The 85,950-nt window shown below is 71.2% G+C and carries 75 protein-coding genes and 1 pseudogene (1 of these 76 only partly in view); 25 read left to right on the top strand and 51 right to left on the bottom strand.

All coding sequences use genetic code 11. The features are described 5' to 3' along the window. The 12 genes from ftsY to rsmD form a co-directional block, all read right to left on the bottom strand. On the bottom strand, positions 1–172 hold the beginning of the coding sequence (gene ftsY / locus G555_RS0114415) for a signal recognition particle-docking protein FtsY (RefSeq protein WP_156887602.1). 971 nt of this gene lie to the left of the window's left edge; only the first 172 of its 1,143 coding nucleotides appear in the window; its start codon is at positions 170–172; its stop codon lies beyond the left edge, outside the window. A gap of 100 nt (positions 173–272) precedes the next feature. Further along, complete coding sequence (locus tag G555_RS23245) at positions 273–401, bottom strand: hypothetical protein (RefSeq protein WP_281168203.1); 129 nt, start codon at positions 399–401, stop codon at positions 273–275. A gap of 38 nt (positions 402–439) precedes the next feature. Continuing rightward, positions 440–667 (bottom strand): hypothetical protein, encoded by a 228-nt coding sequence (locus G555_RS0114425; RefSeq protein WP_028709413.1) that lies wholly within the window; start codon positions 665–667, stop codon positions 440–442. 73 nt (positions 668–740) lie between these two features. Further along, on the bottom strand, positions 741–4,268 hold the full coding sequence (gene smc / locus G555_RS0114430; protein WP_028709414.1) for a chromosome segregation protein SMC: 3,528 nt from the start codon (positions 4,266–4,268) through the stop codon (positions 741–743). Between the two features lie 28 nt (positions 4,269–4,296). Continuing rightward, positions 4,297–4,878, bottom strand: coding sequence for a GtrA family protein (locus tag G555_RS0114435; RefSeq protein ID WP_036923335.1), 582 nt, complete (start codon positions 4,876–4,878; stop codon positions 4,297–4,299). Positions 4,879–5,031: 153 nt separating this feature from the next. Next, positions 5,032–5,868, bottom strand: coding sequence for a bifunctional DNA-formamidopyrimidine glycosylase/DNA-(apurinic or apyrimidinic site) lyase (gene mutM, locus G555_RS0114440; protein ID WP_028709416.1), 837 nt, complete (start codon positions 5,866–5,868; stop codon positions 5,032–5,034). Then, positions 5,861–6,559 (bottom strand): ribonuclease III, encoded by a 699-nt coding sequence (rnc, locus tag G555_RS0114445; protein ID WP_028709417.1) that lies wholly within the window; start codon positions 6,557–6,559, stop codon positions 5,861–5,863. The genes mutM and rnc overlap by 8 nt, the downstream gene beginning before the upstream one ends. Before the next feature lie 11 nt (positions 6,560–6,570). Beyond that, on the bottom strand, positions 6,571–6,762 hold the full coding sequence (gene rpmF, locus G555_RS0114450; RefSeq protein WP_028709418.1) for a 50S ribosomal protein L32: 192 nt from the start codon (positions 6,760–6,762) through the stop codon (positions 6,571–6,573). 32 nt (positions 6,763–6,794) lie between these two features. Continuing rightward, positions 6,795–7,331: a YceD family protein gene (locus G555_RS0114455; protein ID WP_028709419.1), complete on the bottom strand. Its 537-nt coding sequence runs from the start codon at positions 7,329–7,331 to the stop codon at positions 6,795–6,797. Between the two features lie 84 nt (positions 7,332–7,415). Continuing rightward, positions 7,416–7,913, bottom strand: coding sequence for an ATP synthase subunit B family protein (locus G555_RS20240; protein WP_156887580.1), 498 nt, complete (start codon positions 7,911–7,913; stop codon positions 7,416–7,418). After that, positions 7,906–8,415 carry a pantetheine-phosphate adenylyltransferase gene (coaD, locus tag G555_RS0114465; protein ID WP_036923170.1) on the bottom strand — a complete coding sequence of 170 codons (510 nt, stop codon included), beginning with the start codon at positions 8,413–8,415 and terminating at the stop codon, positions 7,906–7,908. Before coaD ends, G555_RS20240 begins: the two co-directional genes overlap by 8 nt. After that, entirely contained in the window at positions 8,415–8,999 is a 585-nt protein-coding gene (rsmD, locus tag G555_RS0114470) for a 16S rRNA (guanine(966)-N(2))-methyltransferase RsmD (protein WP_028709421.1), read from the bottom strand. The genes coaD and rsmD overlap by 1 nt, the downstream gene beginning before the upstream one ends. A gap of 74 nt (positions 9,000–9,073) precedes the next feature. Here rsmD and G555_RS0114475 point away from each other — a divergent pair, with 74 nt between their 5' ends. Continuing rightward, positions 9,074–9,511, top strand: coding sequence for a pyridoxamine 5'-phosphate oxidase family protein (locus G555_RS0114475; protein WP_028709422.1), 438 nt, complete (start codon positions 9,074–9,076; stop codon positions 9,509–9,511). Between the two features lie 56 nt (positions 9,512–9,567). After that, entirely contained in the window at positions 9,568–11,757 is a 2,190-nt protein-coding gene (locus G555_RS0114480) for an ATP-dependent DNA helicase RecG (protein WP_036923172.1), read from the top strand. A gap of 212 nt (positions 11,758–11,969) precedes the next feature. Here G555_RS0114480 and rpmB read toward each other — a convergent pair whose 3' ends face one another. From rpmB to G555_RS0114495, 3 genes are all read right to left on the bottom strand, one after another. Beyond that, positions 11,970–12,155, bottom strand: a complete 186-nt coding sequence (gene rpmB, locus G555_RS0114485) for a 50S ribosomal protein L28 (protein WP_028709424.1) — start codon at positions 12,153–12,155, stop codon at positions 11,970–11,972. 116 nt (positions 12,156–12,271) lie between these two features. Next, positions 12,272–13,957: a ribonuclease J gene (locus G555_RS0114490; protein ID WP_028709425.1), complete on the bottom strand. Its 1,686-nt coding sequence runs from the start codon at positions 13,955–13,957 to the stop codon at positions 12,272–12,274. Between the two features lie 94 nt (positions 13,958–14,051). Further along, a complete protein-coding gene (locus tag G555_RS0114495; RefSeq protein ID WP_028709426.1) occupies positions 14,052–14,597 on the bottom strand; it encodes a GNAT family N-acetyltransferase in 546 nt (181 codons plus the stop codon). A 104-nt stretch (positions 14,598–14,701) separates the two neighbouring features. Between G555_RS0114495 and G555_RS0114500 the strand changes: the two genes are divergently transcribed. Then, positions 14,702–15,976, top strand: a complete 1,275-nt coding sequence (locus G555_RS0114500; protein ID WP_028709427.1) for an ArgE/DapE family deacylase — start codon at positions 14,702–14,704, stop codon at positions 15,974–15,976. A gap of 11 nt (positions 15,977–15,987) precedes the next feature. On the opposite strand, the gene G555_RS0114505 is transcribed toward G555_RS0114500, so the two are convergent. From G555_RS0114505 to G555_RS0114520, 4 genes are all read right to left on the bottom strand, one after another. Next, the gene (locus tag G555_RS0114505) at positions 15,988–17,133 is read right to left on the bottom strand and encodes an iron-containing alcohol dehydrogenase (protein ID WP_028709428.1); all 1,146 of its coding nucleotides are present in this window, start codon (positions 17,131–17,133) and stop codon (positions 15,988–15,990) included. A gap of 46 nt (positions 17,134–17,179) precedes the next feature. Next, entirely contained in the window at positions 17,180–18,112 is a 933-nt protein-coding gene (locus G555_RS0114510; protein ID WP_028709429.1) for a sugar-binding transcriptional regulator, read from the bottom strand. A gap of 124 nt (positions 18,113–18,236) precedes the next feature. Continuing rightward, positions 18,237–18,893: a deoxyribose-phosphate aldolase gene (gene deoC, locus G555_RS0114515; protein WP_028709430.1), complete on the bottom strand. Its 657-nt coding sequence runs from the start codon at positions 18,891–18,893 to the stop codon at positions 18,237–18,239. A gap of 29 nt (positions 18,894–18,922) precedes the next feature. Continuing rightward, entirely contained in the window at positions 18,923–19,801 is an 879-nt protein-coding gene (locus tag G555_RS0114520) for an aldo/keto reductase (protein ID WP_211223272.1), read from the bottom strand. 138 nt (positions 19,802–19,939) lie between these two features. Here G555_RS0114520 and G555_RS0114525 point away from each other — a divergent pair, with 138 nt between their 5' ends. Continuing rightward, positions 19,940–21,523: an FGGY family carbohydrate kinase gene (locus tag G555_RS0114525; protein WP_028709432.1), complete on the top strand. Its 1,584-nt coding sequence runs from the start codon at positions 19,940–19,942 to the stop codon at positions 21,521–21,523. 121 nt (positions 21,524–21,644) lie between these two features. Here G555_RS0114525 and G555_RS0114530 read toward each other — a convergent pair whose 3' ends face one another. Then, on the bottom strand, positions 21,645–22,325 hold the full coding sequence (locus tag G555_RS0114530) for a response regulator (protein ID WP_028709433.1): 681 nt from the start codon (positions 22,323–22,325) through the stop codon (positions 21,645–21,647). A gap of 156 nt (positions 22,326–22,481) precedes the next feature. On the opposite strand from G555_RS0114530, the gene G555_RS20245 reads away from it, so the two are divergent. The 3 genes from G555_RS20245 to G555_RS0114545 are packed head-to-tail and all read left to right on the top strand — an operon-like array spanning position 22,482 to position 26,580. Beyond that, complete coding sequence (locus tag G555_RS20245; protein ID WP_051209304.1) at positions 22,482–23,105, top strand: PadR family transcriptional regulator; 624 nt, start codon at positions 22,482–22,484, stop codon at positions 23,103–23,105. Then, on the top strand, positions 23,102–23,824 hold the full coding sequence (locus G555_RS0114540; RefSeq protein ID WP_028709434.1) for an ABC transporter ATP-binding protein: 723 nt from the start codon (positions 23,102–23,104) through the stop codon (positions 23,822–23,824). The genes G555_RS20245 and G555_RS0114540 overlap by 4 nt, the downstream gene beginning before the upstream one ends. Then, the gene (locus G555_RS0114545; protein ID WP_028709435.1) at positions 23,821–26,580 is read left to right on the top strand and encodes an ABC transporter permease; all 2,760 of its coding nucleotides are present in this window, start codon (positions 23,821–23,823) and stop codon (positions 26,578–26,580) included. The genes G555_RS0114540 and G555_RS0114545 overlap by 4 nt, the downstream gene beginning before the upstream one ends. A 22-nt stretch (positions 26,581–26,602) precedes the next feature. Here the strand turns inward: G555_RS0114545 and G555_RS0114550 are convergent, their stop codons facing one another. The 7 genes and pseudogenes from G555_RS0114550 to hemE form a co-directional block, all read right to left on the bottom strand. Continuing rightward, the gene (locus G555_RS0114550; protein ID WP_169337930.1) at positions 26,603–28,006 is read right to left on the bottom strand and encodes a sensor histidine kinase; all 1,404 of its coding nucleotides are present in this window, start codon (positions 28,004–28,006) and stop codon (positions 26,603–26,605) included. Positions 28,007–28,062: 56 nt separating this feature from the next. Further along, positions 28,063–30,060 carry an APC family permease gene (locus tag G555_RS20250; protein WP_169337942.1) on the bottom strand — a complete coding sequence of 666 codons (1,998 nt, stop codon included), beginning with the start codon at positions 30,058–30,060 and terminating at the stop codon, positions 28,063–28,065. Positions 30,061–30,166: 106 nt separating this feature from the next. Beyond that, complete coding sequence (hemL, locus tag G555_RS0114560; protein WP_036923179.1) at positions 30,167–31,492, bottom strand: glutamate-1-semialdehyde 2,1-aminomutase; 1,326 nt, start codon at positions 31,490–31,492, stop codon at positions 30,167–30,169. A gap of 2 nt (positions 31,493–31,494) precedes the next feature. Further along, a complete protein-coding gene (hemB, locus tag G555_RS20255; RefSeq protein ID WP_051209309.1) occupies positions 31,495–32,523 on the bottom strand; it encodes a porphobilinogen synthase in 1,029 nt (342 codons plus the stop codon). Next, complete coding sequence (locus G555_RS23130) at positions 32,520–33,212, bottom strand: uroporphyrinogen-III synthase (protein WP_245581300.1); 693 nt, start codon at positions 33,210–33,212, stop codon at positions 32,520–32,522. The genes hemB and G555_RS23130 overlap by 4 nt, the downstream gene beginning before the upstream one ends. A gap of 57 nt (positions 33,213–33,269) precedes the next feature. Next, a pseudogene (gene hemC / locus G555_RS23135) lies at positions 33,270–34,196 on the bottom strand (hydroxymethylbilane synthase); the annotation flags it as partial. Between the two features lie 34 nt (positions 34,197–34,230). Then, complete coding sequence (gene hemE / locus G555_RS0114575) at positions 34,231–35,280, bottom strand: uroporphyrinogen decarboxylase (protein WP_028709438.1); 1,050 nt, start codon at positions 35,278–35,280, stop codon at positions 34,231–34,233. A 74-nt stretch (positions 35,281–35,354) separates the two neighbouring features. Here hemE and G555_RS20265 point away from each other — a divergent pair, with 74 nt between their 5' ends. Continuing rightward, the gene (locus G555_RS20265) at positions 35,355–36,716 is read left to right on the top strand and encodes a glutamyl-tRNA reductase (protein ID WP_051209314.1); all 1,362 of its coding nucleotides are present in this window, start codon (positions 35,355–35,357) and stop codon (positions 36,714–36,716) included. A 43-nt stretch (positions 36,717–36,759) separates the two neighbouring features. On the opposite strand, the gene G555_RS0114585 is transcribed toward G555_RS20265, so the two are convergent. From G555_RS0114585 to G555_RS0114605, 5 genes are all read right to left on the bottom strand, one after another. Beyond that, positions 36,760–37,353 (bottom strand): malonic semialdehyde reductase, encoded by a 594-nt coding sequence (locus G555_RS0114585; RefSeq protein ID WP_028709439.1) that lies wholly within the window; start codon positions 37,351–37,353, stop codon positions 36,760–36,762. Between the two features lie 71 nt (positions 37,354–37,424). Then, positions 37,425–38,369 carry a sugar-binding transcriptional regulator gene (locus tag G555_RS0114590; RefSeq protein ID WP_028709440.1) on the bottom strand — a complete coding sequence of 315 codons (945 nt, stop codon included), beginning with the start codon at positions 38,367–38,369 and terminating at the stop codon, positions 37,425–37,427. A 76-nt stretch (positions 38,370–38,445) separates the two neighbouring features. After that, a complete protein-coding gene (locus G555_RS0114595) occupies positions 38,446–39,870 on the bottom strand; it encodes a xylulokinase (protein WP_028709441.1) in 1,425 nt (474 codons plus the stop codon). Between the two features lie 39 nt (positions 39,871–39,909). Continuing rightward, on the bottom strand, positions 39,910–40,581 hold the full coding sequence (deoC, locus tag G555_RS0114600; protein WP_028709442.1) for a deoxyribose-phosphate aldolase: 672 nt from the start codon (positions 40,579–40,581) through the stop codon (positions 39,910–39,912). Positions 40,582–40,599: 18 nt separating this feature from the next. After that, positions 40,600–41,493 (bottom strand): aldo/keto reductase, encoded by an 894-nt coding sequence (locus G555_RS0114605; RefSeq protein WP_028709443.1) that lies wholly within the window; start codon positions 41,491–41,493, stop codon positions 40,600–40,602. A gap of 316 nt (positions 41,494–41,809) precedes the next feature. Here G555_RS0114605 and G555_RS21465 point away from each other — a divergent pair, with 316 nt between their 5' ends. The 12 genes from G555_RS21465 to G555_RS0114665 all read left to right on the top strand — a co-directional run bounded on the left by G555_RS21465 (position 41,810) and on the right by G555_RS0114665 (position 56,357). Then, a complete protein-coding gene (locus G555_RS21465; protein WP_051209316.1) occupies positions 41,810–42,451 on the top strand; it encodes an HAD family hydrolase in 642 nt (213 codons plus the stop codon). 91 nt (positions 42,452–42,542) lie between these two features. Further along, positions 42,543–43,844, top strand: a complete 1,302-nt coding sequence (locus G555_RS0114615; RefSeq protein ID WP_028709444.1) for an SWIM zinc finger family protein — start codon at positions 42,543–42,545, stop codon at positions 43,842–43,844. Further along, positions 43,841–45,331, top strand: a complete 1,491-nt coding sequence (locus tag G555_RS0114620; RefSeq protein WP_028709445.1) for a DUF5691 domain-containing protein — start codon at positions 43,841–43,843, stop codon at positions 45,329–45,331. Before G555_RS0114615 ends, G555_RS0114620 begins: the two co-directional genes overlap by 4 nt. Beyond that, complete coding sequence (locus tag G555_RS0114625) at positions 45,328–46,422, top strand: ATP-binding protein (RefSeq protein ID WP_028709446.1); 1,095 nt, start codon at positions 45,328–45,330, stop codon at positions 46,420–46,422. The genes G555_RS0114620 and G555_RS0114625 overlap by 4 nt, the downstream gene beginning before the upstream one ends. Before the next feature lie 9 nt (positions 46,423–46,431). Further along, entirely contained in the window at positions 46,432–48,708 is a 2,277-nt protein-coding gene (locus G555_RS0114630) for a DUF5682 family protein (protein ID WP_028709447.1), read from the top strand. Next, on the top strand, positions 48,701–49,906 hold the full coding sequence (locus G555_RS0114635) for a DUF480 domain-containing protein (RefSeq protein WP_028709448.1): 1,206 nt from the start codon (positions 48,701–48,703) through the stop codon (positions 49,904–49,906). Before G555_RS0114630 ends, G555_RS0114635 begins: the two co-directional genes overlap by 8 nt. Beyond that, on the top strand, positions 49,903–51,099 hold the full coding sequence (locus G555_RS20275) for a VWA domain-containing protein (protein WP_245581290.1): 1,197 nt from the start codon (positions 49,903–49,905) through the stop codon (positions 51,097–51,099). The genes G555_RS0114635 and G555_RS20275 overlap by 4 nt, the downstream gene beginning before the upstream one ends. Positions 51,100–51,133: 34 nt before the next feature. Next, a complete protein-coding gene (locus G555_RS0114645) occupies positions 51,134–51,589 on the top strand; it encodes an Lrp/AsnC family transcriptional regulator (RefSeq protein ID WP_028709449.1) in 456 nt (151 codons plus the stop codon). Between the two features lie 52 nt (positions 51,590–51,641). Next, positions 51,642–52,973, top strand: coding sequence for an L-lysine 6-transaminase (lat, locus tag G555_RS0114650; protein WP_028709450.1), 1,332 nt, complete (start codon positions 51,642–51,644; stop codon positions 52,971–52,973). Further along, a complete protein-coding gene (amaB, locus tag G555_RS0114655; protein ID WP_028709451.1) occupies positions 52,973–54,484 on the top strand; it encodes an L-piperidine-6-carboxylate dehydrogenase in 1,512 nt (503 codons plus the stop codon). Before lat ends, amaB begins: the two co-directional genes overlap by 1 nt. Beyond that, positions 54,481–55,719: an MFS transporter gene (locus tag G555_RS20280; protein ID WP_051209321.1), complete on the top strand. Its 1,239-nt coding sequence runs from the start codon at positions 54,481–54,483 to the stop codon at positions 55,717–55,719. Before amaB ends, G555_RS20280 begins: the two co-directional genes overlap by 4 nt. A 47-nt stretch (positions 55,720–55,766) precedes the next feature. After that, a complete protein-coding gene (locus G555_RS0114665; protein WP_211223273.1) occupies positions 55,767–56,357 on the top strand; it encodes a DUF421 domain-containing protein in 591 nt (196 codons plus the stop codon). 69 nt (positions 56,358–56,426) lie between these two features. Here the strand turns inward: G555_RS0114665 and dapB are convergent, their stop codons facing one another. Further along, positions 56,427–57,161 carry a 4-hydroxy-tetrahydrodipicolinate reductase gene (dapB, locus tag G555_RS0114670; protein WP_028709453.1) on the bottom strand — a complete coding sequence of 245 codons (735 nt, stop codon included), beginning with the start codon at positions 57,159–57,161 and terminating at the stop codon, positions 56,427–56,429. 146 nt (positions 57,162–57,307) lie between these two features. Between dapB and G555_RS20285 the strand changes: the two genes are divergently transcribed. Then, complete coding sequence (locus G555_RS20285; RefSeq protein ID WP_051209324.1) at positions 57,308–58,723, top strand: MFS transporter; 1,416 nt, start codon at positions 57,308–57,310, stop codon at positions 58,721–58,723. A 117-nt stretch (positions 58,724–58,840) separates the two neighbouring features. Here the strand turns inward: G555_RS20285 and G555_RS0114680 are convergent, their stop codons facing one another. Beyond that, a complete protein-coding gene (locus tag G555_RS0114680; protein WP_028709454.1) occupies positions 58,841–61,039 on the bottom strand; it encodes a polyribonucleotide nucleotidyltransferase in 2,199 nt (732 codons plus the stop codon). 181 nt (positions 61,040–61,220) lie between these two features. After that, positions 61,221–61,484, bottom strand: a complete 264-nt coding sequence (gene rpsO / locus G555_RS0114685) for a 30S ribosomal protein S15 (RefSeq protein ID WP_028709455.1) — start codon at positions 61,482–61,484, stop codon at positions 61,221–61,223. A gap of 213 nt (positions 61,485–61,697) precedes the next feature. On the opposite strand from rpsO, the gene G555_RS20290 reads away from it, so the two are divergent. After that, positions 61,698–62,351, top strand: coding sequence for a TetR/AcrR family transcriptional regulator (locus G555_RS20290; protein ID WP_169337931.1), 654 nt, complete (start codon positions 61,698–61,700; stop codon positions 62,349–62,351). A 116-nt stretch (positions 62,352–62,467) separates the two neighbouring features. Here the strand turns inward: G555_RS20290 and G555_RS0114695 are convergent, their stop codons facing one another. Then, positions 62,468–64,735, bottom strand: a complete 2,268-nt coding sequence (locus G555_RS0114695; protein ID WP_028709456.1) for a glycoside hydrolase family 3 C-terminal domain-containing protein — start codon at positions 64,733–64,735, stop codon at positions 62,468–62,470. Between the two features lie 44 nt (positions 64,736–64,779). Then, positions 64,780–66,087 (bottom strand): MFS transporter, encoded by a 1,308-nt coding sequence (locus G555_RS20295; RefSeq protein WP_036923372.1) that lies wholly within the window; start codon positions 66,085–66,087, stop codon positions 64,780–64,782. Between the two features lie 328 nt (positions 66,088–66,415). Here G555_RS20295 and G555_RS21470 point away from each other — a divergent pair, with 328 nt between their 5' ends. Next, a complete protein-coding gene (locus G555_RS21470) occupies positions 66,416–66,910 on the top strand; it encodes a GNAT family N-acetyltransferase (protein WP_051209331.1) in 495 nt (164 codons plus the stop codon). A 70-nt stretch (positions 66,911–66,980) separates the two neighbouring features. Here the strand turns inward: G555_RS21470 and G555_RS0114710 are convergent, their stop codons facing one another. The 7 genes from G555_RS0114710 to rimP form a co-directional block, all read right to left on the bottom strand. Continuing rightward, positions 66,981–67,937 carry a bifunctional riboflavin kinase/FAD synthetase gene (locus G555_RS0114710; protein WP_036923183.1) on the bottom strand — a complete coding sequence of 319 codons (957 nt, stop codon included), beginning with the start codon at positions 67,935–67,937 and terminating at the stop codon, positions 66,981–66,983. A 103-nt stretch (positions 67,938–68,040) separates the two neighbouring features. After that, complete coding sequence (gene truB, locus G555_RS0114715) at positions 68,041–68,937, bottom strand: tRNA pseudouridine(55) synthase TruB (protein WP_028709458.1); 897 nt, start codon at positions 68,935–68,937, stop codon at positions 68,041–68,043. Continuing rightward, complete coding sequence (rbfA, locus tag G555_RS0114720) at positions 68,930–69,358, bottom strand: 30S ribosome-binding factor RbfA (RefSeq protein WP_028709459.1); 429 nt, start codon at positions 69,356–69,358, stop codon at positions 68,930–68,932. The genes truB and rbfA overlap by 8 nt, the downstream gene beginning before the upstream one ends. A 61-nt stretch (positions 69,359–69,419) precedes the next feature. Next, positions 69,420–72,287, bottom strand: coding sequence for a translation initiation factor IF-2 (infB, locus tag G555_RS0114725; protein ID WP_028709460.1), 2,868 nt, complete (start codon positions 72,285–72,287; stop codon positions 69,420–69,422). Positions 72,288–72,450: 163 nt separating this feature from the next. After that, entirely contained in the window at positions 72,451–72,702 is a 252-nt protein-coding gene (locus G555_RS23140) for a YlxR family protein (RefSeq protein ID WP_245581291.1), read from the bottom strand. Between the two features lie 348 nt (positions 72,703–73,050). Beyond that, entirely contained in the window at positions 73,051–74,034 is a 984-nt protein-coding gene (nusA, locus tag G555_RS0114735) for a transcription termination factor NusA (protein ID WP_028709462.1), read from the bottom strand. A 1-nt stretch (position 74,035) separates the two neighbouring features. Continuing rightward, complete coding sequence (rimP, locus tag G555_RS0114740; protein ID WP_028709463.1) at positions 74,036–74,536, bottom strand: ribosome maturation factor RimP; 501 nt, start codon at positions 74,534–74,536, stop codon at positions 74,036–74,038. Positions 74,537–74,612: 76 nt separating this feature from the next. Between rimP and G555_RS0114745 the strand changes: the two genes are divergently transcribed. Further along, the gene (locus tag G555_RS0114745; protein ID WP_028709464.1) at positions 74,613–75,569 is read left to right on the top strand and encodes a DUF4439 domain-containing protein; all 957 of its coding nucleotides are present in this window, start codon (positions 74,613–74,615) and stop codon (positions 75,567–75,569) included. A gap of 116 nt (positions 75,570–75,685) precedes the next feature. Here G555_RS0114745 and G555_RS0114750 read toward each other — a convergent pair whose 3' ends face one another. Next, positions 75,686–77,434 (bottom strand): proline--tRNA ligase, encoded by a 1,749-nt coding sequence (locus tag G555_RS0114750; RefSeq protein ID WP_028709465.1) that lies wholly within the window; start codon positions 77,432–77,434, stop codon positions 75,686–75,688. Positions 77,435–77,627: 193 nt separating this feature from the next. On the opposite strand from G555_RS0114750, the gene hemH reads away from it, so the two are divergent. Next, positions 77,628–78,602, top strand: a complete 975-nt coding sequence (hemH, locus tag G555_RS0114755; RefSeq protein ID WP_028709466.1) for a ferrochelatase — start codon at positions 77,628–77,630, stop codon at positions 78,600–78,602. A 9-nt stretch (positions 78,603–78,611) separates the two neighbouring features. Here the strand turns inward: hemH and G555_RS20305 are convergent, their stop codons facing one another. The 6 genes from G555_RS20305 to dxr form a co-directional block, all read right to left on the bottom strand. Further along, the gene (locus G555_RS20305) at positions 78,612–79,808 is read right to left on the bottom strand and encodes a CapA family protein (RefSeq protein ID WP_051209334.1); all 1,197 of its coding nucleotides are present in this window, start codon (positions 79,806–79,808) and stop codon (positions 78,612–78,614) included. A gap of 122 nt (positions 79,809–79,930) precedes the next feature. Continuing rightward, positions 79,931–81,100, bottom strand: a complete 1,170-nt coding sequence (locus G555_RS20310) for a CapA family protein (RefSeq protein WP_051209335.1) — start codon at positions 81,098–81,100, stop codon at positions 79,931–79,933. Positions 81,101–81,229: 129 nt separating this feature from the next. Further along, positions 81,230–82,060 (bottom strand): GNAT family N-acetyltransferase, encoded by an 831-nt coding sequence (locus G555_RS0114770; protein ID WP_028709467.1) that lies wholly within the window; start codon positions 82,058–82,060, stop codon positions 81,230–81,232. A 4-nt stretch (positions 82,061–82,064) separates the two neighbouring features. Further along, positions 82,065–83,210: a flavodoxin-dependent (E)-4-hydroxy-3-methylbut-2-enyl-diphosphate synthase gene (gene ispG, locus G555_RS0114775; protein WP_028709468.1), complete on the bottom strand. Its 1,146-nt coding sequence runs from the start codon at positions 83,208–83,210 to the stop codon at positions 82,065–82,067. A gap of 29 nt (positions 83,211–83,239) precedes the next feature. Next, positions 83,240–84,535 carry a M50 family metallopeptidase gene (locus G555_RS0114780; protein ID WP_028709469.1) on the bottom strand — a complete coding sequence of 432 codons (1,296 nt, stop codon included), beginning with the start codon at positions 84,533–84,535 and terminating at the stop codon, positions 83,240–83,242. A 3-nt stretch (positions 84,536–84,538) separates the two neighbouring features. Further along, complete coding sequence (gene dxr, locus G555_RS0114785) at positions 84,539–85,765, bottom strand: 1-deoxy-D-xylulose-5-phosphate reductoisomerase (RefSeq protein ID WP_028709470.1); 1,227 nt, start codon at positions 85,763–85,765, stop codon at positions 84,539–84,541. Positions 85,766–85,950: the final 185 nt, after the last annotated feature.

The following is an 85,950-nucleotide window of genomic DNA, read 5'->3' on the forward strand; positions in this document are numbered from 1 at the left end:
CCGCCTCCACCTCGGCCCGGGGCTCCTCGGTCTCCACGACCTCGGCATCGACCGGCTCCGCAGAGGGAAGCTCCTCGGGCGCCCCGCCGGGCAGCTCCCGCTGCCTGCCGACGATGATGGTGATGGTCGCGGCGATGACCGCCAGGAGCAGACCGCCGATGACGATCCACATGATGATGTCGTCCACGGCGCTCAGTGTAGAGGCGTGCTCAGGGGCGCCCGGCCATGGCCAGGATCACGGGGCCGCCGCGCCCGGGGCCCCGCACGGACGGTCAGCCCTGCTCGGAATCCTCGATCGGGATCGGCAGTGGCGCCGGTTCCCGTCCGACGATGATCGTGATCGATCCCGCGACGATCGCCAGGGCGATCCCCGCGAAGATGAGCCAGAACACGATTTCCACACCCATAGTCTAATTCCCCCGATCGGACTCGTCGGCAGCTACTCCTCGTCGGCGTCCTCGGCATCGCCCTTGCCGCGTACGGCCAGCAGCGTCACGAGACTCTCCGGCGGCTCCGCGTCGCCGTTGAGGTGGCGCGCGGTCTCGGCGAACGCGTTGGCGATCTGGGGAGCCTTCTCCTTGCCCGCGCCCTGCGTCCCGATGACGACGACCGCGCACACGCCCAGGGCCAGGGCCAGGATCAGAACCATCGCGATGAAGACCATCATGACGACAGAACCCTTCTTCCGGTTGTCACCCTCAGATGCTACTCCAGACCCCAACGGCCCCCCCGGAGCACGGTCATCCGTCGCGGAGACGTTCGCTGATCACGGTGGACACGCCGTCGGAACGCATCGTGACGCCGTACAGGGCGTCGGCGATCTCCATCGTCCGCTTCTGATGGGTGATGACGATGAGCTGGCTGTCGGCACGCAGTTCCTCGTAGATCTCCAGCAGCCGCCCGAGATTCGTGTCGTCGAGCGCCGCCTCCACCTCGTCGAGAATGTAGAAGGGGCTGGGCCGGGCCGTGAACAGCGCCACGAGGAATGCCACCGCCACCAGCGACCGTTCGCCGCCCGACAACAGGGACAGCCGCTTCAGCTTCTTGCCGGCCGGTCGCGCCTCCACGTCCACACCGGTGCCGAGCCAGTCGTCGGGATCGGTGAGGACCAGTCGCCCCTCCCCTCCGGGGAACAGGCGGGAGATCGCCCGCTCGAAGGCCTCGGCCACATCGCCGTAGGCCGTCTTGAAGACCTGCTCGACGCGGGCGTCCACCTCGGCGATGATCCCCAGCAGGTCGGCCTGCGTGCGCTTGACGTCCTCCAACTGCTCGGAGAGGAACCCGTGGCGCTCCTGCAGCGCCTCGAACTCCTCCAGCGCCAGCGGGTTGATCCGGCCCAACAGGGCGAGCTGCTTGCCGGCGGCGGCGAGCCGCGCCTCCTGCTCGGCCCGCCGGTACGGCACGGTGACCTCCTCGCCGGCGGCGTCGGCCGACGGCACCTGCTGGTCGGGCCCGAACTCCGCCAGCAGGTCGGCCACGTCCAGCCCGAGTTCGGTGAGCGCCCGCTCGGTGAGCGCGTCGATGCGCTGGGCGTGCTGCGCGACGGCCAGCTCGCCCTGGTACTGGGTCGCGACCATCTGCTCGAAGTCGGCGGCCAGCCGGCGCGAGGTGCCCCGCAGATCTGCGAGCGCGGCGTCCGCGGCGGCGCGAGCGTCGTCGGCCGCGGCGCGCGCCGACTCGGCCCGGGCGAGCAGGGACTCCGCATGGGTGACGGCCCACCGCGCGGCGTCGTGGACGGCGCGCGCGGCGGCGGCCTCGGCCAGCAGCTCCCGCTTCCGGGCGGCGTGGCGCTCCCGGGACGCCCGCTCGGAGGCGGCGGCGGCGCGCAGGCTCTCGGCCCGTCCGGCCACCGAACGCAGCCGTTCCTCGGCCGTCCGCAGTTCGAGGCCGGCGGCCATCTCCGCCGCCCGGGCCTCGCGTGCCACGACGGCCAGCCGATCGCGTTCGGCGGGATCGGGTTCCGCATCCACGTCGGCCGACTCCGCCAGCTCCAGCCGTCGGCGCGACTCGACCAGCGCGGCCTCGAACCGCGCCCGGCTCTGCTCCGCGTCGGCCCGGGACGCCGCGAGTCGTTCGGCCTGCGCTCGCGCCGCCGCCACCTCCTGCCGCAGACGCCCCAACTGCTCGGCCACCGCCTCCATCCGGGCATCGGACTCGTGGAGTCGCGCGAGCGCCGCGGCCACGCGCTCGGCGGCCTGCTCCCGGCGCGACCCGGCCTCGGTCAGCGCGAACCGCGTCCGCTCGAGCGTCTCCTGCGCGGAGGCGAGTTCCGTCTCCGCGGCGCCGATCTGCGCATGGAGCTCGATCGCCGACGGGCGCGAGGCACTGCCCCCCGCGGCATAGCGGACGGTCACGAGGTCGCCGTCGCGCGTGACAGCGGTGATCTCGGGCAGGGCGGTGACGAGTTCCCGCGCCGCCCCGACATCGGCGACGACCGCGACCCGCGCGAGCAGACCGGCGATGGCACCGGCGATCTCGCCCGGCGCCGTGACGAGGTCGACCGCGTACCGGGCGCCGCCCGGCAGACGGGGCCAGTCGTCCCGCTCCGGCCCGGGAGCCCCCACCGGCAGGACGCTCGCGCGGCCCAGATCATCGGCGCGCAACCGCGCGAACACCGTGTCGACGGCGGAAAGCCCGTCGACCGTCAGTGCCTGGCTCGCGCCGGCGAGGGCGACGGCCAGGGCTGTCTCGTAGCCCGGCTCGACGGTGAGCAGTTCGGCGACGGGACGGCCCACGCCCGGGATTCCCGCCTCCAGCAGCGACGCCCCGGCGTCACGCTGTTCCAGGGCCGTCCGCAGTCCCTCGAGCCGGGCCGTCAGGGCAGCCTTGTCGCGCAGTGCCCGCTGCTCCGCGTCCTGCAACTCGCTGACTCGATCGGCCCACCCGGCCGCGGCCTCCTCCGCCGCCTCGTACTCGGCGTCGAGGCCGGTCTCTCCCGCGGTGAGGCCGGCGATCGTCGACTCCAGTCCGCGATACCCGACCGAGGCCTCCTCGGCCCGGGACGCCGCCTCCTCCTCGGTCGCGGAGAGGCGACCGATCTCACCGGCGGCCGCCTCGGCGCGCGAGGCGAGCACCTCCACCTCTCCGGTGAGCCGGGCGAGGCCCTCGCGGCGGTCGGCGATCGCCCGCTGGTGGGCGGCCAGACTCTGCTCGGCCGCGGCATGGGACGCCTCGGCGGACCCGCGCTCGCGCTCGGCCTGCGTGACCCGCTCCCGGATCCGGTCGACGTCGGCACGAAGCGCCACCTCCATGCCGGACACGTTCTCGGCCTCCAGATCGAGCGCGGCGGGATCGCGGCCCGGCCGATCCGCCGTCGCCTCCCGTTCGGCCATCCGTGCCCGGTCCGCCGCGATCGACGCCGTCGCCTGGAACCGTTCGCGCAGGCCCGCGAGGGCGTACCAGGTCTCCTGCGCTCGCTGCGCCGCGGGCGCGTGGGCACGGACGGCCGCCTCGGCCTCGTCCTCCGCGGCCCGCACGCGCGCCAGTTCGTCCTCGACGGCCTTGCGCGCCGCGACCTCGGACGCGCCCCGCTCCCGCTCCGCGGCCAGCGCGGCCCGCGCCTGCGTCAGGTCGTCGGCGAGCAGTCGCGCCTGGGCGTCGCGCAGATCGGCCTGGATCACGGCCGCCTTGCGCGCCACCTCGGCCTGCCGTCCGAGCGGCTTCAACTGGCGACGCAACTCCGTGAGCAGATCGGTGAGACGCACGACGTTCGCCGCCGTGGCGTCCAGCTTGCGCAGCGCCTTCTCCTTGCGGACCCGGTGCTTGAGGATGCCGGCCGCCTCCTCGATGAAGCCGCGGCGGATCTCCGGCGTGGCCTGCAGGATCGCGTCGAGCTGGCCCTGGCCGACGATGACGTGCATCCGGCGTCCGATGCCGGAATCGCTGAGAAGCTCCTGGACGTCGAGCAGACGCGACGTGTGCCCGTTGATGGCGTACTCGGAGCCGCCGTTGCGGAACATCGTCCGCGAGATCGTCACCTCGGAGTACTCGATCGGCAACGCCCCGTCGCTGTTGTCGATGGTGAGGACGACCTCGGCTCGGCCGAGCGGCGCGCGGGACGACGTCCCGGCGAAGATGACGTCCTCCATCCGGCCGCCCCGCAGCGACTTCGCGCCCTGCTCCCCCATGACCCAGCTCAGGGCGTCCACGACATTGGACTTCCCCGATCCGTTCGGCCCCACGACGCACGTGATCCCGGGCTCGAAGGCGAGGGTCGTCGTGGACGCGAAGGACTTGAACCCGCGCAGGGTCAAGCTCTTCAGGTACACGTCGCCTCCTCGCCGGTCGGGAACGCGTCTATTCTGACCCGTTCAGGGCGTCGGCCTTGCGCTCGGTCGCCTCGGCGTGGCGCTTTCGCACAGCCTGGAACGTCCAGAGCTTGTTGAGCACGAAGTTCACAGGCATCACCAGGACGATCTGGATGAGGTTCGCCCAGTAGAAGCGGTTGCGCAGCCCGGTCGAGTCGTCGAACACCGAATGCGGCAGCGGCCAGTCCGACTTCGTCAGCCACGTCAGCAGGAACAGGCCGACGACGGCCGCGACCGACCCGACGAGCAGGAAGGGGAGGTACTCCTTCCAGAACGGCGCGCGGGCGTGGCCGCGGAACGTCCAGTACCGGTTGAGGACGAAGTTGAACAGGTTCGCGACAAGGAAGGCGAGGATCGCGTAGACCTGGAGCAACCGGACGTGGAACTCGGATCCGAAGAGGTTGAGGACGGCCGTGTTGTACCCCACCCCGAACAGATCGCGGCCGAGCACGTTGCACACCACGACGACGAACTGGTTGACCACAACCCCCGCGCCGCCGATGAGCCCGAACTTTCCGAACTGCAGCAGCGAGTTCCGGTATCGCGCCCACAGCGCCTGAACCTTGTCCACGAAGGCCCAATCATAGAGGACGATCCCGTGAACCACGGGGCGGGACGCGTCGGCAGCGGGGAACGACGATACGAGGTCGCTTCGAGAAGCACTACCGACGGGTGGATATGCCGCACCGTGCGTCCGCGAGAGACCGCCCCGCCACCTGAGCGCTCACCGTCGGCGCTGGCACCGCGGGCAGAAGTGCGACGAGCGCCCGCCGAACGGCACCCGCTCGATCGGGGCGCCGCAGCGCGGGCACGCTTCTCCCCCACGCCCGTAGACGTTCAGCGAGTGCGCAAAATACCCCGACGAGCCGTTGACGTTCACGTACAGGCTGTCGAAGCTCGTCCCGCCTGCGGCGAGTGCCTCGGACATGACGTCGCCCGCGTGCCGCAGGAGCGACACGGCAACCCGTGGGCCGAGTTCGGCAGCCGGCCGCAGGTGGTGCAGCCTGGCCCGCCACAGCGTCTCGTCGGCATAGATGTTGCCGATCCCCGACACGACCTGCTGGTTGAGCAGCACGGCCTTCACCGCGCTGCGCCGGCGCCGCATCGCCGCGGCGGTCGCGTGCACGTCGAACCGCGGGTCGAACGGGTCGCGCGCGATGTGGGCCACCTCCCGGGGCAGGACGGCTCCTCCGCGGCTCAGGGTCAGCCCGCCCAGCATCCGTTGATCGACGTAACGCAGTTCGCGGCCGTCGTTCAGCGCGAACAGCACCCGTGCGTGCGGCGGGAGCGGCGCGGCCGGCGTGTCCAGGCGGAACTGTCCGCTCATGCGCAACTCGACGAGCAGGGCGTCACCGTCGGTGAACGGGAGCCACAGGTACTTCCCGCGCCGGGCGGGAACGCCGAAGGTCCGGCCGGTGAGGTCGAGCGCGAAGCCATCGGGGCCCGCGGGGTGGCTGCGGACGGGGCGCGGGTGGAGGACGTCGACGGCGGTGATCGTGCGACCTGTCACGTGGGCTGCCAGCCCGCGCCGGATGGTCTCGACCTCGGGGAGCTCAGGCATCGGCCGCGGCGGCGGCCCCGAACAGGCCGACGAACGCGACCCGGGCCGCCTCCTGCTCGGCGCGTTTCTTGCTCGACCCTCGACCTGGGCCGAAACGCTTCTCCTCCACGACCGCCCACGCGGTGAAACGCCGGTCGTGGTCGGGCCCCTGGACCTCGATGTCGTAGGTCGGAAGCCCGAGCTCCCGGGTGGAGCAGGCCTCCTGCAGGCTCGTCTTCCAGTCCAGCCCGGCGCCCGCCTGCGCAGCGTCGGCGATGAGCGGATCGAAGAGGAAGTGCACGAGGCGTCCGGCCGCGTCGAAGCCGGAGGACACGTACACCGCGGCGATCAGCGCCTCGACGGTGTCGCTGAGGATGGAGTCCTTCTCGGCACCGCCCGTGGCCAGCTCGCCCTTGCCCAGCTTCAGCAGCGGGCCGAGGCCGAGGTCACGCGCGACCACCGCCAGGGTGCGCGCGTTCACGACCGCGGCGCGCAGCTTGGCGAGCCGCCCCTCGGGAAGATCCGGGAACTGCCGGTAGAGCTGGGTCGTCACGACGAGACCGAGCACCGAGTCCCCGAGGAACTCCAAGCGCTCATTGTTGGGGGCGCGGCCGTTCTCGTACGCGTACGACCGGTGGACGAACGCGAGCGCGAACAGGTCGGGCTCCACCTGGATGCCCAACTCGTCGAGGACCTCGCCGAGGCGGCTCATGCCGCCCACCGTCACGGCTGCAGCGTCTGGCGCCGGGCCCCCTTCGGGCCGTACTGCCCGCACGACGGGCATGCGGTGTGGGGCAGGTGCTTCTCGCGGCACGCCGGGTTCACGCACGTCACCAGGGTGGCGGCGCTGGCCTTCCACTGCGAACGGCGAGCACGCGTGTTGCTCCGCGACATCTTCCGCTTCGGGACTGCCACGATGATCTCCTCTTCCAGGCGGCCTGGGGCCGTCAGTCGTCCATCAAACCGCTGAGCCCGGCCCAGCGAGGGTCCACCGCGTCACCGTGACCGTGGTCGGGATCGTCGTTCAGGTCGGTGCCGCACGTCGGGCACAGGCCTGCGCAATCCTCCCGGCACAGCGGAGTGAACGGCAGGTCGAGTACCACGGCGTCCCGCAGCACCGGTTCGAGATCGACGGTCTCGTCCTCGATGCGGCTGGCCTCCTCGTCGTCGAGCTCCTTGTCGGGGTACAAGAACAGTTCCATCAGGTCGATCTGCTCGACGAGCTCGATCTCCTTCAGGCACCGCGCGCACACCCCGTGCAACGAGACATCGGCCGCCCCGGTGACCAGGACGCCCTCGACCACAGACTCGAACCGAAGGTCGAGATCGATGGGCGAGCCGACGGGTACTCCGATCATCTCGTTGCCGATCCCCTCGCCGGCGATCGCCGTGCGCCGCACCGTGCTCAGCCCGGCGACCCGGCGACCGAGATCGTGGACCTCGAACACCAGGTCGGATCTCGCGTGGAGTCCTCGCTGAGACATCGACGAATCCCTCACGTGGAGAAGACAACTCATGACCGACGCATAACCTTACCCTGCGGCCGGGAACCGGCAAAACCGCTTCGGTCAGGGCTCGACGGGAGGAAGGGGCTCGGCGACCACGCCGTCGAGTTCCGCGCGGCTGGCGAGCTTGCGGCGCAGCGTGACGATCGAGCTCTCGGTGCGCTGCAGATCCGCCTCGAACTCGGCCAGCCGGCTGTCGATGAAGGCGTCGACCTCGCGGGAGAACGCGGCGGCCTCGTCCTTGGCGGCGTTGCGGATGCGCACGGCCTGTGCGCGGGCATGGACGACCAGTTCGTGATCCTGCACGAGCCGGTCGGCCTCGAGCCGCGCCTCCCGCATCATGCGCTCTGCCTCGGCCTGGGCATCCGCAACCGTCCCCTCGGACTGCTTGACGACCCAGCGCGCATCGGCGAGGTCGACCTCCAACTGGTCGAGGGCGCCGTCGACGAGCGCGAGCACCTCGGCCCGATTGACCATGCACGATGCAGACATGGGCACGCCCTTCGCCTGCACCACGGTCTCTCGCAGTTGCCGCAACAGCTCCATGGTTGAGTCAGCCATCACCAGGCTCCTTTCCCCGGCCGACGGGTCGCTCCGCCAACCATGTTCGGATACGGTCGGCGACGGCCGCAGGAACGTACGCGCGAACGTCCCCCCCGAGCGTGGCGACCTCCCGCACCTTGGTGGAAGACAAGTATGACCACTGAGGCGCCGTTGGCACCAAAAGGGTCTCGATCCCCTTGAGGGTTCGGTTCCACTGGGCCATCTGCGCCTCGTACTCGTAGTCGCCCGCCGTCCGCACTCCCTTCACGAGAGCCGACGCGTCGTGGGCGACGCAGAAGTCCACGAGAAGCCCGCTCAGCGCGTGGACCGAGACGTTGGGGAGGTGGCCGACCGCCACCTCGACCAGTTCCACCCGCTCGGCCGGCTCGAACATGTGGTTCTTGGCCGAGTTCTGCGCCACGGCCACGATCACCTCCGAGAAGCAGGCCGCGGCTCGCTCGATGATGTCGACGTGTCCGAGGGTGATGGGGTCGAAGGACCCCGGGCACACCACTCTCATCACTCCTCCTCCGCTGCGTAGTACACCGCGGTCTCACCGTACCGACGCTTCCACCGTATGGGCAGGGGCCTCGGCCACGGCACCGGGTCGGATCGGCCGGACCGCTCCACGACCACCAGGGGATCGGGTGCGAGCCAGCGCGCCTCGCACAGGGTAGCGAGCACGTCGCCGACCCGCTCGGAGGGCATGTCGTAGGGCGGGTCGAGCCACACGATGCGGAACGGCTCCGGCGGGACGGCGGCCACGATCCGCTCCACCGGCGCGACGCGCACGGCCGCCGCGAGCCCGAGCGCGGCCGCGTTCGACCGGGCGACGGCCGCCGTCGCCCTGTCGCGTTCGACGAGCAGCACGGGGGCCGCGCCCCGCGAGGCGGCCTCGAGCCCGACGGCCCCGGAGCCCGCGTACAGGTCGCAGAACGACAACCCCGTCAGCGAGTCCTCGGCCGCCAGCCCGCCCCGGTCGAAGAAGTCCGCGATCGCGGAGAAGACCGCCTCCCGGACCCGGTCGGTGGTCGGGCGGGTCCGTGCATGGCTCGGGGTGGCGAGACGGCGCCCGCCACGGCTGCCTGCGATGATCCGGGTCACCTGCGCAGAGTACTGCCTGACCGCGATGCCTCGATCCCGCCCCTCCTGGGAGGGAACTGCCGCACAATGGCGGTATGTCCAGTGCAGACGCGGGACCAGTGACGGTCCTATCGGAAGAGCGTTGTTGGGAGCTCATCGCTGAGCAGAAGATCGGTCGCCTCGGAACCTGCGTGGAGCGCGTTCCGGACATCGTGCCGATCAACTTCGTCGTGGACGACGAGACGATCGTGTTCCGGACCGCCGAGGGCAGCAAGCTGTTCGCGCTGACGATCAACCAGGAGGTCGCCTTCGAGGTGGACGGCTGGGGCGAGACCAGCGGGTGGAGCGTCGTGCTGCACGGCCGGGCCGAGCAGATCACCGACTACGACGACGTTCTGCACGCCGAGGCCCTGCCGCTGCAGCCGTGGGTGCCCACCGTGAAGCTGCACTACGTCCGGATCGTCCCTGCGCAGGTCAGCGGGCGCGACTTCGCCTTCGGTCCCGAGCCGGATCGGAACTACGCCGAGCCGTGATCGAGCCCGGCTGACGTGTCGGGCCGCGTCCGTTGTCGGTCGCGGCGGCTAGGGTCGTGAGCGTGATCGACGCATGGCAGACGGGGGCGTTCCGCGCACGTGCCGCGCCCCTGGCCGAGGTCGTGGGCGCGAAGACGGCGAAGTCCTTCGCCGCGCTGCGGATCGCCACCGTCGGTGATCTGCTCGCCCATCTGCCCCGGCGCTATCTGGCCGGCACCGAGCTCACCGATCTCTCGACGCTTCGCGAGGGCGAATACGCGGCGGTCATGGCGCGCGTCCAGCGGACGGCGGTGCGGATGGGATCGCGGCAGCCACGACTGGAGGCCGTCGTGACCGACGGCCACGGGCACCTCAACCTCACCTTCTTCGGCCGCGCGCCCCTTGTGAAGTACTGGGAGGCCGAGCTGTCCAAGGGCGTCCGCGGCATCTTCGTCGGCAAGGTCGGCAGCTTTCGCGGCGACCTCCAGCTCGCGCATCCGCAGTTCGTGATGCTGGACGCCCGTGGCGGCATCGTGGGCAGTTCGGAGGAGAAGCGGCTGCTGGCCTCCCTGTCGCAGTCGGGTCTCGTCGGAATGTACCCGGCGACGTCCAAGCTGCCGACGTGGCAGATCGCCGAGTCGGTCCGGCTCGCTCTCGCGACGCTGGAGGGCGTGGCCGATCCGTGGCCCGGCTGGGTTCGCGACGAGGCCGGCGTCGTCGGGCTGACCGATGCCTACCGCCACGTCCACCAGCCCGAGTCCATGGCCGAGGTCGAAGCCGGCACACACCGGCTTCGCTTCGACGAGGCGTTCGCCACCCAGGTGACGATGTCCTACCGACGCGCGTCCAACGAGGCGGCACGGGCCACGGCACGACAGCCCGTGACGGGTGGGCTCACCGATGCGTTCCTGGCCCGGCTCCCCTACCGGCTGACCGATGGGCAACGGGCCGTGTGCGACGAGATCCTCGCCGATCTCGCCCGCGAGGTCCCGATGCGGCGGCTGCTGCAGGGCGAGGTGGGCTCCGGCAAGACCGTCGTCGCGCTGATCGCGATGCTCGCCACGGTCGACGCGGGCGGTCAGGCCGTCCTCCTCGCCCCGACCGAGATCCTCGCCACCCAGCACTACCTGACGATCACCGCGCTGCTCGGCGACCTGGGCGGCGGCGCCATGCTCGGCGCGCCCGACACCGCCACCGACGTCGTCCTCGTCACCGGCTCGCAGCCCGCGGCCCGCCGCAGACAGGCCCTGCTGCGGGCCGTCGACGGGTCGGCGGGGATCGTCGTCGGCACGCACGCGCTGCTCGCCGACAACGTCCGGTTCGCCGATCTCGGGCTCGTCGTCATCGACGAGCAGCACCGATTCGGTGTCGAGCAGCGGGCCGCGCTGGGCGCCACGTCCGCGACCCGGCCGCATCGGCTGGTGCTCACCGCGACGCCCATCCCGCGTTCGGTCGCGATGACCGTCTTCGGCGACCTGGAGGTGTCCACCCTCACCGAGGTGCCCGGCGGGCGCGCCGGCGTCTCCACGACGCTCGTCGACGAGGCCCGGCGCCCGGCCTGGGTCGAACGCGCGTGGCAGCGTCTCCGCGAGGAGGTGGACGCCGGGAGACAGGCCTTCGTCGTCGCTCCCCGAATCGACACCCCCGCCGACGACCCGGAGGCGCTCGGTGTCGTCGACCTCGCCGCGAGGCTCACCGCGGGGCCTCTCGCGGGGCTGCGGATCGGCGTCGTTCACGGCAGGCAGTCCTCCCCCGACCAGGCGGAGGCGATGGCGGCCTTCGTCCGCGGCGAGACCCAGGTGCTTGTCGCGACGACGGTGATCGAGGTGGGCGTCGACGTGGCGAACGCGTCGATGATGGTCGTCACGGATGCCGACAGGTTCGGCATCTCCCAACTGCACCAGTTGCGGGGGCGGATCGGCCGTGGCGCGCACCCCGGCGTCTGTCTCCTGCTCACCAGGGCCGAGCCCGGATCGGACGCGTGGCGGCGGCTGGAGGCGGTCGCCGCGACGACCGACGGCTTCACGCTGGCCGAGATCGACCTCGAGCAGCGCCGCGAGGGCAACGTGCTGGGTTCGGACCAGTCGGGCACCCATTCGGGGTTGCGCCTGCTCAGCGTCGTCGACGACGCCGACCTCATCCGGCGCGCGCGCGACCTCGCCGACCGTGCCGTCGCGGCCGATCCCGACCGGTCGACACCCGGCTTCGCCGATGCGGTGACATGGATCGAGTCCGTCTCCGACGCCGAGTGGTTCGAGCGTGACTGACCGGCGGCCGCATCGCGTCGCTCGCATCATCACGCCGCTCAGGCCCGGGGGTACGGTTCGCGCGTGACCGGCAGCGGTCCCATCGCGGCGCCGTGCCGATTCACGGACGTGGAGCGGATGACTCGAGTCGGCTCGGCCGGACGGGTGCGCCGCGAGCGCACGAAAGAGCCCGCTCCCGCGAGGGAACGGGCCCGGTTCGTCTCAGGGACGCGTCAGCGGGTGACCTTGCCGGCCTTCAGGCAGGAGGTGCACACGTTGAGGCGCTGCGAACGGCCGTCCACGACGGCGCGCACGCGCTGAATATTCGGGTTCCAGCGCCGGTTGGTCTTCTTCTTCGACCACGGCACGTTGTGCCCGAAGCCAGGTCCCTTGGCGCAGACGTCACATACGGCAGCCACCGGAGCTCTCCTTGTTTCTCGCGTGAGCGTTCTCATCTGAACGCACAGACCCTCAGCGGGGTCGTACAGCAACCTGGAAAGAATACAAGCTGGCGGCGCGCAGCGCCAAACCGCGATCAGCTCGCGATCACGACCGGCACGATCATGGGCCGACGGCGGTAGGTCTTGTTGACCCAGCGGCCGATCGTACGGCGCAGCAACTGCTGCATCCGGTACGTGTCGTCGGCCTCCTCGGCGAGCGCATCGGTCAGCACCGAATGCAGTTCGGCACGGATCTCGTCGAATGCCGAATCGTCGGAGGAGAAGCCCCGGGCGAAGATCTCCGGACCGCTCACGACCGTCCGGGAACGCACGCTGACGACCGCGATGACGCTGATGAAGCCCTCTTCGCCGAGGATGCGCCGGTCGGTGAGCGCCGACTCGGAGATGTCGCCGACGGAGGCGCCGTCGACGAAGATGTAGTCGCATTCGACCTTGCCCACGACGCGGGCGAGCCCGTCCTTGATGTCGATGACGGTGCCGTCCTCGACGACGAGCGCGCGCTCCCGCGGCACTCCCGTGCGCACGGCCAACTCGGCGTTGGCGATGAGGTGCCGGATCTCCCCGTGGACGGGCAGGACGTTGCGGGGCTTCAGGATGTTGTAGGCGTACAGCAACTCCACGGCGCTCGCGTGCCCGGAGACGTGGACGAGCGCGTTCGCCTTGTGCACGACCTTGACACCGAGCCGGGCGAGGCCGTTGATGACCCGGTAGACGGAGTTCTCGTTGCCGGGGATGAGCGAACTCGCCAGCAGAACGACGTCTCCGGGCTGAACCTGGATGACCGGGTGTTCGTGGTTGGAGATGCGCGCCAGGGCCGACAGCGGCTCCCCCTGGGACCCGGTGGAGATGATGACGACCTCGTCGTCGCGGTAGTCGTCGATGTCGCGCAACTCGATGAGCGTTCCCTCGGGAACCCGCAGGTACCCGAGGTCGCGTGCCACCGACATGTTGCGGACCATCGACCGTCCGACGTACACGACCTTGCGACCGTGTTTCACAGCCAGGTCCATGACCTGCTGGACACGGTGGACGTGGGAGGCGAAGCACGCCACGATCAGCTTGGCCTCCGCCTGAGCGAAGACCCGCTCCATGTGCGGCTCGATCTCTCGCTCGGACGGGGTGAAGCCCGGCACCTCGGCGTTGGTGGAGTCCACGCAGAAGAGGTCGACGCCTTCGTCGGCGAGCCGGGCGAACCCGTTGAGATCGGTGATGCGCCCGTCGAGCGGCGTCTGATCCATCTTGAAGTCGCCGGTGTGGAGGATGACGCCCGCGGGCGTACGGACCACGACGGCCAGAGCGTCGGGAATCGAATGGTTGACGGCGAGGAAGCCCAACTCGAAATCGCCGAACCGGGTCTTCGATCCCTCGGCGACGATCCGCAGATCGGTGCCCTTGATGCGGTGCTCCTTGATCTTCTCCCGGACCAGCGCGAGGGTCAGTTGGGAGCCGACGACGGGGATGTCGGGCCGCTGCCGCAGCAGGTACGGCACCGCGCCGATGTGGTCCTCGTGCCCGTGGGTGAGGACGAGTGCCTCCACCTCGTCGAGCCGGTCGGCGATCACGTCGAGGCCGGGGAGGATGAGATCGACGCCCGGATGGTCGTCCTCGGGGAAGAGGACGCCGCAGTCGATGAGCAGCAGCCGGCCCTCGTACTCGACCGAGGACATGTTGCGCCCGATGTCCCCGTGGCCGCCCAACGGCGTGTAGCGAATCGTCTTGGGGGGAAGCGCCGGCGGGGCGTTGCGGGGGGAATCGATCACCCGACAACCCTATCCCGCCACCCCGACGGATTCATCTCCGCCCCGTCGGGAAGGCGACAGGACGGGCAGCGGCGGCCGAGCGCGCCGCGATGGATCACGCGGCGATCGACGTGTGCAGCCGGATCTCCTTGAGCGGGCTGCCGGAATCGGTCGCGACCTCACGGTGGGCGCCGTCGGGGGCCCAGCCCGTCGCGGTGACGAAGGCCCGCAACTCGTCGGCCGTGGACGCCAGCCACCAGGTGGCCCGCGAGAACCCGTCCGCACGCAGCGTGTCCACGATGGCGTTCAGGAGGCGCGACCCATGACCCTGACGACGAGCCGCCGGGTCGACCACGAACTCGGCGACCAGGGCGTCGGCGCTGGGGTCCGCGTCGGGATCGGGGCTCGGCCCGACGGCCGCGAACCCGCGGACCCCGCCATCGCCGTCCACGGCCACGAGCACGCGGAACTGCGCCAGCGGAGGACGCGAGATCGCACGCTCCCAGGCGCTCGCGGCCTCCTGCTCCGGCAGGGCGAGCAGCTCGGCGGCCAGGCCGGCGGGCAGATGGGCGGCCCACGAGCGCCGCTGCACGGCGGCGATCTGGACCGCCTCGCGGGGCAGGGCGAGCCGCACCGCGGTCGGGCCGGAGGGTTTCGTCACGCGGGCATGCTACCGCCGGCACGCCACATCCCGGTCGCGGGCCTCACCCGACCGCATCGAGGCACGGGCGCCGTCGCCGCGGCCGGCGCACTAGGGTCGGGCGTGTGACGGACACCGGAGCGGTCGCGCGGGCCAGGGTGCTCGCCGCGATCGATGTCGACGAGCTCCTCGCCCACCTCGCCTCACTCGTCCGCATACCCAGCGTGACCGGGTCGGCGGCCGAATCGGAACTCCAGCACACGCTCGCCGCCCAACTGGCCGAGCTGGGCCTGGACGTCGACCACTGGAAACTGGATCTCGACGCCCTGCGCGCCGACCCGGACTACCCGGGCACGGAGACCGAGCGGACCGAGGGATACGGGGTCGCCGCCACGACGGGCGCCGGAGTGCCCGGGCTCATCCTCCAGGGGCATGCGGACGTCGTTCCCGTCGGCGATGCGTCCGCCTGGGCCGATGTGGACCCGTTCGGCGGCGAGATCCGCGACGGATGGCTGTACGGGCGCGGAGCATCCGACATGAAGGCGGGCGTCGCCGCGATCACCGCGGTCGCCCGGGCGCTGCGCCGTTCCGGTGTGCGACTCGCCAAGCCCCTCGCGGTCCACTTCGTGGTCGGCGAGGAGGACGGTGGACTCGGCGCCCTGGCCACGCTTCGTCGCGGCCACACCGGCGAGGCGGCCGTGATCCCCGAGCCCACCGACGGGCACCTCATCGTCGCCAATGCCGGCGCACTCACGTTCGAGCTCCGCGTCCCCGGCCTGGCCGCACACGGCAGTTCCCGACACGAGGGGCATTCCGCCTACGAGGCATTCGGCCCGGTCCACGACGCCCTCCGGGTGCTGGAGCGACGTCTCAATGCCGACCCCGATCCGCTCTTCGCCGGCAATCCGCTCCCCTATGCGCTGTCGATCGGCCGCATCCGCGCCGGGGACTGGTCGAGCACGGTGCCCGACCTGCTGATCGCCGAAGGGCGTCTCGGCGTCCCGCTGGACAGCGAACCGGCGGACGTCCGGCGCCAGTTCGAAGAGGTCGTCGCGGCTGCCTGCGCACGCGATGCGTGGCTGGCCGGCCACCCCGCCACCGTGACCTGGCCCGGTGGGCAGTTCGCCCCCGGCCGGCTGCCGGCCGGCCACCCCCTGATCGCCCAGGCCTCGGCCGCCGCGGAGGCCGTCACCGGGCACCGGCCACGGGTGTGCGCGGCACCGTACGGCAGCGACCTGCGCCTGTACACCCGGGTCGGCGGCATCCCCACCCTGCACTTCGGCCCCGGCGACATCCGCTGGGCGCACGCCATCGGGGAGCGTGTCCTCGTCGAGCAGGTCGTCGCCGCGACCCGGGCGCTGGCCGTGCTGGCGGTGGAACGCCTGGTCGCCCAGCCCTGACCGGGCGCCGGCTACATGGACTCCTCGACGATCCGCGTGACCTCGGCCTCGGTGAGCACGATCGGATTGCCCTTCATGCTGCTCGCCGCCAGGCCCTGCTTCACAGCGTCGGGAATCTGCTCGGCGGTCAGCCCCAGTCGAGACAGCGTCCGCACCCCGAGCAGGGAGACCGTCTCGGCGATCCAGGCGATGCCGTCGGCGGGCTTCGCGGCGGGGTCCCCGGTGAGGATCCGCGCGGCCTCCGCGTAGCGCTCCAGAGCGGGGTTGCCCGGGTCGCGCTCGGTCAGCGCGGCGATGTTCGCACGGGTGCAGGCGGCGAGCACCGCGGCGCACACCTCTCCGTGCGCACCGCCGGTCATTCCGCCCAGCGGCGCGGCCAGCCCGTGGACCGCACCCAGCTTCGCGTTCGCCAGAGCCATCCCGCCGAGCAGGCTGCACATGCTCATGTCGGTCCGCGCCGCGACGTCGCTGCCGTCGGCGTAGGCGGCGCGCAGGCCGAGCGCCGCGCGCCGCAGCCCCTCGCGTGCGAGGAGGTCGGTGAAGTCGTTGGCCTTGCAGGACGTCAGCGGCTCCAGGCACTGCGTGAGGGCGTCGAGCCCGGCCGACGCGGTGACGGCGGGCGGACATCCGACCGTCAGTTCGGGATCCACGAGCGCCACGGCGGGGATCATCGCCGGGCTGCGAAGGCTGGCCTTCACCTTGTGCTCGGGCGAGAAGATCGGCGTGTTCGCGGTGACCTCGGCACCCGTGCCGGCCGTCGTCGGCACGGCGATCACGGGCAGGGACCCCGCCGTCAGCGGCTTCCCGGCGCCGACGACCTCCAGGTAGTCGAGCGGCGCGCCGCCGTTGCCGAGCAGGATCCCGACGGCCTTGGCCGTGTCGACGACCGATCCCCCGCCGATGCCGACGATCACGTCGGGGCCGAACTCGGACGCCGCGGCCACGGCTCGCTCGATTCCGGTGACGGTGGGTTCGCCCTGGGTCGGCCACAGGAGCCGCTCGTCGCCGACCCCGGTGACAAGGTCGCCGTCGGTGTCGATGTGGGTGTCCAGCACGAGGAAGACCCTCGATCCGTACCCCGTGACGATGCCGGGCAGTTGCCGGACGGCACCGGGCCCGAAGACCACCCGTTGTGCCGTGGTGAAGGTGAAGCTCACGATTGTCTCCTCATGCAACGGTGCGTCGCCGTGCCCGACGAGCCGATCAGGGCTCGCCGACCAGGTACCGCGCGCTCGCGTCGTCCAGGATCATGACGTCCACGAGATCCAGCGAGAGCGCGATCTTGATCGCTTCGTGTTTGTCGGCGGCGCCGGCAACGCAGATTTTCTGTGGAATGGCCCGGAGCTGGTCCTCGCTGACGGACACGGTCCGATCACTGAGCTCGCGGCAGCAGTTCCTGCCGGCGTGGTCGAAGTAGCTGATCGAGATGAGGTCGCAGGCGGCTCCGGACGCCCGCAGGGTCTCGACATCGGCCGGCGTGTAGTAGCCGACCAGCTCGATGGTGGTGCTGGGAGAGAAGGGAGAACCGACGCTGAAGAGGCAGACGTCGGCTGCGGCGGCCTCCTCCAACGGCCCGCGAACCGCCGCGGAGGAGACCAGGAGCTCCCTGGCCTCGGCGCTCTCGGCGACGGCAGGGGCGAAGATCCGCATCGACGAACCGCCCGTGTTCTGCGCCATCGCCTCGGCGATGGAGTTCGCGTGGACGTCCAGGCCGGCGTGCACCTGTCCACCGATGAGCGGGATGAACCGCACCCCCGGCATCGGGTCGTCCAGGCAGCGCGCGACCTCGCGCAGCGTCGTCCCCCATCCCAGCGCCACGGAACTGTCGGCGGTCAGGACCTTCTGGAGGTAGTCGGCGGTCGCCGAGCCGAGCGAGCGCTTGAGGCCGTCGTCGCTGCCGTCGAGAGAATCGGTCACGATGAACGTCGTCCCGGGGTACAAGGCACGCAGCCGCCGTTCCAGGTGGGGGAAGAACCCGTCGTAGGTGATCGTGATGGACACGATCCCCTCGGCCCGTGCCTGCTGCAGCATCCGGGAGACGCGCATTCGCGACAGGTTCAGCTCGTCGGCGATCTGCTGCTGCGTCATCCCCTGCTCGTAGTACATGTGACTGACGCGGGCGAGGGTGATGTACATGGACGACGCTCCTTTGGACTCCGGGGCGAGTTCGGCCTCCCTACTCACCGCCGGCACGAAACTTACCTCCCCTCGCGTGGAACGCCTGTGCCGGGACGCTCCGTGGCGTCCCGGCACGTACTGGTCAGAACTCGGCCAGAATCTGCTTCGTGCGGCTGATCCCCCATCGCTGGGCGCCGGCCTCGTAGACCGCCTGGACGTCGGCGAGGTTGGACAGGCCACCGGATGCCTTCACCTTCACGCCCGGACCCGCGGCCCCCTTCATGAGGGCGATGTTCTCCGGCGTCGCGCCTCCGGGGACGAACCCGGTGGCGGTCTTGACGAAAGCGACACCGGCATCGGAGGCGATCTCGGTGGCGCGGACGATCTGCTCGTTGCTCAGGTAGGCGACCTCGAAGATCACCTTGACCGCGCCCGGTGTCGCCTGGACGACGGCCGCGATGTCGTCATGCACCTTCGCCTCCTCGCCGGACAGCATGGCGCCGATGTCCATGACCATGTCCAGCTCGACGGCGCCCTGCTCGTAGGCGATCTTCGCCTCGGCGACCTTGGCCTCGGTGGCGTGGCAGCCGGTCGGGAAGCCGATCACGGTCGCGATGTGGACGTCGGTGCCCGCGAGGATCTCCCGGGCCAGGTCGAGGCGGTGCGGGGAGATGCACACGGCGCCGCAGCCGACCTCGGCCGCGAATTCGAGACCTTCGCGCAGGTCCGTCATCGTCAGCGTCGGCTTCAGCAGCGAGTGGTCGTTGTTCTTCAAGAACACGTCACGTGTCAACTTCATGGTTGTCTTTCTCCTTGTCAGGTCGGATGTCACGGCACACGCCGGCCGGTCTGCGCCGACCAGATCGCGAACCACTGCTCTTTGGTGAGCGTGTACTTGAGGGCCTGGAGCGGGCGCTCCACGTACTCCAGCTCGCACGATCCGGTGATCGGGACGAAGCCCACCGGATGCGTGAACAGCCAGGCGAAGGCGACGTCGTCGATGCGTTCGGCGCCGATCTCCGCGCGGACGCGTTCCAGTTCGTCGCGCACCCGGACCGACACCTCGTCGGTACCGGTGAAGATGCGGCCGCCGGCCAGCGGGGACCACACGATCGGGTGGATCCGCTTCGTCAGGGCGTGCTGGATCGTCCGGTCGTCGAAGTTCTCGTGCTGCATCACCGACACCTCGACCTGGTTGGTGATGAGCGGCTGGTCGCAGTAGCTCGCCAGCATGTCGAAATCGAGCGGCTTGTAGTTCGAGACGCCGAAGTGGCCCACCTTTCCCGACGCGTGCAGCTTGTCGAATGCGCGAGCGGTGGACTCGGGGTCCATGAGGGGATCGGGCCTGTGCAGGAGCAGCAGGTCGATGTGGTCGGTCTGCAGCTTGCGCAGGGAGGTCTCCACCTGACGCAGGATGTACTCCTCGCTCGTGTCGTAGTACTTCACCCGCGATCCCGACCAGGGATAGACGAGCGTGCACTTCGTGATGAGCTGCATCCGGTCCCGTAGGGACGGGTTCTTCGCGAGGGCGGCGCCGAACGCCTCCTCGGCTGTGCCTTCGGCGTATCCGTCGGCGTGGTCGATCGTCGTGATGCCGCGTTCCAGCACCTGAGGGATGAGGGCGGCGAGGTCATCGACCGTGATGCCCCACTCCGTCCAGCGCCAGAAGCCCCAGGCGACGCGCGAGAACTGCAAGCCGTCTGCCATCTGAATCCGCAACTTTGCCTCCATGACTAGGGCTCACGGGTCTTTCTTAGACCCAACGTGTTCACAATAACACACACTGTGCATATGATAAGCCAACGGCTCCAACGGAGGAGCCGCAGTTTCGATAGGAGCGCCGTAATGACCAACGCCAATCGGGCCGTGGTCCTGACCGTCGACGCCGGGTCGGGCAGCTGCCGAGCGCTGACATGGGATGAGAGTGGCCGGGTCCTGAGCCTGGTCCAGGAAGAGTGGGCCTACGACATCTCCGAGCACCCGGGAGGTCTCGACTTCAACACCGAAAAGGGCTGGACGTCCATCGCCAACTGCATCAGGGGAGCCCTGGCCGAAGGCGAGTCGACGATCCACCCCGAGGATGTCGTAGCGGTCACGTGCACGAGCATGCGCGAGGGATTCGTCGTCTACGACAAGGACGGCTCGGAGATCTGGGCCATCCCGAACGTGGACTCCCGCGCGCAGAAGGAGGCCGCCGACCTGCTCGACGAGGGGTACGGCGAGGAGTTCTTCCGCGAGAGCGGCGACTGGACGTCGCTGGCCGCATCCGCCCGCCTGCGGTGGATCAGGAACAACGAGCCCGACCTGTGGAGCCGGGCCGCACACATGACGATGCTCGCCGACTGGGTGCTGTACCGGCTCTCGGGCGAGTTCGTGAGCGACCCGTCGCTCGGGTCGTCCTCCGCCCTGTTCAACCTCAAGGAACGCGACTGGTCCACGACCATCGCCGACACGCTCGGCATCGGCCACCTGCTCCCGCGCGTCGCCGAGTCGGGGACCGTGATCGGTCACGTCACAGCCAAGGCCGCCGCCGAGACGGGACTGCGCGAAGGGACGCCCGTCGTCACCGGTGGCGCGGACACCCAGCTCGGCCTCCTCGGCGCGGGCATCGTGGACAACAAGCAGGTGGGCGTCGTGGGCGGCACCTACTGGCTGACGTCCGGGATCGTCGACAGCCCCATGCTGGATCCGCAGATGCGTCTGCGCACCCTGTGCCACGCCCAGCCCGGGCAGTGGATGATCGAGGGCTGCGGCTTCGCCCACGGCATGTCGACCCGGTGGGTCCGCGACGGCCTCGTGCGCGCAGCCAATCCGAGCATCGGCATCGACGACGGCTACCCGTTCCTCACCGAGCTCGCCGGCGCGGTGCCGCCGGGCGCCAACGGCGTGCACTACTTCGCGTCCAACGTGATGAACACGCGGTCGTGGAAGCACCCCGTCCCGTCCATCGTCGGGCTGAGCCCGTTCGACATCGACGGCACCGGCCTCGGCTCGGTCTTCCGCGCGGTGATGGAGGAGGGCACCTATGTCGCCCGCGGGCACAAGGAACTGCTCGAGGACGTGTGGGGCGAGCCGATCACGAACGTCGCGTTCGTCGGCGGCCCCTCGCGCAGCGACCTGTGGTGTCAGATGGTGTCCGACGTCCTGAACGTCGACGTGCGGATCCCCGACGTGTCCGAGGGCACCTGCCTCGGTGCCGCGCTGTGCGCGCTCGTCGGCGCCGGCGTGTACGCGACGCTGGCCGACGGCGTCCACGCAACCGTGCGGACGGCCAAGGAGCTCACTCCGAACGCGGAGGCCGTCGACGCGTACAACGAGCTCTACCCGAAGTGGCGTGCCCTGAACGACCACATGCTCGAAGCGGCCGACAAGGGGCTTGCTCCGTACATGTGGGTCGGTGCCGGCGCGGCGAGCCCGCTGTCGCAGTAGCCACTCGGCGGGCACGGCTCCGCGGGGCCGTGCCCGCCGACGACGGGTCGCGGTGCCGTCCTGTTCGGGCGTCCGCCGGGCCGGAGGCGGTTCCGGCAGCGCCTGACGGTGTGAGCGACCCTCACGGGTCGAATCGATACCCCATGCCGGGCTCTGTGATGAAGTGGCGCGGGCTGCCCGGCTCGTCCTCCAGCTTGCGCCGCACCTGCGCGAAGTACACGCGCAGGTAATTGGTCTCCTTCTCGTACCCCGGCCCCCAGACCTCCGCGAGCAGGCTCGATCCCGGAACCAGCGTTCCGGGATGTCGCACGAGCATCTCGACGAGATGCCACTCCGTGGGCGTGAGCCGGACGTCGGCACCGCGGTGCGTCGCCCGCTTCGCCGCCAGGTCGAGCGTGAAGGACTCCGTCTCGACGACGGCTCCGGACGGCAGCGTGTTGATGTCGGCTCGCCGCAGCGAGGCCCGTACCCGCGCCACGAGCTCGTCCATCCCGAACGGCTTCGTCACGTAGTCGTCCGCGCCGGCGTCCAGGGCCGCCACTTTGGACGCCTGGGCGTCGCGCGCCGACAGCACGATGATCGGCGCCGTGCACCATCCGCGCAGCCCCGCGATGACATCGCCGCCGTCCATGTCGGGCAGTCCGAGGTCGACGATCGCGAGATCGGGCGGGTTCGCCGCCGCCGCTCGCAGCGCGGACCCGCCGTCGGACACCGTGTCGACCTCGTAGCCCCGGGCATGCAGATTGATGGACAGCGCCCGGCGCAGCGCCGGCTCGTCCTCGACGATCAGCAGCCGCGGCATCGGCCACCTCCAGTGACACGGTCATGGTGGGTCGTCGCCGGTTCCCCGGCTGAAGGCGAGCGTACGCCCCCGACGGATGCCGCGCCCTTCCGGTTGACAGTGACCCCGTCCCGGAAGATACTCGATATGTAGATACCTAGTATGCACGGAGGGGTCATGAGCGTCCGACAGAGCCTGCTTGCCATCCTCGACCAGGGTCCGTGCTACGGCTACCAGCTCCGCGCGGAGTTCGAGCGCCGCACCGGATCGGTGTGGCCCCTCAACATCGGCCAGGTGTACACCACGCTGGACCGCCTCAACCGCGACGGACTGGTGACCCAGGCGGGGACCGACGATCAGGGCCACATCTACTGGCAGATCACCCAGCACGGCCGGGAAGCCGCGCAGGCCTGGTGGGAGAAGCCTGTCGTCCAGGATCAGAACCCGCGTGACGAACTGGCCATGAAGCTGGCTCTGGCCAGCACGCTGCCCGGCGTCGACCTCGGAGCGATCTTCCAGGCCCAGCGCCGCGCCTCCCTGGAGCGGTTGCGCGATCTCAACCGTGCCAAGCGCACCGGGGCCGCGGGCGCCGACACAGCCGAGGAGATCGGCTGGTCGCTGATCGTGGACGCCATGATCTTCGCGGTCGAGGCCCAGGTGCGCTGGCTCGATCACAGCGAGCAACGCCTGACCGCACGGCCCGTGGACCGGCTCTCGCTCCGGACCGATCCCCCGGGCCGCAGCCGAACGGCGAACGCGGACGAGCCCACCACCGCTCCGCAGCACGAGGCGCGACCATGAGCACCCCGGCGCTCGAGTTCTGCGCCGTCGGCATGCGCTACGGCACCGACGCGACCGCCGTCCACGCGCTGCGGGATGTCTCGCTGACCGTCACGGCCGGCGAGCTCGTGGCCGTGATGGGCCCGTCCGGCTCGGGCAAGTCGACGCTGCTGGCGATCGCGGGGACGCTGCTCTCCCCCACCGAAGGCGACGTTCTGATCTCCGGGACGTCGCTGCGCGAGGCCTCGCGCAAGGAACTCGCCGGGCTGCGACGCCGCTCCCTGGGATTCGTGTTCCAGGACTTCAACCTGCTCCCGGCACTCACGGTCATCGAGAACACGGCCCTCCCGCTGGAGCTCGACGGCCTGCCGCGGGCATATTCCCGCGCGCAGGCCCGGGAGGTGCTCGCGAGCGTCGGCCTCTCGGACCGGCTGGACGCCTATCCCGACGAGCTCTCCGGCGGGCAGCAGCAGCGCATCGCCATCGCGCGCGCGGTTGTCGGCGAACGCTCGCTGGTCCTCGCCGACGAACCGACCGGCGCGCTCGACAGCGCGACGGGCGAGGAGGTCATGCGACTCCTGCGCGGCCGGGTGGACGCCGGCGCGGCGGGTGTGCTCGTGACCCACGAGGCCACCCACGCCGCCTGGGCCGACCGCATCGTGTTCCTGCGAGACGGACGGCTGGTCGACGAGACGGCCCGCGACGACGCCGGGATCCTCCTGACGGGCAGCCGGGGATGAGACGCGCCGTCCGCTCACCCGCCCGGGCGGCCGCGCCGCGCCGCTCCCCGTGGCCGCGGTTCCTCGCGACGTGGCGGATCGCGACCGCCCACGTGCGGCGCATGGCCGGGTCCAGCCTGCTGGCGGTCTGTCTGATCGCCATGCCGATCGCCGTGATGAGCGCCGCGTTCACGACCTGGGCCGGCCGCGTGCCCACGCTGGGCGAGCTTCTCGCCTCCGAGCTCGGACACGTCGACGCCTGGGTCGCCGTCGTGGGCGGACCGGACCCGTCGCGACACCAGAAGCTGTCGGACCCGCTGTCCGCCGACATCGACAGGAACGAGGACGACACTCCCGTGAACCCCGAGCGGCCCCCCGTCGGGGATGCGGCAGCGGTCCTGCCGGCGGGGCTGGAGACGCTGCAGATCGGCGAGGGCTGGGCGAACGCGAGGACCGCCGGAGGGACCGGCTCGCTGCGAGCCGTGATCGGTCCCTCCTGGGACAGCCGCCTGTCCGGGCGCTACACCCTGGTCGCCGGACGCTCTCCCCACGGTCCGGACGAGGCCATGGTCTCCCCCGCAGCGCTGCATCGGCTCGGCGCGTCCCTCGGAGACACGCTCACCTTGACCGAGCCGGCGGCGACCTTCACGATCACCGGTGTGCTCCGGGGCGCCGCCGACGCCGACTCGGCCCAGACCCTCTTCCTGCCCGGAACGGACCGGACCCGCGCGTTGCAGACCGACGTCACGCTGACGCGCTGGCTCGTCCCCGACTGGACCCCGACGGAGGAGGACGTCCACGCCCTCAACGCCGTCGGCGTCGCCGTGTTCGCCCGCAATCTGGTCACCGATACGAGCCTCGTGGGGACCTCCTCCGGATTCTGGCCGTGGGCCGTGACGGCCGGCGCCGCCTTCGGGGCGTGGACGACGGCCCTGCTCGTCGGTGCGGCCATCTCGGCCGGCGCCCGGCGCGAGGCCCGCTCCATGGCCGTCATGTCAGGAGTCGGAGCACACCCGCGGGACCTGTTCGCCGTGATCCTGTGGCAGGGAACCGTCCTCGGAATCGTCGGCGGGATCGCGGGCGCCTGCGCGGGGGTGGGAATCGGCACCGCCGTCCTGTCGGTGCTGGACGACGGCGCCGTCTCCTCGTTCTGGGGTGCCCATGTCCCCTGGGCGCATCTCGCCGGACTGGTGGCCTTCGGCGCGCTCGTCGGGACGGCGGCGGCCGTGCTCCCCGCACGCGCGGCCGCGCGCAGAGACGTGCTCACCGCCCTGCGCGAGACCCGGACTCCTCCCGCGCTGCGCCACCGCTGGCCACTGATCGGTGTGGCCGGCCTGATCGCGGGAGTCGCGACGACGGCGCTCGGCGCGTCCGCGCTCGCCGCGCTCAACGCCATCGAGGTCGTCCGCGCGGACAGCATCCAGCGCCGCGCCCTCGAGGCGGCCCTCCTCTGCGGACCGCTGCTGTGCCTGGCCGGTCTCATGCTGAGCGGCCACGCGCTGTTCTCGGCCCTGTCGCGCCCGTTGTCCCGGATGGGGGTCGCGCTGCGCATCGCGGCGCGGGACCTCGCCGCGCACCCCGGGCGGACCGTCCCCGCCTTCGGCACCATTGCGACCTGCGCCTTCCTGGCGTCGACGCTCCTCAGCGTGGGTGGCGTGTTCGCGGCAGCCTTGCGGCTGGCCGTGACGAGCTCCGCGCCTCCGGGCACCGTGCTGGTCACGGCGTACCCCGCTCACGAGGAGGCCGGTCCGGCGGACACGTCCGCCGCACTCACTGCGGCCCGCCCGATCCTGCAACGCACCGGACCCGCGGCCATCGGGTCGCTCTCGTACGTGTCCGCGGACACGGAGGGAGACCGTGTCCTGCCGCAACTGCAGCACTATCTCTCGTGCCGGGAGGCCGTGACGCTGTGCACCGACGAGGACTCCGCACTCGCACGACAGCACAACCGCCTCGCCGTGGTGGCACCCGAGGACCTCCCTGCCGTGCTGGGAACCGAGGTGCCCGAGGCGGCGCTCGCCGCCTTCCGGAACGGAGCGGCGCTCGTGCTCAGCCCCGACTGGCTGACCGCGGACGGAAAGGTCGTCCTCAACGGCTGGCGCGAGGAGCAGTTGTGGCAGTCTTCCGCGCCCGCGCCGCGCACGACCCGCGCGCTCTCCGCGGTCGCGATCGCCTCTCCGCATCCCCTCGCGTACCAGGTGCTCGTCTCGCCCACCCTCGCGCTGGGCCTCGGGCTGCTGCCCGAGGCCCAGCAACTGATCGCGCACTACGACACCCCACCGTCGCAGTCGGTCATGGACAGCCTGTCGATGAACATCCAGGCTGTGGACTCGCGCCATCCTCGCGCGGACGCCTCCGTCGAACTCGTCGAGGGCCCACCCGATGCCGCCGGATGGCTGTGGCTCATCCTCGGCGTCTCGGGCGTCCTCATCCTCGTCGCATCCACCGTGGCGCTGTCCCTCGGCCGGGCGGAGCGCGGGCCGGACGAGGAGACGCTCGCCTCCCTCGGCGCCGACCCCGGGCTGCTCCGCAGCATCAATGCCCGCCAGGCGCTGGTCCTCACCGGTGTGGGAACGCTCGCGGGCGCCGCGACAGGCATCCTGCCCACCTGGGGTCTTCTCATGGCGGAGTTTCCGACCGGGCTCCTCACCCTCGCAGTCGCGCCCTGGCCTCTGCTCGGGCTGCTGGCCGGCGGGCTCCCCCTGCTGCTGGGGATATCCGCCTGGGTCATCCCGCCCCGCGCGCCCCGCCCGTCCCGACGAGCCGCGATCGGCTGAGCACGACGGGGCCGGCTCCTCCTCAACGATCGGCGACCGCCGCCTCCAGCGACACCGTCATGGTCAGCCCTCCGCCGGGGGTCTCCGACGCCACCAGCGTGCCACCCATCGCCTCGGTGAACCCGCGCGAGATCGCCAGCCCGAGCCCGACGCCCGTCGTCGTCCGGTCGTCGAAGTGCTGGAACGGGGCGAAGATCCCCTCCCGCCGCCCGACCGGAACCCCCGGACCGGTGTCGGACACGGCGATGCGCACGAGCGGCCCGTCGAGCCCGGCGCGAACCCGGACGCGCTCCCCCGGCCGCTCGTGCCGCAACGCGTTGTCGACGAGGTTGGCGAGCACCCGCTCCAGCAGCCCCGCGTCCGCGAACACGAGCGGCAGCCCTTCGGGGACGTCGATGCCGACTCGCTCGCCGAGACCGACGATGCTCGTCATGACCTCCATGACGTCGGTCGGGCGCAGCAGCACCGACACGACCCCGGCCTGCAACCGGCTCATGTCCAGCAGATTCGCGATGATGGCGTCGAGCCGGCCCGCGTGCTCGACCACGGTGTCCATGAGCTCGTCCCGTTCCTCCTCGCCGAGCACGATGTCGTGCTGCCGCAGCGTCGCGGCCGCGGCGGTGATCGCGGCGAGGGGGTTGCGCAGATCGTGCCCGACCGCGGCGAGCAGGCTGGATCGCACCTCGTCGATCCGCGCCAGCTCCTCGGCGTGCCGGGCCTGCTCGGCGAGACGGCGGCTGTGCCACAACCGCCCGGTGGTCAGGGCCAGAGACGTCAGCAGAGCGCGGTCGAGCCCGATCCGCTCGGGGCCGCGCAATTCCAGGGTGAGACCCTCGCCCGCGGGGGCGTCGAAGACGGCGTCGCCGTCCTCGGGCTCGCCTGCCGCCGCCACGCTGACGCCGTCCTCGGCGAGCGTCGCAGAGTGCACCCCGAACACCCGCCGCGTCTCGGCGAGGGCCACGTCGACCGAGTCGGGCGCGAACTCCCTGCTCCCCAGATCGGCCAGCCACGCGGCCTCCAGCCGTCGCCGCTCCGTCCGGGCGAGCGACCAGGCGCTCACTTCGGCGATGACGCCGACCAGGGCCGCCACCGCCAGGAACACGACCAGGTCGAGCAGTTCCCCGCCGCTGGCCACGATCAGCGTCCCGTAGGGGGACGCGAAGAAGACGTTCGCCAGCCCGAAGTTGAGGAGCGACGCCACCAGGCCGGCGACGATCCCGCCCGCCGCCGACGCCGCCACCGACATGAGCACGAAGAACAGCAGGACGGTGTCGAGCCCGAGCGAGACGCGGAACGGCAGCAGGACCGCGGTCAGCAGCGGGCCGCCGATCCCCGCCACAGCCAGGCCCCACGCCCGGCGACGCCACCCCAGTCGCAGCGGGCTGGCCGGGACCGCGGGGATCCGGCCATCCGGGTATTCGCTCACCCGACCGAGCCTGCCAGAACCCACCCCTTCCGGCGCAATGCTTCGGGGTGGCCTCGCTACCGGCGTGACGACGGGGGCGTCCCGACCGCACCGGGGACGCGAGCCCGGTGGACGGTCGAACCGGTGGCGACGCCGGCCTCCGCCCCCGGCCGCGCGAGGGAGTACGGCTCGGCCGAGCGAAGCTGGTACGGCACGCTGGTCACCATCACGCCCGGCATGTACAGCAGGCGGCTCTTCAGCCGGAACGCGCTCTGGTTGTGCAGCAGTGCCTCCCACCACCGTCCGACGACGTACTCGGGGATGAACACCTCGACCACGTCCCGCTCCCCGATGCGGATCCGCCTCAGGTGGTCCAGCACGGGCTGGGTGAGATCGCGGTACTCCGACGCGACGATCGTGAGGGGGACGGGGATGTCGCGTGCCGCCCAGTCCTCCTGCAAGAGCTGCGTCCGCCGCGCGTTGATGTCGACCCGCAACGCGGTGATGGTGCTCGGCCTCATCGCGCGGGCGAACGCCAGGGCCTTGAGCGCCGGCTCGTTGAGCTGGCTGACGAGCACGATCGCGTGGACACGGCTCGGCAGGGTGATGCCGGCCGCCTTCGGCCGCAACTGTCGTGTGACCCGCATGTAGTGGCGATGGATGCGGTGCATGACGAACACCAGCACGGGGATGGCGATGACCACCAGGTAGGCACCGTGCGTGAACTTGGTGAACAGGACGATGACGAGGACGGCGGCGGTGGCGACCGCGCCCAGCGCGTTGACCAGGGTCGATCCCACGATCCTCGGCGACCAGCCTTCGGTCGCGGCGTGACGCCGCCAGTACCGCACCATGCCGGTCTGGCTCAAGGTGAACGAGACGAACACGCCCAGGATGTAGAGCTGGATGAGCCGGGTCACCGAGCCGTCGAAGATGACGATGAGCGCGGCGGCGACGCCGGCCAGGATGAGGATGCCGTTGGAGAACACGAGGCGGTCGCCGCGGCGGCCGAGCTGCTTGGGCAGGTACCGGTCCTGGGCGAGGATCGACGCGAGGACCGGGAACCCGTTGAAGGCGGTGTTGGCGGCCATCGCCAGGATCAGCGTCGTGAACCCCTGCACGACGAAGAAGAGCACCGAGTTATTGCCGAACACGGCCGCGGCGAGCTGCGCCAGCACGGTGCGCTGCTCGTATCCCGCCGGAGTACCCACGAGCTCGGCCGGATTCTCGGCCATGTGGACATGGGAGATCGTGCTCAGCACCGCGATCCCACCCATCATGCCGATGCTCAGCACCGCCATCAGCAGCAGGGTCAGGGCGGCGTTGTGGGATTTCGGCTCGCGGAACGTGGGGACCCCGTTGCTGACGGCCTCCACACCGGTCAGCGACGTGCACCCCGACGCGAACGCCCGCAGCAGCAGCAGAAGCAGGGCGGCGCCGGCGGGGCTGGTCGGCGCGAGGGAGAACGCCGCCGACTCGGCGACCGGAGCGGTGCCCGTCGCGACCTTCCAGAACCCGACGGCGAGCATGGCGTACACGCTGACGACGAAGCCGTAGGTGGGAATCGCGAACAGCGTCCCGGACTCCCGGACGCCGCGCAGGTTCATGAGCGTGAGGACGGCGATGAACCCGAGGCACAGCGGCACGGTGCGGGGACCGAGGCCGGGAAAGGCCGACACCAGATTCTGGACACTGGCCGCGACGGACACCGCGACGGTCATCACATAGTCGACCATGAGTGCGGCGGCAGCCACGAGGGACGCGTTGCGGCCGAGGTTGGCGCGGCTCACGGCGTAGGCGCCCCCGCCGTCGGGATAGGCGTGACAGGTCTGCCGGTAGCTGATCGTGACGAGCGCGAGCAGAGCCACCACGGCGAGCGCGATCCACGGTGTGAGGAGCACCGCGGCCGTTCCGCCGAGCGCGAGCACGAGGATGATCTCCTGTGTCGCGTACGCGTTGGACGAGATCGGATCGGAACAGTACACCGGCAGCGCCAGTCGCTTCGGCAGGAGCGTCTGGTGCATCTGGTCGGACCGCATCGGGTTGCCCACGAGGATCCGCTTGGGGACGCGCATGCTGCTCACCGGACCATCACAACGCGCGACGGCTGTCACGGCCCGATTCTTGACGGGTCCTTTGCGCCGTCCGGGCCGACCTTGACGCGTCCTTGACGGCCCTGCCTCAGCGCGTCGCGGACGCCGCCGCGCGAGCCGCCGCCGGGAGGGCGTCGACGATCCTCGACAGCGCCGCATCGTCGTGCGCCGCCGACAGGAACCACGCCTCGAACACGCTCGGCGGGAGGGCGACGCCGGCATCCAGCATCGCGTGGAAGAACGGCGGATAGCGGAAGGTCTCCTGGGCCAGCGCCTCGTCGTACGTCCGGACGCCGTGATCGGCGGCCTCCGGACCGAAGAACACGCTGAACAGACTCGACGCCGACTGGACGCGATGCGGGACGCCGGCCGCATCGAGCGCCTCCGTGACGGCCGCCCGCAGCGTCGCCGACGCGGCGTCCACATGCCGGTAGACGGCGTCGTCGGCCAGCCGGAGCGTGGCGATCCCCGCGGCCGTCGCCAGCGGATTCCCCGACAGCGTGCCCGCCTGGTAGACGGGCCCGACAGGCGCCAGGAGGTCCATCAGCTCGGCAGGCCCGCCCAGCGCGGCCAGCGGCATGCCGCCGCCCACCACCTTGCCGAACGTCACGAGATCCGGGACGTAGGCGGCCGTGGCACCGGCCTCGACCCCCCACCACCCCGAAGGCCCGACCCGGAACCCCGTGAGCACCTCGTCGGACACCATGAGCGCGCCGTGTTCGCGGGTCAGACGGCGGATCGCCGCGTTGAAGCCCTCGTCGGGCGGGACGACCCCCATGTTGGCCGGGGCCGCCTCGGTGATCACGCAGGCGATCTCGGCTCCGCGGGCCGCGAACGCCTCTTCCAGCGCGGCGACGTCGTTGTACGGCAGGACGAGCGTGTCCGCGGCCGCCGCCCTGGTCACCCCGGACGACCCCGGCAGGCCCGCCGTCGCCACCCCCGACCCCGCGGCGGCGAGCAGCGCGTCGCTGTGCCCGTGGTAGCAGCCCGCGAACTTCACGATGACATCGCGCCCCGTGGCCCCACGGGCGAGCCGAAGCGCGGTCATCGTCGCCTCGGTGCCGGTCGACACGAAACGCACCTTGTCGCAGAACGGCATCCGGTCGCGGATCGCCGCGGCCAGGTCGACCTCGGCCGTGGTGGGTGCGCCGAAGCTGAGGCCGCGCGCCGCGGCGTCGGTCACCGCCGCCACGACGGCGGGATGCGCATGCCCCAGCAGCGCGGGACCCCAGGAACAGACCAGGTCCACGTACTCGCGACCCTCGATGTCGACGACGTACGGCCCACGGGCCGACGCCAGGAACACCGGCGTCCCGCCCACCGCGCCGAAGGCACGCACCGGCGAGCTCACACCGCCCGGGATCACGGCGCACGCCTGCGCGTAGACCTCCTCCATGCTGAGCCGGCTCGCCATCGTCAGCGGTTCCCCCTCCGGCTCGCGCGCCGCAGCGGCTTCGTCGTCGGCGCCGCGTCGAGCCAGTCGGCGAGCTCCAGCGCCCAGTACGTGAGCAGGATGTCGGCGCCGGCCCGCGCGATGCACGTCACGGCCTCGGTCACGGCGGCCTCGCGGTTGATCCAGCCGTTCGCCGCGGCGGCCTCGATCATCGCGTACTCCCCGGACACCTGATAGGCGGCCACCGGCACGTCGGACGCCGTGGCCACGTCCGCGAGGACGTCCAGGTAGTGGCTGGCGGGCTTCACCATGACGATGTCCGCGCCCTCGGCGAGGTCCAGCATCGCCTCGCGCAGGCCCTCGCGCCGGTTGGCCGGGTCCTGCTGATACGCCCGGCGGTTCCCGGTCAGCGACGATCCCACGGCCTCGCGGAACGGACCGAAGAACGCCGACGCGTACTTCGCGGCGTAGGCGAGGATCGCGACGTCGGGATGGCCGGCGGCGTCCAGCCCCTCCCGGATCGCGAGCACCTGGCCGTCCATCATCCCCGACGGTCCGACGACGTGTGCGCCCGCCTCGGCCTGGCTCACGGCCAGGCGGACGTAGGCGTCCACCGTGGCGTCGTTGTCGACGCCGCCGGCGGCGTCCAGGACGCCGCAGTGTCCATGGTCGGTGAACTCGTCCAGGCAGGTGTCCGACATCACCACGAGAGAGTCGCCCACCTCGGCCCGGACGGCCTCGATCCCGCGGTTGAGGATTCCGTCGGGGCGCTCCCCCACCGAACCGGTGGCGTCCTTGTCGGTCTCGAGGGGGACGCCGAAGAGCATGATGCCTCCGAGCCCCGCTTCCACGGCGCGGGACGCCTCCCGGCGCAGCGAGTCGAGAGTGTGCTGGACGACGCCCGGCAGGGAGCCGACCGGCGCCGGCTCGCTCAGGCCGTCGCGCACGAACACGGGAAGGACGAGCTGCGCGGGGTGCACACGTGTCTCCCGCACGAGATTGCGCATCGCGGGGGTCGTGCGGAGCCTCCGCTGACGGATGGTGGGACTCATGGGTTCTCCTCGCTCAAGGCCTCGGTGAGAGCGGTGATCACGCCGGGACCGTCCTGCGTCGCCGCGACGGCGGCGACCTGCAGGCCCAGTGCGCGGGCGGCTGCGGCGCTCGGCGCGCCCACGGCGACGACCCGGACGCCCTCCGGCGCACCCAGCAGGTCGACGACGGCCCGTGCGATCGATCCGGCGGTGACCACGACGGCATCGTACGCGTCCCACGACGCGACTCCGTCGGGGGTTCGGCTCACGGTCTCGGTCGTGTAGGTCGCAACGGCGTCCACCGCCCAGCCGCGCGCCCGCAGACCGTCGGCCAGGCGGGGGCCCGCCAGCGCGGAGCAGGGCCACAGGGCCGACGCGGGGCCGGGGGGAAGGGCATCGATCAGCGCGGCCGCGTCCGAGCGGCCCGACGGCACCACGGACACGTCCGCTCCGGCCGCACGGATCGCGCCCGCGGTCGCCTGCCCCACGGCGGCGATGTCGCCGGCGAGGCCTGCGAGGTCGACCCCGGCGTCCGCCAGGACGCCGACGGCGGTCGGCGAGGTGAGGAGGAGCCAGTCGTGAGGACCGCCGAGGGCGAAAGGCAGGGTCCGGGTGACCGTGAGCGGGACGGCGTCGACCACCGCACCCGCCGCACGGATCTCCGCGGCGAGCGGTCCGTCGGCGCGAGGCAGCAGGATCCGGCGTCCCACCAGGGCGTGCCGGGTCGCCGCCGACCACAAGGACCGCTCGTGGTGGAAGTCCGTCAGTCTGCTGTCGCGGGCGGCTCCCAGCGGGGTCACCTCCGCCGCTCCGCGAGCGAGCAGTTCCTCGCCGACCAGCCGCCCCAGGGCGGCCGGGTCGGCTCCGGGATCCGAGGTGCGGGTGACCGTGACGGCCGCGCCGCCGTCGGCGGCCAGCACGGACGCCGCGAGGGTCACGCATCCGCCGGACACGGTGGCATGGGCGCCGACGGGCGCGGCGCAGCCGGCTTCCAGCGCCGCCAGGACCGCCCTCTCGGCCGTGACCGCCGTGTGCGCGGCGGGCTCGTCGAGCTCGGCGAGGGCCGCCCGGGTGGCCGCGTCGGTGGCCCGGCACTCGATCGCGAGCGCGCCCTGACCCGGCGCGGGGAGCAGGTCGAGGATGTCCGTCGCCGCGTCGGAGCGGCCGAGCCGCGCCAGGCCCGCCGACGCCAGCACGACGGCGTCCAGGTCCCCCGGAGCAGCGGCGTCCCCGTGAACGCGAGCCAGCCGGGTGCCCACATTCCCACGGATGTCGACCACCACGAGGTCGGGACGCCGGGCGCGCAGTTGAGCGGCACGGCGAGGAGATCCCGTGCCCACGCGCGCCCCCGGGGGCAGGTCGGCGAGGGTGAGCCCGTCGCGTGCGCACAGCGCGTCGGACGGTGTCTCGCGCGCGGGCACCGCGGCCACGACCAGCCCCGCGACGGGCGCCGTGGGCAGGTCCTTGAGCGAGTGGACGGCCAGGTCGACGGTGCCGGTGAGCACGGCGCGGCGCAGTCTCGCCGCGAACAGGCCCAGCCCGCCCTCCTCGACGAGCGAGCCGGTCGCCACGTCGCCGTCGGATCGGATGGTCACGAGCTCGACGTCGTGGCCGAGCGCACGCAGGGCGTCCGCGACCTGCCCCGACTGTGCCATCGCCAGTTCGGAGCCCCGGGTGCCCAGCCGCAACCTCACCGGGAGGTCACCTGCCGGAGCGCGACGGTCGGCGTCATGCGGCGTGGATCCTCTCGACGAGCCGCGTCAGCAGGCGGGGGTCGGTGGCCGGCGGGACGCCGTGCCCCAGGTTCACGATGTGGCCCGGCGCCCGTCGTCCGCGCTCGATCACCTCGAGGGTGTGCCGCTCGAGGAAGTCCCACCCGGCGAACAGGGCGGCAGGGTCGATGTTGCCCTGGACGGTCTTGCCCGGCAGCCGGTCGATCGCCGCGTCGAGCGGCGTCCGGTCGTCGACGCCCACGGCGTCGGCGCCTTTCGCGAGCTCCTCCAGCAGATGGTTCGTCCCGGTGCCGAAGTGGATGAGCGGCACGCGCCCCTGCACCGCCTGCATGGCGAGACGGGAGTACGGCGCGACGGACCGTGCGTAGTCGGCCAGGGACAACGACCCGCACCACGAGTCGAACACCTGGACGGCCGACGCGCCGGCGTCCACCTGCACGGCGAGGAACTCTCCGGAGATGCGGGCGCACCAGGTGAGCAGGTCGTCCCAGGACGCCGGATCGGCGTGCATGAGCGCGCGCGCGGCGAGGTGATCGCGGCTGGGACGTCCCTCGACGAGGTAGGCCGCCAGGGTGAAGGGCGCTCCGGCGAAGCCGATGAGCGGCGTCCACGACGCGTCTCCGGACGGCGTCGAGGACAGCTCGGTCACGGCTGTGCGCACCGCGTCGGCGATCATCGAGGCGTCCTCGATCTCGTGCGCGACCAGCGCGGCGATGTCGGATGCGGTGCGCAGCGGCGCCTCCATCACCGGGCCGACGCCCGGAACGATGTCCACGCCCACGCCCGCCAGGTGGAGCGGGACCATGATGTCGGAGAAGAGGATCGCGGCGTCCACCCGGTGGCGGCGGACGGGCTGCAGCGTGATCTCGGCGGCCAGGTCGGGCACCAGGCACGCGTCGAGCATCGCAACACCGGCACGGGCCTCGCGGTATTCGGGAAGGGACCGCCCGGCCTGGCGCATGAACCACACCGGCGGCGTCGCCGGCCTGGCCCCACGCAACGCCTGCAGGAGGGGAGGTGTCGTGGAATCGCCGTCGTCGGTCACACCCGAGATCTTAGGCCCGCCCCCTGCGCGGGAGTTTCTGGTTCCGGTCCCGGCGGTGGTTCAATGGCCTTCTTGTGGGTCTACATCTCTGCGCCGTTCACCACGTCGAGCACGGTCTCCCCGCGGTCGAGGCCGTGACCCCTGCGGTTCCCGGTCTGGGTGTGCGTGTGGCGGCGTCGAACGCCGTCCGCGGCGCGGTGGTCCTCGCCACGTGCAACCGGGTGGAGGTCTACGTCGACTCCGACGGCACCGCGTCCGAGGTGACCGCCATCGTCCGCCGCGCGATGAACGAGGCCCTCGACGCGCCCACGACCATCCCGATGACCGTCAGGGCGGATGCCGACGCGTTGGAGCACCTGTTCCGCGTCGGCGCGGGGCTCGACTCCATGGTGATGGGGGATCGTCAGATCGCCGGGCAGCTCCGGAGCGCGCTGAGGTCGGCACTCGACACCGGCACCGCGACCGGCCTTCTCACCGACGCGGTCGAACACGCCCTGCGCACGGCGCACAAGGTGTCCGCCCAGACCCGGTTCGGGTCGACGGGGCGATCCGTCGTGTCGGTCTCGCTGGACCTGCTGCGGCGGGAGTGGCCGTCCAGTCGCGTTCTCCTCCTGGGAACGGGTTCCTACGCCGGAGCGGTCGTCGCCGACCTGCGCCGGCGCGGGTGCACGGACATCCGCGTCCATTCGTCGTCGCACCGTGCGCCGGCCTTCGCGGCGTCGCATCCCGGGGTGGCGGCCGTGACCGCGCCGTTGGACGCGGCGCTGCTGGACGCGGACGTCGTGGTCTCCTGCCGGGGCACCGGCACGATCCTGACCGCCGGCGACGTGGCCACCGCGATGACGCGGCGAGGGGGGCGCGACATCGTGTTCGTCGACCTGGCGATCACCCGCGACATCGACCCTGCCGCCAGGGCGCTGGACGGCGTGCTGCTCATCGACCTGTCGACCATCGCGCACCATGTGCCCGACGTGGCGCGGCGCGAGGTGCACAACGCGCACGACCTCGTCGCCGAGGGCGTCCAGGACCTGGTCACCCGGCTGAAGGGCCGCGAGATGAACCCTGCCGTCATCGCCCTGCGGGATGTCGTCAACGACATGCTCTCCGACGAGATCGACCGGCTGCCCCACGGGCGTCCGGTCACCCGCGAGGAGGCGGCCCATGCGCTCCGCCGCCTTGCCGCGCGCCTCGTGCACGTGCCGAGCGTGCGGGCGCGCAAGGCGGCCGAGGAGGGACGGCACAGCGAGTACCTCGCGGCGCTCAGCGAGCTGTGGGGGCTGGAGCCGCAGGTGCGTCCGGTGCTGCAGAACCTCGAGCTCTCTCGCGAAGCCGCACCCGCGATCGTCTCGCCCGACAGCATCGAGAGCGATGCCTGCCCCGCAACGGGCCTGTCGCTGTACGACCTCGGAGACCGTCCGCGCCGCGAAGCCATCTGAGGATCGGCGCCGCGCACGTTCGGAGAGCACGGCGCCGGCCGTGTCAGATCAGCGTGACGGCCTCGTCGAAGGCGAGCCGCGGGTTGCGGGGGAACGTGCCGTCGGGGGCCGCATGGCCGACGTTGACGACGAGGAAGCTGCGCAGCGGCGTGCCCGCGAAGAACGCCTCGTCGACCCCTGCGGTGTCGAATCCCGCCATCGGACCGGCGTCGAGGCCCGTCGCGCGGACGGCCATGATGAAGGCGCCGGCCTGCAGCCAGGCGTTGTTGCGCGCCATCGCCTCGCGATGCTTGACGTTCCCGGCGAGCTGATCGCGCGCCGCAGCGGTCTGGGGATTGAGATGCGGCAGGTGCTCGTGGAAGTCGGTGTCCGCGGCGAGGATCGCCACGACCGGGGCCGACGCGGCCTTTGCCCTGTTGCCCTCGCTGAGCAGCGGCAGCAGCTTCTGCCGCGCCTCCTCTGTGCGCACGAACGTGATCCGCAACGGCTGGCTGTTCATCGCGGTGGGGGTGAACTTGGCCAGCTCGTACACGCGGGTGAGCTCGTCGTCGGAGACGGGCTCGCCGGTGAAGCGGTAGGCCGTGTGCGCCTCGGTGAAGATGCGCTCCGCGGCGACGGGGTTCAGGGTCTCGGTCATAGGTCCTTCTCAGATGTAGTTGACACCTAAATCATATGACGAGAAGGCAAGGGCTCGTTCCGCGTCCAAACTCACTCCTCCGCGCGACCGGCCGCCAGCAGGCACTCCGCCGTGTCGGCATCCGTCACGAGCACGTCGCAGAACCCCTTCTCCAGGGCGAGTCTCACCGCGAGGTGCTTGGACTCGCCACCGGCGACGCAGAGCTTGCGCGGGATGGCGCGCAGCTCGCCCGCGGACAGCGACACCGTCCGCGCGGTCAGGTCCTCGCAGCACGACCGTCCCTGCGCGTCGAAGTAGGCCGCCGAGATGATGTCGCACTCGACGCGGGCGGCCCGCAGGTGGTCGATCTCCGCCGCGGTGTAGTAGCCGACCTCGTGCAGCGTGCTCGTCCGCGAGAACGGCGAGCCGACGCTGAACACCGCGACGTCCGCCGAACGCGCCAGCCGCATCGTGTCGGTGACCTGACGCGACCGCATCAGGCCTTCGCGCTCCTGCGCCGATGCCGCGACGGCAGGGGCGAACAGCCGCGCCGATCGCGCGCCGACCCGGCGCGCGAGACCCTCGGCGATCGTGGTCGCGTGCAGGTCGACCTCCGCATGCACCTGGCCGCCCGCGAGAGGAACGACCGTGGTCCCGCGAAGGTCCCCCCGGACGTGAGCGGCGAGGGTCTTCAGCGTGCTCCCCCATCCCACCGCGATCGTCCCGGACGCGCGGACCAGGGCCGTCAGCACACCGGCCGCGGTCTGTGCGACGGACTCCTTCACCTCCTCGTCGCCGCCGTCGAGCGGATCGGCGACGACGAACCGACAGCCCGGGTACAGCGCGCCCAGCGCCTCCTCCAGCCGGGGGTAGTAGCCGTGGAAGTCGATCGTGATCTGCACGATCCCGTCGGCCCGTGCCTGCTGGAGGAGCCGCGAGACGCTGATGCGCGACACCCCCAACTGCTCGGCTATCTGCTGCTGGGTGAGGCTCAGCCCGTAGTACATGTGACAGATGCGGGCGGGACTCGCATACATCGCGGTTGCCTCCTCGGCGTCGGGACGACCCTCGCCCCGCGCCGGCCGGGGACCGACGCGGGGCGAGGGCTGTCGGTCAGTTCGGGTAGCCCAAGGCCTGCTTGTACGCCTCGTGCTGCTCCATGATGACCGGCTGGTGCTCCGCCGCGGGCAGTTCCTCACCCGATTGCGGCCAGTTCGGGAAGTCGCCCGTGAGAGCGGCCACGGCCTGCATCGCGGCTCCCTGCGCCACGTACTCGCCCGGGTCGGGGACGAACACCGGCTCGCTGATGATCTGCGGCAGGACCGCTCGCACGGCCGGGTTCTTCGCGGCGCCGCCGATCAGGAACACGCGCTCCACCGGCACGCCGAGGCGCTTCGTCGCGTCGAGCATGACGACCTGGCTCGCCATCATGCCCTCGACCGCGGCCCGCGCCACGTTCATCGGGGTGAAGTTCGCCAGCGACATGCCGTGCAGGGAGGCGCGGGCGTCCGGCAGGTTCGGCGTCCGCTCGCCCTCGAAGTACGGCAGCATCGTCACGCCGTCCGCGCCCGGCTTCGCCTGCAGGGCGAGGAATGCCAGCTCGGCGTGGTCGCGCCCGAGCAGGCGCGCGGCGGCGTCGAGGTCGCGGGCCGCGTTCAACGTCGCCGACAGCGGCAGGTGGTCACCCGTGCAGTCGGCGTAGCTGGACACGATGCCGGTGAAGTCGTGCACGGGCTCGGCGGTGCGCGCATACACCGTTCCGGACGTCCCCAGCGAGATGACGGCGTCGCCGACCTGCAGGCCGAGCGCCAGGGCCGCCTCGGCGTTGTCGCCGCCTCCGACGCCCAGGGGCAGACCCTGCGGCACGCCGGGGATCCCCGCACCGGTCACGCCGGCCCTGTCGGTGGGGCCGAGCACGCGCGGCAGCAGCGCCTGCTTGCCGAAGGCGAACTCGAACAGATCGGGGCAGTAGTCGTCGGTGGCGCCCGACCAGTACGCCGTGCCGGACGCGTCGGAGCGGTCGGTCGTCAGCTCGCCGAGGTCGGCGTTGCCGGGGCCGTACCCCTTGAGCCGCCACGTGAGGTAGTCGTGCGGGAGGACGACCGCCGCCGTCCTGGCGACGTTGTCGGGCTCGTTGTCGCGCAGCCAGCGCACCTTGGTCACCGTGAAGGAGACCGACAGCGGCAGCCCCGTCCGGCGCACCCACTCGTCGGCGCCCAGCTCCTCGTTCAGCGAGGCCACCTGGGGGTGTGAGCTCGTGTCGTTCCACAGCAACGCGTCGCGGACGACGGTGCCGTCGGCGGCGATGCACACCATGCCGTGCTGCTGGGCCCCCACCGACAGCGCGGCGACGTCGTCGAGCCCGCCGGCGACCTGGATGGCGGCGAGCATGGCCTCCCACCACGCGACCGGATCGACGATGGTGCCCGGCGGATGCGGTGCGCGTCCCTCGCGGACCACACGGCCCGTCTCGAGCTCACGGATGATGACCTTGCAGCTCTGGGTCGAGCTGTCGATGCCTGCTATGAGAGTCGTCATGGAATCTGCCTTTCTTCGTTGAAAAGCGCTGATCTTCGATCAGCTCTGCGCCTCGATCTCGTCGAGGATGGCCTGCGTTCTGCTGATGCCGATGCGGTCGGCACCGGCCTCGATGACGGCGATCACGTCGGCCAGCGTCGAGATGCCGCCGGCCGCCTTGACCTTGGTCAGGGGCGCCGCGCCCTGCCGCAGCAGAGCCACGTTGTGCGGCGTGGCGCCCGTCGGGGTGAAGCCGGTGGCGGTCTTGACGAATGCCGCCCCGGCCTCCGAGACGAGCTGAGCGCCGCGCACGATCTGCTCGTCGGTCAGGTAGTGGGTTTCGAGGATCACCTTGACGTGGGCCGGGTCGGCCGCCTCGACGACGGCGCGGATGTCATCGCGGACCATGTCGTCGCGCCCGCTCAGAAGGGCCCCGACGTCGATGACCATGTCCACCTCGGAGGCGCCGGCCTCGACGCACCTCCGCGCCTCGAACGCCTTCACCTCGGTCATGTGCGCACCCGACGGGAACGCGGCGACCGTGCCGATGATGACGGGCGTGCCCGAGAGGATCTCCCGCGCGATGCCCAGCCGGTGCGGCGAGATGCACACCGCCTTCGCTCCCACCTCGGCGGCGAACTCGCATCCTCGACGGATCTCGTCGAGGGTGAGGTTCGGCTTCAGCAGGGAGTGGTCGACGTAGCCGAGGAACTGCTCCTTGGTGAGTTTCATGTCTTCCTCCTTCGAGCTTCACAGGACCTTGTGGCCGGTGCACGCCGACCAGATGGCGAACCACTGCTCATCGGTGAGGCGATGCCGCAGCGCGTCGACGGGCCGGCGCACGAACCCGAGGTCTTCGGCGCCGGTGATGGTGAGGAAGCCCACGGGGTGGCTCAGCAGCCAGGCGAGCGCGACCTCGTCGATGGTCGGCGCACCGATCTCGGCGCGTACGGTCTCCAACTCGGCGCGCACCCGCACCGCCGCGTCGTCCGTGCCGGTGAACACGCGTCCGCCGGCGAGCGGCGACCAGGCGATGGGATGGATCCGCCGCTGCTGGCAGTGCGCGACCGTGCCGTCGTCGAAGTTCTCGTGCTGCAGGACCGACGCCTCGATCTCGTTCGTGATCAACGGCTGATCGCAGTAGCCGGCCAGCATCTCGTAGTGATGGGCCTTGTAGTTGGAGACGCCGAAGAAGCGCACCTTGCCCTGCTCGTGGAGCTGTGAGAACGCCGCGGCCGTCTCCTCGGGGTTCATGTGCGGATCGGGTCGGTGGAGCAGCAGCAGGTCGACGTAGTCGGTCCGCAGCCGCCGCAGGGACGCCTCCAGCTCGGACACGATGTGGGCCCGGCTCGTGTCGTAGTACTTCACGCGCACCGACGCGCTCGGGTAGACGATGGTGGACTTCGTGATGATCTGCACGCTCTCGCGCAATCCCGGCCTGCGGGCGAGTACCTCCCCGAAGGCGGCCTCCGGGTTCCCGTGGTCGTAGATGTTCGCGTGATCGAACAGGGTGATACCGAGTTCCAGCGCCCCGTCGACGAGACGTTCGAGTTCGTCGACGCTGATGCCCCATTGGGCCCACCGCCAGAATCCGAGGGCCACGCGCGAGGTCTCCAGACCGTCCGCCATGGTGATTCGTTGCATCGTCGCAACACCTCCTTGTGCACATGACCGTACTCTGATCATCTGATCACACCAGGGGTCGGCGAACTTCTTTCCCCGCGCCCTCCGCCGAGCGCTCCCCATCTGCCGGAAATCAGCGCAGATCCGGCGGTTTCAGAGCGCTCGGCGTGGGTGGATCCCTGTTCGGCGCAGATGAGCATTGGCCCTCGAACCGGGCACACGGGTCCTCCGATCCCCGCTAACGTCGAGGCAAAGGACGACGACGGCGGGGTCTTCGCCCCGCTCCGCCCCGCCCCATGGCCCGCGCCGCCGCGCGGGCACGGCAGGTGGAGGACTCATGCAGGCGGACACCGTCATCTTCGACATGGACGGCACCCTCACCGATTCCATGCCCTTCCTCGCAAGCGGGATCGGCACCGTGGCGGGTCGGCTCGCCGGGCGGACCATCACGAGGCACGAGGCCGAGGCGGCGTACGGGCCGCCGGACATGGACGTCCTCGCGCGACTCGCCGGACGCCCCCTCACCCCCGCCGAGCAGGAGTCGTACCTCGACCACCTCCGGACACACGCGCCGACGGCGGTGCCGCCGATCCCCGGCCTCGCCTCGATGCTCGCCGACCTCCGGTCGGCCGGAATCGCGCTCGGCGTGTACTCGGCCCGCAGCCTCGCCGCAGGCACGGTGGTCCTCGAGGCGCTCGGGCTCGACGAGTACTTCGACACGGTCGTCGCCGGCGACCTGGTGACCCACCCCAAGCCGCACGCCGAAGGCCTGGTGGTGGCCATGGCCGCGCTGGGCGCCACGCCGGCCCGGACCCTCTACGTCGGCGACACGCTGCACGACCTGCAGGTGGCACGAGGCGCCGGTGTCCGCTCGGTGCTCGCCCTGTGGGCCGACAGCCCGCGCACGAACCTGATCCCGCAGGCCGACCAGCACTTCGCCGACGTGGCGTCCTTCGCCTCCTGGGTGCTCGCCGACTGATCCCGGTCCCGGGTCCGGCGGCGCCTTCCCCTGCCCACATGGCGAATGTGCGGTGCTCCGCACGATCCCGCCGGGCCGCTAATCTGCGTCCATGGCAAAGAGATGGACTCCGGAGCGTGTGATCGCCCTGGCGCCCGACTCCGCCTCCGAGGTCGCCGGCCGTCGGCTGGCCGTCCCCGCGCCGTGGTCCGACGTGGGGTGGGCCGATCCGCTGCTCTGGGGAGCGTGCCAGGGTTCCGGCAAGACTCCCTACACCGTCGCGGTCGATGTCTCCGGACCCACGTACCGCTGCTCCTGCCCGTCCCGCAAGTTCCCCTGCAAGCATGTCCTCGGGCTGCTGTTCCTCTGGGCCGAGGGCGGCATCCGCGAAGGCGGCACGCTCAGTGCGTTCGCCTCCGACTGGGCGGCGCGACGTGGCCGCGGCGGGAGCGCCGCCGACGGCTCCGGCAGCCCGCAGGCCGCCGAACGAACCCCGGAACAGGAGGCCGCCGCGGCAGCCCGAGCCGCCCGCCGCGAGGAACGCGTCGCCGACGGCATGGCCGAGCTCGAGCAGTGGTTGTCCGACCAGGTCACCCGTGGCCTCGCCGCCGCCCGCCCGGCCGAGGCGACCGAGACGGCCGCTCGCATGGTGGACGCCCAGGCGCCCGGGGTCGCCACCCGGCTGCGGGAGGCCGCACGCCTTCCGCGGGGCGGACGGTGGCTGACGGACACCTTCGCCGCCTACTCGCTGCTGCACCTGCTGGCCCGCGCCGCCACGACCCTCGACACCGCGGATCCCATGCGCGACACCGTCCGGATGCGACTGGGCTTCACGACCTCCCGCGAGACGGTGCTGGCCGAGCCCGCGGTGACCGACCGGTGGCTCGTCGCCGGCATGCGGGACTCCGACGAGGAGCAGGTCAGCGTACGCCGTGTCTGGCTCCACGGCATGGACACCGGGACGCCCGCGCTCGTGCTGTTCTTCGCCCCGCGCGGCCAGGCCCTGGCGAACCCGCTGCTCCCCGGGACGGCCGTCGACGCCGACCTCCACTTCCACCCGGGCCGGCCGCGGCTGCGGGCGGTCGTCGGCGACCAGCGCGACACCGTCCCGATCCGCGGGTGGACACCGGCCGTCACCGGCGTCGCCGTGGCCGTGGCGGCGTGGCGAGCGGCGCTCGCTGCGGACCCGTGGCTCACCGAGTGGCCGGTCGCCGTCTCCGGCACCGCCGCGCCGGCCGGGCGGCAATGGACGTTCACCGGCATCGACGGGGGCGCCGTGAACCTCGTCGGGTCCGACCTGTGGACACTGCTCGCACTGACCGGTGGCCACCCGGCGACGGTCTTCGGCGAGCTCGGCGCCGAGGGCCTGCGCCCGAGCTCCGTCCTCCTCGACGAGGAGGTGCTCCCGCTGTGACCGCGCTCGACGAGCTCTCCGCCGTGGCCGCCGTCGGCACGGGCCGGCGCTCGACCCTCCCGGCCGTCCCCCAGGTCGCCGGGGTCCTCCCGTCGCGAAACCCCGAGGAACGGGCGTTCGCGCTGTTGGACGCGGGCGCCGCGCTCGCCGTCGTGGCCAAGGGAGCGGTGGAGGTCCCGCCCGGGTCCCCGCTCGCCCCCGCCCCTCCCGACGCCTGGCCGGATCCGCCCGCCGCCTTCACCGCCGCGCTGAGGCAGCTCGGCTCCGACGGCGGTCCGGTCGCCGACGCCGCGAGCCGGTCCGCCGTGCTGGTGGAGGCCTTCGGCTGGATGGCCGCGCGACGGCTCCGGCTGTCGCACCGCCTCCTGCCGACCTTTCTCACCCACCCGTCCGCCGACGTACGCGCCGGCGTCGTCCCGGTTCTCGGGGAGCGCGGCCGGTGGCTCGTGTCGGTTCCCGGGGCACCCGGCGCCCCGGACGATCGCCGCATCGCGGACGACCCCTGGGAGCACGGGACCCCGGCCGAGCAGGTCGCCCACCTGACCCTCGTGAGAAGCACGGATCCAGCGGCCGGGCTGCGGCTCGTCACCGGGATCTGGAGCACGACGCCGGCGGCGACCCGCGCGCAGTTCGCGCTCGTGATCGCCGACACGGCCGGTCCGGCCGACGAGGACTTCCTGGAGAGCTGCCTGTCCGACCGCTCCGCCGCCGTCCGCGCCGTCGCCCCGCAGGGGCTGGTGCGGCTGCCCGGGTCCGCCTACGTGTCCCGTATGACCGCCCGCGCCGCCGACGTGTTCCGGTCGGCCGCTCCGGGCATGGTCGTCACGTCACCGGCGCCCGACGAACACGATCAGCTCGGCGCCGCCCTGTCCGCCCAGGAGCGGATCACCCGCCTTCTGGGCGCCGTCCCGCCGGGCGCCTGGCCGGGTCTCACCGGCATCACCGCCTCCGACCTGCTGCGCGTGGCGCACGCCGATCCCGCGCTGGATCTGCGGCCGGGGCTCACGACCAGCGCCCTCCGCCACGGCGACGCGGCGCTCGCCGCCGCTCTCGTCGAGGCCGGCGCCGTCCACGAGGGCTTCGCCCCGTTCGTCCCGGTCGACCGGCTCGCCGCGGCCCTGGACCGGCTCGGCGCCGCCGCCGCCGCGCCCGACTCCGGCGGCAGCAGCCTGCTCGAACGCCTGCCCCGCCCGTGGCCCGACCCCATCGCCCGCGTCGTGCTCGCCCGACTCGACGCCTCGCTGCCGACCGCGCGACGGTTCCCGGACTCGGTGTGGCGCCTCCTCGCACTGGCGACCCCGGCATCGTCCGCCGACGCCTGGGCGGCCCAGCTCCGCGCCGCGACCATCGGGCACGGCGCACGCACCCGCTCCAATCGCACGGTGCTCATGGCGGCCGCGATCCTCACCGTCCGCGGCGCGCTCTGGCGCGCGCTGCCCCCCGCCACCGATCCGCACGCCCACCACGTCCCCGGGAGCCCGCCATGACCGACACCGCCGCCGCGCTGCAGCGACCCCACGCCGAGCAGCTCTTCGCCGCCGAGCTCGCCGCGCTCGCGGCCGCCGACGACCGTCCCCGCCCTCCGCAATGGCGCCTGTCCCCGTGGGCGGTGGTGACGTACCTGATGGGCGGCACCCTGCCGGGCGGCGAGGTCGTGACCCCGAAGTACGTCGGCAGCCGGCGACTCATCGAGACGGCCGTCGCGACCGTCGCCACCGACCGCGCCCTCCTCCTGCTCGGCGTCCCCGGCACGGCGAAGTCGTGGGTGTCCGAACACCTCGCCGCCGCGATCTCGGGCGACTCGACCCTGCTCGTCCAGGGAACCGCGGGAACGGCCGAGGAGGCGGTCCGGTACGGCTGGAACTACGCACGGCTGCTGGCCGAGGGACCGAGCCCGGCAGCGCTCGTGCCGTCACCGGTCATGGTTGCGATGGAGAAGGGGGCGATCGCACGGATCGAGGAGCTGACCCGGATGCCGTCCGACGTGCAGGACGCCCTCATCACCGTGCTGTCCGAGAAGTCGCTGCCGGTGCCCGAACTCACGTCCGAGGTGCAGGCGCGGCGCGGGTTCAACGTGGTCGCCACGGCCAACGACCGAGACCGCGGAGTGAACGACCTGTCGAGCGCGCTGCGCCGCCGGTTCAACACGGTCGTCCTCCCGGTGCCCGCCACGACCGAGGACGAGGTGCACATCGTCACCAGCAGGGTGGCTGAACTCGGCCGCGCCCTCGACCTGCCGCCCGCCGACGGCGCCGATCACGAGATCCGGCGGGTGGTGACGATCTTCCGCGAGCTGCGCCGTGGCGTCACCGAGGACGGCAGAACGTCCCTCAAGACGCCGTCCGGCACGCTGTCGGTGGCCGAGGCCATCTCGGTCGTCACCAGCGGGCTCGCACTCGCCGCGCACTTCGGCGACGGGGTGCTGCGCGCGGGCGACGTGGCCGCGGGCATCCGCGGATCGGTCGTGAGGGACCCGGTCGGGGACGCGACCGTATGGTCGGAGTACCTGGAGACGGTCGTCCGCGAACGTCGCGACTGGAGCGACTTCTATCGCGCTGCCCGAGAGCTTGGGGACTGACTGCCTGTGATGACCGACGAAGGCCGCGTGCGGGTGCTCGGCATCCGCCACCACGGCAGCGGATCCGCCCGCGCCGTGCGGGACGCCCTCACCGAACACGATCCGGGAGTCGTCCTCATCGAGGGCCCGCCGGAGGCCGATGCCCTCGTCGGCTGGATCGCCCGGGGGCTGAAGCCGCCCGTCGCCCTGCTCGCCTACGAGGTCGCCGATCCCGCCCGGGCCGCCTTCTGGCCGTTCGCGGTGTTCTCACCCGAATGGCAGGCCCTCTCCTGGGCCGTGGAGAACCACCGGGAGGTGAGGTTCATCGACCTGCCGGCCGCGGTGACCCTCGCGACCGCCGGCGATCCCTCCGCCGGGGAGCAGACTCGCGGTCCCCGGAGCGAGGAGCCCGACGAGACGACGGAGCCGCCGTTCGCCGCGTCGCCACGATGCGCCGCGACCGATCCGTTGCGCGACGACCCGCTGGCCGTGCTCGCACGGACGGCCGGCTACGACGACCCGGAGCGCTGGTGGGAGGACGCCGTCGAGACGCAGGCCAGCAGTTCCCTGTTCACCTCCATCACCGAGGCGATGGCCGAACTGCGGACCGCGACTCCCCCACCGGCCGAGACGGAGGACCAGCTCGTCGAGGAACGCCGCGAGGCGCACATGCGCAAGCTGCTCCGCGCGGCGCTGCGGATCCACGACCGGGTCGCGGTGGTCTGCGGCGCCTGGCACGCGCCCGCACTGTCCGGGCGGCTCCCGGCGGCGGCGGCCGATCAGAGGCTGCTGACCGGACTGCCGAAGGTGAAGGTCGCGACCGCCTGGGTGCCGTGGACGCATTCGCGCCTCACCTACGCCTCGGGCTACGGCGCCGGCATCGCCTCCCCCGGCTGGTACCGGCACCTGTTCGCCGCACCCGACGCGGTCGTCCCGCGCTGGTTCGCGGCCGTGGCCGCGGTGCTGCGCCGCCACGATCTGCCGGTGTCGCCCGCGCACGCCATCGAGGCCACCCGGCTGGCCGAGGCGCTGGCCGCGCTCCGCGGCCGACCGCGAGCCGGCCTCGACGAGGTCCAGGAAGCGGCGCTGGCGGTGATGTGCGACGGCAATCCGACGACGCTGGCCTACGTCACGCGCGAGCTCGTCGTCGGCGAGGAGCTCGGCACCGTTCCCGACGGCGCACCGCTCGTTCCGCTGGACGCCGACCTGCGCCGCCACGCGAAATCCCTGCGGCTGACGCTCGCACCGGCTCCCAAGGACCTCGTTCTCGACCTGCGCCGCACCTTCGACCGGGAGCGGTCCCGGCTGCTGCACCGGTTGCGCGCTCTCGACATCGACTGGGGCACGCCCGTCCAGGTGGCCGGGACCGGCACGTTCAAGGAGGCGTGGCAGGTGGCGTGGTCGCCCGACTTCGCCGTCGCCATCGTCCTCGCCTCGTCCTGGGGGACGACCGTCGCCGGGGCCGCCGCAGCTCGGCTCGTCGCCGATCCGGGGCCGCTGCCCGACGTGACCGCACGCGTGGAGCAGGCGCTGCTCGGGGAACTGCACACCGCTCTGCCGCCGCTCCTGACCGCCCTGGACGAGCGGGCCGCGCACGACGCGGACGTCGCCCACCTCCTCGATGCCCTGCCCGCCCTCATCCGTGCGCAGCGGTACGGCACGGTCCGCGGCACCGACACGACCTCTCTCGGAGCCGTCGCTCACGCCATGCTGACCCGTGCGGCGGCGGGGCTCCCCGCGGCGGCAGGCGGCCTCTCCCCCGACGCGGCCACGGAGCTGTGCGGGTACATCGAGCGCGTGACCGACGTGGTCGGCATGCTCCCCGCCGCTGCGGGAGCCCTGTGGCACGACGCGCTGCGACGGGTGCTCGCGCGCGGGGACGTGCCCGGCCTGCTCGCCGGCCGGCTCACCCGCACCCTTCTCGACGCGGGCGACCTGCCCGCCGACGCGGCGAGGGACGCCCTGTCCAGGGCACTCACGCACGGTCCCACCGTGGCCGAGCGCGCGGCCTTCGCCGAGGGATTCCTGTCGGCGTCGGCGCTGCTCCTCATCCACGACCCGGAGGTGCTGGCCATCGTGGACGACTGGATGGCCGGTCTCGCCGACGACGACTTCCTGGAAGTGCTGCCCGTGCTGCGACGAGCGTTCGGCGGGTTCAACCGGCCCGAGCGCACCGCCATCGCCGAACGGGCCACCCGGCTGAGCGATCACGAGACCGCCGCGGCCACGCCCACCGACCTGCCGTACGCCGAGATGGCGGAGGCACTCGCCACGGTCCGCCACCTGCTGAGGAGGAAGGATGCCTGACCGCTCCCCCGTCGTCCTGGACCCGATCGAACAGCGGGTCCTCGGGAGCCTGCTCGAGAAGCAGATCACCGTTCCCGCGTCCTATCCGCTGAGCCTCACTGCGCTGCGCACCGCGTGCAATCAGGCCACGAGCCGCGAGCCGGTCACCGCCTATGACGACGACGCGCTCGTCGAGGCCGTGGACCGCCTCAAACAGCGGGGTCTGGCCCGCGTCGTGTGGGCGGGCAGCGGCTCGCGCGTCCTGAAGTACCACCAACTGCTCACCGACGTCCTCGAGCTGGAGCCGGCCGGGCGAGCCCTCGTCACGGTGCTGCTGCTGCGCGGACCCCAGTCGGCGGGCGAGCTGCGCACCCGCACGGAGCGGCTGCATCCGTTCGCCGACAAGTCGGCCGTCGAGGAGGCGCTGCGCGAGCTCGCCGGGCGGCCGGTTCCGATCGTCCGCGAGGCCGGTCGTCGGCCGGGCCGGCACGACGCCCGCTGGATCCACCTGCTCGGTCCCGTCGACGCCGAGGACGCCGCGCCGGCCGCGGACGTGGACCGGGAGTCCGTCCTCGCCGCCGGGGCGGAACGACGCGACGAGGGCGTGCGGACGGCCTACGACGCGCTGGCCGAGGCGCCGGGCGCGATCGGGCCCGATCTCGCCGGCCTGCCGCTGGACCGGTGGCTGCTCGATCGGGTGTCGGCTGCCGCCGGAGGAGGGCCCGTGGCCGATCTCGGGTGCGGCCGGGGCCGCACGACCGCGTATCTGACGGAAGCGGGCGTCGACGTCGTCGGCAGCGACATGTCCCCCGCGACGATCGCCGCGGCGCGCGCCGACCATCCCGGTGTGTCGTTCGAGGTGGGCGACTTCGGCCGGCTGCTGCGCCCGCGGGCCGCAGCCGGGTGGGCCGCGATCACGGCCTGGTACGCGTTCGTCCATCTCGCCCCGTCCGAGCTCGCCGCGCTGCTGCCGGCGCTGGTCGCCACGCTCGTCCCCGGGGGCGTCCTCGCGTTCGCCGTCCAGCTCGGAGCCGAGGTGCGCAATGTCGCCCTCCCCGGCGACGCGGGTCGCGTGGACGTCGTGCTGTTCGACCGTGCACAGGTGCTGGCCGCGGTCACGGCGGCCGGAGGGATCGACGTCGAATGGTACGTGCGGGGCCCGGTCGGCGACGAGGACGCCGGTGACCGGCTCTACGTGTACGCCCGGAGCGGCGCGTGACGCGCGCACCCGATGCCGTGACCACCGAGCGTGCACGCCGGTGGCGGCTGGTGCTCGGCCGTCCGCCCTCCGAGGACGGCCCGGTCCTCGACGCCCGGGATCGTGCCATGGACGCGGCGCTCGCGGCGCTGTACGACAACGAGGCGACCGGGAAGCCCGGCGAGAAGGACCGGATCCTCGTCGGGATGGGTTCCTCGGCACCCCGCGTCGCGTCGTGGCTCGGTGACATCCGGAAGTTCTTCCCCAGCAGCGTCGTCCAGGTCATGCAGGCCGATGCGATCGAGCGGCTCGGGTTGAAGCGACTCCTGCTGGAGCCGGAGATGATGCGCACGGTCACCCCCGACGTCCACCTTGTGGCGACGCTGGTGGAGCTGCGGGCACTGATGCCGCAGCAGGCACGTGCGACGGCCCGGGCGGTCGTCGGGCAGGTCGTCGAGGAGGTCGAGCGGCGGCTGGCCGACCGGATCCGCACGGCGACCCGAGGGGCGCTCAACCGGACCCGGCGGACGTCCCGGCCGCGCCCCGGCGACATCGACTGGAACCGCACGATCCGCGCGAACCTGAAGAACTACCAGCAGCAGTACAACACCGTGATCGCGGAGCGGCTCGTGGGGTACGGACGCCGGCGCACGGGATTCGCCCGCGAGATCGTGCTGTGCGTGGACCAGTCCGGGTCGATGGCGACGTCGGTCGTGTACGCGTCGATCTTCGCATGCGTCCTCGCCTCGATCCGTGCCCTGCGCACGAGCCTCGTCGTGTACGACACCGCCGTCGTCGACCTGACGGATCAGCTCGCCGACCCCGTCGACGTCATCTTCGGCACCCAACTGGGCGGCGGGAACGACACCCCACGGGCCCTGGCCTACTGCGAGCGCCTCGTGACGCGACCCTCCGACACCGTGCTCGTCCTCATCAGCGACCTGTACGAGGGAGCGGGCTCGGAGGAGATGATCGGGCGCCTGGGCGCACTCCACGCCGACGGGGTCACGGTGGTCGTGCTGCTGGCGCTGGACGACGACGGCAAGCCGTCCTACGACCGGGACAACGCGGCCGCGCTCGCTGCCCTCGGCATCCCGTGCTTCGCGTGTACGCCCGATGCGTTCCCCGACCTCATCGCGACCGCGCTCGGTCGCGCGGATGTCGCCGCGTGGGCCGCTCGGCGCGACGCCGAGCACGCATCGCGCCGGGACTGATTCGCTGCGTCCCGCTCCCGCGTAGTGTCGGACCATGGACGAGACAGATGCGGTCATTCTCCGGCGGCTGCTGGCCGACGGCCGGGCGACCCTGGGCACGCTCGCCGAGGCGACCGGGCTCTCCGTGTCCGCTGCCCAGAGCCGCGTCCGGCGGCTGGAGGAGCGCGGCCTGATCACCGGCTACCGCGCGCAGGTGGATGCCGAGGCGGTCGGCCTTCCGCTGTCGGCCTTCATCGAGGTGACGCCGCTCGATGCGGACGATCCCGACGACATCCCGCAGCGCCTGGGGCATCTCGCGGAGATCGAGGGGTGCTTCTCGGTCGCCGGGGACGCGTCCTACATCCTGTTCGTTCGGGTGGCGAGCCCGAAGCGGCTGGAGGACCTCATCCGCCAGATCCGCCAGGCGGCCCATGTCAGCACGCGGACGACGGTCGTGCTGCAGACCTGCTTCGCCGACCGGCCGCCCGCAATAAATGTGAAGACCGTGTAAACATTCCTGTCTCACCCTGCGCTCATCGGAACAAATCCGGCAGGCTTCAAGCATGTCCACAATCATTCCACCCGCTCGGGTTCACGAGACGCTCGCTCGGTCGATCCTCGCGGACGGCCTGCCGATCGTCCTGGATCTGGACGCCTCGTCGGGCAGCGATCTCGTGGATGCCCGGGACGGCAGCCACCACATCGACCTGTTCAGCTTCTTCGCGTCCAACGCGCTCGGCCTGAACCATCCCGCGCTGCGGAATCCGCAGACGATGTCCCGGCTCGGCCGGATCGCGGTTCAGAAGCCCAGCAACTCCGACCTGTACACCGTCGAGCTGGCGGAGTTCGTGGCCACCTTCGCGCGGGTGCTCGGCGATCCGCGGCTGCCCCACCTGTTCTTCATCGAAGGCGGCGCGCTCGCCGTGGAGAACGCGCTCAAGGTCGCCTTCGACTACAAGAGCCGTCTCAACGAGTCCCGCGGCCTGTCGCCGGCGCTCGGCACGCGCATCATGCATCTCACAGACGCATTCCACGGCCGTTCCGGCTACACGCTGTCGCTCACCAACACCGATCCGAACAAGACGGCCCGCTTCCCCACGTTCGACTGGCCGCGGATCACCTCGCCGTACCTCGGCACCCATGCGGACGGCACGCCACGGGATATCGCACGCCTGGAGGAACGAGCGCTCGCCGAGGCCGAGGCCGCCTTCGCCGCGCACGGGCCCGACATCGCCGCCTTCATCGCCGAGCCGATCCAGGGCGAGGGGGGCGACCATCACTTCCGGCCCGAGTTCCTGCAACGAATGCAGCGGCTGACCCATGATCACGACGCGCTGTTCATCATGGACGAGGTGCAGACCGGCGTCGGCATGACCGGCACGGCCTGGGCCTATCAGCAGCTCGGTCTGGAACCCGACGTGGTCGCGTTCGGGAAGAAGGCCCAGGTCTGTGGCGTCATGGCCGGAGGCCGGGTCGACGACATCCCCGACAACGTGTTCGCGGTGAGCTCCCGCATCAACTCAACCTGGGGCGGGAACCTGACCGACATGGTGCGAGCCCGGATCATCCTCGAGACCATCGAGTCGGACCACCTCATCGACCACGCGGCCGAGACCGGGGACTGGCTGCTGGCCCGGCTGGAGGAGCTCGCGCTCCGGCACCCGCTCGTCACCGATCCGCGCGGCCGTGGCCTCATGTGCGCCTTCAGCCTGCCGGACACGGCGACCCGCGACGAGGTGCTGCGCCGGCTCACCGACAGGCGTGTGCTCCTGCTGGGATGCGGACGCCGCTCGGTGCGGTTCCGCCCGGCACTGACCATTGAGCGGGCCGAGCTGGCCCAGGCGCTGGACATCCTCGCGACGGTCCTCGCCGATGTGACTCGGAAGGCGGCGTGATGACCACTCCCGACGACCTGCGCGCGCTCGCCCGGGACCGGCTCGCCGCACTCGGCGTGGTCCTCCCCGCCCCCGGCGCCGAGGACCTGACCGCGCCGTCCGCGCTCAGCGCCGAACCGCTCGGCAGCCTGCCCGCGACGACCGAGCTGGACGGTGTGCTGGACGGCGCACGGGAGGCGTTCCTGGCCTGGCGAGAGGTCCCCGCGCCGGTGCGCGGCCACCTGGTCCGTCGCTACGGCGAGCTGCTCCGCGAGCACAAGAGCCTGCTGGCCGACCTCGTCACGCTGGAGACCGGCAAGATCACCAGCGAGGCCCGCGGCGAGGTGCAGGAGATGATCGACGTCTGCGACTACGCCGTCGGCCTCTCCCGCCAGCTCTGGGGGAAGACGATCGCCAGCGAGCGACCCGGGCACCGGCTGGCCGAGACCTGGCACCCGCTGGGCGTCGTGGGGATCATCTCGGCCTTCAACTTCCCCGTCGCCGTCTGGGCATGGAACGCCGCGATCGCCCTCGTGTGCGGCGATCCCGTGGTCTGGAAGCCGTCCGAGCACGCGTCCCTGAGCGCGATGGGGGCCGCGGCGCTGCTGCAGACCGCCGTGACCGAGCTCGGTCATCCCTCGGCGGTGTCCCAGGTCGTCCTGGGAGACGCCCGCACCGGTGAGGCTCTGGTCGACGACCCGCGCGTCGCGCTCATCAGCGCGACCGGGTCGGTGCGGATGGGCCGCGCCGTCGGGCCGCGCGTCGCGGCGCGCTTCGGACGGAGCCTGCTGGAGCTCGGTGGCAACAACGCGGCGGTCGTCACGCCGTCGGCACCCCTGGAGCTCGCCATTCGCGGCGTCGTCTTCGCCGCAGCGGGCACGGCCGGGCAGCGCTGCACGACGCTGCGCCGGCTGATCGTCCACCGCAGTCTGGTCGACGAGGTCGGCCGGCGACTCGTCCGCGCGTACCGCAGTCTTCCCATCGGGGATCCGTTCGCGTCGTCGACTCTCGTCGGGCCCCTGCTCAACGCCGCCTCCGGCACCGCGTTCGAGGCGGCCGTCGCCCAGGCGGTGGCCGAGGGCGGGACAGTGCTCACCGGCGGGCGCCTCGTCGACGTGACGGGCTGCGGCGGCACGTTCGCCGAGCCGACCGTCATCGCCATGCCGGGCCAGACTCCGATCGTCCACGAGGAGACCTTCGCCCCGATCCTCTATCTGCTGGCCTACGACGACTTCGACGAGGCCATCGAGCTCAACAACGCCGTCGTCCAGGGGCTCTCGGCCTCGGTCTTCACGCGCGACCAGGCCGAGGCGGAACGATTCGTCTCGGCCGCCGGCGCCGACACAGGGATCGCCAACGTCAACATCGGCACGTCCGGTGCCGAGATCGGCGGCGCCTTCGGCGGGGAGAAGGCGACAGGCGGCGGCCGCGAGTCGGGCTCGGACTCCTGGCATGCGTACATGCGGCAGGCGACGAACACGATCAACTACTCCGATGCCCTGCCCCTCGCCCAGGGCGTGAGCTTCGGGTGACACGGCGGGGCCGGGACGTCGGCGATCCCGAGTACCGCCGCATCGCCGTGGCCCTGTTCGCCGCCGGATTCGCCACGTTCGCCCTCGTCTTCGACGCGCAGGCCGCCCTGCCGGCGATCGGCGCCGCCTTCGAGGTGCCCTCGGCGACGGCGGCGCTCACCGTGTCCGCGACGACCCTGGGGCTGGCCGCATCGGTTCTTCCGTGGTCCTGGGTCGCGGACCGGGCCGGGCGGCTGGTCGCGATGCGGGTGAGCCTCGCCGCGGCGCTGCTGGTGTCGTTCGGCCAGCTCGCCGCCGTCGAGCTGTGGCAGGTGATCGCCGTCCGTGCCCTTCTGGGCGTCGCACTGGGCGCCGTCCCGGGGGTGGCCATGGCCTACCTGGCCGAGGAGCTGGCGCCGGCACGGGTGTCCATCGCGGCCGGCGTCTTCGTCGCGGGCAACACGGTCGGCGGCATCGTCGGGCGGATCGTGGCCGGGCTGGCCTCGGCGGAGTGGGGCTGGCGTGCAGGATTCGCCCTCGTCTCCCTGATCGCCGTCGCGATGGCGGCCTGGTTCCTGCTCGCGGCGCCCTCGCCGCGCGGGTTCGTGCCCCGCCCCGTGCCTGCTCGGCTGGTCTGGGCGCGGGCCCTCTTCCAGGTGCGCGACCCGACCATGCTGGCGCTGTACGCCCAGGGGCTGTTCCTGATGGGATCGTTCGGCGCCGTGTACAACTATCTCGGCTTCCGTCTGATGGCGGCGCCGTTCGGTCTCCCCGCGACCTGGGCGAGCCTGGTGTTCACCGCCTATCTCGCCGGGACCGCGGCCAGCCGCTGGTGCGGGATCCTCGCGCGGCGCTGGGGGCATCTGCGCGTCATGCTGGCCGGGATCGGGACGATGGTCTGCGGCGCGGTCATGATGGTGGGCCCGTGGCTGTGGCTGGTGCTGACCGGGCTCGTCGTGTTCACCGTCGGCTGCTTCACCGCCCACCCGCTGGCCAGCGGCCTCACCGGACAGCGCGCCCAGGTGGGGCGCGCCCAGGGCAGCGCCCTGTACCAACTGTCCTGGCTCGGAGGCACGGCGCTGTTCGGCTGGCTGGGCGGAGTGTGCTACGACCGCTGGGGATGGGCCGCGACCGTCGCGATGGTCGCGGCGCTGTGCCTGGCCGCGGCGGCCTCGGCGATCGCCGGGCTGCACCTGCTGTCCCGCCGGCGTCCGGCACCGGCGCGGCACCTCGCCGAACTCGTCGTCCAGGACTGATCGCCGCGGCTGCCGCCCCCGTGGACCGGCACGCTTAGTGTGGTCGCGTGCTGACGCCCATGGATTTCGACATCATCGCTCTCTTCACGCAGCTCGACACCTCGCTGTGGGAGAAGATCATCCGCACGATCGCCGTGTACCTCGGCATCACCGTCCTCGTCAGGGTCGCGGGAAAGCGGCTGCTGGCGCAGATGAACAACCTCGATCTCGTGGTGGTCCTGCTGCTGAGCAACGTGGTGCAGAACGCCATCATCGGTCCCGACAACTCGCTTGTCGGGGGCCTGGTGGGGGCCGTCGTCCTGGTCGGCTTCAACGCCGGTCTGGATCGGCTCGTGCAGGCCAGCCCGCGCCTGCGCGACGCGCTCGAGGGGAGGCCGACGGAGGTCGTCGCCGACGGGCGCGTGGACCGGCCCGCGATGGCCCGGCTCGGGCTGACCGACGACGAGCTCGGCGTCGCGATCGGGCGGCTCGGGGCCGACGACATCAGCGAGGTCAGGACCGCCCGTCTGCTGCCGGGCGGAGACATCGTGATCGATCTCGAACCCGACACCCGCCCCGCGACCCGCGCGGAGCTGCGGGACGCCGTCGCCGACCTCAAGGCGTACCTGGACGCGAGGCTTCCCGGACCGGCGGCCTGACCCCCGACGCGGCCGGTCGGTTCCGCGACGCACGAATGCGTCGCGGCCCGGCGTCGGGCAGATCGTGCCCTACAGGCCGAGCAGCGACTCGATGCCGACGGTCAGTCCGGGCAGCCCCGGGACGGCACGCACCGCGGCGAGCACGCCGGGCATGAACGACACGCGGTCCAGCGAGTCGTGCCGGATCGTGAGCGTCTCCCCCTCGGCCCCGAACAGCACCTCCTGGTGGGCGACGAGCCCCCGCAGGCGGACACCGTGGACGCGGATCCCCTCCACGTCGGCGCCGCGGGCTCCGGGCAGCTCGGACACGGTGGCATCGGGGACGGCTCCGAGCCCGGCGGCCGCGCGGGCCGCCGCCACCGTGCGTGCGGTCGTCTGCGCGGTCCCGGAAGGGGCATCGGCCTTGCCGGGGTGGTGCAGTTCCACGATCTCCACCGACTCGTAGAAACGCGCCGCCTGCTCGGCGAAGTGCATCATGAGGATCGCTCCCACGGAGAAGTTGGACGCCACGACGACCCCGACGCCCGGATGCGATGCCAGTCGGGACTCCACCTCGGCCAGCCTCTCGGGCGAGAATCCGGTCGTCCCCACGACCATGTGAACGCCCGCCCCGACGGCCCAGGCGACATTGCCCATGACGGAATCCGGATGGGTGAAGTCGACGACCACGTCGGCTCCCGCCAGCGCACTCGGGTCGTCGCCCGCGTCTACCCCGCCGAGGAGTTCCAGATCGGGCGCCTCCTCGACCGCGCGGCACACCTCGGCACCCATCCGACCCTTGTACCCGAACACTCCGACTCTCATCGCGCCTCCTCGCTGCCGACATGGTAGAGGGTCGTCACGACTGCGCGGGCCGGCGCGGTGGCCCGGCCGCGCCCCGGGCGACACCCATGTGTCCACTGAGTGAACCCTGTGTCCATATTCTGACGCGCGTGCGAGGCTGAACCCTCGTGACGACAACTCCCAGCCCCACGGCTCCCCTCAACTCACCGGCTCGTGTCATCACCGCGAGCCTCGTGGGCACGACGATCGAGTTCTACGACTTCTACGTGTACGCGACCGCCGCCGTCCTCGTGTTTCCGCAGCTCTTCTTCCCCACCGGCAACGACACGACCGCGCTCATCGCCTCGTTCGCGGTGTTCGGCGCCGCGATGATCGCGCGCCCCATCGGCGCAATCGTGTTCGGCCACCTCGGTGACAAGCGCGGACGCAAGACGACCCTGGTTCTCAGCCTGCTGACGATGGGGGTTGCCACGTTCCTCATCGGCCTTCTGCCCACCTTCGGGTCCGCGGGAGTGGTCGCACCGATCCTGCTGCTCGCCCTTCGTCTCACGCAGGGCTTCGCCATCGGCGGCGAATGGTCGGGCGCAGCCCTCGTCGCGACGGAGAACGCGCCCGCGGGCAAGCGAGCATGGTACGGAACCTTCCCGCAGTTGGGCGCGCCGCTCGGCTTCATCATCGCCAACGGCCTGTTCCTGCTCATCAACTTCGCCCTGCCGCACCCGAACGACCCGCTGCTGAAGTCCGAGGCGTTCCTGTCATGGGGGTGGCGGATCCCGTTCCTGTTCTCCGCCGTGATGGTCATCGTCGGCCTGTGGGTCCGGCTCAAGCTGGTCGAGTCGGAGGCGTTCACGATCGCCGAGAAGCGCGGCGCGATCCGAAAGGTGCCGCTCGGAACGACGTTCCGCCATCACTGGAAGGAGGTCATCCTCGGCACGTTCATCATGCTGGCGACCTATGTCCTGTTCTACCTGATGACGAGCTTCGCTCTGACCTACGGGACGAAGCCCGTGACCGCATCGCCCGCGGGGCTGGGCATCTCCTACACGAACTTCGTGCTGATGCAGATCATCGGAGTGGTGTTCTTCGGCGTGTTCACGTTGCTGTCGGGTCCGGTCGCCGATGCGATCGGACGGCGCCGCCTGCTCATCTGGGTGACGGTGGCCATCATCGTGTTCGGCCTCTCGTTCGTGCTGTGGCTGACCCCGCAGGCCGACGGGATCTTCACCGGCGCCCTGGTGCAGTCGTTCCTGATTCTCGGGTTCACGCTGATGGGCGTCACGTTCGGGCCGATGGGCGCGATCCTGCCCGAGCTGTTCCCGACGAACGTCCGCTACACGGGCTCGGCGATCGCCTACAACGTCTCCAGCATCCTCGGCGCGGCCGTCGCCCCGATCATCGCCGTCGCGCTGTGGGCGCAGGCCGGCGGGAGCACCTGGCTCGTGGGCGTGTACCTCGCGGGGTCCGGCGTCCTCACCCTGATCTCGCTGCTGCTCAGCCGGGAGACCAAGGACACGAACTACGCGGCGGTGTCGGTGGACGACGAACTCACAGAGCTCGCCGAGACCGAGGGGGCCGCGGTCTAGCCCGGCCCGGCCTGTGCCGGGGGCCGGCACACGCCCCTGGAACGTGCGAACGAGGAAGGGCCCGGACGGTGTTCCCGTCCGGGCCCTTCTGTCATCTGTCGTCGCGATGCAGACCGATCACTCCGCGGCGGCGGCCTCCTCGAGCACCGGGACGAGGGACAGCTTGCCCTTGTCGTCGATGTCGCTGATCTCGACCTGGATCTTCTGACCCACAGAGAGGACGTCCTCGACGCTCTCGACGCGCCTGCCGCCGTTCAGCGCGCGCAGCTTCGTGACGTGCAGCAGACCGTCCTTGCCGGGCAGCAGCGAGACGAACGCACCGAACTGCACGATCTTGACGACCGTGCCCAGGTACTTCTCGCCGATCTCGGGCATCGTCGGATTGGCGATCGCATTGATGAGCGACCGTGCCGCCTCGGCCGACGTCGAGTTGTCGGCGCCGATGTACACCGTGCCGTCGTCGTCGATCGAGATGTTGGCACCCGTGTCGTCCTGGATCTGGTTGATCATCTTGCCCTTGGGGCCGATGACCTCGCCGATCTTGTCCACGGGGATCTTGACCGTGATGATGCGAGGTGCGTACTGGCTCAGCTCGTCAGGCCCGTCGATCGCCTCAGCCATCACGTCCAGCAGCGTGTACCGCGCCTCGCGGGCCTGCAGCAGGGCGGCGGCCAGCACCTCGGCCGGGATGCCGGAGAGCTTGGTGTCCAACTGGAGCGCGGTGACGAACCCCCGGGTTCCGGCGACCTTGAAGTCCATGTCGCCGAGGGCGTCCTCGGCGCCGAGGATGTCGGTCAGCGCGACGTAATGCGTCTCGCCGTCGATCTCCTCGCTCATGAGGCCCATCGCGATACCGGCGACCGGCGCCTTCAGCGGCACGCCGGCGCCGAGCAGCGACAGCGTCGAGGCGCACACCGAGCCCATGGAGGTCGACCCGTTGGAACCGAGCGCCTCGGAGACCTGGCGGATCGCGTAGGGGAACTCCTCCCGCGACGGGAGCACCGGGACGAGCGCCCGCTCCGCCAGCGCGCCGTGACCGATCTCGCGCCGCTTCGGCGACCCGACGCGGCCCGTCTCACCGGTCGAGTACGGCGGGAAGTTGTAGTTGTGCATGTAGCGCTTGGTCGTCTCGGGCGCCAGCGTGTCCAGCTTCTGCTCCATCTCGAGCATGTTCAGCGTGCTGATGCCCAGGATCTGCGTCTCGCCGCGCATGAAGAGCGCCGAGCCGTGCACCCGCGGGACGACGCCGACCTCGGCCGACAGCGTCCGGATGTCGCGCAGGCCGCGACCGTCGATGCGCACCTTCTCGGTGAGCGTCTTGTGCCGGACGACCTTCTTCGTGACGGCCCGGAACGCGCCGACGATCTCCTTGTCGCGCTCCGGGAACAGCGGCGCGACCTCGGACACGATGACGGCGAGGAGCTCCTCGGTCGCGACCTCGCGGTCCTTCTTGCCCGGGATGGACATGACCTCGTGCAGCCGCTCGGCGGCGGCCTTCTCGACGGCCTCGTACACATCGGGCTGGTAGTCCTTGAACAGCGGCAGTTCGCGCGGTTCCTTGGGGAACTTCGCGGCGAGTTCGGCCTGCGCGTCGCACAGGATCTTGATGAAGGGCTTGGCGGCCTCCAGACCACCGCCGACGACCTCCTCGGTGGGCGCGGTCCGGCCGGCCTGCACGAGACCCCACGTGGCCTCCGTGGCCTCGGCCTCGACCATCATGATGGCCACGTCGCCGTCGGGCAGCACCCGACCGGCCACGACCATGTCGAAGGTGGCGTCCTCCAACTGGTCCAGCGTCGGGAACGCGACCCACGTGTCACCGATGAGTGCGACGCGGACGCCGCCGATCGGACCGGTGAACGGCAGACCGCCGAGAGTGGTCGACATGGACGCGGCGTTGATGGCGAGCACGTCGTAGACGACATTCGGGTTCAACGCGAGGACCGTGACGACGACCTGGACCTCGTTGCGCAGCGCCTTCGAGAAGCACGGGCGCAGCGGGCGGTCGATGAGACGCGCGGTGAGGATCGCGCCCTCGCCGGGGCGCCCCTCGCGGCGGAAGAACGAGCCGGGGATGCGGCCCGCGGCGTACATGCGCTCCTCGACGTCCACGGTCAAGGGGAAGAAGTCGACGGCGTCGCGCGGGTTGTTGGCGACCGTCGTCGCGGACAGGAGCATCGTGTCCCCGTCGAGGTAGACCGCGGTGCTTCCCGCAGCCTGCCGGGCGAGCAGCCCGGACTCGAAGCGGACGATGTGCTTGCCGAACTGGCCGTTGTCGATCACGGCCTCGACATAGTGAAGATCGGGACCCTCCACGGGCCCTCCTTTCGGATCATGGCGCCCGATGAACCCGGTCTTCGATCGAAGCCCGCGGGGTGCCCCGCAGGCCACTACCGAGGACCGAGGTTCGCGGCGACCGATGGAGTTGTGCTGCTCCGTTGTCAGAGCATGGACGTGGGGAGCGGCCGCTACGGCCGCTCCCCAGATCCGAGATTGTTCACCGACGCAGACCCAGTCGCTCGATGAGGGACCGGTAGTGCGCGATGTCCTCGCGCGCGACGTAGTTCAGCAACCGTCGGCGTTGGCCGACGAGCAGCATGAGCCCGCGCTGGCTGTGATGGTCACCCTTGTGCTGCTTCAGGTGTTCGGTGAGGTGTGCGATCCGCTTCGTGAGGAGCGCGATCTGCACGTCGGGAGAGCCTGTGTCCCCCGGGTGGGTGGCGTACTCTTCGATGATCGCTTTCTTGGTGGCAGCATCCATGCGGAGGTGCTCTCCTTTCGTAGGTCCGTTGCGCGGCGCCCCCAGCCCGGCGGGCATCGCGCGTGGCGATAGGGAGCTCTTACACATCCGCGGCCGTCGTGACGGCAACCCCGTAAGGATACCCTGTGGCCCGAACGTTCGCGAAACCGGTGGGCGGACGCCCTGCTCACCGCCTCGATCGGGCCCGCCATGGGGCTGTCCTACAATGGATCGGTGACGCCGCGAAGATACTCGAAAGGGGCCGCCAAACAGGCCGAAATCCTCGATGCGGCCCTCGATCTCATCGCGCGCAATGGATATCGGGACACCTCCCTGAGGCAGATCGCGGCAGCGGCGAACATCTCCCTCAGCGGCCTCATGCACTACTTCGCGTCGAAGGAACACCTGCTCATCGAGGTGTTGCGGCATCGCGATGCCCTTGACGTGGAAGCCATCGGCGACCCCGGCGACAACGCCACGTTCCCGCGCCTCGATCACATCGTCGCGCTCATGTCGAAGAACATGACGCGCCCACGCGTCATCGAGCTCTACCTCATCATGGCGGCGGCGAGCGTCGAGCCGGACCATCCGGCGCATGCCTATTTCGCCGAGCGATTCGCCACATTCCGAAACCTCGCGGCGACGGCCATCGCCGACGCCCAGCGCGACGGGCATTTCGACTCGCGGGTCGACCCGCTGCTCGCGGCGAACAACCTGCTCGCGGTCATGGACGGCATCCAGATGCAATGGCTTCTCGACACCACGATCGACATGGCCGAGCAGGTCGAGTCCTACCTGTCCCGGATGGCATCCGGATACGCGATGACGACCGTCGCCCCCCGGAGCGGCGTCGCATCGGTTCGATCGCTGCCTGCCTCGACGCCCTGACCCCGCCCTGTCCGGCGAGTCAACTGGGCTCACCTGGAATCCGGATGAGAGCGCCCGGGCCTAGCCTGGCTCGACGGCGCGCCCTCGTCGTTGATCCGGCATCGGGCCGGACGCCCCTAACTGTCCCCGCCGTTCGCGTGGGCGACGAACTGCTCCAGTTGTCCGATGCTCACCCCCGATTGGGTGAACGTCGCGATCGCGCTGAGCCGGGATCCGGCGATCATCTTCAGGATGAAGTCGCCGTCGGGGCCCTCGGGCAGGCCGAGCAGGCTCGTCAGCTCTGCGAAGCGATCGGCGAGGATCGGGCCTCCGATCGGATGATCGAGCCATTCGCCGACCGTCGAGTGGACGCCCAGTCGCGGGACGAAGCCGTCGCCCTCGATCTCCGCCGTCCCGGAGAGCCGGATGTCCCGGCTGGACGATCCCACCTCGACCCGGTATCCGCCTCCTTCCAGCGCCCATCGGTGCCCGCTGGCGTCGAAGTAGGCGAGATTCGCACGAGTCAGCACCACGGTGACGTCCGCCGTCTCCCCGGGGGCCAGCTCGACCGACGCGTATCCCTTGAGCTCACGTTCGGGGCGATCCACCCGGGACGCGACGGGCGCGGCGTAGACCTGCGCGATCTCTCGGCCCCGAACCGCACCGGTGTTCGTCACCGAGAAGGTCGCCTCGATGCCCTCGCCGGTCGCTCGCAGAGTGAGATCCGCGTAGGCGAAGGTCGTGTACGACAGCCCGAACCCGAAGGGGAAGGCGACGGCGAGATCCTTCGCGTCGTACCAGCGGTAGCCGACGTAGATCCCCTCGCCGTACCTCACGTGCCCGGCCTCTCCGGGGAAGTTGAGATAGGACGGGTTGTCCTCGATGCGCAGCGGGATCGTCTCGGTGAGCTTGCCCGACGGGTTCGCGGCTCCGAACAGCAGATCCGCGGTCGCCGACCCTCCCGCCTGCCCGAGCAGCCAGCCCTCCAGAACCGCCGGGACGCTGTCGATCCAGGGCGTCACCTGCACGACGGAGCCGTTGGAGAGGACGACAGCCGTCCGAGGGTTGGCCGCCACGACGCGGCGAAGCAGCTCGAGCTGCGTCGACGGGAGAGACAGGTGGCTCCTGTCGTAGCCCTCCGACTCGTAGGAGGACGGCAGGCCGAGGAAGACGACGGCCACATCGGCCGCGCTCGCCGCCGAGACCGCTTCGCTCGCGAGTTCCTCGTCGGCGTCGTCGTCGAACGTGAATCCGGGCGCGAAGTCCACGATGCCCGACGCCTGTTCCCTGATCGCGTCGAGCGCGGAGTCGAGCCGGGTCGGGACGATCTGCGAGCTCCCGGCGCCCTGGAAACGCGGGGTGCGCGCGAACTCGCCGATGACGGCGATACGCGGAGTCCCGGGATCGAGCGGGAGGATGCCGTCGTTCTTCAGGAGAACCGCTCCGCGGGTGGCGGCCTCGCGGGCCAGACCGTGGTGTTCGCCCGGGTCGTAGCGGGACTCCGGATCGCGATGGAGATCGCCGAGCAGCGCCAGGCGCACGACGCGACGCACGCTCGCGTCCACCGTGGCGATGTCGAGCTCGCCGGCGGCCACGGCGGCGACCACCCTGTTCGGGCCGATCTCACCCGTACCGGGCATCTCCAGGTCGAGGCCGGCCGCCACCGAGGCCGCCCGGTCGAGCACGGCTCCCCAGTCCGAGACGACGAGGCCGTCGAATCCCCAGTCGTGCCGGAGAGTCTCGGTCAGCAACCACGCGTTCTGCGAGGCGAACTCCCCGTTGACCCGGTTGTAGGCGCACATGACCGTCCAGGGGCGGGCCTCGACCGCGATCCGGAACGGCCGCAGGTAGGTCTCCTGCAGGGGCCGCTCGTCCACCTCGGCGCTGACGCTCATCCGTCCCGTCTCCTGGTTGTTCGCCGCGAAGTGCTTGAGGGATGAGCCGACTCCGCGCGATTGGATGCCCCGGATCCACGCCGCGCCGAGGTCTCCCGCGAGGATCGGGTCCTCGGAGTAGTACTCGAAGTTGCGTCCGCACAGCGGTGAGCGCTTGATGTTGACGCCCGGGCCGAGGACGACCGCCACGTCTTCCTGCTTCGCCTCCTCGCCGATCGCGGCGCCGACGCGGGCGACGAGCTCCGGGTCGAAGGCAGAGCCGAGGGCGACCGGGGGCGGAAAGCAGGTGGCCGGGGCGCTTCCGCCGATGCCGAGATGGTCGCTGCCGTCGGTCGGCTGCTTGCGCAGGCCGTAGGGCCCGTCGGTGACCATGACGGATGGCACGCCGGCCCGCTCGATGCCGAGGGTCGTCCAGAAGTCGGCGCCGCTCAGCAGCGCCGCCTTCTCCTCGAGGGTGAGCCGGGTGAGGACGGCCTCGACCTGTTCCGTGACGCTGGTCGTGTCGGTCATGGTCTTCTCCTTGTGTGGTTGGTGTCTGGGAGGTGCGGAGTCCGTCACCGGACCCCCTTGATCGGGATGACGAAGAAGGCCGACGCGACCGCGATCACCGCCGCGACGATGTACACGGCCGCGTAGCTCTCACCGAATCCGAGGTACACGGCTCCGGCGAGCGCCGGGGCGAGAGCCTGGGGCAGGGTCGCGGCGATGTTGATCACGCCGAGGTCCTTGCCGTAGCCCTCCTTGGACGGAAGCACCTCGGAGATCAGTGCTGTGTCGACGGCCTGGAAGCACCCGTAGCCGAGCCCGCCGATGACGGCCATCACGATCACCGCGGTCAGGGTCGGGGAGATCACGGGGATGATCAGGGACGCACCGAGGACGACCGAGGCGATGAGGACGAAGATCTTCCGCCGTCCGATCCTGTCGGAGATCGGGCCGGAGACGGTCACGGTGACGAGCAGGCTCGCCAACTGGACCAGGGCGATCAGCGGGACGACCTCCAGCGCCCCGTCGCCGAGGCCGATGTAGTCCTGGAGGATGTAGAGCTGGTAGACGCTCATGATCGTGAAGCCGAGGCCGAGGAGGAACCGGCCGGCGAAGGCGAAGAAGAAGTCCGGGTGCTTCGTGGGGCTCACCCAGAAGGTCTTGAGGAACGCGACGATGCTGAAGGGCTCCCGGCGGACGTCGGTGCTGGGCCGATCGGGGTTGAACAGCACGAACAGGACGGTCAGGACGAAGACGAGGACGCCGAGCACGATGTACCCGGCAGAGACGTTTCCGGCGAACCGGGTGCCGTAGATCTGGCCCGCGATCATTCCGCCCATCGTGGCCAGGCCCATGCCGGAGGAGAAGAGTCCACGGACCGCCTTGGGCACGCGGTCGGGCATGACGGCGCTCAGCGGCCCCTGCACGAAGTTGTACGAGATCTGGACGGCGACCCAGCACAGCGCCATCGTCACGATCGTGTTGGCGGCGCCGAGGGAGACGAGGGCCAGGCCGCCGATGAGGGCCGCGAAGACCATGATGGGGGCCCTGCGACCGAACCTGCTGCGGGTGCGGTCGGAGATCACGCCGGCCAGGGGCTGGGCGATCATCGCGGCGAAGGCGCCGAACGAGGTGACGACGGCGAGACTGGCCTGTTTGTTGGCCGGGTCGATCGCGGAGACCTGGGTGGCCAGGAGGATGCCCGTCGTGGCACCCCAGAGAAGGAAGACCGTGATGTTGGTCGGGACGTACCAGGCCAGCAGCCTCCCGAGGGGTTTGCGGATCTTGACGGACCCTTCGTACGAACCGTCCAGGTAGCCGTCCGGCGTCAGGTAGGGCACGTCCCCCGCCGGCGCGCTCTTCGTCGAGGTGGCCAAGAGGCTGATCCTCACTCTCTCCTGCACCACTGCAGGCTTGCCGTCACATCGCTGTGGGCCAGTTCCCGTACAACGCACGGGATTGCAGAAAAAGTACACTGTCCTGTTTTAGAGCGCAACCATCGTCGGGGACATGCGTGGACCGGTGCGTCGGCGCAGGGGGCTCCACGGCGCCGGGCGCCGGATGCGAGGCCCCGCCCCGGCGCGGCCATGCCCTGTCCACGTGGCCGGATGGCGGTCCTTCGCTCCTGTTGGGTGGCACCCATTAGTGTGAGGGTGAAGCGACGTAGGATCGGAAACCGGGACCTTACCGAGAGGAAGGGGACGCATGACGACGAGAAGTCAGACGTTCGTGAGGCTGTGCGACGAGTCCGACCTCGAGGCGCTGCGCCTGCGTGAGCCTCATTCGAGCGCGCGGTTCGCCGACAAGCACTTCCAGTTGCAGCAGGAGGGGTCGTATCTGTACGCGGTCGCCTTCATCTCCGACGAGCTCGCCGGCACCGGCGTGCTGGACCTGCGTCCCGGACCGCTCGTGCCCGAGCTGAAGAACCTGTGGGTCTACCCCGAGCATCGCCGCCTGGGCGCAGGCCGGGCCCTGACCGAGTTCCTGGAGGAGCACGCGGGACAGCGGGGCTACGAGGAGGTCTTCCTCGGCGTGGACCCCGACAACTACTCGGCGATCCCGCTGTACCTCGATCTCGGGTACTCCCCCACCGGGCATCATCGCGAAGCCGTCTACGTGTGGGTCGACGGTGCCGGCGAGTCCCATAATCGCAAGCAGATGGACGCGATCTACCGCAAGTCGTTGCTCATGCAGCGCTAGGAGCGTCGGCCGCGGATCATCCCGCGTCCGGAGCGCCGACGTCGCACGACGGCATCGTCAGCGCCAGGAGTCAGGCGTACGCGGCGGGTTCCGCAAGACGCGAGCGCACCCGATCCACATCGGAGTTCATCGTCTCGATGAGTTCGTCGACATCGGCGAACTTCACCTGACCACGGATACGCGCGACGAAGTCGACCGCGATCGGGACGTCGTACAGCGCGAGATCGTCCCGGTCCAGGACATACGACTCGACCCGCCGCTGGACCCCGTCGAACGTCGGGTTGGACCCGACCGAGATGGCCGCCGGCCACACCTCGTCGGGATGCCCGTCGGGCAGCGGCACGCCGACCCCGTCCCGGCCGTCCAGCCTCGTCACCCAGCCCGCGTAGACCCCGTCGGCCGGGCACGCCAGATGCCTGGGCACGGGCAGGTTCGCGGTGGGGAACCCGAGGCCGCGGCCGCGCTTGTCCCCGACCGTCACGACCCCGGCGAACCGGAAGAGCCGACCCAGGTGCTCGGCCGCATGCTCGACGTCGCCGGACAGCAGCGCCTCCCGGATCCGCGACGAGCACGTGTCCTCGTCGCCGTAGCGGACCAGCCGAAGCGCCAGGACCTCGAAGACGCCGGCCCCGAGCTCGCGCAGCGTCTCGACGTTACCCGCCGCCCTGTGGCCGAAACGGAAGTTCTCCCCCACCACGACGCAGCGGGGATTCAGGGGCAGGAGACACTCGGCCACGAACTGCTCGGGACTCCAGGAGGCCAGTTCGGGCGTGAACCGGATCACCTCCACCCGGTCGGCTCCGGCATCCTGCAGCAGCTCGATGCGCTCCTCCAGTCGCGTCAGCAGCATCGGCCCCTCGCCGGGCTTCAGCACCGAACGCGGGTGCGGCCAGAAGGTGACGACGATCAGCGGAGCGTCGGGGCAGTGACGTCGCGCCTCGGCGAGCACCTCCCGGTGACCGAGATGCACGCCGTCGAAGTTCCCTATCGCCACGACTGAAGAGCGCACGGCGTCCTTTCGACACATCACGGTTTGGCCTCGGCCAGCCTACAACCTGCCCGCGTGTCCTCCAGAACCGCGAAGCGGGCACGGCAGGCCGGTCCGGGCGTCGGCCCCCGGCCCGGTGCCGTCACGACACGAAGACGGCCGCAGGGAGCGCGCTGCCGCGCTCCCCCGGTTCGTACAGCGCGTACAGCTCCCCCTCGAACAGCAGGGCCGTCAGGGTCTCCACCGGCAGCGGCAGCGGACGCCCGTGCCGGACGGCGGCCGCCTCGGAGGCGGACAGCGCCAAGGTCGGAAACGCGCGTGCGGCGGCCTCACCGGGGGACAGCACCGGCAGCGGGCCGGTCGGGGCGTCGAGCTCGCCCGGGGGCAGTGCCTCGCTCACCCCGAACGGCCCCACGCGGGTGCGTCGCAGCGCGGTCAGGTGCCCGCCGACGCCGAGGGCCTGGCCCAGGTCACGCGCCAGGGAGCGGATGTACGTCCCGGTAGAACAGTCCACGACGACGTCGACATCGGTCACCGGGACGGTGCGCGTCCGCGCGGAGCGGATGTCGACGACGCGGAAGGACGTGACGGTGACGGGGCGCGCAGCGAGTTCCACGGTCTCGCCGCGCCGCGCCCTGGCATAGGCCCGCTGGCCGTCGACCTTGATGGCCGACACGGTCGACGGGGTCTGCAGGATGTCGCCGGTCAGAGTGGCGACCTCGCGGTTCAGCAGGTCGCGGTCGACCTCCGGAGCGGGCGTCTCGGAGATCACCTCGCCCTCGGCGTCGTCGGTGAAGGTCGCCTGGCCGAGTCGGATCGTCGCCTCGTAGGTCTTGTCGTGCCCGGCGAGGTGGCCGAGCAGCCGCGTCGCGCGGTTCAGCCCGACGACCAGCACGCCGGTCGCCATCGGGTCGAGCGTGCCCGCGTGGCCGACCTTGCGCGTCCCGGCCAGGCGTCGCATCCGGCCGACGACCTGATGGGATGTCCACCCCGAGGGCTTGTCGACGATGACGATCCCCGCGGCGGGAGCGTCACTCATCGTCGTCGCGAGGCTTCTTGTACGGATCGGCGTCGCCGGCATAGGTGGCCTCGGCCGCACGGGCGGCGATCTCGGCGTCACCCGATCGCGCCGTGGCGAGCAGCCCCTCGATCTGCGCGGCCGATTCGGGCACGGCGTCGAGGACGAACGCGAGGCTCGGAGTGAACTTCATCCCCAGGTGTCTGCCGACCTGCGATCGGATCATTCCTTTGGCCGACTCCAGGGCGAACGCCGTCTCGGCACGTTCGGCCTCGGTTCCCATGGTGGTGTAGAAGACCGTGGCCTCCCGGGCGTCGCCGGTGACACGGACCTCCGTGACCGTCACGAAACCCAGCCGGGGATCCTTGACGCGGCGTTCGAGCATCTGGGCGACGACGGCGCGGATCTGCTCGGCCACCTTCGCGATGCGGGGATTGGACATGGCAGGACCTTTCGAGGAAACGCCGCCGGGCCGGCACCGCAGCGCCGGCCCGGACGGATTCTCAGTTACGCGGCTTCTCGACCAGCTCGTGCGTCTCGATGACGTCGCCGATCTTGATGTCCTGGAAGTTCTTGAGCGTGATACCGCACTCGTACCCCTCCCGGACCTCGGTGGCGTCGTCCTTCTCGCGGCGCAGCGAGTTGATCTCGGTCTCGACCACGACGACGCCGTCTCGCACGAGACGGGTGCTGGCGTGGCGGCGCATCGTCCCGTCGAGGACCATGCAGCCGGCGATCGTGCCGACCTTCGACGACCGGAAGATCTCCCGGATCTCGGCGTGGCCGGTGACGCGCTCCTCGTAGATGGGCTTGAGCATGCCCTTGAGCGCGGCCTCGACCTCATCGATGGCGGCGTAGATGACCGAGTAGTACCGGATGTCGACGCCCTCGCGGTCGGCCATCTCCGTCGCCTTGCCCTGCGGGCGGACGTTGAAGCCGATGATCACCGCGTCGGAGGCGGCGGCCAGCGAGACGTTGGTCTCGGTGATCGCGCCGACGCCCCGGTCGATGACGCGCAGGGAGACCTCGTCGCCCACGTCGATCTGCAGCAGCGAGTCCTCCAATGCCTCGACCGAGCCGGCGCTGTCGCCCTTCAGGATGAGGCGCAACTCCTGCGTCTCGCCCTTCTCCAACTGCTCGAACAACTGGTCGAGCGTCCTGCGGCGGGTGGCCTTGGCCAACGCGGCCGCACGCAGACGCGCCTCACGGCGTTCGGCGATCTGCCGGGCCATGCGGTCGTCCTCGACGACAAGGAAGTTGTCGCCGGCGCTGGGCACAGAGGTGAGGCCGAGCACCTGGACCGGCATCGACGGCATCGCCTCGTCGATGTTCTCCCCGGCATCGGCGATCATCGCGCGGACGCGGCCGTGAGCCGACCCTGCGACGATCGAGTCGCCGATGCGCAGCGTCCCGCGATGCACCAGGACGGTCGCGACCGGACCGCGGCCCTTGTCGAGATGCGCTTCGATCGCGATCCCCTGGGCGGGCATGTCGGGGTTCGCGCGCAGGTCGAGCGTCGCGTCGGCGGTCAGGATGATCGCCTCCATCAGGTCGGGCAGGCCGTCCTTCGTGACCGCGGACACGTCGACGAACATGGTGTCGCCGCCGTACTCCTCGGGGACGAGCCCGTATTCGCTGAGCTGCCCGCGCACCTTGGTCGGGTCGGCGCCCGGCTTGTCGATCTTGTTCACGGCCACCACGATCGGGACGTCGGCCGCCTGCGCGTGGTTCAGCGCCTCGATCGTCTGCGGCATCACACCGTCATCGGCCGCCACCACGAGCACCGCGATGTCGGTCGACTTCGCACCGCGGGCACGCATGGCGGTGAACGCCTCGTGGCCGGGGGTGTCGATGAAGGTGATCGTGCGTTCCTCGCCGTCGACCTCGGTGTGCACCTGGTACGCACCGATCTTCTGCGTGATTCCGCCTGCCTCGCCCGCGACGACGTTGGTGTGCCGCAGGGCGTCCAGGAGCTTCGTCTTGCCGTGGTCGACGTGGCCCATGACGGTCACGACGGGCGGACGCTTCACGAGATCGTCGTCGCCGCCCGCGTCGGCACCGAACTCGATGTCGAACGACTCGAGCAGTTCGCGGTCCTCGTCCTCGGGCGAGACCACCTCGATGTCGTAGTTCAACTCCGCACCCAGCACCTGCAAGGTGTCGTCGGACAGCGACTGCGTCGCGGTCACCATCTCGCCGAGATGGAACAGCACCTGCACGAGCGACGCGGGCTCGACGCCGATCTTCTCGGCAAGGTCGGTCAGGGAGGCGCCTCGGCGCAGCCGGACCTTCTGGCCGTCGCCCTGCCGGACGCGCACGCCACCGATCGACGGCGCCTCCATCTGGTCGAATTCCTGCCTGCGCTGCTTCTTCGACTTGCGACCCCGGCGCGACGGACCGCCGGGACGCCCGAAGGCCCCCTGCGTGCCCGAGCCGCCACGACCACCACGACCGCGGCCGGCGGGAGCCGGACCGCCACCACCCATGGGCGCGCCCATGCCCGGACGACCGCGACCGGCCGGACCGCCGCCACCGCCGCCGCCACCGCCGGGACGACCCCGGCCGCCGCCGGGACGATTGCGCGACGGCGCACCGAGACCGGGGTTGGCCTGCTTCGGCATCATGCCGGGATTCGGGCGCGGCATGCCTGCCGCGCCGCCGCCGGGCGCGCGTTGCGCGAACTGCGAGGGGCGCGGCATGCCCGAGCGCGAGCCACCCGAACGGTCACCGCCCTGCCGCTGTCCCGCTCCGGAGGCACCGCCCTCGGGCCGGGACCGGCGCACGCCCATTCCCTGGCTGGACGAGAACGGGTTGTTGCCCGGACGCGGGGTCCCGGACGGATTGCGACGCGGGCCCTGCCCGGAGGACGTCGGAAGTCCGCCCGAGCCGCCCGAGGTCGGGCGCGGGCCGGGACGGGGCCCTGGGCGCGGGGACGGCCCCGGGCGCGGTGCCGCCCCGCCTCCTCTGCCGGTGGGCGCGGCGGGCGCCGTCCCCTTGTCGACCGGGGACGATTCGGCGGGACGGGGTGCCGCCGGCGCGGGGGTGCTCCCGGACACGGGCGCCGCGCCGGGGGCGGAAGCCACGCCGGGCGCGGACGGCGCGCTCGCGGCAGGACGTTGGGGGCGGACGGACGCGGGCGACGGCCCGGGCCGCGCACCTCCGGGGCGCGCACCGCTCGGGCGCGTGGATCCGGGTGCGCCGGACGGCGCCTTCCCACCCTTGATCTTCTCCGTCAGGCGACGGACGACCGGGGCTTCGATCGTCGACGAGGCCGACCGGACGAACTCCCCCATGTCATTGAGGGTCTTCAGAAGTTCCTTGCTCTCCAGTCCGAGCTCCTTCGCGAGCTCGTAGACACGGACCTTGGCCACTACTCTCCTTTTGGTCCATGCCGGGCACGGACCAGTTAGTTGGAATGCATGCTCATTTCGCGGTACTCATCGAGTCGTCATGAGCGATTGCCCACTTTCTGATCTGGCTCGCACCACTCGCGCGAGTCGCACGAACAACAATAGTGCTCCGGCGGTGTTTCTCCTAAGCGGGATCCGCACCCCACCCGGTCGGCGGCTCCCCCACCGCGACAGGCCGACGCAGCGCGCGCGCGAAGGCTCGCCGCTTGACCGCGGCCTGCCAGCAGGCGACCGACGGATGCACATACGCACCCCTGCCCGGAAGCACGGCCGCCGGATCCTGAACGAGCACGCCGTCGGCGGACAGGACGAACCGCACCAGTCGGGGCTTCTCGTCGCGGGCGCGGCACCCGATGCAGGTGCGGGTCACAACCACGCCCGTCAGCCTACGGCACCCGTCGGCCGACGGCAGGGCGATCGGGCGCGAAGGCCGGCGTCGGCACCGCCCGCCCGACCCCACAGAACCCCGACAGGACGGGCATACAGGCCTGCCAGGGTGACGGGCTTGACTGGACGACGTCCGAGCAGGAGGAACGCTCACGCACAGTCCGCCCGGCCCGCCGGTTGGGGAGACCCACACGCGGATCGCGCGGGGGCGCGGACGGCCTCTGAGCGTCCTCCCGCCGGATCCAGCCGGACCGGAGCCCGGTCGTCGCCCCCGCCGTCGTGGGTGACGACACGACGGCATCGCCCACAGCGTGGTGGGCGATGCCGCGCCGGTCGTTCAGGCGGTGGGAGTGTCGGGCGCCGTGTCGGGACGGATGTCGATCTTCCACCCCGTGAGGCGCGCGGCGAGGCGGGCGTTCTGGCCCTCACGCCCGATGGCCAGCGACAACTGGTAGTCGGGGACGACCGCGATGGCCTCCTTGGCCGTGCGGTCGGTCACGATCACCTTCGACACCTTCGCCGGCGACAGCGCCTGGGCGATGAACCGGGCGGGATCGTCCGACCAGTCGACGATGTCGATCTTCTCCTCGTTCAACTCGTGCATCACCGCTCGCACCCGACCGCCGACAGGACCGATGCAGGCGCCCTTGGCCGACACGTCCGAGTTGTGCGAGGTGACGGCGATCTTGGACCGGTGGCCCGCCTCGCGCGCCACGGCCTTGATCTCGACGACACCCTGCTCGATCTCGGGCACCTCCATGCGGAACAGCCGCTGGACGAGGCCGGGATGGGTCCGCGAGACGACCACCTTCGGCCCGCCGGTCTCGCGGCGGGCGGACACCACGTACACGCGCAACCGCTTGCCGTGCGTGTATTCCTCGCCGGTGACCTGCTCGGCCGGCGGCATGATCGCCTCGATCCTGCCGAGATCGACCCGGACGACACGGGAGTCGCGGTCCTGCTGCACGACGCCGAGCATGATGTCTCCCTCGGCGCCGACGAAGTGGCCGTACTTCTGCTCGTCCTCGGCATCGCGAAGCCGCTGCAGGATCACCTGCCGGGCCGTGGCGGCGGCCACCCGCCCGAACCCGTGGGGGGTGTCGTCGTACTCGCCGAGGACGTTTCCCTCCTCATCGCGCTCGGGCACCCAGACCGTGAAGGTCCCCGACTTCCGGTTCAGTTCGACCCGTGCCCCCGGCACGGCCTCCGGGGACTTCTGGTAGGCGTTCAGCAGGGCGTCCTCGAGCGCCCCGATGACGACCTCCATCGGGATCTCTTTGTCGCGCTCCAAAGCCCTGAGCGCGCTCATGTCGATGTCCATGTCACTCCTCCTCGGGCTGGTCCTGGTCGTCGAAGGCGGCGGGCCGGTTGAGCTCCACCTGGATGAGCGCCCGCGTCACATCGGCGAAGTCCACCGTGATCGTGCGCGCATCGAGAGTCAGGGTCGCACCCGTCGCGGTCGTGTCTGCGATCCGCGCCGTCACCGGCGCGCGTTCGTCGGAGAACCGCACCGTCACCAGGCGACCGGCGTTGCGCCGCCAGTGCTCCGGACGGGTCAGGGGACGCCCGACCCCGCGCGTGCTCACCTCCAGCGTGTAGGGGCGCGAGCCTGCTTCGGGGGCATCGTCCAGAGCCGCCGACAAGGCCTTCGACGCCTCGGCGATCTCGTCCAGCGTGGGCCCGCGGCCATTCGCGCCGTCACCGTCGACGACCACCCGGACGAGGGATCGACGCCCGGCGGACACGATTTCGACCGCTTCGAGTTCCAGACCGGCGGACGCCAGGATCGGTTCGAGGATCCGGCGCAGCGACTGCTCGTTCATGGGAGCTCCCGATCCGATTGTGTCCGCAGTTGTCAGGCGATCCATCGATCATAGCGCGGTGCGCTAGCCTCCCTCCGTGACGAGTCGGAGGGCGTTCCTGGCGGCGGCGGGGCTGCTGGGGATCGGGGCTCTGACCGGCTGTTCCCTTCTCGACCCGACCATCGTGGGCCGGACGGCCGCACCCGGAACCGGATCCGCCGTCCCCGACACGGGCATCCCCTACCGCGACGAGGGTGTCACCGCGCTCAGCCGCGTGGAGGGCCTGGCTCGTGGCGTGCAGGCGGCGACCGAGCAGCGGCTCACGTCGGCGCAGACGGCCTTGCTGGCCTGGGTGGTCCCCGCGCTCGCCGCGCAACGCGCCGCGGTGATCCGCGGCACACCGGTCACCGACGAGACGCCCTCTCCCGGCGCATCGCCGTCGCCGTCGACCGGAGCGACCTGGCAGGCCTTCGTCGGCGAGCTGTCCGCCTCGGCGTCCGGTCACGCGCGGCGCGCCGCGGGGACGCGCGGCGCCGACTCGCTGCTGTGGGCGTCCCTCGCCGGGTTCGCGCAGTCCGTCGCCGACCATCCCGGCACGACGACCCGCTCGACGGCCCTCGTCCCCGCACTGCCCGTGGTGGGCAGCGAGGCCGACGCGCTCACCGACGTCGTCACGCAGCTCCACGTGCTCGTGTTCGGAGTCGAGCTGGCGCTCGTCCCGCTGCGCGGATCCGACGCGGCGTACGAACAGATCTCCTCGGCGCAGAGCTCCTGGATGCAGTACCGCGACGACCTGTCGGAGACCCTCCGCTCGCTCGGCGCGCCCGTGCCCGGATCGCGCGCTCCGTACGACATCGCGGCGCCGGAGTCCGCTGCGGCCGCCACGACGCTCGTGGCCGATCTGGAGACCCGCTTCCTGCCGACGGCAGGCGTCTGGGTCGCGGCGGCCGACTCGACCCACCCGGCCGCCCTCGACCTCCTCGCGGCCGCCACCGCGGGCGCCGCGTCGTTCGGGGGCAAACTGCAGGTGTGGCCCGGCTGGCCGACGCGCTGATCTCGCGGCCCCCCTCCGCCGAACGCTCCGCTTCTGCCGGTTTCTCCCCGATTTCCGCGGGTTTGGGAGCGCTCGGCGCACCGCCCTGGGGGTTTGCGAGCGCTCGGCGCGGCCGCCTACCCGCGCACCCGGGCGACGACGACCGACAGAACGTCGTCGGCGGGCACCTCGACCGAGTCCCGCGACGCCCGGTCGCGCACCTCCACGACACCCCGGGACAGACCCTTTCCGACGACGACGGACGTCGGCATCCCGAGCAACTCGGCATCGGCGAACTTCACCCCGGGGCTGACCCGGCGATCGTCCAGCAGCACGGCGAGACCCTGCGCCTCCAGCCCGACGGCCAGTTCCTCGGCCGCGGTCACCACCGCGCCGTCCTTCCCGGCGACGACGATATGCACGTCATAGGGGGCGAGGGCCTTCGGCCAGGCCAGGCCGAGATCGTCGGCCGAGCTCTCGGCGACGGCCGCGACGGCCCGCGACACACCGATGCCGTAGGAGCCCATCGTGACCGTGACCAGCTTGCCGTTGGCGTCGAGCACCTTCAGCCCCAGCGCCTCGGCGTACTTGCGGCCGAGCTGGAAGATGTGGCCCATCTCGATCCCGCGCGCGAGGGTGAGAGGCCCACTGCCGTCGGGAGCGGGATCGCCAGGACGCACCTCGGCGACGTCGATCACCCCGTCGGGGACGAAATCCCGGCCGCAGACCAGGTCGAGGACGTGCGCCTCCGCCGCGTCGGCGCCGGTCACCCATCGCGTGCCGGCGACCACGCGCGGATCGACGAGGTACGTCGCCCCGGCGGCCTTCGCCCCGGCAGGTCCGATGTACCCCCGGACGAGCGCCGGGGTCGCGGCGAAGTCCTCCTCCGTGAACGGCACCGGCTCGGCCGGCGCCACCGCCGCCTCGAGCCGCTTGACATCGACGTCACGGTCGCCCGGCACGGCGACGATGAGGACGGACGTCGCACCCGACGGGTCAGCGAGCCGGAACACGACGTTCTTGAGCGTGTCGGCGCGCTCCCACGGCCGGTCCTCGCGCGGGAAGTCCCGGTTCAGCAACGCGACCACGTCGTCGATCGTCCCGGCGTCGGGAGTCGGCACGGTTCGCACCGGACCGGCCCCGGACGCATCCACCGGGTCGGGTACCGGCACGGTGACGGCCTCGACGTTCGCGGCGTACCCACCGGGCGAACGCACGAAGGTGTCCTCGCCGTTGGCCGCGACCGCCAGGAACTCCTCGGACGCCGAGCCGCCCATCGCGCCCGATGTCGCCCTGACGATGACGTACTCCAGGCCGAGCCGGTCGAACACGTTCACATACGCCTGACGATGCCGCTCGTAGGACGCCTGCAGCCCCTCGTCGTCCACGTCGAACGAGTATGAGTCCTTCATGATGAACTCACGGCCGCGCAGCAGTCCCGCGCGGGGGCGCGCCTCGTCACGGTATTTCGTCTGGATCTGGTACAGCGCCAGCGGCAGATCCTTGTAGGACGAGTACAGATCCTTGACCAGGAGCGTGAACATCTCCTCGTGCGTCGGCCCGAGCAGGTAGTCGCCGCCTTTGCGGTCGGTCAGGCGGAACAGGTTCGGGCCGTACTCGGTCCAGCGGTTCGTCGCCTCGTAGGGCTCACGCGGCAGCAGCGCCGGGAACCGCACCTCCTGCGCGCCGATGGCGTCCATCTCCTCGCGGACGATCTGCTCGACCTTCGCGAGAACCTTCAGCCCGAGCGGGAGCCACGTGTAGATCCCCGGCGCCGCCCGGCGGATGTACCCGGCGCGGACGAGCCAGCGGTGGCTCGGCACCTCGGCGTCGGCCGGATCCTCCCGCAGCGTGCGGACGAACAACTCTGACAGCCTGGCAACCACCCCGAAGACCTCCTCGAATCGAGGCAAAGCCTAGCGGCCCCGCTGTCCGCGCGAGATCTCGACCCCCGCTGCCGGACCGCGCGACGACCGGACCGCGGGAACGGGCGCCAACGGACGCGGGGTTTCCCGACCGGGCGTCGGGAAACACGCCGCGCATTTGGCCCTCCGCGCGCGGGCCCCGCAGAATGCCTCCATGCCCGTGACCGCGGACTCCGTCCTTCTCGTCGTCAATCTGGGAACGCCCGAGGCGCCCGCCGCACCCGAGGTGCGTCGCTACCTCGCCGAGTTCCTCGGCGATCGACGGGTCGTGAACCTGCCTGCCGTGCTGTGGAAACCCATCCTGCACGGATTCGTGCTGCCGTTCCGCGGCCCGAAGTCGGCGGCTCTGTACCAGAAGGTGTGGCTCGACGAGGGGTCGCCGCTTCTGGTGCACACGACCGCGCTGGCCGAGCGGATCGCGGCGAGGATGCCCGACTGGACGGTCATCCCCGCGATGACGTACGGCCGGCCGGCGCTGCGGGACATCCTGCGGGACCTGCGAGAGGATCCGCCGCAGCGCGTGGTCGTCCTGCCGCTGTACCCGCAGTACTCCACGACGACGACCGCGCCGATCTTCGACCAGCTCGACGCGCACGGAGCCGGCCTCCCGCTGACCCGGATCGACGACTACAGCGACGACGAGGCGTGGCTGAGTGCCGTCGTCGAGAGCATCCGGCGGGCACGCAGCCAGGACGACGAGCACCGCCACCTGCTGTTCTCGTTCCACGGACTCCCCCAGAAGGTCGCCGACGCCGGCGACCCATACCCCGTGCGCTGCGAGTCCAGCGCGCGGACGATCGCCGCGGGGCTCGGGCTGGCCGACGACCAGTGGTCGATGTCGTACCAGTCGAAGTTCGGCCCGGCGCAGTGGCTCCTCCCCGCGACGACGGACGAGGTGGACCGGCTCGCCGCCGAGGGCGTCACCGACATCGATGTCGTCTGCCCCGGCTTCGCCGTCGACTGCCTGGAGACGCTGGAGGAGATCGCGATCCGCCTCGGCGAGCAGTACGCGGAGCACGGCGGCCGGCTGCGCTACATCCCCTGCCTCAACGCCTCCGACGCCCATGCCGACGCCTTGACGGGCGTGGCCCTGCGGGTCGCCGCCGACGGCGATCTCAGGCCGGCCTGACCCCGGTCGTCACCCCTCGGCGAGCCCCTGCGGGTTGTACGCGCGGACCACGGCACGTGTCCGCCGCTGGGCATCCAGCAGTCGTTGCCGGTCGTCCTGGCCGCGGGCCAGCGCGGTCGAGACGACGTACACCCGGGCCGACGTCTCAGGGGTCCAGTGGCTCACGTACGTCGGGATGTACTCGGCCTTGGTGACGGTGAAGGTGCCGTCGGGCTGCTCGGTCCAGGTGAACCGCGCCACGACGCCCTCATAGCCCCGCACGACCTCCCGCTTGTGCTGGGCGATGAGGTTGCCGAGGCCGTACACGACCCACTTGCCGTTCATCTTCGTCCACGGCTGCACCACGTGGACGTGGTGACCGTACACGAGATCGATGTAGGGCGAGGCCGTGAGCGCCCGGGCCCGCTCACGCTGCTCCTCGTTCTCCGTCGAGCTGTACTCGTCGCCGCCGTGAAGCGCGGCCAGCACGATGTCGGCGCCCGCCTCCCGGGCCTGCTTCGCGCGGGCGAGCATGTCGGCGACGTCCCACATCGCGACCGACCACGGCTTGCCGGCCGGGAGCGGGATGCCGTTGAGGTCGTAGGTTCCCGAGACGACGGCGATCCGAACGCCGCTCGTCGTCGTGTAGATCATGGGCGTGTTCCGCTCGGCCTGCGAGCGGAAGGTGCCCGTGTGCAGGACGCCGGCCTCGTCGAACGCTGCGAGAGTGCGGCCGAGACCGGAGAATCCCTGGTCGAGGGAGTGGTTGGACGATGTCGTGCAGGCGTCCCATCCGACGTCCCTGACGCCCTGGGCGATCTGCGGCGGCGCCGCGAAACTCGGATATCCCGTGTAGGGGCCGCCCTCCTTCGCGAACGGGACCTCTTCGTGGCAGACGGCGAAGTCGGCACCCGCGACGACCGGTCGGATCCCGGCGAACAGCGGGGCGAAGTCGAAATCGGTGCCGGTGCGGTTGCGCTCCGCGTCGGCTGCCGGGCCCTTCCACAGCGTGTCGTGCCACAGCAGGTCCCCGCTCATCGCCGTGGTCACGACCCGCGCGGCGGCTGTTGGCGTGACCGGCGGCGTCGCTGCCGGGGACGACGAGACGACCGTGGGGCTCGTCGTGGCCGAGGAGATGTCCGAGGGAGTTCCCGGCTGCGGCTGCACCACTCGCGCGCATCCTGCCACCAGTGCCAGTGCGATCACGGAGACTGCCAGCCGACGCATGCAAGATCCCTTCTCGGCACGTGGCCCCAGGCTATGGATCACCTGTGGCGGCAGGGGGAGGAACGGCTGATCCTCATGGGATTATCAGCATCGGCCGACGGGGCCGGATGCTCGAGAGCGCGTCAGCCCTCCGTGAGCCCCTGCGCCGAGCCCACGGCGGTTCGGACCCGCTCTTGCGACTCCTTCAGCGCGGAGGTGTCGCCGCCGGCCTTGATGGCGTCCGACGTCAGGCGGACGCGGATGGCGTGGCCCGACGAGTACACGCTGGTCGTCGTCGGGAAGTAGGTCAGTTCGGAGACCGTGTACCCCGACCCGGACGTGGTGAAGGTGGCGCGGGCGATGACGGATTCGAAGGCGGTGGTCTGGTCGGACGGCGGCTGCGAGACGAGGCTGCCCAGGCCGTACAGCACCCACTTCCCGTTGACCTTCGTGATCGGCTGGACGGTGTGCGCGCCGTGGCCGTAGACGAGGTCGATCTCGGAGGCCTTCGTCAGCTTGTCGGCGATCTCCTTCTGCTTCTCGGTAGGTGCTGTCGTGCCGTCCTGGCCGGCATGCATCATGGCGATGACGATCTGGGCGCCCGCGGCCCTGGCGGCCTTCGCCTTCGCGATCATCGTGTCGGCGTTCAGCAGGTCCACGACCCAGGACTTCTCCGCTGCGAGCTTGGTCGAGCCCCTGTTCTCGGTCCCGGCGACGATCCCGATCTTCACGCCGTTCACCTCGACGATGACCGGCTTCGTGGACTCCTGCTGCGTCCGGTACGCGCCGACGGTCACGAGCCCCTTGTCCCGCAACTGGGCCAGCGTCGTCGACGCGCCCTCGATCCCCTTGTCGAGTGTGTGTTCGGAGTTCGCGGTGCACAGGTCGAAGCCCGTGTCCTTGATCGCGGGCACGACCTCCGGCGGGACGGCGTACGACGGGAAGCCCGAGTAGGTCGAGCCGGTGGCGGCGATCGGGACCTCTTCGTGGCACACCGCGAGGGACGCCGTGGAGACGAGGTTCTTCACGCCGTCCAGCATCGGCGCGAAGGCATACGCGGAGTCCGACCCCTCCGCGTCCAGTTGGGCCGCGACCCAGGTCAGGTCCTGCCAGAACAGCTCCCCGGTGAGGACGACGGTGAGGGCCGCGCCCGCCGATGCGGCTGGGCTCGCGGCGGCGCTGGTCGACGGCGTGGCGGAGGCGGTGGACAGCGAGGTCGGGGAGTTGTGCTCCGGCGTCGCCGCCACTGTCGCCGAACCGCACCCGGTCAGGCCGAGCGAAGCCACGACCACCGCCACCAGCCATCGCCGCATCCGCATTCCCCTCTCGCCGACGGCCCCACGCCGATCGCGACACGGACCCTCGTCCGGCGATTCTCTCAGCCGCGCCTCCCCGATCGGCGCTGGCCGTCCGGGGTGTCCGCGGATCGCCGGTCCGGGGCGTCAGTACAGGACGGTCGCGAAGGTGCCGATCTCGACGTAGCCCACGCGCCGGTACATCGCGCGGGCGGGGGCGTTGAAGCTGTTGACGTACAGGCTGACGGCGCGAAACCGTTCGGTGAGCAGATGGTCGACCGCGGTCATCGCCGGGGCCGACAGCCCCCGGCCGCGATGGCTGGGGGCCAGCCACACGCCCTGTATCTGGGCGAACAGGCCCGTGGACGCCCCCACGTCGGCCTTGAAGATGACCCTGCCGTCTTCGACGATGCCGAACGCCATCCGCTCACGGATGAGTCGCTGGACGTAGAACCGGTAGTCACCACCCCCGAACGTCGGGGAGACGCCCACCTCTTCGGTGTACATCGCCACGGCGGCGGCGTAATACGCGTCGAAGTCGTCGAAGGTGATCACCCGAACCCGCGGGTCGGGCGGGACGTCCGACGGGTTGGTCAGCAGCATCAGGGGCTGGTCCGGACGCAGTTCGCGGTACGCGCTCCAGCCGCGGGGCCACAACTGGCACAGCCGTCGCCACAACGCCAGCGTCGGTTCGGCCGGGCCCATGATCGAGGCGGTGGCGGACCGCGGACCGATCCGCTGCGCGAACGCCTCGACGGCCTCGGCGTCGGCGTTCGCGAGCACGAGGTTCGACCCGTTGTGGCAGAGGGCGACGAGCTTCCCGTCGCGCTCGAATCCCCAGACCTCGCAGCCGAGGGTGTAGGGATCGAGCCCGCCGGCCTTCACGCGCGAGCCGATGAAGAGGTTCTCGATGGGGTTGGTGAGGACCACGTCGACGAGGGCCCCGAGGTCATCATTCCCGAGGACCCGGACGGTCATCGGATCACCCGACCGTGACGACCGGGGCGCCGGACTCCACGTCCATGTCGGCGGCGAGCCGTCGCGCCTCGGTGAGCAGCGTCGCGACGATCTCGGCCTCGGGCACCGTCTTGATCACCTCGCCGTGGACGAAGATCTGGCCCTTGCCGTTTCCCGACGCCACACCCAGGTCGGCCTCCCGCGCCTCCCCCGGTCCGTTGACCACGCACCCCATGACGGCGACGCGGAGCGGCACGGTCAGCCCTTCCAGCCCGGCGGTCACCTGGTCGGCCAGCGTGTACACGTCGACCTGCGCCCGTCCGCACGACGGGCACGACACGATCTCGAGTTTCCGCGGCCGCAGATTGAGGGATTCGAGGATCTTGATGCCGACTTTGACCTCTTCGGCCGGTGGCGCCGACAGGGACACGCGGATCGTGTCGCCGATGCCCTCGGCCAGCAGCGCGCCGAACGCCACCGCCGACTTGATGGTTCCCTGGAAGGCCGGCCCGGCCTCGGTCACGCCGAGGTGGAGCGGGTAGTCGCATTGCGCGCTGAGCTGCCGGTAGGCCTCGACCATCACGACGGGGTCGTGGTGTTTGACCGAGATCTTGACGTCGCGGAAGTCGTGCTCCTCGAACAGGCTCGCCTCCCACAGCGCGGATTCGACGAGGGCCTCGGGCGTCGCGCCGCCGTACTTCTTCAGCAGGCGCGGATCGAGCGACCCGGCGTTGACCCCGATCCGGATCGGGATTCCCCTGTCCTTGGCCGCCTGCGCGATGGCCTTCACCTGGTCGTCGAACTTGCGGATGTTGCCGGGGTTCACGCGGACGCCCGCGCAGCCTGCCTCGATCGCGGCGAACACGTAGGCGGGCTGGAAATGGATGTCGGCGATGAGGGGGATCTGCGACTTCTTCGCGATGATCGGCAGCGCCTCGGCGTCGTCGCGGCTCGGTACGGCGACCCGGACGATGTCGCAGCCGGTCGCCGTGAGCTCCGCGATCTGCTGCAGGGTCGCGTTGATGTCCGTCGTCTTCGTCGTCGTCATCGACTGGACGGAGATCGGCGCACCGCCCCCGACCTCCACCTTGCCGACCGTGATCCGCCGCGTCGGACGGCGCTGCGCGAGCACGGGCGGCGGCAGCGTGGGCATGCCGAGCGAGACTGACATTCCTGACCTTCCTCGTGGATGACCGGGGCTCACAAGAGCTTGATCGGGCTGATGATGTCGGCGACGATCAGGACGATCCCGCATATGAGGATAAAGCCTCCGACCACATATGCGACGGGAAGCATACGAGCGGTGTCCACGGGACCGGGATCGGTCCGGCGGAACAGCCGCGCTCCACGGCGTTTGAGCCACTCGTAGACGGCTCCCGCGATGTGGCCGCCGTCCAGCGGCACGAGCGGGACGAAGTTGAACAGGGCGACGAACAGGTTGACCGACCCGAGCAGGGAGGCGAACAGGGCGACCTTCGGCCCCACACCCAGGTCGGACGACACCACCTGACCGGCCGTCGCGGAGGCGCCGACGATGCTGATCGGGCCGTAGATGTCCCGCGGCTGGCCCGTGACCATGTCCCAGGCCACGTTGAACACCTTCACCGGGAACTGCACGAGGGCGACGAAGGACTGGACGCTCATCGTCCACATCTGCTCGATCGTCTGGACGGGCCCGCCCTTGACGAGTTCCTGCCGCGGGCTCACACCGAACCAGCCGGCCTCGATCGTCGTGCCGGGATCCCACTCGTCGGCGACGGCGGTGACGGTGGTGTGCACGGGGGTGAGGTCGGTTCGCGTCCCGTCGCGCTCGACGGTCAGCCGTGCCTCTCCGGCGCCGTTCGCGCGGATGAGCTCGGACAGCTCGTCCCACGAGGACACCTCACGGCCGTTGAAGGCGACGATCTTGTCGCCGACCTTGATGCCCGACGCATACGCGGGGGATGCCTCGGCGGCGGTCGGGTCGGCGGGGCATTCGGTGGTCGTGTCGGTCGCGACGCAGGTCTGCACGTACGCGACGTCGAGCTGCGCCTGTGACTGTCCGTAGAACAGGTTCACGCCGAGGAACAGGAGAAACGCGAGGAGGACGTTCATCATGGGCCCTCCGGCCATGATGATGAGCTTCTGCCACGTCCGTTTCTGGTAGAACAACCGCCCGCCGTCGACGTCGGCCTGCGTGATCTCCTGCCATTCCCAGGCGCGGGCGTCGTCGGCCAGGCGCAGCACCCGACCGCGCCGCTCCCCCGCCTTGGGCGCCCGCGGCGGGTACATGCCCAGCAGCCGGACGAAACCTCCCAGCGGGAACCACTTGAGGCCGTACTCCGTGTCGCCCACCTTCGTGGACCAGAGGGTCGGGCCGAAGCCGACGAAGTATTTGGGAACCCGGACGCCGAACAGCTTGGCGGGGACCATATGGCCCACTTCGTGCAGCGCGATGGACGCCATGATGAGCGCGAAGAAGAGGATGCCGAAGACGATCGTCACGGCCAGGTCCATCGCTCAGCCTCCCGCTGTCAACTGCCGCGCCCGCTCCCGGGCCCATGCATCGGCGGCGAGAACCGCGGCCACCGTCAGGTCGGCGTCCGCCACGTGGCGGGCTTCCTCGGCCGAGTCTACCGAGGGCTCCGAAAGGTGCTCCGTGACGATCGCCGCCACGGTGTCGACGATGTCCAGGAAACCGATCCGGCCGGCGCAGAAGGCGTCGACGCACTCCTCGTTGGCGGCGTTGAACACCGCGGGTGCGGTGCCCGACGCCTGACCCGCCCTGCGCGCGAGTTCGACGGCGGGGAACGCGTCGCCGTCCAGCGGTTCGAAGGTCCACGACGACGCGGTCGTCCAGTCGCAGGGACGCGCCGCGTCGACGATCCGGTCGGGCCAGGTGAGACCGAGGGCGATGGGCAGCCGCATGTCCGGCGGGGAGCACTGGGCGATCGTGGAGCCGTCGTGGAACTCCACCATGGAGTGGACCATCGACTGCGGGTGGACGACCACCGTCACATCGTCCAGCGGAACGTCGTACAGCAAGGCGGCCTCGATGAGCTCCAGCCCCTTGTTGACCAGCGTGGAGGAGTTGATCGTGATCACCCGGCCCATGTCCCACGTCGGATGGGCCATCGCCTGCTCGGGGGTGACCTCGGCGAGTTCGTCTCGCCGCCGCCCGCGGAACGGCCCGCCGGAGGCGGTGAGGATGAGCCGCCTCACCTCGGAACGCGCCCCGCTGCGCAGTGCCTGTGCGAACGCGGAGTGCTCGGAGTCGACGGCCACGAGCTGGCCCGGCGCGGCGGCCTCGGTGACGAGCCTGCCGCCGATGACGAGCGACTCCTTGTTCGCCAGGGCGAGCGTCGTTCCGGCCCGCAGCGTGGCGAGGGTCGGCTCGAGCCCGGCGGAGCCGGTGATGGCGTTGAGGACGACGTCGCAGTCGACCGCGGCGAGCTCGGTGGCCGCTCGCGGTCCGGCCCACAGTCGCGGCAGCGTGTGGTCGCCGTGGGCGTAGCCCTGCCGCTGGGCCTCGGCGTACAGCGCCAGTTGCAGGTCTTCGACGGCGGTCCCCCGCGCCACGGCGACGTGGGACGGCCGGAACTCGATGACCTGCCGGGCGAGGAGTTCGATGTCGGAGCCGCCCGCCGCCAGTCCGACGACGTTGAACCGGTCACGACGGGTGGAGATGACATCCAGCGCCTGGGTTCCGATGGACCCGGTGCTGCCGAGGATCACGACGTTGCGCACTGCCCTAGTGTGCCCGGTCTCCCGCCGGGCCACACATCCGGCCATCCGAGCGGGACGAGGAGCTTGCCTCCCCGTAGTTGAGCCTGCCGGAACCACCACCACCGCAGAATCCCTTCGACAGGCTCACGGACCGGACCACCGCCCAGGCTGAACCCACACAGCCAACCGAGCGCGACGAGGAGCCT

This window comes from Propionicicella superfundia DSM 22317, from assembly GCF_000423465.1.
Classification (GTDB): Bacteria; Actinomycetota; Actinomycetes; order Propionibacteriales; family Propionibacteriaceae; genus Propionicicella; species Propionicicella superfundia.

Excerpts from the sequence above, each read along its gene's own strand:
- G555_RS0114425 (WP_028709413.1), bottom strand. The coding sequence starts at position 667 with ATGATGGTCTTCATCGCGATGGTTCTGATCCTGGCCCTGGCCCTGGGC.
- mutM (WP_028709416.1), bottom strand. The coding sequence starts at position 5,868 with ATGCCTGAGCTCCCCGAGGTCGAGACCATCCGGCGCGGGCTGGCAGCC.
- rnc (WP_028709417.1), bottom strand. The coding sequence starts at position 6,559 with ATGAGCCGCCTCGGCGAGGTCCTCGACGAGTTGGGCATCCAGGTGGAG.
- G555_RS0114455 (WP_028709419.1), bottom strand. The coding sequence starts at position 7,331 with ATGTCTCAGCGAGGACTCCACGCGAGATCCGACCTGGTGTTCGAGGTC.
- G555_RS20240 (WP_156887580.1), bottom strand. The coding sequence starts at position 7,913 with ATGGCTGACTCAACCATGGAGCTGTTGCGGCAACTGCGAGAGACCGTG.
- coaD (WP_036923170.1), bottom strand. The coding sequence starts at position 8,415 with ATGAGAGTGGTGTGCCCGGGGTCCTTCGACCCCATCACCCTCGGACAC.
- G555_RS0114475 (WP_028709422.1), top strand. The coding sequence starts at position 9,074 with ATGTCCAGTGCAGACGCGGGACCAGTGACGGTCCTATCGGAAGAGCGT.
- G555_RS0114510 (WP_028709429.1), bottom strand. The coding sequence starts at position 18,112 with ATGTACATCACCCTCGCCCGCGTCAGTCACATGTACTACGAGCAGGGG.
- deoC (WP_028709430.1), bottom strand. The coding sequence starts at position 18,893 with ATGAAGTTGACACGTGACGTGTTCTTGAAGAACAACGACCACTCGCTG.
- G555_RS0114520 (WP_211223272.1), bottom strand. The coding sequence starts at position 19,801 with ATGGCAGACGGCTTGCAGTTCTCGCGCGTCGCCTGGGGCTTCTGGCGC.
- G555_RS0114525 (WP_028709432.1), top strand. The coding sequence starts at position 19,940 with ATGACCAACGCCAATCGGGCCGTGGTCCTGACCGTCGACGCCGGGTCG.
- G555_RS0114530 (WP_028709433.1), bottom strand. The coding sequence starts at position 22,325 with ATGCCGCGGCTGCTGATCGTCGAGGACGAGCCGGCGCTGCGCCGGGCG.
- G555_RS20245 (WP_051209304.1), top strand. The coding sequence starts at position 22,482 with ATGAGCGTCCGACAGAGCCTGCTTGCCATCCTCGACCAGGGTCCGTGC.
- G555_RS0114540 (WP_028709434.1), top strand. The coding sequence starts at position 23,102 with ATGAGCACCCCGGCGCTCGAGTTCTGCGCCGTCGGCATGCGCTACGGC.
- G555_RS0114545 (WP_028709435.1), top strand. The coding sequence starts at position 23,821 with ATGAGACGCGCCGTCCGCTCACCCGCCCGGGCGGCCGCGCCGCGCCGC.
- G555_RS20250 (WP_169337942.1), bottom strand. The coding sequence starts at position 30,060 with ATGCGCGTCCCCAAGCGGATCCTCGTGGGCAACCCGATGCGGTCCGAC.
- hemL (WP_036923179.1), bottom strand. The coding sequence starts at position 31,492 with ATGGCGAGCCGGCTCAGCATGGAGGAGGTCTACGCGCAGGCGTGCGCC.
- hemB (WP_051209309.1), bottom strand. The coding sequence starts at position 32,523 with ATGAGTCCCACCATCCGTCAGCGGAGGCTCCGCACGACCCCCGCGATG.
- G555_RS0114585 (WP_028709439.1), bottom strand. The coding sequence starts at position 37,353 with ATGACCGAGACCCTGAACCCCGTCGCCGCGGAGCGCATCTTCACCGAG.
- G555_RS0114590 (WP_028709440.1), bottom strand. The coding sequence starts at position 38,369 with ATGTATGCGAGTCCCGCCCGCATCTGTCACATGTACTACGGGCTGAGC.
- G555_RS0114595 (WP_028709441.1), bottom strand. The coding sequence starts at position 39,870 with ATGACGACTCTCATAGCAGGCATCGACAGCTCGACCCAGAGCTGCAAG.
- deoC (WP_028709442.1), bottom strand. The coding sequence starts at position 40,581 with ATGAAACTCACCAAGGAGCAGTTCCTCGGCTACGTCGACCACTCCCTG.
- G555_RS0114605 (WP_028709443.1), bottom strand. The coding sequence starts at position 41,493 with ATGCAACGAATCACCATGGCGGACGGTCTGGAGACCTCGCGCGTGGCC.
- G555_RS21465 (WP_051209316.1), top strand. The coding sequence starts at position 41,810 with ATGCAGGCGGACACCGTCATCTTCGACATGGACGGCACCCTCACCGAT.
- G555_RS0114615 (WP_028709444.1), top strand. The coding sequence starts at position 42,543 with ATGGCAAAGAGATGGACTCCGGAGCGTGTGATCGCCCTGGCGCCCGAC.
- G555_RS0114625 (WP_028709446.1), top strand. The coding sequence starts at position 45,328 with ATGACCGACACCGCCGCCGCGCTGCAGCGACCCCACGCCGAGCAGCTC.
- G555_RS0114630 (WP_028709447.1), top strand. The coding sequence starts at position 46,432 with ATGACCGACGAAGGCCGCGTGCGGGTGCTCGGCATCCGCCACCACGGC.
- G555_RS0114635 (WP_028709448.1), top strand. The coding sequence starts at position 48,701 with ATGCCTGACCGCTCCCCCGTCGTCCTGGACCCGATCGAACAGCGGGTC.
- G555_RS0114645 (WP_028709449.1), top strand. The coding sequence starts at position 51,134 with ATGGACGAGACAGATGCGGTCATTCTCCGGCGGCTGCTGGCCGACGGC.
- lat (WP_028709450.1), top strand. The coding sequence starts at position 51,642 with ATGTCCACAATCATTCCACCCGCTCGGGTTCACGAGACGCTCGCTCGG.
- amaB (WP_028709451.1), top strand. The coding sequence starts at position 52,973 with ATGACCACTCCCGACGACCTGCGCGCGCTCGCCCGGGACCGGCTCGCC.
- dapB (WP_028709453.1), bottom strand. The coding sequence starts at position 57,161 with ATGAGAGTCGGAGTGTTCGGGTACAAGGGTCGGATGGGTGCCGAGGTG.
- rpsO (WP_028709455.1), bottom strand. The coding sequence starts at position 61,484 with ATGGATGCTGCCACCAAGAAAGCGATCATCGAAGAGTACGCCACCCAC.
- G555_RS0114695 (WP_028709456.1), bottom strand. The coding sequence starts at position 64,735 with ATGACCGACACGACCAGCGTCACGGAACAGGTCGAGGCCGTCCTCACC.
- G555_RS21470 (WP_051209331.1), top strand. The coding sequence starts at position 66,416 with ATGACGACGAGAAGTCAGACGTTCGTGAGGCTGTGCGACGAGTCCGAC.
- G555_RS0114710 (WP_036923183.1), bottom strand. The coding sequence starts at position 67,937 with ATGTGTCGAAAGGACGCCGTGCGCTCTTCAGTCGTGGCGATAGGGAAC.
- truB (WP_028709458.1), bottom strand. The coding sequence starts at position 68,937 with ATGAGTGACGCTCCCGCCGCGGGGATCGTCATCGTCGACAAGCCCTCG.
- rbfA (WP_028709459.1), bottom strand. The coding sequence starts at position 69,358 with ATGTCCAATCCCCGCATCGCGAAGGTGGCCGAGCAGATCCGCGCCGTC.
- nusA (WP_028709462.1), bottom strand. The coding sequence starts at position 74,034 with ATGGACATCGACATGAGCGCGCTCAGGGCTTTGGAGCGCGACAAAGAG.
- rimP (WP_028709463.1), bottom strand. The coding sequence starts at position 74,536 with ATGAACGAGCAGTCGCTGCGCCGGATCCTCGAACCGATCCTGGCGTCC.
- hemH (WP_028709466.1), top strand. The coding sequence starts at position 77,628 with ATGCCCGTGACCGCGGACTCCGTCCTTCTCGTCGTCAATCTGGGAACG.
- G555_RS20305 (WP_051209334.1), bottom strand. The coding sequence starts at position 79,808 with ATGCGTCGGCTGGCAGTCTCCGTGATCGCACTGGCACTGGTGGCAGGA.
- G555_RS20310 (WP_051209335.1), bottom strand. The coding sequence starts at position 81,100 with ATGCGGCGATGGCTGGTGGCGGTGGTCGTGGCTTCGCTCGGCCTGACC.
- G555_RS0114770 (WP_028709467.1), bottom strand. The coding sequence starts at position 82,060 with ATGACCGTCCGGGTCCTCGGGAATGATGACCTCGGGGCCCTCGTCGAC.
- ispG (WP_028709468.1), bottom strand. The coding sequence starts at position 83,210 with ATGTCAGTCTCGCTCGGCATGCCCACGCTGCCGCCGCCCGTGCTCGCG.
- G555_RS0114780 (WP_028709469.1), bottom strand. The coding sequence starts at position 84,535 with ATGGACCTGGCCGTGACGATCGTCTTCGGCATCCTCTTCTTCGCGCTC.